The sequence below is a fragment of the Novosphingobium aquae genome, from assembly GCF_037572715.1.
GTDB lineage: Bacteria > Pseudomonadota > Alphaproteobacteria > Sphingomonadales > Sphingomonadaceae > Novosphingobium > Novosphingobium aquae.
In genome coordinates, this window is sequence record NZ_JBBHJY010000002.1 from 1 (window position 1) to 115343 (window position 115343).

General features: G+C 60.5%; 98 protein-coding genes and 1 tRNA gene (1 of these 99 running past the window's edge). 41 read left to right on the top strand and 58 right to left on the bottom strand.

Features of this window, described 5'->3' with window-relative positions; all coding sequences use genetic code 11:
- Positions 1-187: 187 nt before the first annotated feature.
- The 13 genes from WG900_RS05325 to WG900_RS05385 form a co-directional block, all read right to left on the bottom strand.
- Positions 188-1768, bottom strand: coding sequence for a glycosyl hydrolase (locus WG900_RS05325; RefSeq protein WP_339965339.1), 1581 nt, complete (start codon positions 1766-1768; stop codon positions 188-190).
- Positions 1765-3969: a glycoside hydrolase family 20 zincin-like fold domain-containing protein gene (locus tag WG900_RS05330; RefSeq protein WP_339965341.1), complete on the bottom strand. Its 2205-nt coding sequence runs from the start codon at positions 3967-3969 to the stop codon at positions 1765-1767. The genes WG900_RS05325 and WG900_RS05330 overlap by 4 nt, the downstream gene beginning before the upstream one ends.
- On the bottom strand, positions 3969-5483 hold the full coding sequence (locus WG900_RS05335; RefSeq protein ID WP_339965343.1) for a hypothetical protein: 1515 nt from the start codon (positions 5481-5483) through the stop codon (positions 3969-3971). The genes WG900_RS05330 and WG900_RS05335 overlap by 1 nt, the downstream gene beginning before the upstream one ends.
- A gap of 147 nt (positions 5484-5630) precedes the next feature.
- Positions 5631-5936, bottom strand: a complete 306-nt coding sequence (locus WG900_RS05340; RefSeq protein WP_339965344.1) for a DUF1330 domain-containing protein — start codon at positions 5934-5936, stop codon at positions 5631-5633.
- Positions 5937-5946: 10 nt separating this feature from the next.
- Positions 5947-6759: a TauD/TfdA dioxygenase family protein gene (locus WG900_RS05345; protein WP_339965346.1), complete on the bottom strand. Its 813-nt coding sequence runs from the start codon at positions 6757-6759 to the stop codon at positions 5947-5949.
- A gap of 25 nt (positions 6760-6784) precedes the next feature.
- Positions 6785-7900 carry an NADH:flavin oxidoreductase gene (locus tag WG900_RS05350; RefSeq protein ID WP_339965348.1) on the bottom strand — a complete coding sequence of 372 codons (1116 nt, stop codon included), beginning with the start codon at positions 7898-7900 and terminating at the stop codon, positions 6785-6787.
- Between the two features lie 81 nt (positions 7901-7981).
- Positions 7982-8485, bottom strand: coding sequence for a MarR family winged helix-turn-helix transcriptional regulator (locus tag WG900_RS05355; RefSeq protein WP_339965350.1), 504 nt, complete (start codon positions 8483-8485; stop codon positions 7982-7984).
- 185 nt (positions 8486-8670) lie between these two features.
- The gene (locus WG900_RS05360) at positions 8671-11148 is read right to left on the bottom strand and encodes a TonB-dependent receptor (RefSeq protein ID WP_339965352.1); all 2478 of its coding nucleotides are present in this window, start codon (positions 11146-11148) and stop codon (positions 8671-8673) included.
- Positions 11149-11350: 202 nt separating this feature from the next.
- The gene (locus tag WG900_RS05365; protein ID WP_339965354.1) at positions 11351-11767 is read right to left on the bottom strand and encodes a GlcG/HbpS family heme-binding protein; all 417 of its coding nucleotides are present in this window, start codon (positions 11765-11767) and stop codon (positions 11351-11353) included.
- Position 11768: 1 nt separating this feature from the next.
- Complete coding sequence (glcF, locus tag WG900_RS05370; RefSeq protein ID WP_339965356.1) at positions 11769-13082, bottom strand: glycolate oxidase subunit GlcF; 1314 nt, start codon at positions 13080-13082, stop codon at positions 11769-11771.
- Entirely contained in the window at positions 13082-14242 is a 1161-nt protein-coding gene (locus tag WG900_RS05375) for an FAD-binding protein (protein WP_339965358.1), read from the bottom strand. The genes glcF and WG900_RS05375 overlap by 1 nt, the downstream gene beginning before the upstream one ends.
- Position 14243: 1 nt before the next feature.
- Positions 14244-15737, bottom strand: a complete 1494-nt coding sequence (locus WG900_RS05380) for an FAD-linked oxidase C-terminal domain-containing protein (RefSeq protein WP_339965360.1) — start codon at positions 15735-15737, stop codon at positions 14244-14246.
- Entirely contained in the window at positions 15734-16954 is a 1221-nt protein-coding gene (locus WG900_RS05385) for an MFS transporter (RefSeq protein ID WP_339965362.1), read from the bottom strand. Before WG900_RS05385 ends, WG900_RS05380 begins: the two co-directional genes overlap by 4 nt.
- Positions 16955-17194: 240 nt before the next feature.
- Here WG900_RS05385 and WG900_RS05390 point away from each other — a divergent pair, with 240 nt between their 5' ends.
- From WG900_RS05390 to WG900_RS05400, 3 genes are all read left to right on the top strand, one after another.
- On the top strand, positions 17195-19888 hold the full coding sequence (locus WG900_RS05390; protein WP_339965364.1) for a TonB-dependent receptor plug domain-containing protein: 2694 nt from the start codon (positions 17195-17197) through the stop codon (positions 19886-19888).
- A 335-nt stretch (positions 19889-20223) separates the two neighbouring features.
- Positions 20224-22272 (top strand): alpha-amylase family protein, encoded by a 2049-nt coding sequence (locus tag WG900_RS05395; RefSeq protein WP_339965367.1) that lies wholly within the window; start codon positions 20224-20226, stop codon positions 22270-22272.
- Positions 22269-23252, top strand: coding sequence for a D-2-hydroxyacid dehydrogenase (locus WG900_RS05400; RefSeq protein WP_339965369.1), 984 nt, complete (start codon positions 22269-22271; stop codon positions 23250-23252). The genes WG900_RS05395 and WG900_RS05400 overlap by 4 nt, the downstream gene beginning before the upstream one ends.
- Before the next feature lie 3 nt (positions 23253-23255).
- On the opposite strand, the gene WG900_RS05405 is transcribed toward WG900_RS05400, so the two are convergent.
- The 3 genes from WG900_RS05405 to WG900_RS05415 form a co-directional block, all read right to left on the bottom strand.
- Positions 23256-24041: an FCD domain-containing protein gene (locus WG900_RS05405; RefSeq protein WP_339965371.1), complete on the bottom strand. Its 786-nt coding sequence runs from the start codon at positions 24039-24041 to the stop codon at positions 23256-23258.
- A gap of 61 nt (positions 24042-24102) precedes the next feature.
- Positions 24103-24984, bottom strand: a complete 882-nt coding sequence (locus WG900_RS05410) for a 2-hydroxy-3-oxopropionate reductase (RefSeq protein ID WP_339965373.1) — start codon at positions 24982-24984, stop codon at positions 24103-24105.
- Positions 24985-25004: 20 nt separating this feature from the next.
- Complete coding sequence (locus WG900_RS05415) at positions 25005-26339, bottom strand: glycerate kinase type-2 family protein (protein WP_339965375.1); 1335 nt, start codon at positions 26337-26339, stop codon at positions 25005-25007.
- 123 nt (positions 26340-26462) lie between these two features.
- Between WG900_RS05415 and WG900_RS05420 the strand changes: the two genes are divergently transcribed.
- From WG900_RS05420 to WG900_RS05430, 3 genes are all read left to right on the top strand, one after another.
- Positions 26463-28025: a hypothetical protein gene (locus WG900_RS05420; protein WP_339965377.1), complete on the top strand. Its 1563-nt coding sequence runs from the start codon at positions 26463-26465 to the stop codon at positions 28023-28025.
- A 21-nt stretch (positions 28026-28046) separates the two neighbouring features.
- Complete coding sequence (locus tag WG900_RS05425; RefSeq protein ID WP_339965379.1) at positions 28047-28532, top strand: nuclear transport factor 2 family protein; 486 nt, start codon at positions 28047-28049, stop codon at positions 28530-28532.
- A 686-nt stretch (positions 28533-29218) separates the two neighbouring features.
- Positions 29219-29839, top strand: coding sequence for a 2OG-Fe(II) oxygenase (locus WG900_RS05430; RefSeq protein WP_339965381.1), 621 nt, complete (start codon positions 29219-29221; stop codon positions 29837-29839).
- Between the two features lie 15 nt (positions 29840-29854).
- Here WG900_RS05430 and WG900_RS05435 read toward each other — a convergent pair whose 3' ends face one another.
- Positions 29855-30331 carry a PqqD family peptide modification chaperone gene (locus WG900_RS05435; RefSeq protein WP_339965382.1) on the bottom strand — a complete coding sequence of 159 codons (477 nt, stop codon included), beginning with the start codon at positions 30329-30331 and terminating at the stop codon, positions 29855-29857.
- Positions 30332-30424: 93 nt separating this feature from the next.
- On the opposite strand from WG900_RS05435, the gene WG900_RS05440 reads away from it, so the two are divergent.
- Positions 30425-31279, top strand: a complete 855-nt coding sequence (locus WG900_RS05440; protein WP_339965384.1) for a hypothetical protein — start codon at positions 30425-30427, stop codon at positions 31277-31279.
- 76 nt (positions 31280-31355) lie between these two features.
- Positions 31356-32345, top strand: coding sequence for a nucleotidyltransferase family protein (locus tag WG900_RS05445; RefSeq protein WP_339965386.1), 990 nt, complete (start codon positions 31356-31358; stop codon positions 32343-32345).
- On the opposite strand, the gene WG900_RS05450 is transcribed toward WG900_RS05445, so the two are convergent.
- From WG900_RS05450 to WG900_RS05460, 3 genes are all read right to left on the bottom strand, one after another.
- Positions 32332-33351 (bottom strand): MauE/DoxX family redox-associated membrane protein, encoded by a 1020-nt coding sequence (locus WG900_RS05450; protein WP_339965388.1) that lies wholly within the window; start codon positions 33349-33351, stop codon positions 32332-32334. The two genes, WG900_RS05445 and WG900_RS05450, sit on opposite strands and share 14 nt — an antisense overlap.
- Before the next feature lie 847 nt (positions 33352-34198).
- On the bottom strand, positions 34199-35389 hold the full coding sequence (locus WG900_RS05455) for an IS91 family transposase (RefSeq protein WP_417596932.1): 1191 nt from the start codon (positions 35387-35389) through the stop codon (positions 34199-34201).
- A gap of 4 nt (positions 35390-35393) precedes the next feature.
- Entirely contained in the window at positions 35394-36308 is a 915-nt protein-coding gene (locus tag WG900_RS05460; protein ID WP_339965390.1) for a tyrosine-type recombinase/integrase, read from the bottom strand.
- A 1181-nt stretch (positions 36309-37489) separates the two neighbouring features.
- Here WG900_RS05460 and WG900_RS05465 point away from each other — a divergent pair.
- Together WG900_RS05465 and WG900_RS05470 are read left to right on the top strand one after the other, a co-directional pair.
- Positions 37490-38941 (top strand): DNA modification methylase, encoded by a 1452-nt coding sequence (locus WG900_RS05465; RefSeq protein WP_339965392.1) that lies wholly within the window; start codon positions 37490-37492, stop codon positions 38939-38941.
- 1 nt (position 38942) lies between these two features.
- Positions 38943-39350, top strand: coding sequence for a DUF5681 domain-containing protein (locus WG900_RS05470; RefSeq protein ID WP_339965394.1), 408 nt, complete (start codon positions 38943-38945; stop codon positions 39348-39350).
- Positions 39351-39417: 67 nt separating this feature from the next.
- Here the strand turns inward: WG900_RS05470 and WG900_RS05475 are convergent, their stop codons facing one another.
- Both WG900_RS05475 and WG900_RS05480 read right to left on the bottom strand, forming a co-directional pair.
- Positions 39418-40116: a hypothetical protein gene (locus WG900_RS05475; RefSeq protein WP_339965395.1), complete on the bottom strand. Its 699-nt coding sequence runs from the start codon at positions 40114-40116 to the stop codon at positions 39418-39420.
- Entirely contained in the window at positions 40109-41305 is a 1197-nt protein-coding gene (locus tag WG900_RS05480; protein WP_339965396.1) for a hypothetical protein, read from the bottom strand. The genes WG900_RS05475 and WG900_RS05480 overlap by 8 nt, the downstream gene beginning before the upstream one ends.
- Positions 41306-41459: 154 nt before the next feature.
- Between WG900_RS05480 and WG900_RS05485 the strand changes: the two genes are divergently transcribed.
- The gene (locus tag WG900_RS05485) at positions 41460-41663 is read left to right on the top strand and encodes a helix-turn-helix domain-containing protein (protein WP_339965397.1); all 204 of its coding nucleotides are present in this window, start codon (positions 41460-41462) and stop codon (positions 41661-41663) included.
- A gap of 256 nt (positions 41664-41919) precedes the next feature.
- Here WG900_RS05485 and WG900_RS05490 read toward each other — a convergent pair whose 3' ends face one another.
- The 4 genes from WG900_RS05490 to WG900_RS05505 form a co-directional block, all read right to left on the bottom strand.
- The gene (locus WG900_RS05490) at positions 41920-42582 is read right to left on the bottom strand and encodes a nitroreductase (RefSeq protein ID WP_339965399.1); all 663 of its coding nucleotides are present in this window, start codon (positions 42580-42582) and stop codon (positions 41920-41922) included.
- A gap of 147 nt (positions 42583-42729) precedes the next feature.
- The gene (locus WG900_RS05495; RefSeq protein WP_339965400.1) at positions 42730-43659 is read right to left on the bottom strand and encodes an electron transfer flavoprotein subunit alpha/FixB family protein; all 930 of its coding nucleotides are present in this window, start codon (positions 43657-43659) and stop codon (positions 42730-42732) included.
- The gene (locus tag WG900_RS05500; protein WP_339965402.1) at positions 43656-44405 is read right to left on the bottom strand and encodes an electron transfer flavoprotein subunit beta/FixA family protein; all 750 of its coding nucleotides are present in this window, start codon (positions 44403-44405) and stop codon (positions 43656-43658) included. The genes WG900_RS05495 and WG900_RS05500 overlap by 4 nt, the downstream gene beginning before the upstream one ends.
- A 200-nt stretch (positions 44406-44605) precedes the next feature.
- A complete protein-coding gene (locus WG900_RS05505) occupies positions 44606-45262 on the bottom strand; it encodes a TetR/AcrR family transcriptional regulator (RefSeq protein WP_339965404.1) in 657 nt (218 codons plus the stop codon).
- A gap of 108 nt (positions 45263-45370) precedes the next feature.
- Here WG900_RS05505 and WG900_RS05510 point away from each other — a divergent pair, with 108 nt between their 5' ends.
- The 8 genes from WG900_RS05510 to WG900_RS05545 all read left to right on the top strand — a co-directional run bounded on the left by WG900_RS05510 (position 45371) and on the right by WG900_RS05545 (position 51680).
- Complete coding sequence (locus WG900_RS05510) at positions 45371-46552, top strand: amine dehydrogenase large subunit (protein WP_339965405.1); 1182 nt, start codon at positions 45371-45373, stop codon at positions 46550-46552.
- A complete protein-coding gene (locus WG900_RS05515) occupies positions 46549-47064 on the top strand; it encodes a MauE/DoxX family redox-associated membrane protein (protein ID WP_339965407.1) in 516 nt (171 codons plus the stop codon). Before WG900_RS05510 ends, WG900_RS05515 begins: the two co-directional genes overlap by 4 nt.
- The gene (locus WG900_RS05520) at positions 47061-47669 is read left to right on the top strand and encodes a thioredoxin domain-containing protein (RefSeq protein ID WP_339965409.1); all 609 of its coding nucleotides are present in this window, start codon (positions 47061-47063) and stop codon (positions 47667-47669) included. The genes WG900_RS05515 and WG900_RS05520 overlap by 4 nt, the downstream gene beginning before the upstream one ends.
- Positions 47669-48211 (top strand): methylamine dehydrogenase light chain, encoded by a 543-nt coding sequence (locus WG900_RS05525; protein WP_339965410.1) that lies wholly within the window; start codon positions 47669-47671, stop codon positions 48209-48211. The genes WG900_RS05520 and WG900_RS05525 overlap by 1 nt, the downstream gene beginning before the upstream one ends.
- Positions 48212-48378: 167 nt before the next feature.
- Positions 48379-48669: a hypothetical protein gene (locus WG900_RS05530; RefSeq protein WP_339965411.1), complete on the top strand. Its 291-nt coding sequence runs from the start codon at positions 48379-48381 to the stop codon at positions 48667-48669.
- Position 48670: 1 nt separating this feature from the next.
- On the top strand, positions 48671-49132 hold the full coding sequence (locus WG900_RS05535; protein WP_339965412.1) for a c-type cytochrome: 462 nt from the start codon (positions 48671-48673) through the stop codon (positions 49130-49132).
- Positions 49133-49381: 249 nt separating this feature from the next.
- Positions 49382-50734 (top strand): arylsulfatase, encoded by a 1353-nt coding sequence (locus WG900_RS05540; RefSeq protein WP_339965414.1) that lies wholly within the window; start codon positions 49382-49384, stop codon positions 50732-50734.
- 46 nt (positions 50735-50780) lie between these two features.
- On the top strand, positions 50781-51680 hold the full coding sequence (locus WG900_RS05545; protein WP_339965415.1) for an alpha/beta fold hydrolase: 900 nt from the start codon (positions 50781-50783) through the stop codon (positions 51678-51680).
- 53 nt (positions 51681-51733) lie between these two features.
- Here the strand turns inward: WG900_RS05545 and WG900_RS05550 are convergent, their stop codons facing one another.
- The 10 genes from WG900_RS05550 to WG900_RS05595 form a co-directional block, all read right to left on the bottom strand.
- Complete coding sequence (locus WG900_RS05550) at positions 51734-52639, bottom strand: SDR family NAD(P)-dependent oxidoreductase (protein WP_339965417.1); 906 nt, start codon at positions 52637-52639, stop codon at positions 51734-51736.
- Between the two features lie 31 nt (positions 52640-52670).
- Positions 52671-54467 carry an acyl-CoA dehydrogenase gene (locus WG900_RS05555; RefSeq protein ID WP_339965418.1) on the bottom strand — a complete coding sequence of 599 codons (1797 nt, stop codon included), beginning with the start codon at positions 54465-54467 and terminating at the stop codon, positions 52671-52673.
- 174 nt (positions 54468-54641) lie between these two features.
- Positions 54642-55790, bottom strand: a complete 1149-nt coding sequence (locus WG900_RS05560; protein ID WP_339965420.1) for an acyl-CoA dehydrogenase family protein — start codon at positions 55788-55790, stop codon at positions 54642-54644.
- 44 nt (positions 55791-55834) lie between these two features.
- Positions 55835-56665 carry an enoyl-CoA hydratase/isomerase family protein gene (locus WG900_RS05565; RefSeq protein ID WP_339965421.1) on the bottom strand — a complete coding sequence of 277 codons (831 nt, stop codon included), beginning with the start codon at positions 56663-56665 and terminating at the stop codon, positions 55835-55837.
- Positions 56666-56729: 64 nt separating this feature from the next.
- On the bottom strand, positions 56730-57836 hold the full coding sequence (locus WG900_RS05570) for a CaiB/BaiF CoA transferase family protein (protein WP_339965422.1): 1107 nt from the start codon (positions 57834-57836) through the stop codon (positions 56730-56732).
- On the bottom strand, positions 57833-58978 hold the full coding sequence (locus WG900_RS05575; RefSeq protein WP_339965423.1) for an acyl-CoA dehydrogenase family protein: 1146 nt from the start codon (positions 58976-58978) through the stop codon (positions 57833-57835). The genes WG900_RS05570 and WG900_RS05575 overlap by 4 nt, the downstream gene beginning before the upstream one ends.
- 10 nt (positions 58979-58988) lie before the next feature.
- Entirely contained in the window at positions 58989-60143 is a 1155-nt protein-coding gene (locus WG900_RS05580) for an acyl-CoA dehydrogenase family protein (protein WP_339965425.1), read from the bottom strand.
- A gap of 131 nt (positions 60144-60274) precedes the next feature.
- Complete coding sequence (locus WG900_RS05585; protein WP_339965426.1) at positions 60275-61063, bottom strand: SDR family NAD(P)-dependent oxidoreductase; 789 nt, start codon at positions 61061-61063, stop codon at positions 60275-60277.
- Complete coding sequence (locus tag WG900_RS05590) at positions 61060-61836, bottom strand: enoyl-CoA hydratase/isomerase family protein (protein WP_339965427.1); 777 nt, start codon at positions 61834-61836, stop codon at positions 61060-61062. Before WG900_RS05590 ends, WG900_RS05585 begins: the two co-directional genes overlap by 4 nt.
- A 28-nt stretch (positions 61837-61864) precedes the next feature.
- Positions 61865-62323, bottom strand: a complete 459-nt coding sequence (locus WG900_RS05595; protein WP_339965429.1) for a MaoC family dehydratase — start codon at positions 62321-62323, stop codon at positions 61865-61867.
- A gap of 137 nt (positions 62324-62460) precedes the next feature.
- Here WG900_RS05595 and WG900_RS05600 point away from each other — a divergent pair, with 137 nt between their 5' ends.
- From WG900_RS05600 to WG900_RS05615, 4 genes are all read left to right on the top strand, one after another.
- Positions 62461-64035, top strand: coding sequence for a class I adenylate-forming enzyme family protein (locus tag WG900_RS05600; protein ID WP_339965430.1), 1575 nt, complete (start codon positions 62461-62463; stop codon positions 64033-64035).
- 5 nt (positions 64036-64040) lie between these two features.
- The gene (locus WG900_RS05605) at positions 64041-65081 is read left to right on the top strand and encodes a DUF1254 domain-containing protein (protein WP_339965431.1); all 1041 of its coding nucleotides are present in this window, start codon (positions 64041-64043) and stop codon (positions 65079-65081) included.
- A gap of 19 nt (positions 65082-65100) precedes the next feature.
- Entirely contained in the window at positions 65101-67014 is a 1914-nt protein-coding gene (locus tag WG900_RS05610) for an alkyl sulfatase dimerization domain-containing protein (RefSeq protein ID WP_339965432.1), read from the top strand.
- Between the two features lie 214 nt (positions 67015-67228).
- Positions 67229-68224: an NAD(P)H-dependent flavin oxidoreductase gene (locus WG900_RS05615; RefSeq protein WP_339965433.1), complete on the top strand. Its 996-nt coding sequence runs from the start codon at positions 67229-67231 to the stop codon at positions 68222-68224.
- A gap of 21 nt (positions 68225-68245) precedes the next feature.
- Here WG900_RS05615 and WG900_RS05620 read toward each other — a convergent pair whose 3' ends face one another.
- The 3 genes from WG900_RS05620 to WG900_RS05630 form a co-directional block, all read right to left on the bottom strand.
- Positions 68246-71065, bottom strand: coding sequence for a winged helix-turn-helix domain-containing protein (locus WG900_RS05620; protein WP_339965435.1), 2820 nt, complete (start codon positions 71063-71065; stop codon positions 68246-68248).
- 10 nt (positions 71066-71075) lie between these two features.
- Positions 71076-73565: a TonB-dependent receptor gene (locus WG900_RS05625; RefSeq protein WP_339965436.1), complete on the bottom strand. Its 2490-nt coding sequence runs from the start codon at positions 73563-73565 to the stop codon at positions 71076-71078.
- 233 nt (positions 73566-73798) lie between these two features.
- Positions 73799-75376: a class I adenylate-forming enzyme family protein gene (locus WG900_RS05630; protein ID WP_339965438.1), complete on the bottom strand. Its 1578-nt coding sequence runs from the start codon at positions 75374-75376 to the stop codon at positions 73799-73801.
- Between the two features lie 194 nt (positions 75377-75570).
- Here WG900_RS05630 and WG900_RS05635 point away from each other — a divergent pair, with 194 nt between their 5' ends.
- Together WG900_RS05635 and WG900_RS05640 are read left to right on the top strand one after the other, a co-directional pair.
- Positions 75571-76461 carry an SDR family NAD(P)-dependent oxidoreductase gene (locus WG900_RS05635; RefSeq protein ID WP_339965440.1) on the top strand — a complete coding sequence of 297 codons (891 nt, stop codon included), beginning with the start codon at positions 75571-75573 and terminating at the stop codon, positions 76459-76461.
- Positions 76462-76475: 14 nt separating this feature from the next.
- Positions 76476-77657: a lipid-transfer protein gene (locus WG900_RS05640; protein WP_339965441.1), complete on the top strand. Its 1182-nt coding sequence runs from the start codon at positions 76476-76478 to the stop codon at positions 77655-77657.
- A gap of 123 nt (positions 77658-77780) precedes the next feature.
- On the opposite strand, the gene WG900_RS05645 is transcribed toward WG900_RS05640, so the two are convergent.
- The 5 genes from WG900_RS05645 to WG900_RS05665 form a co-directional block, all read right to left on the bottom strand.
- A complete protein-coding gene (locus WG900_RS05645) occupies positions 77781-78647 on the bottom strand; it encodes an SDR family oxidoreductase (protein ID WP_339965443.1) in 867 nt (288 codons plus the stop codon).
- Between the two features lie 5 nt (positions 78648-78652).
- Positions 78653-79444 (bottom strand): enoyl-CoA hydratase/isomerase family protein, encoded by a 792-nt coding sequence (locus WG900_RS05650; protein WP_339965444.1) that lies wholly within the window; start codon positions 79442-79444, stop codon positions 78653-78655.
- A gap of 105 nt (positions 79445-79549) precedes the next feature.
- Positions 79550-80596, bottom strand: coding sequence for an NAD(P)-dependent alcohol dehydrogenase (locus WG900_RS05655; RefSeq protein ID WP_339965445.1), 1047 nt, complete (start codon positions 80594-80596; stop codon positions 79550-79552).
- Between the two features lie 25 nt (positions 80597-80621).
- A complete protein-coding gene (locus tag WG900_RS05660) occupies positions 80622-82082 on the bottom strand; it encodes an acyl-CoA reductase (RefSeq protein ID WP_339965447.1) in 1461 nt (486 codons plus the stop codon).
- A gap of 5 nt (positions 82083-82087) precedes the next feature.
- Positions 82088-83524 (bottom strand): phenylacetate--CoA ligase family protein, encoded by a 1437-nt coding sequence (locus WG900_RS05665; RefSeq protein WP_339965449.1) that lies wholly within the window; start codon positions 83522-83524, stop codon positions 82088-82090.
- A 217-nt stretch (positions 83525-83741) separates the two neighbouring features.
- Here WG900_RS05665 and WG900_RS05670 point away from each other — a divergent pair, with 217 nt between their 5' ends.
- The gene (locus tag WG900_RS05670) at positions 83742-84395 is read left to right on the top strand and encodes a TetR/AcrR family transcriptional regulator (RefSeq protein ID WP_339965450.1); all 654 of its coding nucleotides are present in this window, start codon (positions 83742-83744) and stop codon (positions 84393-84395) included.
- Here WG900_RS05670 and WG900_RS05675 read toward each other — a convergent pair.
- From WG900_RS05675 to WG900_RS05705, 7 genes are all read right to left on the bottom strand, one after another.
- On the bottom strand, positions 84375-85274 hold the full coding sequence (locus tag WG900_RS05675) for an alpha/beta fold hydrolase (protein ID WP_339965451.1): 900 nt from the start codon (positions 85272-85274) through the stop codon (positions 84375-84377). The genes WG900_RS05670 and WG900_RS05675 overlap by 21 nt on opposite strands.
- Positions 85275-85277: 3 nt before the next feature.
- Positions 85278-86702 carry a wax ester/triacylglycerol synthase family O-acyltransferase gene (locus tag WG900_RS05680; protein WP_339965452.1) on the bottom strand — a complete coding sequence of 475 codons (1425 nt, stop codon included), beginning with the start codon at positions 86700-86702 and terminating at the stop codon, positions 85278-85280.
- 38 nt (positions 86703-86740) lie between these two features.
- Positions 86741-88741, bottom strand: a complete 2001-nt coding sequence (locus WG900_RS05685) for an alkyl/aryl-sulfatase (protein WP_339965454.1) — start codon at positions 88739-88741, stop codon at positions 86741-86743.
- Positions 88738-90051 (bottom strand): DUF1214 domain-containing protein, encoded by a 1314-nt coding sequence (locus tag WG900_RS05690; RefSeq protein ID WP_339965455.1) that lies wholly within the window; start codon positions 90049-90051, stop codon positions 88738-88740. Before WG900_RS05690 ends, WG900_RS05685 begins: the two co-directional genes overlap by 4 nt.
- Before the next feature lie 199 nt (positions 90052-90250).
- Positions 90251-91498, bottom strand: coding sequence for a thiolase family protein (locus tag WG900_RS05695; protein WP_339965457.1), 1248 nt, complete (start codon positions 91496-91498; stop codon positions 90251-90253).
- A 102-nt stretch (positions 91499-91600) separates the two neighbouring features.
- Positions 91601-92722, bottom strand: coding sequence for a zinc-dependent alcohol dehydrogenase family protein (locus WG900_RS05700; protein WP_339965459.1), 1122 nt, complete (start codon positions 92720-92722; stop codon positions 91601-91603).
- A 49-nt stretch (positions 92723-92771) separates the two neighbouring features.
- Positions 92772-93653 (bottom strand): crotonase/enoyl-CoA hydratase family protein, encoded by an 882-nt coding sequence (locus WG900_RS05705; RefSeq protein ID WP_339965461.1) that lies wholly within the window; start codon positions 93651-93653, stop codon positions 92772-92774.
- 136 nt (positions 93654-93789) lie between these two features.
- Here WG900_RS05705 and WG900_RS05710 point away from each other — a divergent pair, with 136 nt between their 5' ends.
- The 7 genes from WG900_RS05710 (at position 93790) to WG900_RS05740 (ending at position 99619) form a co-directional block, all read left to right on the top strand.
- Positions 93790-94863 carry an MBL fold metallo-hydrolase gene (locus WG900_RS05710; RefSeq protein WP_339965463.1) on the top strand — a complete coding sequence of 358 codons (1074 nt, stop codon included), beginning with the start codon at positions 93790-93792 and terminating at the stop codon, positions 94861-94863.
- Positions 94860-95294 (top strand): acyl-CoA thioesterase, encoded by a 435-nt coding sequence (locus WG900_RS05715; RefSeq protein WP_339965465.1) that lies wholly within the window; start codon positions 94860-94862, stop codon positions 95292-95294. The genes WG900_RS05710 and WG900_RS05715 overlap by 4 nt, the downstream gene beginning before the upstream one ends.
- A gap of 364 nt (positions 95295-95658) precedes the next feature.
- Positions 95659-96024, top strand: a complete 366-nt coding sequence (locus tag WG900_RS05720; RefSeq protein ID WP_339965467.1) for a DUF3489 domain-containing protein — start codon at positions 95659-95661, stop codon at positions 96022-96024.
- Entirely contained in the window at positions 96021-96449 is a 429-nt protein-coding gene (locus WG900_RS05725) for a DUF2924 domain-containing protein (RefSeq protein WP_339965468.1), read from the top strand. Before WG900_RS05720 ends, WG900_RS05725 begins: the two co-directional genes overlap by 4 nt.
- A complete protein-coding gene (locus tag WG900_RS05730) occupies positions 96446-98143 on the top strand; it encodes a recombinase family protein (protein WP_339965469.1) in 1698 nt (565 codons plus the stop codon). The genes WG900_RS05725 and WG900_RS05730 overlap by 4 nt, the downstream gene beginning before the upstream one ends.
- Before the next feature lie 113 nt (positions 98144-98256).
- Positions 98257-98451 carry a hypothetical protein gene (locus WG900_RS05735; RefSeq protein WP_339965470.1) on the top strand — a complete coding sequence of 65 codons (195 nt, stop codon included), beginning with the start codon at positions 98257-98259 and terminating at the stop codon, positions 98449-98451.
- 142 nt (positions 98452-98593) lie between these two features.
- Entirely contained in the window at positions 98594-99619 is a 1026-nt protein-coding gene (locus WG900_RS05740) for an oxidoreductase (protein ID WP_339965472.1), read from the top strand.
- 231 nt (positions 99620-99850) lie between these two features.
- On the opposite strand, the gene WG900_RS05745 is transcribed toward WG900_RS05740, so the two are convergent.
- Genes WG900_RS05745 through WG900_RS05755 form a run of 3 tightly spaced genes read right to left on the bottom strand, consistent with a single transcriptional unit; the run spans position 99851 to position 103717 of the window.
- Complete coding sequence (locus tag WG900_RS05745) at positions 99851-101806, bottom strand: AAA family ATPase (protein WP_339965474.1); 1956 nt, start codon at positions 101804-101806, stop codon at positions 99851-99853.
- A gap of 43 nt (positions 101807-101849) precedes the next feature.
- Positions 101850-102422, bottom strand: coding sequence for a hypothetical protein (locus WG900_RS05750; protein ID WP_339965475.1), 573 nt, complete (start codon positions 102420-102422; stop codon positions 101850-101852).
- Positions 102419-103717 carry a dsDNA nuclease domain-containing protein gene (locus WG900_RS05755; protein ID WP_339965477.1) on the bottom strand — a complete coding sequence of 433 codons (1299 nt, stop codon included), beginning with the start codon at positions 103715-103717 and terminating at the stop codon, positions 102419-102421. The genes WG900_RS05750 and WG900_RS05755 overlap by 4 nt, the downstream gene beginning before the upstream one ends.
- Positions 103718-103822: 105 nt before the next feature.
- Between WG900_RS05755 and WG900_RS05760 the strand changes: the two genes are divergently transcribed.
- Positions 103823-105148 (top strand): HEPN domain-containing protein, encoded by a 1326-nt coding sequence (locus tag WG900_RS05760; RefSeq protein ID WP_339965479.1) that lies wholly within the window; start codon positions 103823-103825, stop codon positions 105146-105148.
- Between the two features lie 475 nt (positions 105149-105623).
- Here the strand turns inward: WG900_RS05760 and WG900_RS05765 are convergent, their stop codons facing one another.
- Both WG900_RS05765 and WG900_RS05770 read right to left on the bottom strand, forming a co-directional pair.
- The gene (locus tag WG900_RS05765) at positions 105624-106814 is read right to left on the bottom strand and encodes an IS91 family transposase (RefSeq protein WP_417596967.1); all 1191 of its coding nucleotides are present in this window, start codon (positions 106812-106814) and stop codon (positions 105624-105626) included.
- A gap of 4 nt (positions 106815-106818) precedes the next feature.
- Positions 106819-107721: a tyrosine-type recombinase/integrase gene (locus WG900_RS05770; RefSeq protein WP_339965481.1), complete on the bottom strand. Its 903-nt coding sequence runs from the start codon at positions 107719-107721 to the stop codon at positions 106819-106821.
- A 1028-nt stretch (positions 107722-108749) separates the two neighbouring features.
- On the opposite strand from WG900_RS05770, the gene WG900_RS05775 reads away from it, so the two are divergent.
- Genes WG900_RS05775 through WG900_RS05785 form a run of 3 tightly spaced genes read left to right on the top strand, consistent with a single transcriptional unit; the run spans position 108750 to position 111372 of the window.
- The gene (locus WG900_RS05775; RefSeq protein ID WP_339965483.1) at positions 108750-109271 is read left to right on the top strand and encodes a DUF3489 domain-containing protein; all 522 of its coding nucleotides are present in this window, start codon (positions 108750-108752) and stop codon (positions 109269-109271) included.
- 2 nt (positions 109272-109273) lie between these two features.
- Positions 109274-109690 carry a DUF2924 domain-containing protein gene (locus WG900_RS05780; RefSeq protein WP_339965484.1) on the top strand — a complete coding sequence of 139 codons (417 nt, stop codon included), beginning with the start codon at positions 109274-109276 and terminating at the stop codon, positions 109688-109690.
- Complete coding sequence (locus WG900_RS05785; RefSeq protein WP_339965485.1) at positions 109687-111372, top strand: recombinase family protein; 1686 nt, start codon at positions 109687-109689, stop codon at positions 111370-111372. Before WG900_RS05780 ends, WG900_RS05785 begins: the two co-directional genes overlap by 4 nt.
- A 448-nt stretch (positions 111373-111820) precedes the next feature.
- Here WG900_RS05785 and WG900_RS05790 read toward each other — a convergent pair.
- Positions 111821-111910, bottom strand: a tRNA-Ser gene (locus WG900_RS05790).
- A gap of 164 nt (positions 111911-112074) precedes the next feature.
- On the opposite strand from WG900_RS05790, the gene hspQ reads away from it, so the two are divergent.
- A complete protein-coding gene (gene hspQ, locus WG900_RS05795) occupies positions 112075-112455 on the top strand; it encodes a heat shock protein HspQ (protein WP_339965981.1) in 381 nt (126 codons plus the stop codon).
- Between the two features lie 16 nt (positions 112456-112471).
- On the opposite strand, the gene WG900_RS05800 is transcribed toward hspQ, so the two are convergent.
- Positions 112472-113341 (bottom strand): ABC transporter permease, encoded by an 870-nt coding sequence (locus WG900_RS05800; RefSeq protein ID WP_339965486.1) that lies wholly within the window; start codon positions 113339-113341, stop codon positions 112472-112474.
- Positions 113342-113423: 82 nt separating this feature from the next.
- Here WG900_RS05800 and WG900_RS05805 point away from each other — a divergent pair, with 82 nt between their 5' ends.
- From WG900_RS05805 to WG900_RS05815, 3 genes are all read left to right on the top strand, one after another.
- Entirely contained in the window at positions 113424-114089 is a 666-nt protein-coding gene (locus tag WG900_RS05805; RefSeq protein WP_339965488.1) for a GcrA family cell cycle regulator, read from the top strand.
- Positions 114090-114192: 103 nt separating this feature from the next.
- Positions 114193-114522: a pilus assembly protein TadG-related protein gene (locus tag WG900_RS05810; RefSeq protein ID WP_339965490.1), complete on the top strand. Its 330-nt coding sequence runs from the start codon at positions 114193-114195 to the stop codon at positions 114520-114522.
- 49 nt (positions 114523-114571) lie between these two features.
- Positions 114572-115343: the 5' portion of a hypothetical protein gene (locus WG900_RS05815; RefSeq protein WP_339965492.1), read on the top strand. The gene runs 35 nt beyond the window's last position; the window shows 772 of its 807 coding nt (coding positions 1-772); the start codon lies at positions 114572-114574; its stop codon lies beyond the right edge, outside the window.

Consider the following 115343-nt stretch of genomic DNA (forward strand, 5'->3'; position numbering starts at 1 on the left):
TTGCCGCACTGTTTCGTGGCACCGGCGGATGCCGCGTTCGAATAGCAAGGCCTCTACGTTGCGCAGCGAAAACGGGAACCGAACGCACATCATCACTACGAGACCCATGATCTCTGGCGAGGATCTGAATTACAAAACGGACCGTCAAGCTTCATTGGGCGTGGCAAGGTGCTTCACTTGCTACCGATCACTTGTCCTTTTTTGGTTCCGGTTCCAACACGACAAGCTGGAGTGCATTGGGCGAAAGGTCGATCCCGACGCGGTGTCGCGAGTGACGTCCGATCCGGCGCTCACTTACCATTTGGAGGTTTGCCGTTTCAGGATTTGCCCAATAGTTGCTGACCTTTTCGTCAATCCGATACGTCCGCTGGCGCAAAGTCCTTCCGCGAAGTTCGGGCGGCAGACGGCCCATATCGATGTTCACGCGGAAAGGTTGGTGACCTGTTTGCTGATAGTTCCAAACCAGCACGGCAGCGCCGGTTCCATCCTTAGTAGCCAAGGCATAGACACCCTTACCGGCCTGAAGCGCTGAAGACACCGCGGCGACACGCTCGGCTTTAAGTTTCGAGAACATCAACATCTGGTTGCCATAGGGAGTGAAGGTGCGCGTCTGCATGGTCTTGCGATCTGCCCCGCCGCGCGTGATCAACTGGTCTTTGCGCTCCTCGGTCGCGTGGCGCAGCACCCAGTTGAACGGGACGTCCTTCGGGTTTTCCAGATACCAGTACATGTAGGAAGCCATGGTCGCGGCCTGCCGAAGGTAGTCCGGTCGGGCATCCTGCTTGTTATCGTAAGACGGTCCCGGATAGCCGCCCGTCTCGGTGATAAAGCTGGGCGTGTTTACGTTCAGGCCTCTTTTGCGCAGCTCTTCGTCTGTACGAGCACGCTGCTGGGCCAAGATACTGGGATCGTTGCGGATCGGCTGGTAATCCGAACAGTCCTTCTGGTTCCGGAAAAAGCCGTAGGCATGGTAGGACAGGAAATCGAGCCGCTTGCCGGGGTCGGTATCCGCCGCGTAGGCATCAAGGAACTTGGGGATCCAGCCGACATTGTTGGGGCCCGGCGGCGCCCACGGGCTACCGCATGACCCCGTCACAGGACCGCCAATGAGCAGGGGCTTCGCGGGTGAAAGCTCCCGATTCACCTCGTTGAGTGCCTGGTAGTAGACCCGGTAATAGTCATAGAGCCGTTCGGGCGTCATGTACTGGCGCAGATTATGATCGGGCTCGTTGAACGGCTCGACATAGCGAATCTGGGAGTGGCGCTCCTTGATGTAGCGCAGGATGGTCTTTACCGGAGAGCGGATTTGTTCGGGTGTGCGGCCCAGCCGCCCCATCGACGCCCGCGTGTCCAGCACTACGAGCAGTTCATCGGACATGCGGCTGACATCGGCCAGATAATCGTCGATTCCGGCATAGTTGTAGGTACCCTTGTCAAAGTCATAGATGTCATCGACGATGATCCAGACCCGGTAGATGGCCCCTCGCAAGCCCTGCTCGTTGTAAAAGGCGACGTCGGCATCGCGCTGATCGACATAGCGGAAGGCGCGGGTCAGGTTGTTGTAGCGCTCGGTTCTGCGCAAAGTTCCGCGCGAGGCTGCAAAATCCACCGTTACAGTTGCGGTCCGACTAAAGACTGGACCAATTGGCTCAGACAGGGCTTCTTGACCACCGCCGGTTTCGTCCAAGGGTTGCCCCTGCGCTGGAACGGCAGGCCATGCCAGCGCGGTTGCAAGCATAAGCGCCGAAGTCAATTTCAATGCTTTCATTTCGCAGTCCTCTCCAAATGTTCGTGCGCGAGGGGCGGACCAGCCGTAACAGCCAATTCGACATCCTTCGCAACGCTCGCCCGCAAGGTCTCCCAATGAAATTCAGCGTCCGGATTCAGAGCGGAACTCTGACCGGTGAAGTGGGTAAGGAGCATCGGGCGGTAGAGCGGTCGGGTGATCTTTACGGCCTCGTCCCATTCGTCCAGCGCGATCTCGAGTTGGCGGACAGCTCGTTTCTTGGCCGCAGGACCGCCGGTGGTGCGAAACGTTTGCAGCGCCACGCCGCCGCGGATCTTCGCGGCGAGATGCAGGCCGAGGTGAGCCCAGGTCTTCACATCGGCAACCTCGTACTGCAGCGCGAGGTCCTTGCCAGGATTGATGCCTCGGACCAGCCGGAGGGCCTCGCGGCTATCGGCCAAGAGCCTGTCCGCAAGCCTTAAAGGCGTCATGCGCGCAGCGGGAAACGTCTGCCCCTTTTGCGTCGCGGCGACATAATCGGCAATGTTCACATAGGCCGGATCGAGCACCGGTTGCCTGATGAGATCGTCAACGCTGATGTACTCCATCGTGCGCCCATCCAGCCACATCATGCCTTCGCTGTAGAGCGTGTGATCCCATTGCGAATAGAACAGCGATGCCAGGCGCAGCGGCGTTGCCGAGGCCCGTTCATAGGCCGCGAGCAGGTTCCTCCCCTTGCGTCCGTAACGCCGGGCAAACTCGTCCGAAAACACTTTGTCCGGTGTATCCGGATTGTAGAGCAGCCGGCCCCACAACTTGTAGAACAGCCACTGCCGCTCGAAGGCATAGGTCCATTGCGGGTGATTGGCCGCTGCGGTGAAATAGTCGCGCGCCGGAATGTAGGTTTCGCTACCCACGGTGTAACCGCCGACATAAGCAGGGGTGCCGTTGGCCTTGACGTGTTCGCGCACGAACGAGGGAACGCCCCAGCGCAGGGCAAACACGTCCTCGTTGCGCGCGATCCAGTTGACGCGATAGTTCTTCGGCGCCGGCGTGAAATATGTATCGCCCAACTTGCCGCCGTGGATCTGGGCAAGCTTTGTGGTCGAAAGCGCGTGCGACCAGTTGAACTTGAAGTTGATCTGGATGGGACCGTCGACGAAATCGATCTTCTCGATCGTGTCACGCAGCATCTGTTCGTCGATCCTTGGATCGTGACCGGTCTGCTGCCATTCCTTGGTCTCGACCGAGTTGATGCTCCAAATCAGCTTCACCGGCCGGCCGGCATCGCGGATGGCCGCAAGGTAGGTGTTTTTCACATAGCCGATCCGCTCATCCGCGGTCATCTCGCCCATACCTTCGCCGAGGTTGATCCCTAGACCTGTGAGGTCCGGATATTCCTCCAATACCTGGCCGATGCTTGCGCGGACGTAGTCGCGAACGATCGGGGTTTTCTCGCCCTTAGTGTTGTAGCGCGGATAGGTATTGAGCTTGCCGACTCCGTAGGCCTCGGAAAATTCCTTGCTGACGAAGATGTTGAACGGCAGCAGGTAGGTGTCGATCCCCCGTTCTTTCGCAAGACGGAAAATTGTCCGGTGGAGTTGCTTCCATTCCTCAAGCTCGCGGTCATCAAAGGGACTGGCTTTTTCAAACCCCTTTGTCCGCACCATGTAAGGCCATGGGTGCAGGTTGCTGAGCGTGATGGCATTGAAGCGGTTGCGCGCCATCATGTCAAAGAATGCCGTCCAATAGCGGGTGTCGCGGACGGTATCGCGGTGCTGGTCAATCGCCGCGCTGGCGCGGTAGGAATCCCACGGCAGGTCGAATTTGATCGCGCGAAAGGCGACGGTGGGCTTCTCGCTCGCGCTCTGCAACTTGCGAATGGACGTCCCCTTGTCGAGCTGTTCGACGAGGGCCAACGCGCCATAAATAAGCCCGCGGCCGTCAGCGCCGGCAACAGTTACCGAGCCGGGCCGCGCATCGATGGCATAGGCCTGCGGGGCAAGATCGCTGGCCTTGATTGACATGACGATCGCAAATCCCCCCGCCTGGTCGGGGTCGACGATCACATGCTGCTGGCGGACCAGCGCCGCACGCAGCTGGGCGGCGGCGTAGTTCGCCTGGACATTGGCCGCGTCGTAACTGACCGACACGTCTTCTGCTTGTGCCGGCGCCGAAAAGGTTCCTAATACCAATGACAGCAGGCAGGCGAACAACCATCCGGGCAGGAAGCGAAAGGCCATTACTTGCGACGCCCCTCCGGTTCGAGGACGACGAGATGGAGGGCATTGGGGGTCAGGGTCACTGTAGAGGAATGCGTGCGCCCCGCCTTGACCACGATTTCGCCGACCTGCTGCAGGTTGGCCGTCGCGGGGTTGGCCCAGTAGTTGCTGACCTTGTCGTCGATCCGGTACATACGCTGGCGCAGCGGCTTGCCAGCCAGCTTGGCGGGCAGAGCGGCCATGTCGATCGTGACTTGGTACGATCGCGTGCCGACATGCTGGTAGTTCCAGACCATGACCGCCAAGCCGCTCTTGTCCTTTGTGGCGATGGCGTAGACGCCCTTGCCCTTGGTCAGGGCGCTCGACTGCGCGGGTACACGCACGTCCTTGAGTTTGGCCATCATCGCCATGGCATTGCCATAGGGGGTAAAGGTATTGGTCAGCGTAGTCTTGCGATCAGCACCGCCGCGCGTGATCAGCTGGTCCTTGCGCTCTTCCGAAAAGTGCCGGAGCACCCAGTTAAACGGCACGATACCCGGATTTTCCATATACCAGTATTGGAGCGAGGGCACTCCTGCCGCACCGATCAAGTAATCGGGCCGGGCATCTCCAGAGTTGTCAAACGAGGGGCCGGGATAGATGCCGGTCTCGGTGATGAAGCCTGGAATACGGGTATTGAGACCTCGCGCCTTTAGCGCCGCTTCAAGCCTGCCGCGCTCGGACGCGACTTCGCTCGGATCGGTCTTGTAGAAATGATAAGCACGGGGGCCATTGGTGGCACCCGTTCCCTCGGGAAACCGACCGTAACCATGCCATGAGATGAAATCGAGCCGCTTGCCGGGTGACGGGTCCGCCTTGTAGCGATCGAGGAAGGGGTTCAGCCACTCGTTCGAGTATTGCATGAAACCGGGGCCGCCAAGCAGGAGCGGCACCTTGGGCTTCAGCTCGCGATTCACCTGATTCACGGCCTCGTAATAGACCTTGTAGAAATCGTAGAGGCCGGAGGGTGTAAGCACCTTGGCGAGGTTGTGGTCGGGTTCGTTAAAGGCCTCGATATACTTGATTTGCGGGTGCCGGCGCTTCAATTCGCGCATGATATTGAGGATCACGGGCTTGACCTCGGCCGGCCTCGCCTTGCCGTCGCGGATCATGACGCGGGTGTCCATGACCATGAGCAGATTGTCCGAAAGCCGGCTCACATCGGACAGGTAATCGGCCACCAGGTCATAATTGTAAGTGCCTCTTGCCGCATCGAAGATCAGGTGCGCATCGACCCAGACCTTGTAGGTATGGCCATGCAGGCCCTGCTCGTTGAAGAACTGGACATCGGCATCGCGCTGCCCGGGGAAGGTCCGTTCGCGGCTGAGGTTGTTGTAGCGTTCCGGATGCAGGAAAGCGCCGCGCGATTTGCCAAAGTCCACCGTGACCGTGGCAGGCAGGACAGCTTCCGGGACACTTGACTGGGCATTGAGCGGGGCCGGTCCTGCAGCCAACAGAGCGGCGGCGGCGGTCAAACGGAAGGCGACTTTGGTCATGTTTGCGGTCCATGAAAACAGGGGGAATGTGGACCCGGTTGTTGAGCCACACCTTCCAAGGCGGCTATAACTGCCTATTTCGCGTTACGTATTGCGCTGCAGAAACATAGTGCGTTCAGCCAGAAAATACCGTGGCTGGCCAGAAGCTTATGCCAGACCTTCAACCAGCACGACACGCCATTCGGCGGCCTTCAAGCGGAAGCCGAGGGCTTCCTGGTACTCTGGGCTGTTGTACCATGCACGTGCCTGTTCCATCGTTGGAAATCGGAGCAGGACGATGCCGTCGGGCGCGTCGCCCTCGAGGGCCTCGATCCCACCATAGGCGACGAGCGGCTGGATCCCCGTGTCCTCTCGCCAGGCTGCAGCATTGGCTTGGTTGCGGCGGGAATATTCGGCGATCGCCGCCTCGTCGCGGACGGGGCTCTCACGGTACACGATGATGTATGCGCTCATGGTTTCGACCTCAAGCAATCGGCTCTTCGCCGACCAGCGTGGTCCGGCTGAGCAGGCGGCCGCTGTCTGCAGGATAGGCTTCAACGCGGTGCATCACCCCGGTGTTGTCCCAGATGATGAGGTCGCCCACAGTCCATTCGTGGCGATAGACGAACTGCGGCTGGGTGGCCCAGGCCTGCATCTCGTCGATCACCTTGCGGCCCGCCTCTTCGCTCATTCCTTCGATGCGACCCGCCGTCAGTCCAAGCAGGAGCGACTTGCGGCCCGAGCGATGAGTCCAGGCCATGGGGTGCGATTGTTCTGGATGCTGCCGCCACCGCGCAAGCTGTTCCTCGCTCGGGTTAGGGTGCATCGCGCGCTGGATATACTCCTGCGAATGGATCACGCGCAGGCGGTCAACCTCGGCCTTCTGTGCAGGCCAGAGGTCGTCATAGGCGGCATATGTGTTGGCGAACTCGGTCTGCCCGCCCACCTCGGAAAGAACGCGGGCGGTGAGTAGTGAGGCGCGCGTTGGGACCATGTCCTGTGCGCCGTCGACGTGCCAGTGAACCGTAGCGTGCAGGTAATCGGCCGTGTCGTTGAGCGCGGGGTCGAGAGTAATCTTGTAGATGCCCCTGATGCCCTGATCGATCACCTCTCCAAGAGTTTGGGCAAAGGCAAACTGCTCCTCGTCGGTCAGATAGAGTTCCCGGAACAGCAACACGCCCCGCTGTTCCAGCAGTTCGCGGATTTGTTCGCGCAGGCCGCCGCGCAGCAACTGCTCCTTGGTCGCAAGGATTTCTGTGCCGATGCGCGGGGTCAGATCTTTCGTTTCAAACGCCATATCCACTCCAATCGGTTATTGAGCTTCAGACAAATTCGCCAAGCGCATCGGAGACAAAAGGTATCATCTCGCCGAACCGGGCCTCCTTTGTTTTCAGGGCCCAGTCGGGGTCAGTTATCAAGGCGCGGCCCACGGCGATCATATCGAATTCTTCGCGCTCCATGCGTTCGACAAGACCATCGATGCTGGCGGGTTCGGAGATCTGTCCCTTGAACACGCCCAGAAAATCGCCCTTGAGGCCGACTGAGCCGACGCTGATCGTAAGCGCGCCGGTGAGCTTCTTAGCCCAGCCCGCGAAATTGAGACCTTGTTCGCCGTCGATCTCTGGGAATTCCGGCTCCCAGAACCGGCGCTGTGAGCAGTGGAGGACGTCGACCCCGGCCTCGACTAGCGGCACCAGCCAGTCCGACATTCCTTCCGGACTTTGTGTCAGTCGAATGCGGTAATCCTGCTGCTTCCACTGGCTGACACGAAGAATCAGCGGGTAGTCCGGCCCAACCGCCGCGCGGATTTCGCGCACGATTTCGGCGGCAAAGCGCGACCGCTCGCGCATCGTGGAGCCGCCATAGGTATCGCTGCGCCGGTTCGTGCCGTCCCAGAAGAACTGGTCGATCAGGTAGCCGTGCGCGCCGTGGACCTCGACACAATCGAAGCCGAGGCGTTTGGAATCCGCAGCGGCCTTGGTAAAGGCGGCGACCGTGTCGGCGACGGCTTCGTCGCTCATGGCCATGCCACGCGGCTTTTCGGGCGCGATCAGGCCGGATGGGCTCTCAACCGGGCTCTCGGGCTCCCAGTCGTGGGTCGAACTGCGTACCGCACCGGTGTGCCAGATTTGCGGCGCAATGGCACTGCCAGCCCCGTGAACCGCATCTACAACGGGCTTCCACCCGTCGAGCGATGATCCATAGAACTTGGGCACGTTGGGCTCGTTGCGCGAGGCGGGCCGATCGACCACCACGCCTTCGGTGATCAGCAGGCCGGTGCCGCCTTCTGCGCGGCGGCGATAGTAATCGACATGGGGCTGCCCGACATCGCCGCCCATCGCGAAGCCGCGCGTCATCGGCGCCATGGCAATGCGGTTCTTGACCGTCATTGAACCCACTTGCAGCGGGCGGAAGAGAATATCGGCAAGGGCAGTCATGGAAAATGAGTCCGCGTTCTGTTGGTAGCCTGACGACTGCCCCAAGCATTCCAGTAGTCCAAGAGCGGACTGTTTAACCCCTTAACCACCTCCTCTGGGAGCTGGAAGAAAATCGCGGGAGAGCTGAGTGTGAAGCTCAGACGCGATCCGGTCCAGGTGGTTCTGGTCCTCGGCCGACAAACGCCGATAATGCGCGGGGAAGCGTCCATGTTCTTCAAGATCTCTTCCCACTCGCTCGACCAGCAGCTTCCCCTCTTCGTAGATCGTCAGCAACTTCGTCCGCTTGTCGCTGGGACTTGGACCGCAATGCAGAAGTCCTTCGACCGCGAGCCGCTTGATCCTTTGCGACAATGCGGCGTTCGACACGTTTAGCGCTTCGGCGAGGTCAGTGGCCCGCAGCGGTTTTGGAGTCTCCATCAGCAAGGCCCCCAGCAAGTGAAAATCCGAAAGGCTGATCCCATGCCGTCCGCAGATGTCGTTGAGGTCGGTCGTCATCAGCTGGCCGATCTTGTAGACATGCCACAGTGCGCCAAAGTGGCGGACATCGAGCCCGAGCGCGGAAAAAAATACCTTGCCGGCGGACAATTGATCGCTGGGTCTGACGATCATGACGTCTCCTATGACAACCTGACCTACATGTTTCCAGATATTGCACTCGGCAAGCCCGGTATTGCACCAAAAAGCGGCCCGCCTTTCAGCGGACCGCAGTTTGGCCGGACCTGCCGTTCAGAAACTGGGAGGGGTCTCCGACCGACAGGCCCGACTAAAACTTAGCGCGAACCGATCGCGAGGCGCAGGCTGATGCCTACTTCCCGCGGTGAGTTGACCGAGACGCTGTAGTAGTCCGACACATAGTTGATCGTGCCGCCAGCCGTCGTGCGGATCGCACTGGAAAGCGGGGCGCCGCCCTGACTGAGGATGCGGCGCGTGTTGAACACGTTCTTGGCAAAGGCTTGCAGCTCCCACGATCCGTCGCTTGCCCGGATCCCCGCGTAGACATTGGCCAGCGCATAGGCCGACACGTCATCATTCGTGTTGTTCGGATCACCTTCGTTTCGCGGCGTGTAGTTGACGAGAGCGCGAACGAAGCCGCCGGCCGTATCGAAAATGGGGAAGTTATACTCCGACTGCATGTTTGCAGACCATTTCGGCGAAGTCAGCGTGCGGCCGGAATAGGCGCACTGGGCAACGTTCTCGCCCGGGCCGACCGCTGCCTGCAAGGCGGCGACAGTCGGAAGCGCAGCATTGGTATCGGGCTTGCCGTCGGCGTTGATGTCGTTGCATGCGATGGTGCCGTTCCTGATCTGACCATCGGCGTAGCTGAAGTTGCTGCTCACTGACCAACGCGGTGTGATTTGGAAGGCACCTTCAACCTCCACGCCCTTCACAGTCGCGGGAACCGCCGCGACAAAGTTGAAGCTGCTGACCGACGAACGCACGACGCCGCCCTGCAAGGAATAGTTGATGAAGTAGACGCTGTTGCCGCGGTAGACGTAGTTGTCATAGTCCTGCTTGTAGAGACTGACGTTGAAGCGGCCGCGCCTGTCGAGGAACGACGTCTTCACGCCGATCTCATAGGAGGTCGACTTTTCCGGCGGCAGGTCGAAGAACGACCGTTCGCGCACAGTAGGCTGCAGGTTGAAATCGCCGATTGCAAAGGCACCCGGCCGCCAGGACGTACCGACCGTACCGTAAACCATTAGGTCTTCGCTGAAGCGGTACTTGGCCGAACCCGACCAGACGGTTGCTTCCACCGTGTTGTTGCGATCGGGAATCGTGCGGTTTCCGTTCTGCAGGAAGCTGGAAAAGTTGCGGTAATTGATATGCCGCAGGCCACCCGAGACCTCTGCGCGTTCGCCGAGGTGAGCGATGACATTGCCGAACCAGGACTTCTCGGTCGAATTGGCATCGCGCACGATCGAGGTCAGATTAATCGACGAAACTGCCGTGCCGGCGCTGTTCATCAGGGGCGTTTCCTGGGTCAGCCGGCTGGGGGTAATGTTCCGGTCGTAAAGAAAGCCGGCAACGTAATCGAACACGCCCAGCACCCGCTCGTCAGAGCTGAGGCGGAACTCGTGTGAGTTGCGCGAGGCGCTGCCGTGTGTGCACTGGAAATAGGCTTGATTGGTCGGCGTCAGATTGGCGCGAAGGCTCTGTTCGCTGCACACGGCCTCGTAGCCGGTCGGGTCTCGGAAGGTGCGTTCAACCAACTGGAAACGCGGCGGACCAAAGTAGTCGGCACCGTCAGACGCGGCGAGCGACAAGAAGTCCTGGTGGTTATGCGATCCGGTGTAGCTGAGCTTTTGTCCGGCAAAACGCAGTTCGCCGCTCCAAACGTAGATCTGCTGGTCCTGCCCTTGCCGCGAACCAGAGTCCTCAAGGCTGAGGCGATCAAACGGATTGATGACCGGGGTCGCGACTGAAGGATTGCCCGTTACGAAGGAGGCCGATTCCACCGAGCTGAACTGCACCTGTCGGCTGCGCAGAGTCTGGTACATGAAGTTGAACGAGGCGAAGTCGACCGGCTCAAACCGCGCACTGGCGCGCAACCCCTTGGTCTTGCGGAACGGCGCCGGGGTGTAATTGCCGTCCTCCTTGATCGAATGAATCTGATTGCCCTGGTTCTCGTCAATGACGCCGGCAAGCCGGATACCCAGCACGTCACCGATCACCGGGACGTTCAGCGCGAAATCACCTTTGTAGGCATGCGTGTCGGTGGCCGTTGCGCTGAACGAGACGCCTGCCTTTTGCAGGTTCGGTTTGCGCGTTGTCACCGTGATCGAACCGGACGGCGAGGCGCGCCCGCGAAGCGTGCCCTGAGGGCCCCGCAGCAGCTCGAACTGGCCGACGTCGAATGAGGATTGGAACAAGAAGTTGGACGAGATCGGCGCTTCGTTAAGGTAAAACTCGACGGTGGCGTTATTGCCGCTCGCCTCGGGATTAAAGGCAACGCCGCGTACCGTCGCCGATGTCGAGAAGCTGCCGCCGCCCGAGAGCGTCAGGCCGGGAACGAGTGCTTGAATATCCGTGAAGTTCCGGAGGTTGAGCTTCTCGATCTGCTCGGCAGTGACAACGTTGATAGTCTGCGGCACTTCCTGCAGAGCTTCATCGCGGCGGCGGGCCGAAACGACGATTTCATTGCCGTTGGCCGGCGCTTCTGCGCCTTCTTCTGCTGCCTGAGCGGCTGCCGGTCCTGCAGGCAGCAACATGCCTGCCGAGAGTACGGTCGATAGGAGCAATGCTTTCATGATAAATCCTCCCCGTTATAATCAAGCGATGGAGGGCTGTTCCGGGGTCGTGCCGTAAGTCGCGGCATCGATCCTTCTGGCTTCCCTCCTGATCAGGAGGCTAACACCGCCGAGGGTGATTTATATTTCCCGGCAGAAACATTGGTAAGACCGATTTACCAGATTGCTCACTTCCTGTCGGTTTGCGCTGCTTTCGCCTGAACTAATCCAGTTCCAACGTTTCCACGCCGGCGAGAGCGCAAGTCTCATCGTTGTCCGAGGTGTCTCCGGTCACGCCGACCGCGCCGATCACCTCACCAGCCTTGTAGACAATGATCCCGCCCGCAGCAGGTACGATGGCAGCATCCGCCAGCCCGGCAAGACTGGCGATAAAAGTCGGACGTTCGGCCGCCATTTCACCGATCACGCGGCTGGAGACGCCAAGGCCGAGCGCGCTCGATGCCTTTCCCATGGCAATCTGCGGGCGCAGATTCGATGCGCCGTCCTCACGCTGCAGCGCGATCAGGTGACCTCCGGCGTCAAGCACGGCAACGCACAGCGGCTTGAGCGACAACTCGCGGCCCTTGGCCAGTGCGGCGGTGGCGATGCGGTTGGCCTGGTCGAGGGTCAGCGAAGCCATGTCAGTTTCCTTGTTGCAATGCAGGGTTGGATGACAGAGCGGGCGGCAGCGGTCCGCCGGTTGCCCAGTCGAGAAGTTCGATGGTGTGAACCACAGGGACACCAGTCCGGCTGGCGATTTGCGTGGCGCAGCCGATGTTGCCGGTGGCGATGACTTGCGGCCGGAGGCGGTCCAGATTGGCAGCCTTGCGGTCCCCAAGTTGGGCAGCGAGATCAGGCTGCAAGATGTTGTAAGTTCCCGCCGATCCGCAGCACAGGTGCGATTCAGCCGGTTGGCGCACGGTGAAGCCTACCGCCTTCATCAGTTCTATTGGCTGGCGCACGACCTTCTGCCCGTGCTGCATCGAACAGGGCGCCAGATACGCGACGTCGAGCTTTCTCGCGCCGTCAGCATCAGGCAAGCCTTTTTGAGCCAGGAATTCGGTCACGTCCTTCGCCATGTCCGAAAGGCGTGCGGCATCCGAGGCGAAGGCCGGGTCCTCACGCAGCATGTGGCCATAGTCCTTGATCGTGGTACCGCAACCAGAGGCAGTGATGATGATCGCGTCGAGTCCCTTCGCCATTTCGGCGCGCCAGGCTTCGACATTGCGACGGACGGATTGGAGCCCATCGTCCTTGCGCCCTAGGTGCCAGGTCAGCGCGCCGCAGCACACCTCCCCCTTGGCGAACGCCACTTCAAAGCCGGCGCGGGTGAGCAATCGAACGGTCGCCTCGCGAATCTCGGGCCGTAGGACATTCTCGGCGCAACCCTGCAGCAGAACGACACGGCCGCGCTTTCCATCTGAAGCGGCATTTCGGGGCGACCGGGATTTCGGAATGCTGCGAGGAGCAAGCCGCAGCATGGCCGCAAGCGGCTTCGTCGCGGCAACGCGGTCCAGCAGTGGCTCCATCCAGCGCGCCAGTCGCGCCGCGCGCAGGGCAAAGCGCATTCGCCCCGGATAGGGCAGCGTCCGGGCGAGCAAAGCGCGAATGGCACGTTCATGCCACGGGCGGCTGTAACGCTCCTCGATATAAGCGCGCGCGTGATCGACCAGGTGCATGTAGTTCACGCCCGACGGACAGGTCGTCATGCAGGATAGGCACGAGAGGCAGCGGTCGATATGCTTGACAACATCGGCGCTGGGCTCGGCGTCATTTTCAAGCATCTCCTTGATCAGGTAGATGCGCCCGCGCGGGCTATCGAGCTCGTTGCCGAGCAGGACATAGGTCGGGCAGGTTGCAGTGCAGAAACCGCAGTGCACGCACTTGCGGATCACCGCTTCGGAATTGCCGGTTTCAGGATCGAGCAACTGTTCGGGAGTGAAGCGGGTCTGCATCAGCAGAACCTCCGCGGATCAAGGACGCCGGCAGGATCAAAGGCCTGCCGGACCCGTGCAGACAGCGCCGCGACGGCAGGCGCTTCGGGATGGCGGATCGGCGTGGTGGAGCGCAAAGCCTCGGGGGCACGCATGAGCATGGCATGGCCGCCGTGCGCGGCTACGAGCGAACGAACGTCAGTTTCTGAGGACGCGCCGATCCACAGCGCTGCGCCGGCCCAATCCATGATCCATTCCGCACCAGCATCGCTCAGCGCATAGGCGAGCTTTGCTGCCGCTGCCGGCGAGAGATGGGCACGCCAGAGCGCTTCGGCCGTCTGGAGAGTACCCGCCTCGCGCACGTCTCGCCAGAACGAGAGAGACGATTCAGCGTCAAGTTCGCTTGCCGATCCGTAGCCTTCAAGCAGCACTGCCAATTGCCTTGCCCGTTCCGCCACAGACTCGGCAAAGCCCTCGATCCGAAAGCAGGTGCGAGAACGATCGCTCCCCCGGGCTGGAACATGGGCGGCCGCAGCCGGCGACATGCGCGAGCCCATGGCGGCCGACATGGCGCGTACCGCGGCTTCGGCGGAAAGCCTTTCCACCAACACAGTCATAGACGATCGCGGTGCCGGCAGGACCTTCAGCGAGAGCTCGGTCATGATCGCGAGTTGGCCCCATGATCCGGCGATGAGCTTCGACAGGTCATAGCCGGTCACGTTCTTGACGACCTTTCCGCCCGCCTTGAAACCCTCGCCCCGGCCCGAGACAGCATGGAAGCCGAGAAGATGATCGCGCGCACCGCCCGCGCTGAGGCGGCGCGGACCCGAGATGCCGGCGGCAATGACGCCGCCGATAGTTGACTTTCCGGTGTTGCCCCAAAGCATTCCGGCATCCCACGGTTCAAAGGCGAGCATCTGCCCGTTTTGGCCTAGCAGGGCCTCGACCTCAGCCAAGGGTGTGGCAGGCCGGACGGTCATTACAAGTTCGCTCGGCTCGTAATCGACAACGCCGGTAAAGGCACCGAGATCGACCGGCTGGACCTCGCGATCCGGATTGGCGACAGAGTGCTTGCTGCACCCCGCGAAAAGCTCGAGCGGCGATGCGTCAGCCGCAGCCTGGCCGACCAGGTCGACCAGCTCCGCACTCGTGGCAGGTCGGAGAATGAGAGTGCCAGACATATCAGAATCGCGGAAGATCGGGATGCGGCAAGGCGCCGTGATGAATGTGCATGCGGCCGAGTTCGGCGCAGCGGTGTAGTTGCGGGAATACCTTGCCGGGATTGAGCTTCAACTCGGGATCGAAGGCGCACTTGATCCGCTGCTGATGTGCCAGATCGACCTCGTCGAACATTACCGGCATCAGGTCACGCTTTTCCACGCCGACACCGTGTTCACCGGTGAGCACGCCGCCGACCTCGACACACATCCTGAGGATGTCCGCGCCGAAAGCTTCCGCCTTTTCAAGCTGGCCGGGCTGGTTAGCATCGTAAAGAATCAGCGGATGGAGGTTGCCGTCGCCGGCGTGGAAGACGTTGGCGACGCCGAGGCCGTAGTGCTCGGAGAGCCCCGCCATGCGATCCAGCACTTCGCTCAGCCGCTTGCGCGGGATGGTGCCGTCCATGCAGTAATAGTCCGGTGCCAGCCTTCCGACGGCAGGGAAGGCTGCCTTGCGGCCAGCCCAGAAGCGCAACCGCTCCTCCTCGTCCTGCGAAATGCGCGAGGTCGTCGCGCCATGGCTGGCGGCAATCTCGGCTATGCGCGCGAGCAGGATGTCGCATTCGATCGGCGGGCCATCGACCTCGACGATAAGCAGAGCCTCGACATCGAGCGGATAGCCCGCATGGACGAAAGCTTCCGCTGCCAGAGTGGCCGGCTTGTCCATCATTTCCATGCCGGCGGGGATAATGCCTTCAGCAATGATGGCGGCAACGCAGTCGCCTGCGCGGCGCGTTTCGGGAAAGCCGAGCAGGATTGCGCGCGCGGTCTCCGGCGTTGGCAGGATGCGGACAGTGACTTCGGTCACCACGCCGAGCAGGCCTTCCGAACCGACGACCACGCCAAGCAGGTCCAGCCCCGCCGGATCGAGCCCCCGTCCGCCCAACCGCACGATCTCGCCATCGGCGAGCACCATTTCCACGCCGAGCACGTTATTGGTTGTCAGGCCGTACTTCAGGCAGTGCACCCCGCCGGAGTTTTCCGCGATGTTGCCACCAATCGTGCAGGCAATCTGGCTTGATGGGTCGGGGGCATAATAAAACCCCTCCCCTTCTACCGCGCGGGTCACGCCAAGGTTTGTCACACCCGGCTGCACCACGGCGACGCGGTCAAGGTAATCGATCTCGACAATGCGGTTCATCCGCGACAGCCCGAGCAGGACACCGTCCGCGAGCGGGAGCGCGCCTCCCGAAAGAGAGGTGCCCGCGCCGCGCGGCACGACGTTCAGCCCCTCGCCGTGGCACCAGGCCATGACCTGCGATACCTGCTCCGTCGTCTGCGGCAGAACGACGACGAGCGGGGGCTGGCGATAGGCAGTGAGGCCGTCGGATTCGTAAGCCTTGAGTTCGGTCTCGTTGCAGACCACGCCGTCAGGCACGATGCGCCTCAGCGCCTCAGCAATCTGCAGGCGGCGGGCAATCACGTCCTCGCGGACCGGCGGCATCACAAGCGACATCATGCTGGCCGGGTTTGCACTTCGCCCCGGTCTGGCCCGGGACCCGTGAGATAGAACAGGATGGCGCCGAGCATCGTCGTCGCGGCACAAGTGTAAAGAAAGGGCGTGTAGCTGTCCGTCGCGACGAGCGTTGCGCTCAGGATCAGCGAACCGATTGCGCCGCCACCATCGAGCGCCGCCTTAACGAAGCCGAAAATCATGGAATAGTTTTCAATCGGGAAGTGGCGCGAGACCATATAGGCGCCGACATCACCCTCAGCGCCTTGTGCTACCCCGATGATCATTACTCCTCCGGCAATCAAGGCGGGGGCAATGCCGGGGCTTGCGAGGACGATAAAGCCGATCACGGGTAGGCTGAGTGCGAGCAGAGCGACGATATGCGCGCCAATGCGGTCCAGCGCGATACCGAAGATCGCGCGCCCGCAGATCACGCCGAGTGCGTAGAACGACACCATCCAGGTGGCGAGATTGTCTGATACGCCGCCCGCCATGACCACCAGCTTGATCTGCGAGGCGGCGAAGACTTGCGCGATGTTGATCAGGAACATTCCGCCGACAATCAGGCAGAAGGCACGGGTGCGGACGATAGCCATCATCTGTTCGCGGCTGATCTTGGCGATTGCACGCTTTTCCGGCAGTTCGTGCCGCTTGCGGCCCATCAGCAAGACGCAGATCGCGCCTCCGACCGCGGATACAACCGCAAGCGCCATAAAGGCCGAACGCCAACCGTCAGCGGCGATCAGGCCGCCCAGCAGCGGCGCCGCAATCGCACCGGACAGCGGCGGCCCCATCATCAGCAACGAGAGCGACGTGCCCCGTGCCTTGTCGAACCGCTCGACGATTGCGCGGGTCAGCACGAGCGAGGTAGTGAGCATCCCGAATATGTGCTGGAGTAGCCATATGACGAAGAACTCCGCCAGGCTGCCGCTCATGAGGGTATAAGCGAAAAAGCCGGCCGAAATGGCGAAGAAGCCGACTCCTGCGGCCACGCGCGTTCCGAAGCGGTCGGCAAAGCGACCGGCGAACGGCGCGGTCACGACCGAAACGATTTGCAGGCTCCCCAGCAGCGCGAATTCCGCCTTCGACCATCCGAATTCGCGGATCAGTTCGGGCGCGAAGAGGCTGAGCGTGTAATGGCTGAGCGCATTGCCTGTGGCGATACCGATGAATGTCGCCAGGACAACGGTCCAGTTGACCCGGAACTCCTTCAAGAAACTCAAGGCAATCCTCCCGCGACCGTGGCCCCCGCGCCAAATTGCGCAGCCAGACCGGCGACGGCCAGCCTCGTGTCAATAGACAGCTTTTGGGTCAAGCGCCAGTACCGCAATAATCTTTGGTAAAAAAGATTGACCATCATTCTATCTGGTCATACCAATCTAGCATCGGAGGCGTCACTCAGGTGTTTCATGCCTGAAATTCAATCGGGTGCCCCGACCGCCACTTGAACAAGGGAGGGGCCATTGAAAAATCACCAACGCACGCTCGCAGCCGGAACAGCTCTGGCACTAATCCTCGCCGCCGTACCCGCCTTGGCGCAGGCCCAGCCGGATAACACCACCGCAGACGAAGGCAGTGACACTTCCGCCAACGAAGAAATCGTCGTCACCGGCACCTCGATCCGCGGCCTGGTCAAACCGGTAGGCGCCTCGACCGTTACCGTTGACCGCGAGGAAGTGAAGGCGACAGGCGTTACCAGCACGGTCGACCTGCTCGCCAACATACCGCAGATCCGCAACTTCGGCGGCGCGCCGGCCGGCCAGGCCTCGGCCACGCAGTCCTTTGCCATTCCGGCGCTGCGCAACCTGCCCAACACCCAGCCGGGTGACGGCACGCTGTTTCTTTGGAATGGCAACCGCATGGTCGGCGGCGGCTTCAGCACCCGCCCTGACCCGGCGGTGATCCCGACCTCGGCGATCGACCGGGTCGAAGTTGTGCTGGGCGGCGGTTCGGCAATCTATGGTTCGGATGCCGTGGCCGGCACTATCAACTTCGTCATCCGCAAGACGCTGGAAGGCGCCGAACTGCGCGGTACCTATGGCATGGCCAAGGAGTACGACCAGTTCAACGTCAGCGGTGCGTGGGGCAAGGTCTGGGATAAGGGCAATGTCCTGATCGCTGGCGACTATTCGGGCCATTCGAACCTGCTTGGCAGTGATCGCAGCTATGTCTCCAACGACCTGCGCTCGCAGGGTGGCAGCGATTTCCGCCTGACCAGCTGTGAAGTGCCAAACGTCGTGATTGGTTCGACGACCTATGCTTATCCCAACTGGTCGACCACGGCGAACCGCTGCGATCCCAACAACTATCAGGACATCTACCCGCATGAACGCCGGTGGAGCGTTCTCGGATCGTTCAACCAGCAGATCACGGAAAACCTCGAATTCAGTCTCGATGGCTATTACTCGAAGCGTAATGACCGGTTTTTCTTCCAGCAGACCGCAGCCACGGGCACGATCCGGTCAACCGGCACGAGGGCAAACCCCTCCTTCCAGACCCCGGTGGCCGGTACGACCTCGGAAACCGTCAACTTCACCTTCGGCAGCGTCTTCGGCAACTCGGTCATTTCCGACCAGGACTTCAAGACCTGGCAGGTCATGCCCAGCCTCAAGTGGTCGATCGGCGGCGGCTGGCGCGGTATTGCCAGCTTCAATTATGGCTATGGCGAAGGCACGGTAAACCAGGGCGACATCAACCCGGTCTACAAGCTGGCGCTCGATCCTGGAGCAACCGGCGCGCCGCTGACGACATCGACGGCGCTCAACCCCTTCAACCTGTCGCAGACCAATTCGGCTCTGCTTGCGCAGATCCGCGACTGGAACAAATACACCCACCGCGATCACGAGACGGTCCATTCGAAGATCGTCTTCGACGGTCCGCTCTTCGCGGCCCCGGGGGGCGATGTGAAGCTCGCCGTCGGCGGCGAGCGGTACTGGGAAGACCAGTACAGCATCGAAGCCGTCGGCCCGCTGGGCAGGGAAGATCCGGCGCTTGCCGGGGGCATCGCTTACCGTGACCGCACCGTCTATTCGGCATTTGCCGAAGTAGTCCTGCCGCTGTTCAGCGCTGAGAATGCAGTATCTGGCTTCCAGAGCCTGATCTTCAACATTTCCGGCCGCTACGATGACTATTCGGACTTTGGCGGCACCTTCAACCCGAAGATCGCCGGCACCTGGTCACCGCTCGAAGGCGTAGCCCTGCGCGGCAGCTATGGCACGGCCTTCGTCGCGCCGAGCCTCAACTCGATGGCCAAGCCGCCTTCGGTCGTACTGTCCTCTACCACCTCGACCGCATTGATCCCGGCAGGCGGCAGCTCGAACCTGCCGATGGCGACGATCCAGGGCGGCAACCCCGGCCTCAAGCCGGAAACGGCGCGGACTTTCGACATCGGGCTCGACCTGACTCCCAGCTTCGCGCCGGGGCTGAAGGCCAGCGTGACCTATTACTGGATCAGCATGAAAAACGTGGTTGCTGGCCCGAATACGAGCCAGTTCCTGACCACCCCGGCCTATGCTGGATATTACGTGATCCCCACCGGCACCGACGCGCAGAAGCTGGCCCAGATCAACGCCTTCCACGGCCTTGGCAGCCTGCCGATCGAAGGCGGCGGTTCGGTCGACCGCCTTGGCATCCCGCAGATTGTGGTGGATTCGCGCACGGCCAACCTGGGGGAATCGCGCATTTCGGGCATCGACTATTCGGTCCAGTACCGTATCGACACCAGCTTCGGTACCTTCACGCCTGCGATTGCCGGCACACACGGCATCAAGCTGGACCTGTCAAATCCCTCCGGCGCGCCGTTCGTCAACCAGTTCCTGAACGGCAACCCACGCGACACGTTCACCGCCTCGCTCAACTATTCGATCGGCCCGGTTAAAGCTCGTGTCGCTTGGGATTACCTCGGCGGATACCCGGTGCTGGGCGTAACCAGCCAGACCTATGTGGAATCGTTCCAGACTGTGAACCTCTATGCCAGCTATCAGCTGCCCAAGGAGGGAATTCTCGAAGGAACAACGATTTCGCTCAACGTTGACAACCTGTTTGACGAGAAGCCTTCGTACATCAACCGTGCCACCGGCACCGGTCAGATCGGCGGCGTCGGACAAGGTTCCTTCATTGGCCGGTTCGTTAGCGTGAGCCTTGAAAAGAAGTTCTGATCGAGCCTGAAACACTGGACGGCGGCACCTCCAGATCGGAGGGGCCGCCGTTCGTGCATCCGACCTGCAATGGCAGTGCAACGCCAACAGACCGCCGGAACAAGGGAGGCACCGAGCTGCCGTGAAGGGGGATTTGTTGAACTGGCGCCGCCGATGATTCCTCCCCAGGACGCATCGCGGACCGCCAGTTCGAAAACGCAGATACTGCACAAGGCAATTATGGTCAAAATCTTTGACCAAAGCCTCGGATTATTTTAGCGGCATGGCAAGAAGGACTTCATGCTAGATGAAGTCGGGGCGGCAGGCACTGCCCGAGCAGCGATGGGACTTGAACAGTGAGCGAAGCCGGCACCCCTTGGTGGGAACAGCCTTACCGCATCATCCAGACCAACCTGCGCCTGATCGACGGCACGCTCGATCCGGCTGCACTCGCCCGGCAGGCGCGCGATTTCAGCGCGAGCGCGATTACCTTCAATGTCGGCGGCATCTATGCCTTCTACCCGACCGAGTTGCCGCTGCACGCGCGCAATCCCTACATCACTGGCGACCTGACCGGCGAGATGCTTGAAGCCGCGCACCGTGAGGGGCTGCGGATGGTCGGCCGCTTCGACCTCTCCAAGGGCACCAAGCTCGCCTATGATGCCCACCCGGAATGGTTCGTGCACAACAAGGCAGGCGAGCCGCAGGAATACAACGGCACTTACCAGGCTTGCGTCAACGGCGGCTGGGCCAAGGACTACGCGCTGCAGATCCTGCACGAAGGCATTTCGCGCTACGCTCTCGATGCCGCATTTTTCAACATGACCGGATACCAGCCGGTCGATTACAGCGGCCGCCACCGGGGCATGTGCCACTGCGCCAACTGCCAGTCCGCCTTTGCCGAGATGTATGGCCGCGACCTGCCCGAGCGCGAGGATTTCTCTGACCCGACCTATGCCGACTACATCCTGTTCAAGCGCCGGACGAGCCAGGCGGCGGCGCAAAACATCTATGACACGGTCAAGCGGCTGCGCCCTTCGACCGGTATCATGGGTAACGGCAAGGGTGCCTGCGATTTCATGCGGCTGGAAATCCAGCGAGCGGTGAGCCGCCCTGCCCCCGAATGGCCGCACCAGCCGGGCGAACTCGCGCGCTGGGGCGCAGCGATCGGCCGTGGCCGCGCCTATTCCTGCGCTTCCACCAATTTCCTCGACTACCAGTGGCGCTATGCCTCGGAAACGTCGCATAACCACATGCTGCGCTTCGGCCAGCAGATCGCGAACGGCGCGCAGATCGACTATTACCTGCTGGGCCTGTTCGACCAGCCGAACCGCGAACCGCTGGAGCCGGTCCACCGCTTCCTCGAATGGCACAAGGCCCATGGTGAGCAATTGACCGACACCCGCTCGGCCGCGCGCGTCGGGCTTTATCATTCGCGTACCGCAGATGCCTTTGCCGGAGCGACAGCCAGCGGCAAGACCCGCGGCCAGTGCTTTCGCGGGGCCTATCGCCTTCTCCTCGAAGCGCGCATTCCTTTTGATTTCGTCAGCGATGAGCGGATGGAAGATGCCGAAATTGCACAGCAGCTTGCCCGCTATGACGTGATCTTGCTGCCTAACACCGCCTGCATGAGCGACGCCGAAGCCGCCGCCCTCGATGCCTATGTAGTGGCGGGCGGCACGGTGATCGCGACGGGTGAAACCGGCCGCTACGACGATCGCGGCAATCGTCGGGGCGACTTTGCCCTCGAGAGTTTTCCGGCAAGCGCGTCGCAAGAGGCCATGTCAGGCCTCGAAACCTATTTCGCGATTGGCGAAGACGAGCTCGAATTCCCGCTCACCCGCCTCGCCCACCTTGATGGCTGGTATTTCTCGGCAGAAGCCAAGGCTGAGGCGCAGGCTATGCTCTCGCTGCTGCCGGTACAGAAATACGGTCCGCCCGAATTGTGCTTCCCCGAGGATCTGGCATCGGCCGGTCCGGGCGTGCTTTCGCGCCGTCATGGCGCGGGCAAGGTCGTGTGGCTGCCATGGCTGCCCGAATGGCTCTATTTCCGCGACGGCCTGAGCGAGCATCGCGAACTGGTTGCGCAGCTCATCCGCACGGTTGCCCAGCCTCCGGTCTTGCTGGAAGGTGCTGGACCGGTGGAACTGACCGTGCGCGAGAAGGACGGCGCAACCTTGGTCCATGTCGTCAACTATGCCGGCCAGCGCGGCAGCTCCTATGAACGGCCACCGGCGATTTCCGGACTGCGACTTGGGCTGCTTGATGCGGACGACAAGGCGATTGCGCTGGTCGCAGGAACCGAGCTTTCAGCCGGGCCTGCGGATGCCCAGGGCTACCGCTGGATCGACCTGCCACCCGTCAATTATTTCGAGGTCATCCTCCTGCAAAAGGCAGCAGTATGAAGGGCGAGACGGTCGTCACGACGCTACGCTACGAAGGCGTACACTGGCAGGGCCTGAGCGAGGCGCTGGACGGCGCCGAGGTGCTGCGCTTCGACACTCCGGACAGCCCGGGCTTTGCCGAAGCCTTGCAGAAGGCCACGATCGCTATCCTCGCCAAGGATCCTACGCCTGACATACTTGCCGCCCCAAACTTGCGCTGGATCCACGTCGATCACGCCGGGCTCAACCGCGCCGCCAAGCCCGAAGCCTTTCGCGACGGGCTGGTGATTACCGGCTCCTCAGGCCGCTCCTCGCCAGTGCTGGCCGAGCACGCGCTCTTCTTCTGCCTTGCGCTCGCCTATCGCTATCCCAATTTCCTCGACGCCCAGCGCGCGCACCAGTGGGGCGTGCCGGGACAGGATGACCTGCGCGGGATTTATGGCCGCACCATGGGCATTGTCGGTCTGGGCAATACCGGTAAGGAGCTGGCCATCCGCGCGAAAGCCTTTGGCATGAAAGTGCTGGGCTATCGCCGCCGCGCTGCTGAGACCCCCGCTGGTGTAGACGAGGTGTTCAGCGCCGATGCCGGACAGGGACTCGACGAATTGCTGAAGCGAAGCGATTTCGTGGTGCTCGCGCTCGGTCTGTCGGACAAGACCCACCACCTGATCGGCGAGCGAGAGCTGGGGCTGATCGGTCCCAAAGGCTATCTCGTCAACATGGCGCGCGGTCCCGTCGTGGACGAGGCGGCGCTGGTCCGCGCGCTCCATGCTGGAACCATAGCCGGTGCCGGACTCGATACGTTCGAGGTCGAACCCCTGCCTCAGGAAAGCCCGGTATGGGATGCGCCGAACACGCTCATCACGCCGCACGTCACCCCGGCGGTACCGGACCGGACCGCCCGCTCGCTCGAGATCATTGTCGACAACATCCGCCGTTACGCCGCCGGAGAGCCGCCGCTCAACCAACTGAGACCTGAGGACATGTACACCCAGGGCTGAGGTTCAGCGCTTGCCCTTGGGCGTGGCCAGCAATTCATGACGCGCGAGACGGCGGATGGCTGCCTCCAGCCGCTGCTCCTCTTCATGAATCTCGCGCTGGGTTTGCATGGTCGAAACCATGTGCTGGCGCGAGGCGGTCTCTGCCCTTGCGGCATCGCGTGCCATGATCGCTTCGAAGATGGCGCGATGTTCGGCCAGCTGCTCGTCCCGGTCGCGGCGGTGTTCGTAAAGGTTCCGGCGGTTGAGATAGACGTTCGAACGCAGGATCGATTCAAGGCTGCGCATGACCTGCAACAGCATGACATTGTGCGCGGCGCCGTAGACTGCGAAGTGGAAGTCACCGTCGGTCGCAGCAATCGCCTCGACATCGCCAGCATCATGGGCGGCCTGCATTTTCTCGAAACAGCGTGTAATCTCGTCACGGTCGGCTTCCGAAGCGCGTTCAGCGGCGAGCCCGGCAGCCGAGGCTTCGACCACGGCGCGGAACTCCATGCAGTCGAACCGTCCGCGGGCATCGTCAAACAGGTGCATCAACGGGTCGCGGATCGATTTGCCGATCTTGTCGCTGACATAGCAGGCACCGTTGGCATCGGTCATCAGCATGCCGCGATCGACCAATTGCTCAAGCGCATCGCGCAGCGAAGGTCGTGAGACGTCGAGCTTTAGCGCAAGTTCGCGTTCGGGCAGCAGCCGCTCACCCGGCGGCAGCGCACCTTCGAGGATAAGTTCCTGGATATGCCGTGCAACGGCGTCGGCAAGCTTTTCGGGACGGATCGAGGTCAAGGCCATGAGGGGTTGGTAGCGCGTTGGCGCTGCCGAACCAAGCGGCTTGCTGTTTCCGCCCCCAGCCTCACTCGCCAAGGTGGAAATTGGCCATGGTCTCGATCGCCTTCACAAGCCCGGAGTGGTCCCAGCCTGCCCCGCCCTGCGCCACGCAAGCACTGAACAACTGCTGCGTCGATGCCGTGTTGGGCAGCGACAGGCCAAGCGCTCGGGCGCTACCGAGCGCGAGATTCAGGTCCTTCTGGTGCAGTTCGATGCGGAAGCCGGGATCGAATGTGCGCTTGATCATGCGTTCGGCGTGAACCTCAAGCACGCGCGACGAGGCAAAGCCGCCGAGCAGAGCCTCGCGCACCCTGGCCGGGTCCGCGCCCGCCTTGGCGGCGAAGACCAGCGCCTCGCTCACTGCCTCGATATTGAGCGCGACGATGATCTGGTTGGCCACCTTGGCAACTTGGCCATCACCGACCCCGCCAACGTGCGTGATGTTCTTGCCCATTGCCTCAAGCAGCGGCAGCGCGCGGGCAAAGGCATCCTCGGTGCCGCCGCACATGATCGTGAGGGCGGCGTTTTTCGCCCCCACTTCCCCCCCCGAAACCGGCGCGTCGACATAGTCTGCGCCGAGCTCGGCAAGACGCGCGGCAAACACGCGAGTGGTGATCGGGTCGATCGAGCTCATGTCGATCAACAGCTTCCCCGCCGAAAGCCCCTCGGCAACGCCGTCCGCGCCGAACAGCACGCGTTCAACGTCGGGGGTATCGGGGACCATGGTGATGATCACCTCCGAAGCCTCGGCCACTTCGCGTGCCGTGGCGCAGACCGCGGCACCATCGACCAGCTCGGCCGGCAGGTCCGAACGGTGCTTGACCAGCGCAAGGTGGTGTCCGGCGGCCTTGAGGTGGCCCGCCATCGGGCGGCCCATGATGCCAAGGCCGATAAAGCCGATATTCATGCGTTCAACTCCTGGATGGTTCAGCCGCGAGCTCGCGGCAGGACGAGGATCGCCCGGAAATCGTTGACGTTGGTCAGGGTCGGCCCAGTTCGGACAAGGTCCCCCAGCGCGTCGAAGAAGCCGCCGCTGTCATGCCCTTTGAGCGACGCCCGCGCATCGAGCCCCTTCGCCGCCGCGCGAACAAGTGTATCGGGCGTGCAGATCGCACCCGCCGCGCCGAGGTTGTCACCGTCCTCGCCGTCGGTATCACCAGCGAGACCCCAGACCTGCGCTGCGCCGTTCAATTCGCAGGCGAGCGCCAGCAGGAATTCGGTGTTGCGCCCGCCCTGCCCCGCCGGACCTTCACCTACCGTTACCGTGGTTTCGCCTCCCGAGATCAGGACCACTGGCCCCTCTGCCGCAAAAGCGCGGCGCGCCATCTCGCGGCCAAGGTCAGCCGCTTCGCCTTCAAGGTCATCGCCCAGCAGGATCGGTTCAATACCCTGCGCACGGGCAAGCCGGGCCGCCGCATCGAGCGAGCCGGCTGCCGTAGCGATCAGCTCGATCGGCGCCGCATTGGTCAGGGTTACGGGCGGCTCAGGGTTCAGCAGCAGATGCGCGACTGCTTCGGGCAGTTTGGTGCCCAGTCGCTTCACAGTCGCACTGAGGTCAAACGCCGCGCCTGCGTCAGCCGCGGTTGGACCTGAGGCAATGGCCGAAGGCGTATCGCCGGGAATGTCGCTGATAGCGAGCGTCACGACCCGCGCCGGCGCAGCCGCCGCTGCCAGCCTGCCGCCCTTGATCGCCGACAGGCGCCGGCGTGCCGCGTTCATCGCGCGAATATCGAGCCCCGAGGCGAGCAGAAGCCGGTTGGCAGCCTGCTTGTCGGCTAGGGTCAGGCCCCGCGCAGGCAGGCTCATGGCTGCCGAACCGCCGCCTGAAATGAGCGCGAGGACAAGGTCCACCTCGCTCAGCCCCGCGACTGCCTCCATAATCTGGCGCGCGGCCTCGACAGAGTTTTCGTCCGGAACCGGATGCCCGCCTTCTAGCACACGCACGCGCTCACATAGCTTGCTGTAGCCGTAAGGCGCGACGACGCAGCCCGACAGGTTCACGTCGGGCCATGCCGCTTCGACCGCGGCGGCCATGGAGGCGGCAGCCTTGCCCGCGCCCACCACGACGCAGCGTCCGGATGGCTTTGCCGGCAAGCAGGCAGGCAACACCTTCGCCGGGTCAGCCTCTGCAACGGCGGCATCGTACAAGCCGCGCAGAAAGGCGCGCGCCCAGACGTCAAGCTCCACCCGATCAATTGGCAACTCTTGCAAAACTTGGCTTTCGACTATGCCCACGCGGTCCCAATCAAGTTCATCTGCCATCGCCCCCGCGGGGATTGGCAGCAGCGCCTCCGTCCCGTCGCAGATTCTGGATAAAAGTTTTTACCAAAATGCGCAACAGTGATAGCCAGCCCGAGGTAAAGAATCACGTTCGGGAGAATTTCAATGCGCACGAAGACCCTTGTCGCGGCCCTGTCCACGGCCGGTGTACTGGCCAGCGCGGCAGCAGTTGCGACCGCCCCGGCTAGCGCCCATGGCGGCGGCGCAGTGCGCTCGGTCGATGCGGCGCGCCTGCCCTACGCGCGGCAAACCGACGAACGCTTCCAGTCCTACCAGATCGGCTTCTCGCACTTGACCGGCGGCGAGACGTGGAAGTCATTCGACAAGCTTGGCGGCCAGCCAGCTAAAAATGTTGCCGACGCACGCGAAGCACGAGCCGCGACGGATTTGCGAAATCGCCGCTTGCGGAATCTGACATCTGCACTGGCACCGCTGTATATTCGCTATGGCGGCACGACGGCAAATAACGTCTATTTCCAGAACGATGAAAAGCCCCAGCTCGATCAGGCCCCCAAGGGGTTCAAGGTCGTTCTGACCCGCGCGAGATGGAAAGAGGCGCTGGATTTCGCTGCGGCAGTAAACGCGAAGGTCGTGACGTCCTTCACGATCTCGACCGGCGTACGCGATAGCAACCACGGCTGGACACCGGCAATGGCGCAGCCGTGGCTCGCCTATACGCGGTCGCTTGGCCGGTCGATCTACGCAGCCGAGCTGTACAATGAGCCGAATGCCCCTGAATACCCCGAGCTGCCCAAGGGCTATAGCGTTGACCAATTCGGCCGCGATTATGGCACTTTCAGCAGCTTTATGGCGAAGGCTGCGCCTTCGGTGAAACTTGCCGGGCCCGGAAACGCAATTCTGGGTATTCCCGGGGTTGAATCCATCATGAAACCCACGCCCGAAGACTATGCCAGTGCGCAACCCCGCCCGCATTTCGGAATTTTCTCGTATCATTTCTATCCGGTGCTTTCGCAGCGCTGCGCTCCTGCCAATTCGCCTCAAAGCATTATGCCCGACAAGGCATTCGATCCTGAGTTTCTGGCACGTCCCGAAGTACAGCTCCTGAAGATAAGGACCCTGCGCGACAAGTTTGCGCCTTACGCGCCGATCTGGCTGACCGAAACTGGCGGAGCAGCGTGCGGCGGGCTGCAATGGCAACCGACCTTCCTCGACATGTTCCGCTACCTCGACACGCAGGCGAGGCTGGCCAAGAATGGACTCGATGCCATTTTCACTCATGCGCTGATCAGCGGCAATAACGGCGTGATCGATGAAAAAACCTTCGATCCCAACGCCAGCTACTGGTCGGCCGTCCTGTGGCGCAAGCTGATGAGCCGCCGCGTGCTTGACGCCGGCACCAACGACGCGGGCTTGCACCTCTATGCCCACTGTCTCCAGGGCAAGCGCGGCGGCGTTGCCCTGCTGGCGCTCAACATGAAGGACCGCACCGATGCGGTCGCGGTCAAGGGCAAGGCGGGCCTCTATGCGCTCACCGGAACCGAACTGCAGGGCAAGACCGTGCTGCTTAACGGCAAGGCGCTGTCCATCGGCAAGAACGACCGCCTCCCCGCAATGAAGCCGCGCGCGGCTTCGGGCCAGGTCGAACTGGCGCCCTACAGCGTCAATTTCATCGCACTGCCGCAGGCCAACAACCCGGCTTGCCGCTGACCCCCAGAAAAGGATGCGCACATGACGATCAGCCGGCGTGGGGCTCTGACCTATGCAGCAGGTGCAGGTGTGGCGCTCGCCGCCGTTCCGGCCCATGCGGCGCGCGGCAATGCCGCTCTCGAAGCCGCGCTCACCACTCTGCACACCGCAATGTTTGCGGGTGATGGTGCAGTGCTCGACGGAGTGCTGCACCCCGACCTGATCTACATGCATTCGAGCGGTTTCTACCAGACCAAAGCGGACGTGATGCGGGACCTGTCCGGCAAGCAATTTTTCGCCGCCTTCAATCCGTCGGGCATCCGCGTGCAGCGAACCGGCGATACAGCCCTCGCGACCATGACGGTCGATCAGGTGAAGAACATTGCCGGTGGCAAGTCGCGGGCAAGCCAGATCAAAGTGATCTACACGTTGATCCTGCGACCCGGCAAATGGCAGTTATTGGGGCGCTGCAGTGCCCTCATGCCCAGCCGGGCCAATGCTGCTGATGCGCCCGTCGCCAAGCCCTGAAAAGACAGCGCGAAGGGCTAAATGCTCTAGGACTATTCGAAACGGACCGCGGAAAGACGCTCGCTGCTCAAGGCGGACGGAGGGTTCGCGGCTGCGGAGGGACTGAGGCCGCTCGGTTTGCCGCAAGCTCTTGCCGCAAGCGCACCGCACGCGGAATTCGGCCGCGCTGATTGATCTCTCTTTTACGAAATTCGCCGCAGGAAGCGCACAAACGCCTGGCCTTCCCGGCCTTGGGGGAAATTGCTTTTCTAAATGAGGACTTTATGGCGGAGAGGGGTCCGTCTAATAAATCTCTTAACATGTTTGATTTATTTGATAGTTTTTCAACTTATGGCCACCGTTCCCACTTTTTTTACCACGTCAGCATGTTGTCACCGCCTCCAGCCGCGCCGCGCCGTGCGTCTAAATCGCCTCTATTTTAGAAATCGGCGCACCCACTTAGACTGCCCGCTAGGTCCAGCGTCGAACGTCTGCTTATTCGGATTGCTCGCCAAAAGCCGACTTTCCAGATACGACCCCATTGCGGACCCGCATCCTGTCTAGCTTTAGCTGACGCTGCGGAGGTTGCGGACACATCTAACGGATGAATGTTACACCGCGTATTCAGGAATTGTGTTTCTTATCACGGGAGTCCGTGTTTGGAGAGCCACCTTGTGACCGGAACTCTCGTCATCTAGCTTCCCCCGATGTCGAAAACCAAGGCACCGCCCTCAAGCCGATTCTTCGCGCACACCGTAATCGACGACTTCCTTGACAATACTCTGGTCAAAGCGCTGCTCGACCATTGCGCAGCCAACCAGGAGCGTTTCGCTCCCACAACGGTGCGGCTGGAGGATGGCACACGGGTCGAACCTGGCTCGCGCAAATCATTAGGGCTCGACGACTTCGGTTCGTGCCTAGAGCCGCTGGAAGCCAAGTTGCGCGGTGCTCAACCGATGCTGCGGGAAAGTCTCGGCATGGGCGCCTACGAGTTCCAGGATATCGAGTTACAGATTGCGGCGCACAACGACGGCGCCTTCTTTCGCCGCCATAATGACAGCTACAAGGGCTGGAACATGAATCGTGTGATCAGCGCGGTGTATTACTTTCACCGCCTGCCCTGCGCTTTCAGCGGCGGCGCCTTGCGGATCTATCCTCTGACTGGCGAGGGCCACGTCGACGTTGCCCCGGGGCACAACAGGCTGGTGGTGTTCCCGTCGTTCGTGCAGCACGAAGTGATGCCGGTGGCGTGCGCATCGGGTGAGTTCATGGACTCGCGGTTCGCGGTCAATTGCTGGTTCCGTAGGGCGCCTAAACCGGTTTCGTAAGCGCCGTGCCTACGTTTACGGGGCACATACGCCTGACGGATTGCAGTTGACTGTACTTGGGCAGGCCGTCTGTGTGATGCAACCGCCTGGATTGACGCAAGCGCAACTGGCAGCCTGCGCCGCGGTCGGCACCGAGATCATTGCCACGATCGGCACCGCGACCGCACCTATCCCCAGCGCCTTCACCAGCGTCCGGCGGTCACGATTGGCGGGGGCCATGACCCGCTGTTGCAACAGATCGCAGCGCGACAGCATGTCCAGTGCCTGCCACACAGCAGCTTCGGTCACCAGATCGCCAGGCATGTCCTGATGCAGCTTGTCCATCAGCCCTGCCACGTCTCGGGTGCCATCGCACGCCCGCCAAACGGTGCCTGCAAACAAGTTCAGCGTGATCGCCTCGTCGCTGGCCAGATCATAGACGAGCACTTCATCATCCATGTCGCGCACCACCAGTTCCTCGGCACGCGCCAACGGTTTTATGTCAAAGGCCATCATATGAACTCCCCAAGTTTCGGCGAAGGTGCCGTGAAGCTCTAGCAATGGCAAGTGGCTGGGCGCAGTCCCGGTGTTGAAATTCGCTGCAAGATGTCACAAGCCGTGCTCGTGTCGGCTAAAGTCTGCCAGTTCGTTGATCTTGCCAGCTTGAACTGGGCGGGAGATATCTATTTCACCGGCTACGGTGCGCGTATTCTTGTGCGATTTACCGACCCCGAGCTGGGCGCAGAGTTGGCGCTGCGTCCGGCGATCGGAACCCGGCTGGCTGCGCGGGGCCTAGCGGACCGGGTGCTGTCGGTCTTTCACAGCGGTGACCGATACTGGATCTTCGGCGATGACGAGATGAAATGTCAGCCGATCCTGCGCAGCGACCTGCTCAATGCCTTCGACACGCACCTGCGCGCCGCGTTTGCCGAATTTTCTCGCCGCAAGCTGTTCGTGCATGGCGGCGTGGTTGGCTGGCAAGGCCGCGCCATCGTGTTTCCGGGCCGCTCGCGAGCAGGAAAGAGCACTTTGGTCGCCGAGCTGGTCAAGGCCGGTGCCAGCTACCTGTCAGACGAATATGCCGTGCTCGACGCCCGGTGCCGGGTGCATCCGTTCGCCCAACCACTGGCGCTGCGAGACCCGGCAAGCGCATGCCAGCGGCGCGTGCAGTTGGAAGACCTTCGCGGCGTTGCGGCTCGCGAACCTCTGCCGATTGGTCTGGTGGTGATGACCGAATATCGCACGGACGCGGTGTGGCAACCGGTCATCTTGACCTCGGGCGAGGCCGCGCTGGCGATCCTGGCCAATACTATCGCCGCCCGGCGCTGGCCTCAACTGGCATTGTCGGTGATCGGGACCTTGGTCGAGCGGGCGCCGGTGCTGCGCTCCCCCCGCGGCGAAGCGCGCGCGCTGGCGAGCACCATTCTCGACCTTACCTGGATCGCGCCGCGCCGTGGATGATACGCCGGGCTGCAACCCTTTACTGGTGGCGCGCATCCTAACCGGCGCTTGGCGCGCCACGCCACCACCCTGCGACTTGACGCCAGAAGATATCACGCGGGTTACGCCTGCCCTTTCCAGTTCCGGCGGGACGGCGCTTGGCTGGTGGCGGGTTAAGGACACACCGCTGGCCGCGCATGCCCAGATTCTGCGCGGCTCGGCGCAGTTGCTGGCGCTGGACGAAGTCGCCCGCGACGCTGCGCTGTCCGACCTGTGCGCGCTGCTCAATTCCGCGGGTGTCACTCCGCTGCTCTTCAAGGGTTGGGCTGCCGCCCGCAGCTATCCGCAAGGCTGGTTGCGCCCCTACGGCGATTTCGACCTATTAGTGGGCGAAGGGGAGTTCGCCGCCGCGCGTGCCGCACTGGTCGCCGCTGCGACGCGCTATCGCGGCAACGATTTTGGTCTACCAATGGGTCCGCACGGGCATTGCGGGGTGGACCTACACGCACGGCTGGAGCGGTGCTATGCCACGAAAAACGCGGCGCTGTTTGCGCGCGCTCGCGCAATGGCCGTGTGCGGCGGGCACCTGATGATACCATCGCCCGAAGACCATCTGCGGCTTTGCGCGATTCACCTGTTCCGCCACGGCGGGTGGCGACCGCTGTGGTTGTGCGATATCGCAGCCATGACCGAGAACGCTGGCGCAGACTTCGATTGGGAGCTTTGCCTTGGCAGGCAACGCGCCACCGCACAGTGGACCGCGGCCGCCGTCATGCTGGCGCACCGGCTGCTAGGCGCGCGGATCGATCATCTTCCGGCGGTTGTGCGCGGTCAGCAGGTGCCTGGATGGATTGAGGCAACGGTCTTGCGATACTGGCGCAATCCCCATGGCGAATATGTTCTGCCGCCGCGTTCGGGCAGCGTCCTTGCACCAGTCGCCACGATCAGGCGGCATTGGCCTGATCCGGTGGCGGCTACCATTCGCAGCGGTGGCGCGCCCTCACACGGCCCACGCCTGCTCTGGCAGGTAGCGCGCTGCGCCTTCACGCTCGCCAGTGGCGTGCGGCAGCGGTTCAGGCCGATTTGACGCTGTCCAGGTCCGCAACAGCGGCGGTCCTTTTGACAAGGGCGCGAATGGCGGCGGTCCCTTGCGCTGCGCGGCTGCCGATCGTGCCATCGGGCAAGACCAGCACGGCGCACGGTGTGCCCCAGCAATCGTAGGCGGAAGCCACCGCGCCGTTTGTTTGCAACAGCGCGTATTTCTTCACATCTGCCACACCCTCGCCAATGCGCACGATGGCGACCTGGTCGGCATAAAGGCGCTGCCAGCGTTCCACTTCGCTGCTCATCGCGGCGCATGGCGGACAGTCGGCCTTCGTAAACAGCAGGATCACTGGACGACGCGGGGCCAGAAGTTGGTCCAGCGTAACGAAGTCGCCCTGCGTATCGCCGAGGCCGAAACGTGGGGCGACTGTGCCTTCGGCCAAGCCGTGGATGGCCTTTGGCAGCGCTGACAAGCTAGTGACGGAAGGACTATCGAAATGCAACCGCGCCAGGCGGTTCAGGATCGCAAGCTGTGCGGCGACGATCAGCACCAACAGCACCAAGGCGATGACGGCTGCCGCGCCCGCAAGCGCAACCCCCGGCGTTACGCCGAACACCAGATCGAGCCGCCACGTGGCAGCGGCTTCGGCCCCGGCGGCCACCATCAGCAGCGACAGACCCATCAGCAACAGATTGCGAAACAGTGTCGCAGGCCCGATTGGCGACGCGCCAAGCTGACCGAAACAGTTACACGAGGGGCGGCGGCCTTGCGCCAGGCTTACTATGATGACCACGGCGAACCCGGCCAACATCAGGGCCGCTGCCAACGCCCCGGCAAAGGCGGTCGGCGAAATAATGAGTGCGGCGGCGATCGCCAACTCGACAAGCGGTAGCGTTACCGCCCCGATGGTCAGCGCGTGGTCCCTGATCCCGAACGCCGCGAGCATTTCTCGAGTCTGGTCGCGATTGGCCAGCTTGGCCAGGCCGGCCACGGCAAAAAGCACAAAAAGCGTCAGCCGGGCTACGAATGCTGCGATCAAAAGGGTCATGTTTCGCGCCCATTTCTGCCTCAACAGGGCGTGTGGTGGCCTATCACGACGAAGATGTCGATCAAACAACTGCGCGGGCGTAAACGGGCACTGCTCGACTAGACGCAATTGGCTCCACATGACCAAGTTTGCTCCACGCTAATGTGGGATCAGGTCATGACAGTTTGGCACTCGACGAGGGCGGCCGAAACGCGCGATTTGCCCTGTTCTTCCTGGTAGACGATGCTGCCTCGTGCCGCTGCAAATGCCTGTATAAGATTGAGTGCGGATCGAAGAACAGAAGTAGCCTCTCCTTTCGGGCATACTTGCACAATGTCCGCTTCCCACTCCCAAATCGGTCGCTCGGCTAGCTGTGTCTGGAGCCTGGAAGCAGACTGTCAGCAAACGGCCACCGCCAGCCGATCCATTCACAGACCAGCCGATGTCCGCCTTCATGACCGTCACGCCTGAAAGCTACCCGTCCACAACCGGCCAGTTGCCGTCGCTGGCGAGTGTCTGAACGTAGGTGAGCTTTTGGCGGGCTAATCCGAAGCAAGGAATGACGGCTATGTCGAAGGATTTCGGGCGCTTGAGCGTACGAAATCCTAACATGCAGGAACCCGCGGGTCGCACGCGATGTGCTATGGTGATTTGTGCTTCGGGCTGGTCCTGCTGGCGGCGTGCAGTGCCGGTTGAGCGGTGCGGAACCGGCGCGGCGAGCGCCCTTCGAACAGAGATTTGGGACCAGGTGCGGTGACTTCGTCGATGCCAGGATGTCTGGGCGAGCCTTCATAGATGCGGCGCACATGCGGCTTCGTTGGCCGGATCGGGCGTGATGCGGCTAGCGGGGAAGATGGGCCATGCCGGGTCATGGCGCGAGTTCCCGGATCGGCGTTGCGGGCGTTGGCGGTGCCCGTGGCTGGCACCAGCGAGCAAAAGTCTCGATCACGATCATGGGACCGCCGCAGCACGGGCATAGCGGAAGGACTTCAGCAGCCTGGTCCGGCCCAGCATCGTCCGCAACAGGAACGGCGAGCAGGCGACGAGCCTGTGCCAGGTTGTCCTTGCGGTTGGTGCCGGCGAGCAGGCCGTAATGCCGGATGCGGTGGAACCCGTGGGGGAGGACGTGGAGCAGGAAGCGGCGAATGAACTCGTCGGTAACGAGCGTCATGACTTGCTGCCGCTCGGGATCGTCACGGCGGTAGTCCTTGTAGCGGAACGTGACGCCGGTCTCGTTGAAGGCGATGAGGCGCCGGTTCGAGATGGCGACGCGGTGGGTATAGCGCGACAGGTAGGCGAGAACGGCCTGCGGCCCGGCAAATGGCGGCTTGGCATAGACTACCCAGCGGTCCTTCCGGGCCGGGGCGAGGTGCTGGAGGAAGGCGGGGCGGTCGGCAAGCGGTGCGAGCGATCCGAAGAAGGCGAGCCGCCCTGCGTCGTGCATCTGGAGCAGCCGGGTCAGAAACAGGCGGCGGAACAGCTTGCCCAGCACCCGCACTGGTAGGAGGAAAGCAGGACGCGAGGAGATCCAGCGCGTCCCGCCCGGAGCGATGCCGCCGCCCGGAACGATCATATGGACGTGCGGATGATGGGTCAGCGCCGAGCCCCAGGTATGGAGCACGGCGGTAATGCCGATGCGAGCGCCGAGGTGCTTCGGGTCGGCGGCAATGGTCAGCATGGTCTCCGCGGCCACCCGGAACAGCAGGTCGTAGAGCATGGCCTTGTTGTGGAAAGCGATGGCGGCGACCTCGGCCGGCAGGGTGAACACGACATGGAAGTAGCCGACCGGCAGCAGGTCGGCCTCGCGTTCAGCCAGCCAGGTGCGCGCCGCCGCGCCTTGGCACTTCGGGCAGTGGCGGTTGCGGCAGGAGTTGTATGCCACCCGCCAGTGTCCGCAGTCGGCGCAAGCCTCGACGTGGCCGCCGAGCGCCGGGGTGCGGCAATGCTCGATCGCCGTCATGACCTTGAGCTGGGCTAGGCTCAGATGCCCGGCATGGGCAGCGCGGTAGGTCGGGCCGGCACTGCGGAAGATATCGGCGACCTCGAGGTCGGGACGCACTGGCTCAGCCGGGCGGCGATGCCGTTCGGTCCTGGCCTTCCATCAGCGCGATGATCCGGTCGAGCGGGCTCGCCACCGCCTGGATCGTCTTGGTCGAGACCTTGGTGTAGATCGCGGTCGTATCGATCTTGGCGTGGCCCAGCAGGACCTGGATCACGCGGATATCGACATCCTGCTCGAGCAAGTGCGTGGCGAAACTGTGGCGCAGCGTATGCGGGCTGATGCGCCGCCTTATCCCGGCAACTTCGGCGGCTTCCTGGACCGCACGGTGCAGTTGCCGGGCCGAGATCGGATCGGTGTAGCTTCGCCCCGGGAACAGCCAGCCATGCGGAAACATCACGCCGCGCCGCTTGCCCTCGCGCCACCAGATCCGCAGCAGATCGAGGAGCTGCGGCGATAGCATCGCGTTACGATCCCGCCCGCCCTTGCCCTGTTCGACCCGGATCAGCATGCGCTGGCTGTCGATGTCGTCGACCTTGAGGTGCGCGACCTCCGAGACGCGCAGGCCCGCGCCATAAGCGACGCCCAGCGCGGCCTTGTACTTGATCCCCGGTGCCGCTTCGAGCAGCCGGGCGGCCTCCTCGACGCTCAACACCTCGCGCACCGTATGGGGGCGGCGCGTGGCAACGAGACCTCGGGCAAGATCCCGCCGCCGCAACGTCACCGTGTAAAAGAAGCGCAGTGCCGAGACCGTGCTGTTGATGGTCCCCGCGTTGGCGCCGCACTCGTGCTGGTGGATCTGGAAGGCGCGCAGGTCCTCGGACGTGGCGGTATCGGGCGGACGCTTGAGGAAGGCGGCAAAGCGCTGAACGTTCCGCACATACTGGTGCTGGGTTCGGGGCGAAAGACCACGCATCATCATGTCGTGCTGCATCCGCTGGCGCAGCGGACTGATCGGGGTCGATGGAGTAGTAGCCATGGCAAGTTCCTCTCGTTGAAGGGAACTCCATGGTCAGAAGGCGACTCCGCCCTGCTCAAAACCTTTGATTACCGCGCTACATCACGCCACGCGACCCTCCCGCGGAGCGGGTTCGTGCATGTCAGCGTGAGCTGTCGCAAGAATGCACTTCGAAAGTCCTGGACGGGCTATCTTTAAATGAAGGTCTTCGATAGGACGCTGACATGCTCGTTATCGGTATGAACAGGGTCAAGGCGCTGATCGAGCGCCTTTCACCAGATGCGATTTGCAGTCCTTGTATAACGGATTGCCTCGGCCTCGAGCAGAGCGAGAATTCGGAGCACTTTGCAAACGAACTAGTCGGCCTCCATGGCTTCGAGCGCCGAGTAGGCCCATGCGCGATTTGTGGCGTGAGCAAAAAGGCGATCCGTTTCCGTAGCCATTGAGCGCAATTGATCGGCGGAAACTCAGACCAAATTTCGATTCCGTAATGCGCAAATGGCCTCCAGAGAACAGCGCAAAATCGGGCCGATTTGCGGCTCCGCAAAGCGCTTTCTCATTACGGAATTATGCGCCGAACGCGCGGAATCGCGCCGCTTTCGCGGCGTGTTCACAAATTTTCTCTGTTATCATAGACTTCGTGGCGGAGGATGAAGTCAGCTGCGAACTGCTCTCTCGTTCGAATTCCCTGCCAGCAGGGAAATCTGCAGGGAATTTTCAAAAAACCGTCTCGAGGATTGAGTGGATCTTCGTTGTGCGCGTCTGATTTCCACCACTCACGGTCCAATTACCCTCAGACCAGCAGGGAATTTGCTCGCCAAGATGCAGGGATTTGGAAACTGCGCACGCGCGTCGCCAAGCACCACATGAACGACCGATTCCTGATGCCATCGACATTCCAAACCACCTAATCAAAAAAGGCTTGCAAAGCATTTCGAGTGCAGGCTTGTTGGAGATGTCCTGAGGACACCTTGTAGCTAGAGCTCAGCAGAGCATTGGGACACAGCGGCCCCGCACGGATGATGCGTAGGCGCAAACGTCAGCAAGCACGGCGCCCGATAGGGACTACGTCGCCCATTCCCTTTTTGTCGCCAGCTCATGCATTGGCGCGTGTTGGTCCTGCTCATGCAATCGCTTTTGCGATCAATGCAGATCGATCCGCGCAAGCGCAACTTGGCGACTTCAAGACTGAGGCTTTCGTCATGTCATTCAAGATCAATAAGCTGAAGAAGCCGTTGCTGGAAAAAACTGCCGCCCAGCGCAAGGAACTGCGTGATCGCGTTTCACAAGCCGCAATCGCAGCATCAATCCCGAACGATCTGCTTCCGAAGATTAATCTCGAGAAACGGCAGATATCTTCTTTGAAGTCCAGGACAGCAAGAAAAGCGTCAAATCTGCAATTGGAACGGGTGATGCGCAGCCTACGCCAGCACCGTCAGTCCGCACCCATCATCATAAGCACGGCCGGCCGCATCGTCGATGGTCATATCGTCGTTAAAGCCCTGCAAAAGCTGGGCGAGAAGGAGGTCTGGTGCGTGGTTATCGATCACCTGGATGAGGCACAGCAGGATCTCTTGCACATTTCCCTTAACCGCCTGGCCGAAACTGGCGAGTGGGATCTTGATGCCCTTGGCGAGATGCTGATCGAGCTCGATGAACTCGAGTTCGACCTCCAGGTTACTGGCTTCACTGAACCGGAACTCGATATCCTGATGACGCCAGAATTGTCGGCGGATGGGAAACAGGACCCAGAGGAAGTTGATCCGCCCGAGGTCTCTGTGAGCGAAGTCGGTGACATATGGCAGCTAGGAGGGCATTTCCTGCTCTGCGGTGATGCCCTCCAAGTCGAGAGCTATAATAGATTGATGGGAAGTGATCTGGCCCAGGCAATCTTTACTGACTGCCCCTGGAACATCCCGATTGCTGGCTTTGTAAGTGGTCTTGGAAAGGTCAAGCACGACGACTTTGTCATGGCGGCCGGCGAGATGTCCGATCAGGAGTTCGCTAATTTCTGCGAAGTCTTTACGGCGCACTGCGCAAGCGTTCTGGCAGATGGCGGAGTGTTTTATTCGTGCATTGATTGGCGCAGTGTCGACAAGGTCATGGCGTCCGGTCGCAAGGCTGGATTGAAACACATCATGACCGCGGTCTGGAACAAGGGGTCCGGCGGAATGGGCGGACTCTACCGCTCCGCTCATGAATTCATTCCCGTCTTCTGCAAGGGCAACACACCATCGGTGAACAACGTTGCTCTTGGCAAGCATGGCCGCGATAGATCGTCGGTCTGGTCCTACCCGGGAGCCAACAAGCGAGGTTCATCCTCGGCCGACGCACTTCAATATCATCCCACGGGCAAGCCCATCGAACTGGTCGCAGACGCACTACTCGACGTGACGAAAAAGGGAGACCTTGTCCTCGATCCCTTCCTTGGATCGGGTACTACCATGCTTGCTTCTGAGCGCTCGGGACGGCGGTGCAGAGCGATTGAGCTCGATCCAAGGTACGTGGACGTCAGTCTAAAGCGCTGGGAGCTCATGACCGGTCAAACTGCGATCCATGTCGAGAGTGGCCTCAATTACGAGCAACTGGGCGAGCAGCGGCTTGGCGCTGGATCCGGGCTGATAACCGACCAACCCAAGTTTGACGGAGAGTAACATGACCAAAGGGAAAGGGGGAAATCCGTCGCAGGTTGGCTATGGCAAGCCGCCGAAAGCCAGCCAGTGGAAACCCGGCGAAAGCGGAAATCCGTCAGGCAAGTCGAAAAAGCCCAAGCCGAAGTCGATTGCGAAAGCATTTTCGGACGAGTTGGCCTCCCCCGTCAAAATCACCCAGAATGGCAAGACCGTAACGATGCAGATGGTCGAGGTTATTGCGAAGAAGGTCGCACATAAGATGGTGGACGCCGATATCGACAAGCTAGCACCCCTGCTGAGGGTCCTAAAGTCGATAGGAGTCTTTTCGTTCGCAGAGCCGCCTGAGGACGACCCCGACGATCGGGGGCTTTTCACCGAAGAGCATCGCAGACTGCTGGAGATCGCCCGAAGGGATGCGGGGATGGAATGAACAGTGCGGTTGTCTTTCCAGTAGCTCAGCTCAAGCCTTTGTTCGGCAGCGAAGTGGTTTTGCAGTTTCAGGTGTGCGAAAAGGAGTAGCTTACTCCGATTTCCAGAGCGACGTGGGCAGCTTGCCTTGGCAGGCTGCCCCGTTTGGCGGCCCAGGCCTCGTGGAGCTGCCCGTCGCCCCGGTCGCCGAGGCCGTTATACCAGTAGGTGAGGTAAGCTTCACCGCGTTCAAAGGCGTAGAACTGTCCGCTGCCTGCCGCAGCATCGAGGGCATAGTCCCAGTTGTTCTCGCGCATGGAGACACCATGGACGGGATGTGGAATTTGGCTCAGCGCCATGAGGGTGCCGATACTCTTCGCATCTAGCGGGCGGTAGCAGGCAGCCCGCAGCCTGCCGTCATCGCGGCGCGCCAAGGCAGCGAGCAGTTCGTCATTGCGTTGGATCGCGATTACGGGACCATTGAGAGCGACTGGACCGATCTCGAGCCACCACTCTTCGCTGGCTGCACTGATGACATCCCGGCCATCGTCCGGCGCCACGAGTTCAGCAAGACGCGCCATGGCCAGCTCCAGCGATTGCCAGTCAGGGCAGTCGCGCGCGCTCTTTTGCTGGAGGCCGAACAGCATTTCCGGGAGCGGCAAGTCACTGCCGGCGCCGATGACATCAAACAAGGCCTGCTTTGGCACCGGGTAGGCCATCGCCGGCAGGCCGTAGCGCTCCAGCGCTTCGCGCTTAAGCATCAGTTCGACGAAATCGCCCTCAGGCATTGTCATCGCCCCGCTGCTGCAGGGCCGTTACCGCAGTCTCGATTGCCTCGGCCCAGCTATCGGCATTTTCGGGCAAGAGCTGGCTGAGCCGAGGTGCTGACTTCCCGTTGGTGCTGACATAGCTGTGACTGTTGCTCGTGAAGGCCATCTGGCCCCCGATCATGGCGGCGAGCGTGCTGTTGTATTTGCGCGCGATTTCCTGCGGGGCGGTCCAGGACAGGGCATCGGTCCACAGCTTGCCGCCCTTGGTGACATAGCCGAAGTTCATCGGCTTTGCCGCGCCAGGCAGATCAATCTTGAGGTTCATCGACGCCTTGAGGTCACCGTAGACGCCAAGCGGTTCAAGGCGCGCGAGAAACGCGCGAAGCTGGTCTGGCAGGTGCGGATCTCGCTGTGCCAGCTCCTCGAAAAACAGCTCGTCGCTGATCGTGCTGGCCCGGGCCTTGGCTGCGGGAGCAACTGGCTTCACGTGCGCCACTCCGTTTTCGATCCCGACAATGCCGCGCATGATCATCGCCGTCCGTGCGAGCGTTCCCGGCACCGCGATGATGTCGCCTGTCTGCGGATTACGCCAGGGCGTGAGTTCGACCAGCGCGAAGGTAAAGTGCGCCCCGGCATGGCTTTGCAGCAGGCTTGCGAGCGCTTCTGTCTCGGACCGGATGCCATCACCCAGCGCAATCACCAGCATGCGGCCTCGGACCAGGTTGCCGCTCACCGCATCGATGAACTCGGCCTCGTTCAGCGCATCAGGAAGATCAGCCACCAGCGCGTGAATGCTGGAAGCTGCTAGCCCCTGCCCTTTGCGGCAGGATTGCTCGAAGGCTTCGTAACCCATGCTCATCAGCGCTGAGACATAGTCGAGTGCCTGTGCCACGACCTCGCGGCGGGCTTGTGGATTCCGCCATAGTTTTGCCTCAACCAGCACGAGGTCCCCGGAAGGCGTGACATAGAGGTTGTCGATATAGCCGTGCGCGCACGGCACTTCGCGCGCGACGGCAACGATGCGGCCGAACCCCGGCTCGATGTCTGATATGGGCAAGAGCTCCGGATGGTTGAATGCGAGTGCTTGCAGCCAGTCTTCGTTATAGTGGCCTTCTGCCAGCCCGATACGCTCCAGCCGCACCTGAGCACCGTCCGGTGTGATCAACAACGGTGTGCCAGAAGCCTTCGCGTTCGAAGGTACCGTCATTGAGAATTGTCCAGGGTCCAGTTTATCCTCCTGCGTCAATCGCCAGTCACATCGACTATGAGTGACACACAAGGTCCGGTGCGTCGCTGAAGTCAACTTGAATGTCACTCATCGTCTGTAGATCAATCAGCGACAGCAGTGTTGTTGTCCCGGCGTGGATATCCGCGCTCGCCTTGGTAAAAACGTACGCAAGCTTCGTGAAGCCAAAGGCTGGAGCCAGGAGGACTATGCCGACCGTGCCGGCATCCACCGCACCTATGTCAGCGACATCGAACGCGGTCGCAGAAATCCAACGATTACGGTGGTAGCGAAGCTTGCTAAGCCGTTCGAGGTCCAGCCGGGCCAGTTGCTGGATTAGGCAGCTGGCGAAAGCGCTCTGAGCCCAATCTGAAACTTGCAGTCGCAGGATCCTGCATCAGCGTCGGTTCGCGTGACTTTCAAGCCGAACCAGCCGGTACTGGGATGACGGTCGTTCCACCACGCGCTGATGACCGTGAAAATGGTTTTGCTCGCGCCTTTCGCGTGTGGTTGTGCGAACGAAACTAATGAGCCTTCATTGAGCATGACGCGTCGGAGGGCAAACTTCACTCAAGGCGCAATCCGAGGCAAACTGCTCATAGATGAAAAACATGATTGCTTGCAATTGGAGCCCGATTTGTTCGAACTCCATTTGCCGAGTGATCAACATCTTCGAGCCCAAACGACATCCCAACAATCAGTCGAAACTCGTCTGAAATTTCGAGAACCTGGCGCACAGTCGCTGCATAGTGGCTGAGCGCGCCCTGGGCACAACTTGCCAGGCCATTCTCGGTCATCAATAGCATCAATGACTGAACATAGATCCCGACGTCCAGCGCTTCCCTCCATCCCGCATCTGACGGAAGAAAGATGAATGCGGCATGCGGCGCGTCGAAGAACTGGAAGTTTCGTAGCATGCTGGAACTGCGTGCTTCAAGGTCGCCGCGTTCGACTCCTGTAGCACTGAATAATGCCCTTGCTGCCTCAACCTGACGTTCGCGATATATGCCGCGATAAGGCGGAGTTAGCTCGATATCGGGGGTCGGCGGTTCATTACGGCTGGCCACTTCGGTTAGCGCCTGCCTCATTCGGGCGAGTGCCTCACCAGAGACGACATGGGTCGTCCATGGCTGAACGTTGCAGTTCGACGGAGCAAGCTGGGCAAGCCCGAAGATGCGCGCGATCAGAGGCTCGGGGACTTTCTCATCAAGGAAGCCGCGGATTGAGCGGCGGTTCAACAAGGCCTGTTCAACAGTCATTTCAGCAGACCTCCAGACTTTGGTCGTACGAGGAAAAGTCGCTCCACCAGGTCAATGAAACCAGAACGGACATCGGTATGGCAAAGAAACCGTAGAGGCAGAGACTGGCATTTTTGCGTGACGCCTGAAGTTCATTCGCAAAACCGCTCAGAGCTTGGCGGTCAATTCCGGCACCACGTTGAACAGGTCACCCACCAGGCCGATGTCGGCGACCTGGAAGATCGGGGCGTCCTCGTCCTTGTTGATGGCGATGATGGTCTTGGAGTCCTTCATGCCGGCGAGGTGCTGGATCGCGCCCGAGATGCCGATGGCGATGTAGACTTCGGGGGCGACGATCTTGCCGGTCTGGCCGACCTGGTAGTCATTCGGCACATAGCCTGCGTCGACGGCGGCGCGCGATGCGCCGACGGCGGCGCCGAGCTTGTCGGCGAGCGGGAAGATCGTGGCTTCGAAGGTTGGTCCGTCCTTCAGCGCACGGCCGCCCGAGACGATGACCTTGGCGCTGGTCAGTTCAGGGCGCTCGCTCTTGGCGATTTCCGCGCCGACGAAGCTGGACAGGCCGGCATCACCTGCGCCCGAGACGGCTTCAACGCTGCCCGAACCGCCCGAGGTCTCCGCCTTGGCGAAGGCGGTGCCGCGCACGGTGATCACCAGCTTGGCGTCCGAGCTTTCGACCGTGGCGATGGCGTTGCCAGCGTAAGTCGGGCGGGTGAAGGTCTTGGGGCCTTCGACCGAGAGGATGTCCGAGACCTGCATGACATCGAGCAGCGCGGCAACGCGCGGGGCGATGTTCTTGCCGTGCGCCGTGGCAGGGGCAAGGAAGGCATCGTAGCCAGCCATCAGGCCGGCAACCAGCGGCGCGACGTTTTCGGCGAGCTGGTTGGCATAGACGGCGTCATCGGCCAGCAACACCTTGGCAACACCGGCGATCTTCGCGGCCGCATCGGCAGCGGCCGAAGCGCCCGAGCCGGCGACCAGCACGTAGACTTCACCCAGCCTGGCGGCGGCGGTGACAACGGCCAGCGTCGCATCCTTCAGGCTGGCATTGTCATGTTCGGCATAGACGAGAACGCTCATTGTGCGACTCCCATTTCCTTGAGCTTGGCGACCAGCGCATCGACATCGGCAACCTTGATGCCGGCGGAGCGCACCGGCAGTTCGGTGACCTTGAGCGTCTTGAGGCGCGGCGCGGTATCGACGCCGTAGTCAGCCGGAGCCTTGTTGGCGAGCGGCTTGGACTTGGCCTTCATGATGTTCGGCAGCGAGGCATAGCGCGGCTCGTTGAGGCGAAGGTCGGTGGTGACGATCGCCGGCATGGCCAGCTTCACCGTCTCCAGACCGCCATCAACCTCGCGCGTGACCGAGACCGATGCGCCTTCCACTTCGACCTTCGAAGCAAAGGTGCCCTGCGGACGGCCCATCAGGGCGGCAAGCATCTGGCCGGTCTGGTTCGAATCGTCGTCGATCGCCTGCTTGCCGAGGATGACGAGACCGGGGGCCTCTTCATCGGCAATGGCCTTGAGGATCTTGGCAACCGCCAGCGGCTCGACCTCGTCATCGGTCTGCACCAGGATCGCCCGGTCAGCGCCCATGGCCAGCGCCGTACGCAGCGTTTCTTGCGCCTTCGCCGGGCCAACCGAAACCGCGACGATCTCGGTCGCCACGCCCTTTTCCTTCAGGCGAATGGCTTCCTCGACGGCGATTTCGTCGAAGGGGTTCATCGACATCTTGACGTTGGCCAGATCGACGCCCGTACCGTCCGCCTTCACACGCGGCTTCACGTTATAGTCGATCACCCGCTTTACCGGGACGATGATCTTCATGCCTGTGGTCCTTATTCTGAAGTCGGACCATCGCAGGCCGTCTTCCGCGGCGGCGGCAATAATCATACCCAAGCTAGACAACGCCCCCTCTTGGAGAGGGGTCTGACCATCGTTCAAGGTCTGGGCGAGATAGAAATCGCAGGCCAAATTTTCTCTTGCCTTAAGGCAGTATTACCTTCTTGCGCGTGCTGGCACCGGGATCACCCTTCCCAGCGCAGGACCATGGCGACTATCGTTTCGCAAACAACCTCGACCAGCATTTCTCTTTGGTCGGCAAATGGCATGTCATGACCGATGAACACGGTCTGTCCCTCTAGGATAGCTACAATTGCAAGTGCAATTCCACGCCGAGCCTCATCGTCCAACTCTGGACGGGTCCGACCAACGACCGCTGCGAACATGTCAACGGCGCTGTCATAGATTTCCTTGAGCCTAGCCCTGACCTGCTCCTCGCGGCTAGCCATCGCCCAGAGTTCCGTAAAAATTCTAGTCGTCCTACGTGTTGCGATGTCACCCAGATAAATTTCGACGAGACGCCGCAATTCCGCACCGGTCTCGCCATCCGCTTCCAGTTCAAGGTTCTCACAGGCCGAGCGATAGCTGGTTGCAATGGCATCTATGAGAGCCATGACGAGATCGCTTTTCGACTTGAAGTAATATGATAGGTTGCCTTGGGTCATTCCGCATTCTGCTGCAATTCGACGCAGCGTAAGCGCTCCAAATCCCTCATCCACTAGCAATTTCTGCGACTTGCGCAGGATCTGAACTACGCCCTGATTGCCGCGGGAGTATCCTTGGCGAGGCTGTGCAGTCAGGTCTGGGACGACCATTTCAGTGCCGCCACGCTGATTCATCATGCTTCGGTTATCTCCTGCTGGATGCGTCTCGCCACCCTGTACCTAGTAGAAACGGAAATCAATATTGGTCTATTGACCTAAGTTGGTCGTTCGATCTATTTTTGCGAAATGGAGATTCGCTCGATGCAGGTCAAACCGCTAATTCGATTCGTCGCCGCAGCGACTATGCTCGCTGGACCGGACGTAGGCGCGCTGTCGGCAACGCCTCCCCCGCTGGCGGTGGAACCAATCCCCGCGGTCCGTCAGCTTCCGTCCGAATTCCCTCGCGACTGGGTGATGGTCCACGATGTCAACGCCGGTGGCGTGAATGATGGGAAGATTGTCTTCGTGGACCTGCAAGTGCCTGAAGTTCGGGCGCAGGTTGGCGCGGCGTTTCTGGCCAATTTTCGATATGCCCCTGCCCGCAGGGAACTCTATGTTGCGGAGACATTCTATTCGCGCGGCCATAGAGGCACCCGCACCGACGTCATCTCGATTTACGATACCACGAATCTGACCCAGACCGGCGAGATTGCCCTCCCACCTGGCAAGCGCGGCATCTTTGTCCCCGACGAGGGGGCCTTCAAATTATTTAATGACGACAAATGGGGGCTGGTTTTCAACTTCACCCCGGCAGCAAGCGTCAGCGTGGTCGATCTGATCAATCGCAAGGTGCTGTCCGAAATTGAAACTCCCGGTTGCGCCATGATCTACCCTATGGCTGGCCGAGGCTTCTCCACACTTTGCGGTGACGGCAGCATGCTGAGCATCTTGCTCGATGAACAAGGCAAGCTCGTCAGCAGCCAATCGAGTGCCACTTTCAACAACATCGATGATGACCCGATGTTCATGCGTCCTGCCATGACAGGACGGACTGCCTGGTTCGTTACGTTCCGGGGCATGATTCAGCCAGTCGACCTGTCAGGACAGGTTGCAAGGCCCGGTCTCGCTTTCGCCATTCCTGCGCAAGAGGGTGGTGCCCCCCAATGGCGGCCGGGCGGGGTCCAGATTGTCACTGCCGATGGTGCAGGACGGATCTATGTCCTCATGAATCCGAATGGCCGTGAAGGCAGCCACAAGGATGGCGGGACCGAAGTCTGGCTGATCGACCCCCTGACGCGTTCCCTCATCCGGCGTATTCCGCTCGCCACACGCGCGCTCTCCATCGCAGCCACGCAGGGATCGCGGCCGAGCCTCGCCGTCCTGGGCTTCGACCGCGCCCTTCGGGTCTACGACCCGGAAACAGGGGCAATCTCCAAAACGCTGCAAGCAGTGGGGCTGACCCCCTATGCCTTGGGAACCCTGCCATGACCCTGCCCGACTTCCTGTCAGCCCTGATCTTCTTGCATTTGGCCCTTTCGGTACTGCACAAAACAGTCGATCCCGACCGGGCCCGAACTGCAACCGCGCGGTTGCTGGGACCAGCCGCGCACTGGGCGAGCTTTGCACTTGCTGCTGCTGTCGCAATCGAAGCTGGCAGTGCGCTTGGAATGCTCATTCCGGGCTGGACTGCATTCGGCATGGCGGGTGCCGGGGCCATATGGCTGATCTATTCCGGTGCAGCGGGCGCGGCGTGGCTTTCGGGCGAACGGCGATTTGACTGCGGCTGCGACTTGGGCGGCCGCAGGCTGCCAAGCAATCTGGGCGTTGTTGCCATTCGCGCAGTTGCTTTGGCCATTCTGGCGCTGCTGCTGGCTGCAGAGGCAGCGCCCGTCTGGCGCGATCCGCTCGCGTTGTTCGCCGCTCTCAGCGCAATGGCCCTGTTTTTCGCGTCCTCGCAACTTCTGTTCAATCACCGGCAGCACGGGAGCCCCGCCGCATGATCACATCAGCCCTCGTATCTCAGTTGGCCTTGTGGCTGGCGGTATTCATCCTTGCCGTGCTTGTCGCTGCGCTCGCAAGGCAGGTGGGCGTGTTGCACGAACGCATCGCTCCGGCAGGCGCACTCGCGCTCGGCAAGCAGATCTCGGTCGGCGAACCGGGCCCATCGATGGCACTCATCGCGGTTGACGGCTCAAGGATCACCATTGGCGGCGTCCGTCCGGCTCGCAGCCAGCTGCTGTTCTTCGTGTCGCCCGATTGTCCGGTGTGCAAATCATTGCTGCCCGTTGTCCGCTCCACAGCCGCAGCCGAGGCAGACTGGCTTGACCTGGTGTTCGTCAGCGATGGTCCGCCAGCCCCTCATCACGAAATGATCACTCGTCACGGCCTTGCGGGCACTCCCTATGTCCTGTCGGAGCAGCTTGGGCGCCGGCTCTCCGTCTCGAAGCTGCCTTACGGCGTTCTGCTTGATGAAAATGGCGCAATCGCGGCCTTCGGCTTGGTCAACACCCGCGAACACCTTGAAAGCCTGTTCGAAGCCAAAGAACACGGAGTTGCTTCGATCCAACAGTACCTCGCGCGGCGCCAGGCCGGGGAGAACCGCTGATGATGGACTTGGATCGCCTGTTCGAACGAACAACGCGCGGTATCGCTCGTCGCGCATCACGACGCGGAATACTGTCGCTGACCGGGAAAATGATCGCCGGGGGGCTTGCCCTGCCACTGCTTCCTGTTGAACGAGCAACAGCCGCACCGGCCAGGGCGGGTGCCACACCTGATACCACGCCCAATGACCCCGGCGACGCGCAAAGCTGCGAATACTGGCGCTATTGTGCCATCGATGGCTATTTATGCAGCTGCTGCGGCGGAACCGTCTCCAGTTGTCCGCCGGGAACGGAGATGAGCCCGATCACGTGGATCGGCACCTGCATGAATCCTGGTGACGGTCGAGCATATATCATAAGCTATAACGACTGCTGCGGACGCAGTTCATGTGGTCGCTGCCGGTGCAACCGCAACGAGGGCGAACGGCCGATGGTGCGCCCACAGGCAAACAACGACATAAACTGGTGCCTGGGCACGCAAAGCGCCGCCTATCACTGCTCGACGGCGATCATTCTCGGCACTGCACCGGGCGGCAAGGCATGACCCGACACATGCTGGTTGGTGCCTCGGCCTGTGCAGGATTCATGATCCTGATCGCGGCGACAACAACGCCCGGAATAGCGGCCGACGCTCCGCCCCGCGTTGTTCCGCCCCCCTGCGCGGCATGTCATCTGCCTAACGGAAGCGGGGTCCCGGGAGTGTTTCCACCGTTGCAGAACAACCTTCGCACACTGGCCGCCACGCCAGCAGGGCGCCGCTATGTTGTACTGGCTATTACCCAGGGGCTCACCGGACCGCTGATGATCGAAGGCAAGCGCTTCAATGGGGTGATGCCGGCGCAAACCCTTTTGGATAACGACATCGTCCGCATTCTCAACGGCCTTATCGGCCCGGGTCAGCGCCCATTCACCAAAACAGAGGTGAAGGGCATCCGTGCATCCGGCGCGCAGCTTGACAGTGTTCGAACAGGACAGCTGCGGCCCAAGGCAGAAGTCCGGTGACATGACCATCCGCCTCGCAATCGCGGTCTCCGCCGGAAGCTTGATGGTCGGCGCCTCGCTTGCCGCAAGCCCAGAACCGAACCGGGCGATGGTTGGCGTGCCGGAACCGCAGCGGGCACGGATCAACTGGATCCTCAAGTGCCAGGGTTGCCATCGGGCCGACGGCACCGGCACGTCAGCAACGGCCCCGGCGCTCGCCGGACAAGTCTCGCGGTTCACAAGTCTTAGCGGAGGGCGCGCTTATTTGGGACGAGTACCAGGAGTTGCAGATGCAGCACTGGGCGATGCCGAACTGGCCGAACTGCTCAACTGGACCTTGCAGCACTTCGATCGCGCCAACCTGCAAAGCGATTTCAAGCCATATACCGCTCGAGAGATCAACACGCTGCGCCGTTCTCCGCTTCGCACGGATGCCACTGCTGCGCGCACCGCGATCCTCTCCCAAGCGTCTGCAACAAGGTGAACGCGAACGGTTGCGCCTGCCCCATTCGCTGCGCTCACCCTTGCCGCCTTGCCGTCTACAGGCAGCGTTCCGGCACAGTGGCTGAAGCCGGTCACATGCCCCCCGCTCCTTGGGGGGTGTCCATGGCTTGGGGGTTCTGGAAGGTCTCAGGTCAAAGCGGCTGGAGCGACAAGCATGGGTGAGAGTCGCAGGGAAATCGTGAAGCGGCTTGCCGCCTTGCCTGTCGGGCTTGGCCTGTCGCATCGGGCGATGGCAGCGCCCACAGGCGCTAGGCGGCCCAACATACTCTTCATCATGGCTGACAACCTCGGCTATGGAGAACTGGGCGTCTATGGCGGGGGCGCGACCAGAGGTGCGCCCACACCGCGGATCGACCGGCTGGCCGCCGAAGGCTTGCGCCTGACCAACATGAATATGGAGCCGCAATGCACGCCCAGTCGCTCCAGTATCATGACCGGGCGTTTCGCCATCCGTTCAGGGACATATGCAGTGCCGTTCGGAGGTGTTCCGGAAGGCCTGACGGCTTGGGAAGTGACACTTGGGGATGCTTTGTCCGCTGCCGGATATCGCACCGGCCTATTCGGCAAGTGGCACCTGGGAAGCACGGAGGCCCGGCTGCCGAACAACCGGGGCTTCGATGAATGGTACGGCATCCCTCGTACTACAGATGAGGCCATCTGGCTCGATTCCCCTGGGTATGATCCTTCAATAATCTCACCCGAACCGATCCTGGAAGGCCGGCGCGGCAAGGCCAATCGCACCGTCGCAACCTATGACCTTGACCAGCGACGCATCATTGACGGTGAGGTAACAAAACGGACGGTCGACTTCTTGGAACGCGCCGGCAGGCAAGGCCAGCCATTCCTCGCCTGCGCATTCTTTACTCAACCTCACCTGCCGACGCTGGCCAATCCACGCTATGCAGGAAAGACGGGCAACGGCGAATGGGCAGACATGCTGGCCGAGCTCGATGACAATGTCGGCACCTTGATCGATACACTGGATCGCCTCGGCCTTCGCGAAAACACCCTCGTGATCTTCACCAGTGACAATGGCGGGGAATTCATCAAGCCTTGGGACGGATGGAGCGGGCCGTGGCGCGGTCAGTATTTTACGGCACTGGAGGGAGGAATCCGCGTCCCGATGATCCTGCGCTGGCCGGCGGCAATCACAGCTGGCAGAGTGAGCAACGAAATCGTTCACGGTGCCGACATCTTTCCAACGCTTGCTAGCCTGGCCGGCGCCATAGTTCCCTCCGATCGGCCCATCGACGGCATCGACCAGAGTGGTTTCATCACAGGTCACATCGCCAAATCTGCGCGGGAGGGATTCCCAATCTGGTGCGGCAACCGGTTGCAGGCGGTAAAGTGGCGGAACTTCAAGGCTCACTTCTACAAACAGGACACCATGCGTTCGACTGCAGAGCGCCGGAACGTACCTTTCCTCGTCAACCTCTACACCAACCCGCAGGAAGACGAGGACAAAAGCTGGAGCGGCAGCTGGGTGCTGGCGCCGATCCTCAAAATAGTCCGCGATTTCGAACAAAGCACCCTGCGATATCCGCTAATCCCGATGGGGACACCAGATCCCTATCACCCCTGATGACTGGTGGCAGCAATTGGCAGACCTGACTAGAACGGAACCGGACTTGGCCGAGGCAATTGGTATCGAATCCCTGACGTTGAGCAATGGCGATCTGAGATTTTCCGCACGTGCAGCCGGAACGGGGGAACTGGTGCTGCTGCTTCATGGCTTTCCCGACACCGAGCGTAGCTTTGATGCACAATTGCTTGCCCTCGCAGCCGCCGGTTATCGCGCCGTTGCGGTGCGCATGCGCGGGTATGAGCTCACGTCACAGCCCGGCGATAATGATTACCACGCAGTCCGCATGGCTGAGGACGTAATCGGCTGGATCGGACAGCTGAACGAAACGCGCGCGCATCTCGTCGGGCATGACTGGGGCTCCATTATCGCGCAGGTAGCCGCCGCTCTATCAGCAAGCCATTTCGCTTCCTTGTCGATGCTTGCAGTGCCGCGCATGCGCCCATTCACCCGCCTCGTAAGCTCCGACCGCAGGCAGGCCGTTCGATCGCTCTATGGTGTCTTTTTCCAGATCCCGCGCATTTCCAACTGGGCAATCAGGATCGGCCATTTTGCTTTCCTCGAGTGGCTGTGGCGGCGTTGGTCGCCTGGCTGGGACGCGCCCAAATCGATGCTGGACGAACTGAAGGCGACTTTCGCCGAGCCAGGGGTAATCCACGCGGCACTCTCCTATTATCGCCAGAACCGAGACCGAAGGTCGCCAGCGGGCCAAGTGTCCGCCGCGCTGCTCCGGCAAGCCATACGCGTCCCTACACTTGGCCTCTACGGAGCAAACGACGGCTGCATTGGAGCCGACATATTCGCCCGCTCGATGCCAGAACAGGACTTCCTCGCCGGTCTGCAATTGCATTGTGTCCCGGACGCGGGCCACTTTTTCCATCTTGAACGACCCGCCTTGGTCAATTCGATTCTCGTTGAATTTCTGAACGCGAACAGGTCAGGTTAGATCAACCTCCTGCGCACGGCAGAAAGCAAGGCATTGGGGCCTTGCGGTCTGGGTTAGCGCGAGTCACCGGGGGAAATCAGATGGCCCCGCGCAACGGCATGGAAGCCTTGCGGCGCTTCATCGCCAAATCGGTCGCTGATGGCTTCGAAATGCGCTCCAACGCCCTCGGGCTGCAAGCTGAGTTCGGGCAATTCCAGTCCTTGCGTGTGGGTTATGTAGGCGCGTTCGTAGCGCTTTGCACCGGCGGCGAGGATAGCGCCGGAGGGCGCCTCTGCGCTCACCAGATAAAGCGCGGCAGCAACTACGGTTGCTGTGTCCATCCGAGCCAGATCAGCAGTTCCGACAATATCCCTGGTCATCCGTGTCGCTGCTGCCGGGGCAATGGTATTGACGCAGATGCCATCGCGCCGTCCTTCGGCGGACAACGCATTCATCAGCCCTACCAGTCCTAGTTTGGCCGCCGCATAGCTGGCAGCGCCAGGAACCGGATAAAGCGCGCCCTCGGACGTGGTCATCAAAATGCGGCCGAAACCTTGCCGTCGCATGTGGTGCCAGACTGCATGGCTGCAAAGCGCCGAACCGATCAGGTTCACCTCAACAACTTGCCGGAAATCCGCCATCGCTGCACGTGCGAAGTAACCGGATTGCAAGATACCGGCGTTGTTGATGAGTATGTCAACTCGTCCCCATTGCCTCACGGTTCGTTCGACCATGTCAAGCACCCCGGCGTTGTCTGTGACGCTGCAATCGCTTGACAGCGCTTCGCCTCCGCCATTCCGAATTTCTTGAACTACCTGCTCAACTGCTCCGACATCATTGCCTCTGCCCGAACTGTCGCAGCCAAGGTCATTGACCATTACCCTCGCGCGTCTTTTCGCCAACGCGAGCGCATATTCCCGCCCCAGCCCGTTTGCGCCGCCCGTGACAATCGCGACCTGCCCAGAAAAATCGATCGTCATGCCGATTTTCCAGGCCGCGAGAGGCCGGCCATCAGGTCCCCGTGAACCAGTCTGACCCCGCCTCAAGGCAGGTGCGATCGAGCGACCCGACCAGAGCGAAGCGGGCATGCACCAGTGGCAGCTCGTGACGGAAGAAATAGCGGCAGGCCGCGACCTTGCCCGAATAGAAAGCTATTTCTGTAGTCCCTCTTTCGAGGGCCTCGGTCGCCAGCATGGCCTGCTGGAGCCAGAACCAGCCAATCACCACGTGCCCGAATGCATCAAGGTAGATCGTCGCATTGGCCAGCCCCACTTCCAAATCGGATTCTGAAAGGACCACTGCTGTTGCTTCTTCCAGGGCAAGCACCGCGGCCTCGAGCAGTGCCGCCTCTGAGGGAAGTTCGGCATAAGTCCGGGCTTCGGCGATCGTGGCGCGGATCTGTTCGAGCAGAAGGGCCAGCGCACGGCCATCGTGCATCCTGACTTTGCGCCCCAGCAAATCAATCGCCTGGATGCCAAAAGTCCCCTCGTGAATGTGGTTCAGCCGGTTATCGCGGTAATAGCGCTCCACCGGATAGTCGCGCGTGTAGCCGTAACCGCCCAGAACCTGGATTGCCCACTTGTTAGCCTCAAGGCAGTACTCCGAGGGCCATGACTTGGCGATTGGGGTGAGCAAATCGAGCAACAGACCTAGGTCGGCGCGTTCGGCCGAATCGCTCGATGCTTTCTGTCGATCCACCAGCAGCGCGCAATAGGTCAACAGGGCCTGCGCCCCTTCCACCGCTGCCTTCTGCGCCATCAGCATCCGTTTGACATCGGCGTGCTCGATGATCGGAACCTGCGGTGCAAGAGGCGATTTGCCGTTCGCTCGGCGCCCTTGCGGCCGGCTGCGAGCATAGTCGAGCGAATAGAGATAACCGGCCAGCGCCGACATGACCGATGCATGGCCAACGCTGATGCGCGCTTCATTCATCATATGGAACATCTGGCCAAGGCCATTGTTCAATTCGCCAACGAGGTAACCGACACTCTCTCCATCCTCGCCGAAATTCAGCAGACAGTTAGTGATCCCGCGCTGGCCAAGTTTATGGTTGAGCCCGGCCAGAACCACGCCGTTTCGCTCGCCAACGGTCCCGTCCGCACCAACCTTCCGCTTCGGCACGATGAATAGTGAAATTCCCTTGACGCCTGCAGGCGCATCCGGGGTGCGCGCCAGAACCAGATGGACAATGTTCTCGGAAATCTCATGATCGCCGCCCGAAATCCACATCTTGGTCCCAGTGATGCTGTAACTGCCATCCTGGCGAGGCACGGCGCAGGTGCGAATGTCCGACAGCGATGACCCCGCCTGCGGTTCGGACAAGCACATCGTGCCAAACCACCGCCCCTCGAGCATCGGCGGCAGAAACAACTTCTGCTGTTCTTCAGTGCCAAAAGTAGCGATGAGATTGGCATTTGCGATCGTCAGGAAGGCATAATTGGCGATGCCAAGATTTGCCGATGTGAAGATGCCGTTGATCGCCATTGTGACGATAAGCGGCAGTTGCAGACCGCCGTGTGCCCGATCAAATCCAGCCGCGAAGAAACCCGCATCAGCATAGGCCTGGAGCGCCTCGCCGACCTGCGGAATGACCTGCGCCTGACCATTAGCGAATGTTGGCTCATGCGCATCCAGCGCCGCCGCACAGGGCAGATATTTCTCTTCGGCAATCGCCTCGGCAATATCGAGCATACCTTCGACCATTCCGCGGTCGAGCCCTTGATAGCGCTCGGTTTCAAACAGCGCTTCTGCGTCGAAGCACTCGAACAGCAGAAAATCGAGATCGCGACGATTGACGATGTGCGGCAAACCGGGCCTCCATGACAAACTACTTCCCGGCCGACTCATGAAACAGGCTTGCCTAAAGCCGAGACCAAAGGTGCGGGAAGGTACAACTGGCGCAGCCGTAGCCTGCGGCTGCGCCGATCAACGAGGCAATCAGCGTGGAAATCGCCTCAATGAAACCTCGTTGCTGAGCTCCTGTCAGACGAAGGCGGAAACCCCCGTCAAGGCACGGGCGATGATCAGCTTCTGGATTTCGGTTGTGCCATCGGGGATCGGAATCACGATCGCCTCCCGGGCCAAGCGTTCAACGTTAAATTCCTTGGTCAGGCCGTTGCCACCATGAATCTGCACCGCATCGCGGCATACCTTGACCGCCGACTCAGTGGCAAACCACTTAGCCATTGAAGACTGCATGTCGCAGCGAATGCCCATGTCAATCATTGACAACGCACGATAGCACATCAGCTTCGATGCATCGAGCAGCGTCGCCATCTCGGCGATCTTGGCGGCAATCAACTGGTGCGAGGCAATGACCTTGCCGAACTGCTTGCGCTCCTTGGCATAGGCAATGGTCTCTTCCAGTGAAGCGCGCATCAGTCCGATTGAGAGCAGCCCGACGTGTGGCCGCGCCATTTCGAATTCTTTGACCGTGTTTTTCAGGCCAACGCCTTCCTCGCCACACATGTTCGAATGCGGCACGCGGGCATCCGTTACGAAGATCTGGGCAGTCGACTGCGAATTGAGCGCGATCTTTTCGATGTTGCGTGTTTCATACCCATGTTCCTCACGGTCGATGAGAAAGTGAGACAGGCCCTTCTCGCTGGTCCGTGTGGTGCAGATGAAGAAATCCGAATAGTGACCGCCCGTGATCCAGGTCTTTTCGCCGTTGATTACCCAGTGATCGCCGTCACGCACGCCCTTGGTTTTGATGTCGATAACGTTCGAGCCGACGTCCGGCTCGCTGATCCCAAAGGCACCGAAAACCCTGCCCGCCATTACCCCCGGGAGATAGCGCTCACGCAGGTGTGCCGGAGCAAGGTTGGCAAGGAAGCGCGCAATCCCGCAGTTGATCATCATAAACAGTCCGATATCGACCGAAACCGTCATCAGTTCTTCAAGCAGCATCGCCCGGGTCACCAGCGGCAGGCCGAGGCCGCCGAATTCTTCCTGGATATCTGCACCAGGCAGCCCGAATTCCGCCAGGGCCGGTGTAATTTCCAGCATCGCCTCTTTGGGGATGAAGCGATCGGTGTACTGGCGGGCGAAGGGACGTATCTCGCTTTCAAGGAACTTGCGAAAGCTATCAACGGCAAGTTGCTGTTCCTCAGTGGGCAGAACATATGTCATATGATTGTTATCCCTAATAAATTGAATGCTGCCGGCAAAGACGGTCAGTAACCGCGGAACTGCGGCTCACGCTTTTCGACGAAGGCGCTGAGGCCCTCTTGGATATCCCAGCTGCGGCCATGGTTGCGATTTTCGAGGAGTTCATGGCGCAAGGCATCGGCGGCGCTCTTGTCCGCAGCCTCGTTCGCCACGCGTTTCATCGCCGAGAGCACCAGCGGGCTCTTCCTTGCCAGCTTCTCGCCCAGCTCCTGCACCCTCGCATTAAGACCCTCAAGGGGGACCACCTCGTTGACCAAGCCATACATGTGCGCATCGGCAGCCGAGATCGCATCGCCGGTCAAAAGCATGTAGCGGGCAACATTTGCGGGAATCCGCCGCGGCAGCAGCGCCGCGCCTCCGCCGCCGGGGAACACTCCGAAATTGGAATGCGCATCGGCAAAACGCGAGCCTTCAGCCGCGATCACGATATCGCAGGCCAGCACGATCTCGAGCCCGCCTGCATAAGCGAGGCCGTTGACGGCAGCGATCACTGGCTTGGGGTAAGCGCGCAGCATATCGAAGAGAATCACGATCAGGTCTAGCAAATCCTTCTGCCCTGGTTCTGGCACCTGCCCAGCTTGCTTGAGGTCCGCTCCCGCGCAAAAGGCGCGGCCGTTTGCCGCAACCGCAATGGTGCGTATTCCCGCGTCTTCCCGCCAGGCTTCAAGCCTTTCCGTAAATTGCAGAACACTCTCGCGGTCGAGGCTGTTCAACGCGTCGGGACGATCAAGCACGATCCAACCTACGGCCCCGTTCTGTGAATATGCAATCGGCACTCTGTGCTCCATATTGAATTCGGTTGATGCACTTGAGATTATGGAGACAGCTTCCCCCAAGCGAACCCCTCATGGTGGGGGGTTCGCTAGGACACGTAGTCACATTCGGACAAACCGCGACTTGCTAAGCCAGCCAATCGGCCATGACGGATGCCAGGTCCCCGCCGCGGTCAGGAACTGTCCCTATTCCCGTCGCGGGCGTGCCTGAAAAACGTGGGGCGGGAGCAGCCTGGAGCACACCGTCAACCTCGCAGTAGACTTGGCGGGCTTCCATATGCGGATGATGCGCGGCTTCAACCGGGCTCAGCACCGGAGCAAAGCAGACGTCCGTGCCTTCAAGCAATGTGCACCACTCGGCCCGAGAGCGGGTTGCGAACAGGGCTTCCAACCGCGCGCGCAAGACGGGCCAACGCCCCAGGTCTTCGCGATCGGCAAATTCGGGATCGCCAAGCAGATCGAGCTTTTCAAGCAACAGGCGATAAAACTTGGGTTCGACCGCACCCAGTGTAATGTAGCCATCATCAGCGCAGCGATAGGTGGAATACCAGAAGGCTCCATCTAGGCCGCTTCGTCCGCGCTCGATTTCCATTGCTCCGCCCGCCATAAGGCTGAGCAGCAAGCTGGTCAGGTGCGCGCTGCCATCGACGATCGCCGCATCGACGACCTGCCCCTCGCCGCTGCTCCGCGCATGCATTGTCGCCGCGAGCACGCCGACCGCAAGATACAGCGCGCCGCCACCAATATCGCCGACCAGACTAGGGGGAGCGAGTGGCGGCTGCCCGGGAACCCCGGAATACCAGAGCGCGCCCGACAGGCCGATATAGTTGAGATCGTGACCTGCTGCCTGCGAGAGCGGACCATGCTGGCCCCAGCCGGTCATCCGGCCATAGACCAGCGCGGGATTGCGCGACATGCATTCGTCAGGGCCCAACCCCAGTCGCTCCATCACGCCAGGACGCATGCCTTCGATCAAGATATCGCACGCGCCGACCAGATTGAGCACGGTCGCAATCCCGGCGGGGTCCTTGAGGTCAACCGCGATGGATCGTTTGCCACGGTTGGTTATGGCTGCGGCGCCAAGATCGATGTTCTCGCCGTTCGGGACAAGCCGATCGACAAGAACCACATCCGCGCCCAGATCCGCCAGCAGCATGCCGCAGAAGGGTGCGGGACCGAGCCCGGCAATTTCCAGAACCCTTATTCCCGCCAGCGGGCCAATGCCACGGCTCATTCTGCGGCCTCAGCAAGCTCGCCAAGGAGGCTGGCGGTGCAGATGCGCTCCTGAACAATGCGCCCCCCCAGCAGCGCGTCGGCGACGACGGCGCGCTTGAAGTAATGGCCTATCGCGCATTCCTCGGTCATGCCAATGCCGCCGTGCAGCTGGATCGCCTGGGCGCATATGCTGCGTGCAGCGCCGGTAATCAGCGCCTTTGCACCCGCAAGCGTGGCCACGCGCGTCTCCGCCTCGTCGTTTTCCTGCGAAGCCAGGGCCACAAACAGCATCGATCGGGCCAGTTCCAGTTCAGCAACCATATCCGCCATGCGGTGCTGCAGGCTCTGAAAGCTGCCAATGGTAACCCCGAACTGCTTGCGGGTTCGCAGATAATCAGCCGTGATCTCGATCGCACGTTCCATTGCACCGACCAACTCGGCGCAGAGCGCGCAAGTCGCGTAGCCAAGTCCGGCTTCGAGCGCACGAAGCCCATCTCCCTGAAGCAGCCGCGCGTTTGCGCCATCAAGCGTGATGGTTGCAGCAAGACTGCCATCATGCAGCAGGGTTGGGCTGATCGAGAGGCCCGGCGCCCCGGCCTCGACGATGCACAAGGCGATTCCGTCCCGCGCATCAATGGATCCGGCGAGACGGACAGAGACGAGATAGGCATCGGCGCCGACCCCGCCGAGAACCAGTGTCTTGGTGCCATGCAAGCGCAGGATATCGCCCTCGCCTTTGGATGTTGTCGCAACGACATTCGGGACGCCGCGCGCTGCAGTCTCGCTCCAGGCGACTGCGATCCGCTGCGAACCGTCACACAATCTCGGCAGCAAGGCAGTCTTCGCCTCGGCATCATCGCTCGCCAGCAAAGTCTGCAAGCCGAGCACTGCGCTGCCCAGCCATGGCTCGATCACCAGTCCACGCCCAAACTGTTCGCAGATGATCGCCGTGTCGATTACGCTGCCGCCGAAACCGCCAAACTCTTCTGGACAAGACGCAGCAATCCAACCGTTTTCGGCAAATTTTTGCCAAATCGCCGCACTGCCGCCGCCCGCTGCCGCGACCAGTTTCATGCGGGCATCGAAATCGTATTCGTTCTGCAGAAAGCGGGCGACACTATCGCAGAGCATTTGCTGCTCGGTATCAAAGGTGAAGTCCATCGTCAGTACCTCAAAGTCCGAACATCAGCTTCGCGACAATTCCCCGCTGGACCTCGTTGGTCCCGCCATAGATCGTCGAAGCTCGCCGGAAGAACATTTCGGAAGTGATCCCGTCACCCTCAACCGGATCAACCAGCGGGCCATCGTCGCCCAGCATTTCGACCATGAATACGGTCATGCGCTGTTGCAGATCGGTCGCCCTCAGCTTGAGCATCGAGCCCAGGGCATGCGCGAAATGCCCCTGATCACCATGCAGAGCCGCCGAACGACGGACCATCATGGCCAATGCTTTCAATTCCGTCTCGAACCGCGCGATCTGAACGGCAAAGTCAGCTTGCCGGGCCATTGCGGCCATGCCCACGGTGATACTCCGGGACATCTTCTTCATCCGGGCAAGATATGCCTTCAGGATCGGCAGGTCTGCGGTGGATGCGTGTTCATTGTTAAGCAGGAACTTGGTTATGCTCCAGCCCATGCCCTCTTCGCCGATCAGGTTCCCGACGGGCACTTCGACCTCGTCGAAAAATACCTCATTTAGGTGATGCTGGCCATCGATGCTGATGATCGGCCGGACAGTGATTCCGGGCGTCTTCATGTCGATCAGCAGGAAGCTGATCCCGGCCTGCTTCTTGACCTCGGCATTGGTCCGGGCAAGCAGGAAGATCCAGTCCGCCCGGTGCGCGTAGCTTGTCCAGATTTTCTGGCCATTGACGATATAGCGATCTCCCCGGCATTCTGCACGGGTGCGCAGCGAGGCGAGATCCGAGCCGGATCCCGGCTCTGAGAAGCCTTGGCACCAATGCCGCTCCCCCGCCAGAATCGCCGGCACATGAGCCTGCCATTGTTCCGGTGTGGCAAACTGGTTAAGAACCGGCCCAAGCAGCTTTTGGGCAAAACCTTCCAGTGAGGGTGCGCCAGCCAGAGCGCATTCCTCGTCGAAGATCAGTTGCTCTTCGACGCTCCATCCAGTCCCGCCGTGGCGTTCGGCCCAATAGGGGGCGCCCCAGCCCTTCCCGTTCAGGATACGCTGCCAGCGAACTGTCGCATCGCGGGGAGAAACCATAGCGATTTTCGTCTGGACCAAATCCTGCGGAAGGTTGTCACGCAAGAAAACGCGGACAGTCTCGCGAAAGGCCTCCAACGTTGGATCAGGCCGAAAATCCATAAACTCTCCGTTACAAGCCAGTAATCAGGCGGCGGTGCCGCTCACCTCAAAAGGTCGCCACGGCGCGAATTAAGAGATGCGTGGAACCAATTTATCTGGAGTTGAACCGCTCGAATTGGGGGGGGCGGGTTTCAGGGCCCACAGTTGGCCGCCCAGCCTCCATCGACAGGGATAACCGCGCCCGAAACATACGAGGCGGCATCGGAGACCAAAAAGGCCACAACTTCGGCAATTTCTTCAGGCCGAGCCAGCCGCTTCAGCGGGATGCGGTCGAACACCTGACGGAAGTCTGCGCCAATTCCCCCTTCGACATTGGCTAGCGCAGTCCGAGTGAATCCTGGGGCAACGGCATTCACGCGAACCCCCTGGCCAGTCAGGTCAGCCGCCATCGTCTGGGTCATCATCGTCAAGGCGGCCTTGGCAACGGCATAACCGTTCGACCCCCGCATCGGGCGCAGGGCTGTAATCGATGCCATGTTTACGATGCTACCCTGGGCCTGACGGTCCAACACGTGCCGGGCAAAAAGCTGGCTGCTGATGAAAGCGCCTTTGAGATGCACGTCGATCAAGCGCTGCCACTGCGCCAGATCCTGCTGTGCCGTTGGAACCACGTGCTCTATGATCCCGGCATTGTTCACCAGAATGTCGATCTTGCCGGCGAAGGCGATGGCGTGATCGAAAACTGCCCGCATATCCTCTTCAAGGCTGACATCGCCGCCGCAAACCGTGCAGGCTCCGGCGGGGAATTGCACCGCCGCAGCCCGTGCGCGAGATATGTCCCGGTCCATTATCGTGACTGAGGCGCCAAACTGGCAAAGCTTGCGCGCCACGGCGAGGCCGATCCCTCCCGCAGCACCCGTTACGATTGCAGCTCGTCCCGCCAGCGCCCCTACCGCAATGGTGCTTAAAGCGTCGCTCATTTGCCCTTATCGCGAAACTTGCGCACCAGTGCGGCGTGTTCGGTGGTCTGGTTAGACATGGCCTCATAGGCCAGACCGGTATCCATCATCGAGTGGGCAAGTTGCTTGAGCGCGATATTGATGGTGGTCTTGGTCCAGCGGATTGCCTTGGTCGCGCCCGCAGCAAGTTCGTCCGCAAGTTGATCCACGGCCGCATCAAGTTCGCTTGCCGGCATGGAGCGATTGATCAAACCAATTTCTGCCGCCTGCGGCGCAGTAATCGGCTTTCCGGTCAACAAATACTCTTTGGCGCGGGCAAAGCCGATCAGTTGCGGCCAGATGATCGCCCCCCCATCGCCGGCGACAAATCCGATCGAGACGTGCGGATCCGCGATGCGAGCATGATCTGCGGCATATGTGATGTCGCAGAACAGCGCGATCGTTGCGCCCAGTCCCATGGCGTGGCCATTGATCTTGGCAATGATTGGCTTCTCGCAATCAAGTAGGGTGAAGACGATCCGTTTGGCCTCATAGACGACGGTCTCGAACAATTCCGGATTGTCGATCGTTTCCTGCATGGAATCGATGTCGCCGCCTGCACTGAAAGCCCTGCCCGCGCCGGATAGGACGATGACGTCCGATAAGGGATCGGCATCTGCGGCTGTGAAGACGCGGGTCAGTTCCTCGTGCATAACCGCATCGACCGCGTTTAGCGTCCTTGGGAGGTTGAGGGTCAAGTAGAGCACTCTCCCGCGTCGATTAATCTGGACGGTCTTGAATGATGACTGTTCCATGCGGTTCTTCCTGAAGATTCACGAAATATCAGACGAAGTAGAGGGTCACCCATTCCGCCATCAAAGCGGGCTTGGCCTCGCCCTCGATCTCGACAACGAATTCCATGGTGTGCTGGAACTGGCCGCCACCTTTGGTTTCATAGGCAATCTGCTTGAAACGGCCGCGCACGCGCTTGCCGACCTTTACAGGAGCCAGAAACCGGGTGCGATTACCGCCATAGTTGACGCCCATCTTCATGCCCACGGGCAGCGGTAAATCAGCCGCCTGAGCAAGCATCGGGAAGAGAGAAAGCGTCAGGAAGCCGTGCGCGATTGTCGAACCGAAGGGCGTATTGCGAGCAAGTTCCGGATTGACGTGGATGAACTGGAAATCGCCGGTTGCCTCTGCAAAGCGATTGATTCGCTCCTGATCGACCAGCACCCAGTCCGAAACGCCGATCTCTGTGCCATTCAACGCAAGGAATTCTTCTTCAGTTAAATTACGCAAGGGTCCCTCCGTGCTTGCCTGCAATCTGTCACCCCCGAAGGCTAACGAGTGCCTCGCTGGACACGACCCCCTCCTGATGAGGGGGATATTGCTGGGGCAGACGCACTAGGCTGGGCGCAGTTTGGAGAGGACCGCCCATGAAAATCAATTTCGCGCGGACCACCCGCGAAATCGCCGACCGATATCCTCACCTAGAGGCGCTGGTGAATACCGAGCGCGGACGCCGCTACACATTTCCGGAATTCGACCGGTTAACCAACCGGATCGTCAACATGATCCACGGCAAACTTGGCCTGGGTCGCGGCGATCGCTTCCTGTGCATCCTGGAAAACGATAATCTCTCGCTTCTGCACGCACCTACGGTTCTCAAGGGCGCGGCGGCAGCGGCATGGACGAACTATCGCGATTCCTTCGACGAGCATTGCTGGCAAATCGACTGGATCGAGCCGAAAGCAGTGTTCCTGGAAAAGGAGCTGGTCGTTCGGTATCATTCCTTCCTGAGCGAGCGCGGCATCGCCATCGTCTCGATGGATCCCTGCCCCGGCTTTCCCGGTGTGGTCCACTTCTGGGAAATGCTCGAAGGCGTCAGCGATGCAGATCCGGGAATCGAGAGCGACGTCGACACCGACCCGATCATCTACCGCTTTACCGGTGGCACTACCGGCAAGAGTAAGTGCGCCGAATACAGCATCGATAACTGGTTGGCGGGGCGCGACGCCTACTATGTGCCGCACGACAACCCGTTTCGGCCTGGCGCACGCAACCTGCTGATGGCGCCGCTGAGCCATGGCGGGGCGATCTCGATCATGTCCTCGTTTTTTCGCGGCTGCTGCCTTGTCACCCAGAACGCCCCTGATCTCGACCTTTGGTGCAACAATGTCGAAAAGGAGCGGATCAACATTGCGGGCCTAGTGCCGACGTTGTGCTACCGCCTGCTCGAACTAGAATCGGCCAGCCGTTACGATCTTTCATCCCTTGATGCGGTGATTTACGGTGCAGCGCCGATGAGCGCCACAAAGCTGGCCTCGCTGCAAGCGCGTTTCGGCAATGTCTTCATCCAGATTTACGGATCGACGGAATGCTGGGTGCCAGCACTCTATCTTTCAAAGTTGGATCACCAAGCGGAAGGCGTGGACCTGGAGCGGCGGCTCGCCTCGGCCGGTCGGGTGTTGCCAGGTTGCGAACTGATGATCGTTGATGAAACCGGAATGCCAGTACCCGATGGCGAAACCGGTGAGATCTGGATTCGCAACCGAGGGATCATCCGTGGATACTATCGCAATCCGGAGGGCACTGCAGAGGAATTCAGTGACGGCTTCTGGCATTCCGGCGACCTTGGTTTCCGCGACCCCGAAGGATTTGTGACGATTGTCGACCGCAAGAAGGACATGGTCATAACCGGCGGCTTCAACGTCTACGCAGTCGAGGTGGAGGCCGCGATCAATGCTCATGCCGCCGTGAGTAATTCCGCCGTTATCGGGATCCCGCATCCCGAATGGGGAGAGGCAGTTCACGCCGAAGTGATCCTGTTGCCCGGCAAGAAAGTTACTGCAGAGGAACTGATCGGTTTCGTCAAAAGCCGGATCGGCAAGCACAAGGCGCCCAAAAGCATAACATTTGTTCCAGAACTACCAGTAAGCGCCGCCCACAAGGTTCTCCGTCGAACGGTGCGCGACAAATACTGGCACCACCATGACCGGCGAGTGGGATAACAGTGATGAAGCGATCCCTACGGATGCGTGCTTCAATCGGTGGGATCATAGCCACCCTGGGCACGCCCTGTGCTGCCAGCACGGAGTCTATTTCGCTCGTTGTAACACCCACGAATTTCGCGCGCGCCGAAACAGACGGCTACTTCGCGAGCGCCATTGCCCGAGGCGGGCTCGGCCGCTTCTCCCACATGCGAGAACTGGCCTCTCCAGATCGGCCACTCGTCATCAGGCCCAATCGCGATACGCTCTATTCCACGGCCGTGTTCGATCTGGATGCAGGGCCGGTAACGATTAGTTTGCCCGACGCCGGAGCGCGATATTTCTCACTGACTGTCATTGACCAGAACCATCATATCCCTCTGATCCGGCACGGCGCGGGCAGATACCGGATCGACCGAAAGTCTGTCGGCACCCGATACGCGATGGTCGGGTTGAGGATCTTCGTCGATCCGACCCGAGCAAGCGACCTTGCCGTGGTTCGGCAGCTCCAGGATGCCGTCACCGTCGACCAGCCCAAAGGCCCGGGACATTTCGACAGAATCGATTGGGACAAGGTCAGCCTGGACAAAGTCCGCAAGGCCCTTTTGGCCCTTGGAGAAACTCTGCCAGACCTTGACCGGGCCTTTGGCAAGGCACGCGAAGTCGATCCGGTGGCGCACCTCGTCGGCACCGCCATGGCCTGGGGCGGCTTGCCGCGCAACGAGGCGACCTATCTCAACGTCACGCCCGCCCAAAATGACGGCAGCACGGTTTACCGAATTCGCGTAGGAAGGGTGCCTGTCAACGCCTTCTGGTCAATCACCGTCTACGATCACAACGGGAAATTGATATCAAACTCCATGCAGTCCTATTCGCTGAACAATCTCAGCGCCGTACCGGCCTCCGACCAAAGTGTGACAGTGCAGTTCGGAGGCTGTGAAAAGCAGCTGGCAAACTGCCTTCCGGTGACGCCTGGCTGGAACTACATGGTACGGCTTTACCGCCCGCGAAAAGAGATCCTCGATGACCGCTGGATTTTCCCCGCCGCCACTCGCGTTACTCCATGATCTTTGGGGACCGTCAAACATGAAAGCCAAGTCGGTGTTACCGTTTGCCAAGGGAGAAGGCGACGTGCGAAAGTATCAATTCGCTCTCGCCATGCTGTGTACTGCTCTCGCGTGCATGCCGGCAGTTGCACAAGATAGCTCTCAGCAAACCTGGCCCACTCCGTATATGGGTGCCGCCGACATGCCACTCGAAACTTTGCCCAATGGTGCGCGAGTAACGGCCGAGACGGCGAGATATTTCAACCTGCCAGCGAATTCGCCAGACCGCGCCTCTTACGATTCAGAAATGGTCTTGAAGGTAGCCGATGGTATCTGGACGCTTGCCCTGCCGTCTATCGTCAACGTCCATGTCGTCGAGGGCCCCGAGGGGCTGATCGTCTATGACACCGGCGACAGCCTCAAGGAAGGCGAGGCATTTTACCGGCTGTTGCGAAAGGCTACAAACGCGCCAATCCGGGCAATCATCTATTCCCATGAACACTACGCTCACGGCACCCGCGCCTTCGTGGATGGCGAAGCCGCGCGCGGAAATCGCCAGATCAAGATCGTGAGCAACACCGGTTTGAACCTTGAGATGATGCGAACACGAGGGGCCTATGCACTATATCCAGAGGTCGCGCCGGTGCTTGCGGCCCGCGCCCTGCAACAGTTCAATACCTACTTGCCAGAAAAAGGCCCCGACGCAGGTTTCAAGAATTCGATAAAACCCGGCGTGGACGGTTTCATGCCGGTAGATACGCCCGTAGTTGACGGCCAGAAGCTCAACCTTGCTGGCCTTGACGTGCATTTCAGAACGAGCGGCATCGAAACGGACTCGTTGTTCCAAGTGATGGCTTGGATTCCCGCAAAAAAAGCCCTGCTTAACAATATCGTCTGGGGCTGGTTTCCAAACATCTACAGCGTGCGTGGCGGCGGCTACCGCGATCCGCTTCTCTGGCGTCATGCTGTCGACGAGATCGCTGCGCTGCAGCCGGAAATCCTGCTGAGCACCCATAGTAGCTCGCTTGCCGGGCGGGATCAGATCGCGAAACGCCTGTCGGACTACCGTGATGCATTCTCCTTCGTGCTCGACCAGACCCTGAAGGGGATCTTGATGGGACAAGGGCCGGACGAACTCCGCTATTCGGTGAAGCTACCGCCGCGATTGCGCGAAGCCCCAATTCTGATACAGAACTACGGTGAAATCGCGCATATGCCGCCACGAATTTACTCGGCAATCTTCGGTCAGTTCGACGGTGACGCCGCCAACCTCAACCAGTTGCACCCAACCGAGGAAGCCCGGCGCATGGTTGAAGCAATGGGCGGAGGCAGCGCCGTGGCAAAGCGCATCAGTCGAGCCATAAAGGGCGGTGATTACCTTTGGGCCTGCAAACTTGCTGACTATCTTTTGCGCGTCAACGATTCCGGCCCCAATCGCCAGCTCAAGGCCGCGTGCCTGCGCGAAATGGGTTACCGCACTTTGGCGACCAACAGCCGGTCTTGGTACCTGAGCCAAGCACGCGCCTTGGAAGGCAAGACAGCGCTGCTCAAAGTTGCCCCTGTTCCTGCAGCGTCAATAGTCAGCAGCCCAGGTGACTATGTCGACTATTTCCGCATTAGGATAAATGCCGAACGGTCCGCAGATACCGACGAACTGCTGGTTCTGCGCTTTGGCCCGGACCAGGTCTTCGGGCTCAATATCCACCGCGGCCTCGCCGACTTTGTCGCCGACCCCGCACATGGCAAACGGGACGCCGACGTGATTGTTGAGATGAGTCCGCAGACTTGGGCAGCGATTTACAACAATCGCGCCGATGCTGCCGCCCTGCTTGATCAGGGAGCTATTCGCGTGACCAAGGGGACGGATACAAGTGCCCGGCGCCTCTTCGCCTTGTTCGATCCCATCTATGATTGGGCTGGCGATTCGGCCCTTAAAGCAATGGCGCCGCGTTGATCGCGCAAGCCCCCCCGCCATTGGGGGTGGTGCAGTCGACGCTGGGCAGGAAAACGGCTCAATCCATTTGAGGTCAGAGACCCCCTGATTGCCCTTGGCGTTGCAAGCACAACGCGTGCTCCCGCTTTGGTGCTGATCATCTGCGCAGCCTGTGACGAGCCGGTGGCGCAGGCTCCGGGCCCCATAAATTGTTCCGCTAGATTGAGGATACTCCATGCGCACCCGTATTACCGAAATGCTCGGCATCGAGCACCCCATTGTCCAGGGCGGAATGATGAATGTCGGCTTCGCCGGCCTAGCCAGTGCCGTTTCCAATGCCGGTGGGCTGGGTATCATAACCGCATTGAGCCAGCCGAGCCCTGCCGCCCTGCGTGACGAGATCGAGCGCTGCCGATCGCTGACCGACAAGCCATTCGGCGTAAACGTTTCGGTCCTGCCTTCGATCGCGCCGCCAAATTACAAAGACTATGTCGATGCAATCATCGCCAGCGGAATCAAAATTGTTGAAACGGCCGGGACCGCCGAAGTGCGGGAACTCTGGGCAATGATGAAACCCCATAGGATCACAATTCTTCACAAGTGCACTGCTGTCAGGCACGCGCTTTCAGCCGAACGTGCAGGCTGTGATATCGTGTCTATCGATGGCTTCGAATGTGCCGGTCATCCGGGTGAAGATGACATCCCCGGGCTGGTCTTGATCCCTGCTGCGGCGGACAAGGTCGGCATTCCGCTGCTGGCCTCGGGCGGCTTTGGCGATGGTCGCGGACTGGTAGCAGCGCTCGCGCTTGGTGCAGATGGGATCAACATGGGAACCCGCTTCTGCGCAACGCGGGAAGCTCCGATCCATGACAACATCAAGGCGCTCTATGTCGCCAACGACGAACGCGGCACCGACCTGATCTTCCGCAATCTCAAGAATACGGCGCGTGTCGGCAGGAACAGTGTTTCCGAAGAAGTTGCGCGACGACTGGCCAGGCCCGGCGCGGTATTCGAAGATGTCCGCGAACTCGTCTCGGGCGCGCGCGGCGCGGAAATGCTGCGATCAGGGGATCAGGAAGGCGGCATTTTCTGGGCGGGCATGGTCCAGGGCTTAATCCACGACATCCCGACCTGCGGCGAACTGATAGAGCGGATCATGGCTGAAGCGGAAGCGATCATCGCACGGCGGCTATCACCATTGGTTACCGGCATGGAGCCGGTCGAGGCCTGATCTGGTGCTGTCAAGCCAAGATTAGTCAAGCAAACCGCTCTTGCGCGCCTGGATCATCGCGTCGTAGCGGCAGGTGACGTCCAGCTTGAGGAAGATGTTCTTGAGGTTCCACTTCACCGTCTCGAGCGAGATGGCGAGCGTGTTGGCAATTCGCTTGTTGGACATCCCCGCCTCGACCAGCCGAACGATATCCACCTCACGAGGGGTGAGCACACCTTCGTCGTCATGGCCATCTGCGTTTGTGGCCCGGCGGCGGCGGCCCAGAGCCTGGTCCAACAGAGCCTCCGCATATTCCCGGAGGGCGGGCTCCACATCGGTGCGCGCAGCGAACCGCTCTAGCAACTGAACTGTCTCGTTGCCTTCCTCAAGAAAGGTCCAGAAGAGTCCATCTTGCGCCGCCCGCGCGATCGAGGCGTGCATGAAGTCCATAGCCTGGTTCTCATCCCCTGCCTTCAACGCTGAAACGGCTCCCAACAAGTCGATCGTGACGATCCAGCGTCCACGTCCGAGTCTGCATGCCATTGCGCGAGCAGTGGCCACAGCAGCCGTAGCTACTCCAAATTCACCGTCCCAAAGCGCAGCCCGGGCACGCAGCGCAGCCGCGATCATCGGAATCTCAGCGTTGAATCCGCGACTTTCACTGTGCCGCTGGGCCAAATCTTCAATCTGCCGCTCAATCCGCCTTGCAGCATCACGTTGGCGCTTCACTCGGAGCAATCGCCACTGTGAGTTCAGCATGTAAGCTGCCCCGCGATCGAGGCCCATACCGATGAACCGTTCTGCTTCAGAAGTCACCAGTTCCATTGCTTCGTCACTGGCTCCGCGAACCATACAGAGCCGGCTGGCCGTCAGTGCAGCGGATACCATTATGAACGGCGTCGTCTGACGAATGGCATGCCGACGATTGGCAAGCACTTCCTGCGCTTCGTCGATCCGGTTGGATTCAAGCAGGGCTTCGGCAAGTGTAACCGCGGTAAGATTTGCGCCAATCGAGCCTCGCCCACGACGGGCCACCTGCCGTTCGTATGCATTAAGCGCGTGCGGCAGGGCTTCGTGCGCCTTGCCTTGCAAAAGCAGAGCAACTGCCCGGCAGCCGACGGCAAGGAGCGCCATGCCGTCCAGCTTATCACTGTCATCAAGGCGGTGTATGCGATATTGGTCCAGCGCTTCTGAAAACCTGCCATCCGCCGCAAGCCCAGTCACGTGATAAGACAGGTATGCGTTGCGTTCGAACGCACTGATTCCAGGCGGCGGACGCATCACCTCCGTTAGGCTTAGTGAACCCGCAATGTCATCGCGTTGGTGGGCAATTGCGGCCTTGACCAAGGATCTCCTGAAGCGCTCGGTTTCGGGGTCATCTAGTACCCTTATGTGCTCCGCCCAAAGTTCGGCAAGTTGCGGTGCACCTGAGATTGCCAACGAAAGAGCACCGAGATAGGCGAGGCGGGGATAGGCGCTAAGACCTGAGATCGGAAGCCCATTGACCAGATGAAGCAGCGGCCCGATATGCGAGAGCCGCCAAGTGCTCGGCAAACACGTCTCGACGATGCGGATTGCTGCATCCGGATTGTGGCCCTTCAAAAAATGCCGGATCGCTTCGACCGGCAGGCCTTGCCGATCAAACCATTCCGCAGCCCGATGATGCAATCCATTCAATTCCTCCGCATCCCTTTGTTTCAGGCGGGAAAGTAAGAATTCGGCCAAGAGTGGGTGGAAACGCAACCAACCCGCCGGATCTTGGGAATCGGTTTTGATGACCAGCAAGTTTTCACTGACAATACGTGCCAGCCATTCAGCCGCACGATCATCTCCGGTGATCGCGCGTGCTATCGAAACATTGAAGCGATTGCAGATCGCCAGCGACTCCATGAACTCCAACAAGTCTGCAGGAAGGCCGCCAATCACTTCCTCAATAAGATAATTGTGCAAGTCAGCGGATTGACCGGCCAGACGGCGCATCTGATCACGGCCCCCCGGATGGTTCTTGAAGAGAATCGCGACCAGCTGGAGAGTTGCTGGCCAGCCGAAAGTCAGCTCGTGCAGCCTTAATGTTTCTTCAGGCGAAAGGACGTCCGTACTAAGATTGCGCTCCAGAAACGATCGCGTTTCGGCCAAGGTGAACGGCAGTTCGTTACAATCAATTTCCACCATCTGCGCCATAACCCGGTGCTTGGCGACACTGAGTGGCGGAACAATTCGCGAAGCAATGACGATATGAAGATTGCCTGGACTGTGATCAATGAGCTTTTGCACCAGCCGATTGGCCCAAGCATCAGTGACATGATGGTAATCATCAATCAGCAGGTAAATGTCTCGTCCAACACTTCGCAGTGAATTGACGATGACTGCAGTCGCCTCCTCAATCTGCTCTCGCATTTCCTCGGTAGCCAGCAGTTGTCCAGGCGTGGCCACGTCAAGCTGGTGCAGTGCCTCAAATAAATGGGCACTGAAACTGACGAGCGTGCCCTCTTCTTCGCTGAGTGATAGCCAAGCCACAGGATCCCCGGCCTTCATAAGCTCCTGACGCCACTGGGCCAGAAGGACCGTTTTCCCGAATCCAGGACTGCCCGAGACGAAGGTGATCCGTGCATCTCTGCTTGCGCGCAGTGCCTCAAGCAATTTGCTGCGCAGGATATGCCGCGTACCAATTCGCGGCGGCTCGAATTTTGTCGAGATCAGTAGCGGTTGAAGCCGCAAAAGTGGACCTGTTGATACCATTTCAGTTTGATCACCCGCAACGGTTGCACTTTCGAAGTTCCAAAGCAAGGGGAGGGCCGGGATTGACCGGCCCTCCCCGTTTGTTTGCGCACTATGCGGGTTGGAGGGATTATCGAGGGTCAATTTAATCCGGTCAGAAGCGGACCTTGGCAGTGAGTCCGTAAGTGACTGGTTCCTGTCGCCAAGCCCCGATGAAGCCTAACGGAAGTACCGCCAACGCACCGTTATAGCCTCGTTCATTTGTAAGGTTGCGTCCCCAAACTGCGAACTCGTACCGTTCGTCGAAGGTAAGCCCAATGCGCGCGCCCAGCAATCCCATGGCAGGCAGCGTGGTTGCCGCAATGATGGCAGCATTGTCCGGATTGCCGCTGTAATTGTATTCGTTGGAAGGGGTCTTGCTCCGCCAGGAGTAATCCGCATGCAAGCTAAGTTCGATATTGGAGGTGATGTTGGAAGTATAGTCGCCGGCGAGCGAATATTGCCAATTGGAAACTTGTACGAAACGTTCCTGACGACGATCGCCGGTCGAATCGGCAAAGCTAACGTAACTGGGCGAGACATGTCCAAGGCTGCCTGAAAATGTCAGGCCATCCACCACCTTCACAACGAGCTCAGCCTCGAACCCCTTGAAACGGGCGGTTCCTGCATTGCCGAGAACCGTCGAAACCGAGCTCACCGTGGCCGGAGGAACCGGAGGAACCGCAATAATCGCTGTGCGCTGGATATCGTCCACATTCGTGATGTAGGCAGCCAAGTTAAAACGGACATGTCGGTCCAGCATTTCAGTCTTGATGCCAGCTTCGTAAGACATGGCGATTTCTGGCTTGAACGAGACGAAATCTATGGAATTGCGAGCGCGGAAGTTGTGTCCGCCAGCCCGGAATCCTCTGGCCACCTTGGCATACAGTAACGTGTTGTCACCCAGTTTGTAATCCAACCCCAAGGTATACGAGATTCCGCTGAAGCTGTTTCGGGCGGTCTTCGCACAGGGCGCGGGTGCCGGATCCTCCGGCCCTGCATAAGGTGTAACGGCAACCAGTTTGCATGATGTCAGGCCGGTAGCGATCACGTAGTCCGCATTGCGCGACTCAAGTCCTTTGTCATCGACCGAATACCGTATGCCGCCGGTAAAGCCGAGTGCATCAGAAATGTGCCATGTGCCCTGACCGTAAATTCCCATTCCGTCGTTGTCTATGAAGCCATACGAATTTTGGTAAACTGGAAGTAACCCAGATAGGATACGAGCAGTATATGCGTCCGATCCGCGCTCTTTAAAATAGAATAGTCCTACCGCAAAATCTAGTTTGTCGCCGAATGCCTTTCCGGTTGTCTGGAGTTCGCCAGAATACTGCTTTAGATCTTGGACATTACCGGTAGCATAAAGTGGATAAGGCGAACCATCGACATCCAAGATGGAGTCACTTTGAACCCGGCGATATGCAGTGATCAGCTTGATCTGACCCCAAGGCACATCGAGAGATCCCGTGAGGCCCAGCGTCGTAGTTCGTACAGCATTGTTTGGAGCCTCGTTCAACGAGGCGACATTCGGGTCGCTGCCGAGGGTGGTCACCACTGAATTTAGTGCAGCAAATCCATCTGCTGCCGCTGTCGCGGTTGGGCTGCCAAGCAGTCGACCAGTCAAAATGCTGGCATTGTTGCCGATGTCATAGTTGGATCGCGCAGTTCCAACGAACCTTGCAGGCACATAGCTGAGATAGCGAGCTGAAGCCGTTTCGTTGGAATCAAATACTTCCCCGCTGAACAGGAGCTCAAGAGTTTCAGTCGGGCGAACCGACAGTTTGGCGCGGACGTTCCACCGGTCGCGACCATCATACTTCTGCCCGGTCAGCGGGCCAACGACCGCAGGATGCGGCATGAAAGTTGCCCCTCCCAGCGCAGTACGCACAGTTGAAGGTGCAATATTGGTTGTATATCCGTCCCGCCGCGTCCGCGATCCGGCTAAGCGCAATGCGATCGCGTCAGAAACCAGCGGCAGGTTGAGTACGGCGGTTGCTTCAAGTTCGTTAAAGCGGCCGTAGCTCACTGCAGCGCTGCCCTCGAAATCATCCATGTCGGGGTTTTTCGAATTGATCAGGATCGCACCGCCAGTAGTGTTGCGTCCGAAAAGCGTGCCTTGGGGCCCCTTGAGGACTTGGACAGATTCAATGTCTAGGAGGTTTGAATTAAGGCCGTAGGACCGAGCCCAATAGACCCCATCAACATAGGTCCCAACTGAGGGATCAAGCGCTGCGAGAATATCCGTTTGAACCTGTCCACGCAGAGTAATCACGGCGGCTGACGGTGAAGCCGCGCCGCCGGCCATGCGCAGGCCGGGTGTGAATTTCGCCAGGTTATCAAGTTGCTGAAAATTTTGCTTAGCGAGCTCGTCCCCGGTGAATGCTGTAACCGCAACAGGAACATTTTGAAGGTTCTCGTTGACCTTGCGAGCCTGGACGACAATCACATCGAGCCCTCCATCGCTGCTTTCCGCAGCTGCATCAGCAGGCTCTGCATTCTGCGCGAAGGCAACCGAAGGCATGCAAACCAAGGCACCTACTGCGACCGTGCGCAGAAGTGAATTGCGCCCCATGTTCTTCACAATCCCCATTTTAACACCTCCCATGATCCAGCTCCCATTCCATCAAGGTCGCAATGCGGCGCGATGATGGCTCTTGTTGTTCAGCGCCGGTGCCAAGACCGGATGATGTGATGCTACGGGGATGGCGCCCTGCCGGTTAACCCCCCTAGCGGAGGGGGCTAGAGGTGTTTGCCCCCCCCACTCACGGGCTCACGACGGCACAATTGGCGCGAGAAAAGCCATCCATACTGCACTGGATTTATCAATTAGGCGGACCGTCAGGCCACACGGCTGGCTTGATCCTTCCAATACTTTTCGCGGACCACCCGGCGAAGCACCTTGTGCGCAGCGCTCAGCGGTAGGGCTTCAACAAAGCTGATACTTTTCGGTGCCTTGTGGCGACTCAGCCTGGCACGCGCATGCTCAATGAGGTCGGCCTCGCTCACACTGCTTCCCGATATGACAACAACTTCGGCGTGGATCGCTTCTCCCCATTCGGGATGGGGTATGCCCACAACGGCCGACATGGTGACATCAGGGTGCGAATCCAGAGCGCCTTCGACTTCAATGGCATAGACATTAAAGCCGCCGGTGATGATCATGTCTTTCTTGCGGTCGACAATGAACAGGAACCCCTCGGCGTCGCGGTATCCAAGGTCACCCGATTTCCAGAAGCCATTCTCGAACTCAGAGGCGGTTCCCTCAGGATTTTTGTAATAGCCTGGGATCGTAGTTCTTGCGCGCATCCACACTTCGCCGGTTGCGCCGTCGGGAAGGTCATTACCTCCATCGTCGACAATCCGGACTTCTACAGCTGCCGAGATTCGACCCGCCGAAGAAAGATGCGGCATGGAACCATCCGGCTCGGGCAGATGCTGCGCGCGGGCCAGGGTTGAGATCGACTGGAAGCATTCCGTCGCGCCGTAAACCTGAATGAAGATGTTGCCGAACCGGGCCTGAAGCTGGGTCAATTTCGCCGCACTCATCGGCGCCGCACCATAATAGATGAAACCGAGCGACGACAGATCATATTGCGCCGCCTCGGCAAGCTCGAGCAGGCGATACAGCATCGTAGGGACCAGTGTGGCAGTAGTGATTCGCTCCTGCTCGACCGTACGGCACCAACTGACCAGGTCGGGCAAGTTATGGGTCACGAGACAGCCACCGCGGAACATTAGCGGCAGCACGGTAAGCGCCGCACCGTGACTGAGCGGAGCGATCTGCAACGATCGGGCTCCAACCCGGAAGGGGTTTTCATCCTCGATGTAAAAGGCATCACGGCAGGCCAGCCAGATGTCGGTGGTGTATTGCGCGCACTTGCCACGCCCCGTTGTGCCGCCTGTGAAGCGATAGATCAGTACATCGTCATGGGCATCGTTTTCGACATCGGGGTCCGTTTCCGCCACGCCTTCGAGAAGGTCCCAGAAATAAGCAACACCATCGCGAGGGGTCGGCAAAGGATCCATCGTAACGATGGCAATGCCGCGAGCGCACATCGCGTCATAATAGCGATCGACCAGGCCGGCTTCGACAAAGGCCACCTTAGGACCGATCCAGTCCATTTGCCACAGGTGTTCGTCGTAGGTGTCGTGCAGGTTGGTCAGCACCGCTGCCGCATCACCTTTTAAAATGGTCCAGGCGTGGAGAAGAGATAAATTGTCGTTCTCTAGCAGATAGATATAGGACGTTCCTCGCACCAGCCCAAGCTTGCCGCGCATCATGTTGACGATGCGATTGGTCAGTTGATGCAGTTGAGAATAGGTATAGCGTCGCCCGCGCTCGACATTGACCAGTGCTTCCAGCGCGCCGTGCGAACGGACGATCTGCCGCATCATTCTTGTGAAATTGACCTTCATGGCCCTCTCTTCCGCCCGACGAGCTTGGCCCGCCCTTATGCCTTTGTATTCGAATGGCAGCACAATTGGCGCGCATCTCCCCCCCACGGCGGGGGGAGCGCGAGACCGTCCGGCTCACCCCCCCGACAGGGGTGGTGCACGCCGCGGCGCAATGCCGCTCAAGCTGACCGAGAGAATTATCAAGGGAACTTGCCATGACCAGTAATTTCAAGGACCGCGTAGCCATCGTCACCGGGGCGGGCAACGGCTTGGGCCGCGCCTATGCGCTCGAACTCGCCCGTCAAGGGGCGCGCGTAGTCGTCAATGACCTTGGCGGCAGCCGCGATGGCAGTGGCACTTCGGCAACCGCAGCCCAGGCAGTCGTAGACGAAATCGTCGCCATGGGCGGTGAAGCGATTGCCAATGCTTCCAGTGTGACGGACGAACAGGCGATGAACGCTATGGTTGCCGAAGTGATGGGCAAGTGGGGCCGGATCGACATCCTGATCAACAACGCCGGCATCCTGCGCGACAAGAGCTTCGCCAAAATGACCATCGACGATTTCCGTCTGGTCGTCGACATACACCTGATGGGATCAGTGATCTGTACCAAGGCGGTGTGGGACATCATGCGCACGCAGAACTATGGACGCATCTTGATGACCACTTCAGCGACCGGACTCTTCGGCAACTTCGGGCAGGCCAACTATGGCGCAGCCAAGCTCGGGCTGGTCGGCTTTATGAATTCCCTCGGGATTGAGGGTGCCAAGAACGACGTGCGCGTCAACACGATAGCGCCCGCGGCGGCCACCCGGATGACTGAAGACATCATGCCTGCTGATGCTCTCGCCAAGATGGATCCGGTTACAGTGGTGCCCGCCGCCCTCTACCTCGTTAGCGAGGATGCGCCGAACCGTGCAATTTTGGCAGCCGGCGCAGGCGGCTATCAGCGTTCTTACATCACCCTCACCCGCGGGATCAGCGACGAAGGCAACGCCAACGTCGAGGCAGTCGCGGCGCAGTTCGAAGCGATCAGCGACCGCAGCGGCGAACTGCTCCCCGAAAACGCTTTCGCTCAGTCGGCGATCGGCCTTGGCCTTCTGTAAGGGAACCCTGAAAAATGACACGTAAAGTCTACGTCGCGGGCGTCGGCATGGTGCCTTTCACCAAGCCGGGGCAGAATGAAACTTACGACCTGATGGGCGCTGCCGCAGTGCAGCTGGCGCTGCAGGATGCGGGCATCGCCTATGACAAGGTGGAGCAGGCCTATGCTGCCTACATCTATGGTGACACCTGTTCGGGCCAGCGCGCACTCTACGAAGTCGGATTGACCGGCATTCCAGTGTTCAATGTCAACAATGCCTGTGCGTCCGGATCGTCCGCGATCTACCTTGCCAGGCAGGCAATCGAAACCGGCGCGGCTGATGTAGCGCTGGCCTTCGGGTTCGAACAGATGGTGCCCGGCGCGCTTGGGGCGGTGTTCAACGATCGCCCCTCGACCACTGGTCGGATGGTCGACACGATTGCAAGCCGGCTTGGCGCATCCGACGTTCCAGTCGCATTGCAGATCTTCGGCGCTGCCGGGCTGGAGCACATGGAGCGCTTCGGCACCCCGCTTGAATCCTTCGCCAAGATCCGCGCCAAAGCCAGCCGCCACGCGGCGCGCAATCCGCTTGCGGTGTTCCGCAACGAGCTGAGCGTCGAGGATGTGATGGCTGACAAGGTGCTATGGCCGGGCGTGATGACCCGTTCGATGGCCTGCCCGCCTACGTGTGGGGCCGCAGCGGCGATCCTGTGCAGCGAGGACGCCGCCAAGCGCTTGGGACTAGACACCCGCGTATGGATCGCCGGTCAGGCAATCGCAACAGATGCGCCCAACACTTTCGACGCCAGCGACATGCGCAACGCCGTCGGCTATGACATGGCCAGGCGCGCTGCCCGGCAAGTCTATGAAGCCGCCGGGATCGGCCCAGAAGGGATTGATGTGGTCGAAATGCACGACTGCTTCGCCCACAATGAACTGATCACCTACGAATCGCTGGGCCTCTGCGCCGAAGGCGGGGCCGAGAAGTTCATCGACGATGGCGACAACACCTATGGTGGACGCTACGTTACCAATCCGTCGGGCGGCCTGCTATCCAAGGGGCATCCGATCGGTGCGACCGGCCTCGCCCAGTGCTATGAACTCACCAACCAGCTGCGCGGCACGGCCGATGCCCGGCAGGTCGCCGGAGCACGCGTTGCGCTGCAACACAACTTGGGCGTTGGTGGCGCCTGCGTGGTGACCATGTACCGCAATTGAGTGGCTCCCGTTGTGCGGAGACCTGGTGCCTGACGCAAGTCACCGGTCGCCAAGCAAAACCCCCGCCAACCTGCCCTGGTTCGCGGGGGATTTGTTGTGCTGCGGCGCTTTGGCGCGCGTGGATCAGTCCTGTCGGAACAGGTCTGGCGTCGAATCAAGATGAAACCCTTGGTAACGCGCCGAATTGGTATGCGGCGGCAAATCGTAATATCGCCGCGCAACCGGACTGCCGCCATCGACCCGCAGAGCTGCACCGGTAATGTAGGCAGCCCCAGGCGAGAGCAGGAACACGATTGGCGAAGAGACTTCCGACACGGTCCCGACCCGCTGCATCGGGGTGTTGCTGGCAGACTCCTGGATAAACTTGATCCCGTCGCCGTCATAATTATCGAACCCGCTCGACATGATCATGCCTGCAGCGATGCTGTTTACCCGCACGCCCGATGCAGCCCATTCGCAGGCGGCAGACTGGGTCAGCGAATGCATCCCCGCGCGCGCCGCCCCCGAATGGGCGAAGTTGGGCAGGCCCATCCACATGTCGACGATCATGTTGACGATCGCCCCGCCGTGCTCGGCCATCCACTGATTATAAACCTCGCGCATCATGTTGAAGCCGCCGGTCAGGTTGTTGCGCACCACCGCCTCAAACCCCTTGGTGGTAATATCCTTGAGCGGTGAGAAGAACTGTCCGCCCGCGTTGTTTACCAGCCCGTCGATCCGCCCCTGTGCAGCCAGAACTGCACTGACCGCAGCGGCGACATTGGCTTCGTCGCGAATGTCACAGACCTGTGCCGAGGACTTTCCGCCAGTAGCCGAAATCTCCGCATTCACGGCGTCGAGCTTTTCCTGCTTGCGCCCCATTATGACGACATGCGCACCCAGCGCGGCGAGCTCATGGGCAATGCATCGGCCGATGCCGCTCCCCCCGCCCGTGACAATGTGGACCTGCTCGTCGAACAAGCCCGGACGAAAGATGGAATCATAGCGCATAAACTCTACCTCGAGCTCTTTCTGTCCTTGAACCGCGCGACTGCTTCTTCAAGCGCACCGCTCTGCGCGCGGCTGATTTGCGCGCGTTCCTCCAACTCATAGGAAGTCTCCAGCAGCGGACTTTGCAGCGCAAGATCCAGATTGCGCTTGGTCAGCCGCAAGGCATCCAACGAGTGCGCCGTGATCCTTTCCGCCATCGCGTAGCCTGCGGCCAGAAGTTGATCGGGCGGGACGATGTCCGAAATCATTCCGCAAGCCAGCGCGCGGCTGGCTGCGAGGCGTGAGGAGGTGAAAGCCATCTCACGTGCCATTGAAAGACCAACCGTACGTTGCAGCCACCACGCAACTCCAAGCTCGGTTCCAGAAAGACCAAGATTGATGAACGCAGTGGTGAAAAAGGTCCCTTCGCTAGCAATTACGATGTCGGAATGTAGCGCGAAGATCAGCCCGGCACCTGCGACGGATCCATTGGCCAAGCAGATGATCGGCTGCGGACACGCGCGCATGGAACGCAGCGTGTGTCCCATGTCCCAATCCCCTCGCGCCAGAACCTCGAGCAGGGCATCGGTGTCTTCCTGGTCAATAAGATCCAGTCCTACGCAGAAATGCTCACCCGCACCGCGGATCACGATTACCTTGCATTCGCGATCAAACCTGCATCCGGCGAAAAATCGACCCATCTCCTCCAGTAGGCTGGTAGTTACCGCATTGCGTCGGTGCGGACGATTGATCGTTACCGTCGTCACTGCGCCCTCGCGCACTATGTTGAGGGCGGCCTCCCCGTTCAAATCCGTCATGCCTTGGTGCTCCGCTGATTATCTGCCGATCATGGTCAAGAGGCCGGCCCGGCAACACCCCCCCGGTGGGGTGGGGCCTGTTGCCCGGAGCACCAGCTCAAGAGATCAGGCCAGCGAAGCCATTTCGATCACGAAGCGGTACTTCACATCGTTGGTCTGCATTCTCGCGAAGGCACTGTTGATGTCGGCCATGGCGATCATCTCGCAATCGGGCAGAACCTGGTGTTCGGCGCAGAAATCGAGCAAGGCCTGAGTTTCGGAAATTCCGCCCATTAGCGATCCGGTGATACTGCGGTGATTGCGCGCCAGCAGTGCGCCATGGATCGGCTCGAGCAAGTCGAGCGCGCCCACTGGAGCGAGCATGCCGCCCCGCCCCAGCAGCATCAGATAGCTATTCACATCGTGGCGCGAGGGTATCGTATCGATGATCAGGTCGAAGCTGTTGAACTTTGCCGCCATCGCCGCCTTGTCAGAAGACAGCAGCACATCGTGCGCACCGAGCGCCAGGGCATCGTCCATCTTGCCTGGCGAAGAGGTAATTACCGTCACCTCCGCCCCTAACGCCACGGCCAGCTTCACCGCCATGTGGCCAATCCCGCCGAGGCCGACCACGCCCACCTTCGAGCCCTTGCCCACGCCCTTCTGGCGAAGCGGGGTCCAGACGGTAATACCCGCGCAGAGCAGCGGCCCCGTCCGGCTAAGGTCAAGTCCTTCAGGCACCCTGATCACAAAGCAATCGCGCACCACGATGTCGGTGGCGTAGCCGCCCATCGTCCGTTCGCCAGTCAATACATCGATACCATTGTACGTCGTCGTCGGCCCTTTGGCGCAATAAGGCTCGTCATGGTCAGCACAAGCTGCGCAGTTCTGGCAACTATCCACCAAGGCGCCCACGGCCACCCGGTCTCCTGGCTTGAAACCGGTGACTTTGGCCCCCACTGCAGTCACGTGACCGACTATCTCGTGCCCCGGCACCATTGGGTAGACAGTGGTACCCCAATCATTGTGGGCAATGTGCAGATCAGTGTGGCACACGCCGCAATAGGCGATGCGGATTGCCACATCATCGTCGCGCGGCGCGCGTCGGTCAATGTCCATCGGCACGAGCGGCGCATGCGCTTCGGCTGCGCCATATGCTTTGCATTGGGTCATTTCAGTCACTCCCACGATAGATTGATCAGGCAACTGGCGGACGCAACCAGGGTGCAGCCGTCGTCTCAGGCGATGCGATCTGGTTTGATATCCACTTGCCCATCCGGCGAAGTGGCTCGATTGCGTCCTGCGGCGCCGCCCATTTCATGGCCGCGGCATAGCCAAGCGACACGATCCGTTGCGCACCGTAAAGGGGCAAGCGGTCCTTGAGCTCGTCCTTGAGTTGCTCGGGATAGATGCCGACCGTCTGGGTATAGGCATCAACCGCATCCATCACTTCGTCCAGCGTGTCCACCGGCACGAGGTTCGCCGTGCGATCATCAAGGATTGTGGCGAATGACACCGGCTCCGGTAGCTGCGAAACGATAATCGCGCCCTCGCCATCCCTGCCTCCAATCACTTTATACCATTCGTCATCCAGTCGCAGCGCATCGACATGGCTCTTGAGATTGCGGTCATAGGCCTTCGCCGGTGTCGAAAGGCTGTTGGGCAAACCCATGAGCGCTTCGTGGACGTAACCACCGAACCGGTTGATCCGCTCCAGCCCGTCATCATCGGTGCCCGACTGGACATAGACCACCCGCGCGCAGACGCAGCCCTTCTGGTTGAGCGCGCCAATATCGCTTGCCACGCGCAAGGCAGCTTCGCGCATGCTGGACTCATCGGCGAAAGCGTCGGCGCCGATGATGCTGGCACTCCGCTTGGGATCGAGCGAAATCAACTCCAGACCAGGCTGGATATACCGAGTGACATGTTTCATCGAAGCAAAACCACCCCATGCGACGATTTTTTCCAGGTTGCCCGGTTGGTAGAGCCGTTCCTCGAACGCGGTATCTCCGCCGCGCCAATAGGCGACCGACAGGTGCCGAGTCAGCGGATGATCCGGCGCCATGTCGATCATGGTTCGGGCGATGGCGAGTGCGGTAAACGGGTCATTGGACGGCGATTTGATGATTGCATCGCTACGCAGCACCATGTTCCGGATAATCGTCAGCAATGACAGGCCCGGCGCATTTCCCGCAACAATGTGCAGCGTGCGCGCACCGAAGCAGCGCACCTCTAGCCGGGTGCCGTCAATCAGTGTTTGCGGCACCCATTCCTCTAGATGGCGGATGCCGACCGTGCTTTCCACCGCCTCGACAATCGCCTCGCGGTCAAGCATGTGACGCAAGCCCGCATAACTGTTCCTCACCAACGGCGGGGTGGTCGGTGCAGTCAGGTATGACAGTTCGCAGGCTTGCTGGAGATGTTCATTGGTTTCCAGATCGAGCCGCTCCCCCAGTGCCTGGGCAAAAGCGAGGATGTCATCGAAAGTCAGGTCATATAGATCAGCAAGCCGCGCCGGATTGCCCAGTGGCAGTCGGTCGATGTAGTGGTGCGCATCGGGTGTCAGAAAGGTCAGGTCGCCGCCGCGCCCACCCACTTCAACCAGATTGTCGGCAATAACTTCTCCCCGGATAATCATCGGGGCAATGGGCATGGTCATGGTGCTTATCCTTCGACGGTGCCAAGGAAGTCCATCGCTTCGCGGTGCGAAGCCTCGGATGCGGCGCAGGTGATCTTGTCGTCCCCGCCCTGCTTTTCGCTGTAGCGCTCGATCGGGCCGACCACATAGCGACTGGGCTGGCCGCAGGCGCAGGGTTCGTCCCATTCCACGGAGATCTCGTCGCCCGTGATGAACCCGCCCCAGCGGATATCCGAACCAAGATCATAGAAAGCGGCACGGCCCGTTACACGGCCCTTGCGCGCCAATGCGCGGCCTGTTTCCGGATCGAGAACATAAGGGATCACCGTGGGCGCGAAGTGATAGTGCCCCTCATCGCAGCGCATGTGCGATCCGCTGACGACTTCGGACATCGCATAGGTTTCGTTGATCCTCTTCGCGCCTGTGAAGCGCAGCAGGTCTTCGCGCCAGCCCTCGGGCTGGACCACGCCCTTGGCGCCGCCAGTTGTCGTCACGTAGGAATCGGGGTGGAACACGCCTTCCATCCCTCGCGACAGCCCAGCCTGCGCCATGTTGTGCAGCAGGTTCCAGGTGGCGCCGATATAGACCCGCTTGCCGCGCAGCTCCTCGACCTTGCGTTCGAAGAACCGCGACAAATGTGCGGGCATTTCCGCCTGCATGGCATCAAAGTCGCGCTTCTTGGCCATTACTTCGGGGCTGATTTCCAGTCTGTCGAGCGTTCCGCGCACGTGGGCGGCGCGGATCTGTGCGCCGAGCCGCTGGACGTCTGAACTAAGCGTGCCGGGATAGGCCGGGTGGAAGTGATCCTCATTGGGAAGCAGGGCAGCGACCATGAATTCGTTCGCGCGCAAGTGGCTCAGAAATCCCCTACGAAAATAGGGATATACGAAATGCAGTTCAGGCTGCGGCGTATCAGGGCCTTGCATGCCCCAGACGAAAAGCCGCCGCACCATGCAAGCGCGCAGAAATTCGCTGCAACTGTTGGGCAGGAATGAGATCGTCCCGCTGGTGCCGGAGGTGTGACTGAAGCGCAGTTGCGGAACGGCCCGGTCCATCGCCTCGAACCAGTCGTCAAGTCCCCGGCAATGGCTGACATCGGCATTGGTGATCGCTTCCGCCAGTTCGGGCACCACCAGCTTTGTCAACCACTTGTTGATCCGGACATAGTCGTTCCGGTCGAGAAGCGAAGGTGGGTAGGATTTATAGACAGTGTGCTCGAACAATAGCGGCACCACATCCTCGATGCTTTCGAGACGATTGATCCCTTCGCCTTCGGCCAGCTTCTTGAGCATGGGAATTTCACGGAACTGCGCGAAGCGCCGCTTCAGCCCATCGAGCTGCAATGCATCAAGTTCGTCGCGCGCCAGACGGTTCCACTGGCGATGGTCATAGCCTGCAAGGGCAAGCGGCTCTGTCAGCAGCAAACCAACTCGGTCAGCTGCACCGTTCATTGCGGTTTGCATTTATCGATCCTCTGTGATCCCGTCACCAACTATGCCGCAGCCTGGCTTTACGGGAATTCCGGATTCAGATTCACGATCGTTCGAATTAAATTATTGTTTTATATTATTTTAATTGTATTTACCGATATTGATATCTGTAGCTTTCCGAGAAACGCTCGATCATAAGTAGCGATAAGCGAATCGATCCCTGTGGGGTGATATGTCGAACGGCAAATCGGTGACCATCGAAGTGCCCGCACGGGCACGAAAACAACCCCGGCAAAGTCGTTCGCTGGCAATGGTCGGTGCGCTTCGTGAAGCCTGCCTCGATATCCTCGAGAACCAGGGCCGGGACGCGCTCACTGTCAATGCCATTGCCGATCGCGCCGGCGTGGGAATCAGTTCGATCTATGAATATTACCCCACACTTGAGGCTCTGGTTTCCGAAGTTTTCGGGGAAATCAGACTGGAGCTGCGCAACTCCGCACTCGAACGCCTGAACGCATTGCCTGATGGCGCAAGGTTGATCGACGGGATCGAGACCATGCTCCAGGTCGCGGTAGAGCTGCTAGATCGATGGAGCAAAGTCGATGCGGAATTATTCGCCAAGTTCACACGCTATGATGAATTGGTGCGGCTTGATTTGATCCTCTCTGAAAAAACGCTGGCTGCGACCATTGTCGACAGCCTTTTCCTCCGCTTCGATTCCGAGATAACAACCCGTGAACGCGAAAAGGCACGCTTCTATCTGCATCAGTCACTACTGGCATTGATGCGCGCCACAGCGCTGCTGAGGCCTGACTATTTGCACGAAGAAGCGACGCTGAACATGCTGGGTCGTATGCTTCATTCGCTGCTGACCGAAACGGAATCAGCCACGTCTGCCAGCTAGAAATGACAGCATCGCGCGGGCAGTTCGCAGCGGCTGCTCGAACATCGGCACATGGCCCACATCGTCCAAGATGACGAGCTGGGATCTGGCAATTGCATCATGCTGGGCGCAAGCAGCACTGACATGCAAAAGATTGTCACCGCGCCCCCAGACAGTCAGCACTGGGACGGTCAATTCGTCCAGCCTCAGGTTAAACGGCCGCTCAACCGCATCGACAAGGATCTGGTCAAGAATCAACCGGTCCAACTTCCTTCGCCGACCCTGTCGAGCCACGATGGCCTGACGCGCAAGCCAAGGCAGGTAGGGTGGCTTGTGGAAAAGCATCGAAACCACGATGTCGACGTCATCAGTATTCCGAATATCGAACAGATCGTGCCCCGCTTTGAGCGCCTGCTGCGCGGGCGTTAACTGCGGACCATCGACGCCCGCGTTATTCAGGAGCAACAGCGATGTAACAACATCCGGCGCGTCGAGTGCGATCGCGAGGGCAATGTATCCGCCCATGCTGTTGCCACCGAGATGACACGGTCCGAGTGCAAGAGCATCGATGAAGCGCACGACACGATCGGCCTGTTCGCCAATCGAATAATCGCCTGACGCGGTCGGACCGCTCTCCCCGAAGCCTGGCAGATCCGGGCAGATTACGCGATATCGCCGGGCTAGGAACGGTACGACAAGGAGCCAGTTGTCCTTGCTTCCAGCGAAACCGTGCAGCAGGACAAGCGGCTCTCCATCGCTTGGCCCTGCCTCGATCCAGGACCAGCGCACTCCGCCAACAACGCATTCCTTGGTGAGAACGCCGATCGTAGCGCGCGCAAAGGCCCGGGTGAGCGAGCGAAATGGCTTCAGGGCGGGGCTGGTCAGAAAAGAATAAATCATGGCTCAGGCCACTGCCTCAACTCGCGACTTGAGCGCCTTGAATTCCTCGACAATCTGGTCCTTCAAGTGGCTGATGTCTGGCAGCATTTCGCGCTCGGATGTGATCGAGAAATTGATCTGGCCGTTGTAACTGACAACCGAGAGGAACAGGCCCAGGTTGTTCGCCAACGGCCCCATGGCGTAATAATGGGTCAACCTTGCCCCGTTCATGTACAATTGCGTCTGCGGGCCCGGAACGTTCGAGATGAGCAGATTTGCCTGTCTGAACGACAGGTGCCGATTTGACATCATACGCGCAATTCCGGCCAAAGTGGCACCCGGTATGTGCCGCGAGAGATCGGTCATGATACGCGCGCTGAGGCCGGCCCGTGCCTCCTTGGCATCGGCGGTATGCGCGCGGATCGCGCGCAGCCGTTCCACCGGGTCAGCAATCGTCGTCGAAAGTTTCAGCGTCATTGCAGAAATGTTGTTGCCCTGTGCCTCCGCTTTCGCGCCAGATGGGCGGGCATTGATCGGCGCAATGGCGATCAAGCTGTCGTCCGGTAACTCGCCGTGGCTATCGAGGTAACGACGCAGCGCTCCACCGCAGATCGCCAGCACGACGTCATTGATGGTTGTGCCTTGCACCAGCCTTCGCAGCGCGCTGACATCGGACAGCGCAAACGTCGCGGCATCGAACATCTTGTGTGGCGACACGGGTGCGTTGAAACGGGTCACCGGGACACCAGCAGCTGGCTGCTCGTCTCGCTTGGCAAGCCGATCCTGGAATGCCCCCCAAAGATTCGGCATGAACGCCATCGCAGTCCGCGTAAGATTGAACGGGGAGCGCATGTTTGCAATCGCTGCGCGGGTCAGCACTACGTCCAGTGCTGGCTGTTTGCCAGCTGCGACCGGTTCCTTCGGCAGTTCGATCGCCGGCGTGCCCGCTGCATCGCAATCGTTCAACGCCGCAAACATTAGCGCGCCAGCCGTTCCATCAATCGCGCTGTGGTGAACCCGGTGAAGCAATGCGTAACTGCCAGGTGCAATGCCGGGAATCCGATCCAGCCCCTCGATCACGTAAATGTCCCAGAGCGGCCGGTTCATGTCCATCGGTCGGCTGAAGTGCCTCGCAACATGGATGCAGAATTGCCGCCAGTCCCCCGGCTCCGGTAGACGCACGTGGCTGATATGCGCTTCGAGGTCGAAATGGTCATCCTCGACCCAGTAAGGATGATCGAAATCCAGCGGGAGCCGGTACAACTTGCGCCGGAACACCGGCGAGCTGTGCATCCTGTCGCGGACCTGCCTGACAATATCCTTGAAACGTACCTGCCCCCCGCTCGCAGTGGCTGGGTCGTAGATGTAGATGCCCATGATATGCGTGTGCAGATCACCGGTCTGGAAATAGAGGAACTGTGCGTCTTGCGCGTTAAGTTGCTGCACCATGCAAGGCTGCCTTTCGCGTTGCTTTTGCGCCGCGCCGTCTATGGGGCAACGATTGCAAACTGCGGATCGAACACCGCCATGAATGACATCAGCTGCAAAAAGCCTGCCGCATCGCCCTCCAACTTGACCTTTCCCGCCGCGATTGCATCCGCCAGCGACAGCTCCCGCACATTGATCCGGTCAAGCGTGGCCTTGTCCATGCTGATGGTCACCTCGGCAGGCGCCCCCCGGGTCCCTTCTCGCCAAGTGAGCACGCCGTTGCGCACGGTTAGCGCAAAGGATTTGCCAAGATCGACAAATTTCCAGTCCAGCGTCAGATCGTGGTTCTGGGCCTTGTCCGCGTCCAGCCGAACGGCCAACAAGTCAAAGTACATCTGAGGTGTCAACGCCCGGGTCATGTCACCACCGCGTGCCGCCCCGCCTGCTTTGGCAAGGCCGTTGCGCAATTCGTAGGCGCCCGAAAGGTACATGTTGCGCCAGATAGCGCTTTCGGTCTGATAACCCAGCTGCTCCAGCGTATCTGCAAGCGCATTACGCGCCTCTTGGTCGCCCCCAGCAAATACCAACTGCTTGCCCAGTTCGGCCGCCCAGCGGTAATCGCCTTTGCCATTTGCCTCGCGCACCAAGGCCAGCACGCGCTTGCGCCCGCCCAGTGCCGCGACATAGCGACTTGCCGCATCGGCCGGCGCCAGCGGGTCGAGATTGGCAGGATTTGCATCGTAAAAGCCAAGGTACCGCTGATAGACGGCACGGCCGTTAAAGCTGGTCGTGCCGTAATAGCCGCGCGTCGCGAACTTGGCCTGCAAGGCACCCGGCAAGGTGCGCATTTCGCTTCCGATCTCGTCCAGCGTCTTGCCCTGGTTTGCCAGGAAAAGCGCGCGGTTGTTGAAATAGGCATACATGTCGCGTTGGTCGGCAAGCATGGTCCGGATTTCCTCTCCGCCCCATGTTGGCCAAAGATGCTGGGCGATGAGAGTGTCAGTCCTGTCGCCATAACGCGCGAGCGCCGCATCGATATACTCGGACCAGCCCTTGGCATCGCGAACCTGCGCGCCGCGGGGAGTAAGCACGTTGTGCATCGACCGCACCGCGTTCTCCGCCATGTCGAGCACCCGCTGGCCTGGCAGGTAGAAGTTCATTTCGGCCGGCGCTTCTGTTCCCGGCGTTACCTGAAATTCGAACTCGACCCCATCAATCACTCGACGTTCGTAAGGACCGGCGATTTCAACGGTTGGCGGGATAAGGCTGGTTTCGCCACGTCCTGATCCGTTGATCCCTATCCCCGCACCAACCTGCCCGGTGATGGAGCGTTCCATCAGGCTGCCCCCTTGGTACTGCGCCCGCCTGAGCATTGCAGTTCCCGCAAAGACGTTTTCACTGATCGATTCATTCAGGAAGCCACGCGGAGCATAGATCGCGACGCGACCTGCCTTGACGTCTCCTTCGTCAACCACCCCGCGCACACCGCCGAAATGATCGATGTGGCTGTGGGAATAGATCACGGCGACCACGAGCCGTTTCGGACGGTGCCGAAAGTAGAATTCCAGCGCAGTCCTCGCGGTTTCAGCCGAGGTCAGGGGATCAACAAGGATCAATCCGCTGTCGCCCTCGATTACCGTCATGTTGGCCAGATCAAAGCCGCGCAGCTGGTAAATCCGGTCGGTTACCTTGAACAATCCAGCGACCGAGTAAAGCTTGGCGTGGCGCCACAGGCTGGGGTTCACCGTTGCCGCGGACGTGTCAGCCTTGAGGAAGTCATAGGCCCGCGCATCAACGATGACCTCGCCTTTGGCGTTCACGATCCGCCCAGTGAACTCTTCGATCAGGCCACGGCGGACGGCGGCCTGATCTGCCCCGTCTTCGGCAGGCATCGCTTTTGCCGCAGCTGCGTTTGCCGCAATCGTGGCGGCGCTCGCCTCTTTCGGTGCGCTTGGGGTCGCTTCCGCTGAAAGCGGCGAAGCAAAGGAGCCTGCAAGAGTGAGAGCAAGCACGACAGCCTGCGTTGCCAATGCGACGCGAAAGCGGGTGACATGCATCATAATGGTCGTCCTTCTGGCTGAGCTGCCACGCGCAGCATCGAGGGCTTCTTCACGATGTCGGGCAAGCGCCAGCGCTTGTCGAACAGCGGCGGGCCAGGGCCATAGAGGCGAAACATGGCGGTCCAGCGCCGACCGGGCATCAGAGTTACCCAATTGCCTTCGGGGCCAGCAGGCGCTTTGGCCGAAAACACGATGTCGACCGATCCGTCCTTGTTGCGAATCAGATTGCGGCGGTTGGAATCGGTGCCCACAGAAGCTGCGCCCCGAAGGAAGCCACTGGTTTCGAGATCGTAGACATTAATCGCCCAGAAATCGGCTGCGGGGACATCCGCGGGAACATGCAGCGTGTATGTCTCGTCGCCGCACAAGGCCTGCCCTTCGCTGTCGGCAGTCTGGGTCAGATAGAACGTGGCCGCGCCAAGATGACGGGGCATGGCAAAGGCGAAGAAGAAAGTTCGAGCCCGGTCGTCAAGGCGCAGCGCACCGTCCTGTTCATAGGTGAAACCCGCCTTGCCGATATCGACCAACCCGGCCGAAGTGCCCCATTGCGAGCCTGGCCACCAGGGGGCGCGGCGGGTCAGCACCATCGCTATCATTTCCGACTTGGCCTGCGCGGCGGCGCGGTCAAGCGCTTGGCGTCGCGCGGTTGCTGGCGCAAAAGGCTTGCCCGGCTCGATACCTAGGCTTGCAAGCATGCCGCGCATCACCATATCGCGTCGATCAGGTGCTTCCTCACCCAATATTCGCGCCAATCGGTCATAAAATCCCGCATCCATCGCCGCAATGCCATCGAAGAGCTTGCCGGACATGTCGATATGGCGCTGCGCCCGAGGATTTGAGACATCGGCCAGCGAATACAGCCGCAGTTGCTTGATCAGCCCGTTGGCTTGCGCCACTGACCGGGGCTGAGACGATCTTGGCGTAAGACGCAGCAGAAAATAGCCATTGCGTGTCGGCATGTCTATGGTCCGCATCCCTGCCGGAGCTGGGCCAACATATCCGGGCGGGGTCAGCAGGAATTTGCCGCCCAATCCCTTGTCGATCCCAGCTGGCCCGAAATCCTCAACCGGCACCTGCCAGGCACTGTGCAGGTTTCCGTAAAGCGCAGTTCCTCCCGATGGAGGCAGTTCGAAGACCACCGGCCCATCCGCCAGGTTGACGTTGGCATAGACATAGTGCGAGGTCGAATTGGGCGTCGTGGTCTGGTTTAGATAATCCGATGGACGCGACCAGTAGACCAAATCGTTGTATCTTGCCTCAGCATCGCGGAAGTACGCGTCGCGCATTGCGTCGAACGAAACGATTGGCATGCCCCATAGCGCAACCTCAACAGCCCGCCGTTCAAATGAGGGAGAGATCGTTGACGTTTCGGCGACCTGCCCCGCCGAACGGCCTTGGGCCGGGGCAGGCTGATTGGCGTAAAGTGACAATGCAGCTGCTAGGAGCAGAGCTGGCTGGCGTAAGCGCATAGCAATCATTCTCCCCTGCGCCGACGCACGCGGCCGCGCATCATGCGCGGCCGAAAATGCCGATGTGGTCGATCGATTCCTCGGTCCCCCAAACGCCGCCGCCATTCACCTGCAATCCGATCCGCGCCCCTTCTACCTGGCGCGCGCCGCATTCGCCGCGCAACTGCTGCACGATTTCGAAGATCTGGCCAAGCCCGGTAGCGCCGATCGGATGGCCTTTGGATTCAAGCCCGCCCGACGGATTGATCGGCAGCTTGCCGCCAATGGTGGTATCGCCGCGCTCAGCCATCGCACCGCTATCGCCGGGCGCACACAAGCCGATGTTTTCCGAGATGCACAGCTCCCCAATCGAGGCCGCATCGTGCAGTTCGGCCACGTCGACGTCTTCCGGGCCAACCCCGGCTTCTTCGTACAATTGGCGCGAAAGCTGGACAGAGACGTGCAGATCGAAATTGTGCGGATCGTGCTTCGAGGCCGAACGCATGCCCGAGGCCAGCACCTTGATCGCGCGACTACGGTTGAAGCCAAGGCGCTTCATTCCCTCTTCGTTCACCAGAATCGCCGCAGCCGCTCCATCGGAAATCGGCGAGCACATCGGCAGCGTCAGCGGATAGGTGATCGGTGGTGCGGCCAGCACCTCGTCGATGGACATGGGGTGCCGGTACTGCGACCGTTCATTGTGGACCGAATGGCCGTGGTTCTTCGAGGCAACCGCCGCAACCTGCCGCTGGGTAACGCCATAGCGAGACATCAGCTGCCGGCCGAACCCGGCATAAACGTCCATAAACGAACTGTATGGCTTATCGGAAGTCGATCCCGGCGGAGGAACGATACCCTTCCCCAGCGCGATAATTGCTTCTGCGTTGGTTTCGCGGGTTTCAAGATCCCAAGCGGAATCGAAGATGCCGAACATCTTCGCCTTGTCGGAGTAGTACATTTTTTCCGAACCAACGGCGAGCCCGACATCAGCGACACCTGAGCGCAGTTGGCTGATCACCAGATTGAATGCGCTGCTGGCTGAAGCGCAGGCCGCCTCGACATTAAAAATTGGGATACCCTCGATTCCCATTGGCAACAGCGCTACCTGCCCGCGTATCATGTGCTGGCCATCAAAGTGACCCTGGCCCGTGTTGCCAAACGCGGCCACACCAATGTCTTTGCGATCGCAGCCAGCATCTTTGAGCGCATCTTCAACCGCCCATGCAGTCAACTGCTTGACCGATTTGTCCATGTGACGGCCAAAGTGGGTCATTCCCACCCCGACGATATAGATGTCTTCCGCTGCCATAGTCTTGCATCCCTTGATATCTGCCGCGCCAGCAGCACTGCCGGGAATGCTATGCGGGATACCGGGCGGGGTTATCCCCCCTTGTGGAGGGGGGAGCCACTTTCAAAAGACAATCACCTGCCTCACTGCCTCTCCGCTGTGCAGTCGGTCGAACCCTTCGTTGATCTGATCCAAACTCATCGTCGCGCTAAGAAGGCGGTCAACAGGCAGGCGCCCTTCACGGTATAGTTGGATATAGCGAGGGATATCTCGAGCGGGCACACATGAGCCCATGTAGCTGCCCTTGAGCGTGCGCTCCTCGCCCACCAAGCGCACAACGTCGACTGGCAGGGCCGAGCCTGCAGGAGGCAGTCCCGCAGTTACTGTCAGTCCTCCGCGCTTGGTCATCGCAATCGCACTTTCAAGAGCCCGGATTGATCCGGCCATCTCGAACGCAAAATCCACCCCGCCTTCGGTCAGAGCCCGGACCCGCGCGGCGCAATCCGGTTCGGCCGCATTGATCGTGTCGGTCGCCCCCAGTTCGCGGGCCAAAGCCAGCTTGTCTTCAGAGAGGTCCACGGCGACAATCCGCCCAGCGCCCGCAGCCCGTGCCCCCAGCACGGCCGCCAAACCAACTCCGCCGAGGCCGACCACAGCGGCGAATGCACCCATTGTCAGCCCCGCGGTATTCACAACCGCTCCGACCCCGGTAAGCACCGCACAGCCAAATAGCGCCGCTTCGATCGGGGGAATGTCGCGCGGTATCTTCACCAACGAACGGCGTGAAACTACAGCATGGTCCGCAAAGGCGGAGACGCCAAGATGGTGGTGATTACGAGGCGTCCCGCCGAAGCGGCTTTCTCCGCCGATCAGCAAGCCCGCGCCATTCGCCTCGGCCCCCGGTTCGCACAGCGCGGGTCGTCCTTCAGCGCAGGGAAGACAATGGCCGCAATTGGGCATGAATACGCTGACAACGTGATCGCCCGGTACCAAGTCGGCAACCCCAGCTCCCACAGCCGCCACCACACCCGCAGCCTCGTGCCCCAGCACCATCGGCAATGGGCGGGGGCGATCACCGTTGATGACCGACAGATCAGAATGGCAAAGCCCGGCCGCCCTTATCTTCAGCAGCACTTCACCCGCGCCGGGCGGGGCAAGCTCAACCTCGACAATATCAAGCGGGCGGGTCCGTGAGTAGGGCCCATCGGCATCGGTTGCGCGCAGCACGGCTGCCCTGATCAGCAAGCTTGATTCCCTTCCGAATTACACCTTGGTCAATCTTGGCTTCGACGGCTTATTGGTCGTCCTGCCAGGGATAGAACGACGGCATCTGCGAAGCCTTTCCCGTGAAGACAGGGTCTCTCTTTTCCAAAAAGGCAGCAACGCCCTCCTTCCCGTCAGCCATGCTGGTGTAGAACATGGCAAGTGAATCGATGCGGTGTGCCTCGATCGGATGGGGCTGCGCCGCGTTACGCCACATCATTTGACGCGCGAGGGCCACCGCTACTGGGGACCGATTATTGATGAACTTGCCGGCTAGCGCCCTTGCCTCGTCTAGCAGGGAGTCCGGTGCGTGAACCGAACGGAAAAGTCCGCCGCACCGCCCTTCCTCGGCATCGAAGATTTCGGCAGAAAGCACCCATTCAAGCGCCTGTTGCGGCCCGACAAGACGAGGCAGAAACCAACTTGAGCAGGCTTCGGGCACGATCCCCAACTTGCCGAAAACGAAGCCCATCCGCGCCTTTTCCGATGCCATGCGAACGTCCATCGCTAGCGTCATCGTTGCGCCGATGCCCACCGCTGGGCCATTGATGGCTGCGATCACCGGCTTCTTGCAGGCGAAGATCGCCAGTGTGACCCGGCCACCATCATCGCGCACGGCATCTCGCCGCGAAAGCGGGCCAAGTTCGCCGCGCATGTCTGCAAGGCCAGGGCTTTGAGTTTCGTCCAGACCAAAAGCGTTACCTTCGGTTGTCAGCTCCATGCCAGCACAGAACGCCCTGCCCTCGCCGGTGACAATGACCGCACCCACCGTATCGTCTTCACTCGCCCGGGCAAATGCCTCGACCAACTCGTTGGCCATTTCGACTGTGAAGGCATTGAGGTTTTCGGGGCGATTGAGGCGAAGGACAAGAATTCGGTCTTCAAGTTCCCATTTGAGCGTGTTGAATTGCATGTTCGGCTTCCGTTTCCTCGTCGTCTCTCGCGCACTCAGACTAGGCCGCGAGAGCAAACGGAAAACTCCCCGATTGGAGGGGGCCCCCTCTCCATGAGGGGCTGAGAAGCGGCGCGCGCCGGCATATCGCCGCAGGATGAACCTGCTCCAGCCCACTAAGCGCGGCGTGTTTGCGCCAATCCATCCGCTACCCGCGCCGCCAGAGACGGGAAAGATGATGGAACTGGTGCCAGGCGTGCACTGGCTGCGGATGGGGTTGCCGATCGCGCTTGACCATATCAACCTCTGGGCGCTGGCGGACGGGCATGGCTGGACGATTGTCGACACCGGGATTGATCATCCGGGCAGCACTGAAACCTGGGAGCGCTTGCTGCGCGAGGATCTTGGCAACGTGCCGGTCACCCGTGTCATCGTCACTCACATGCATGCCGATCACGCCGGGCTGGCCGGTTGGCTGGTCGAGAAGTTTGGCTGCAAATTGTGGATGACGCGCACCGAATACCTGTCTGCCCAGGCAATCGCTGGTTCGTCCGGTGAGGAACCGGCCTTCCGCGCCCTGCATAGCAAGGCCGGTTGGACCGCAGCCGAAATTGCCGAACTGGGCGCTCGCAAGCGGACGATCGCAGGCTTCTATGCTCCCCTTCCCGGCAGCATCCGACGCATGCGTGATAACGACACACTGGAGATAGGCGGCAAACTCTGGCGCGTGATTGCGGGTGGCGGGCATTCTCCAGAACACGCTTGCCTGCATTGCCCAGAGCTTGGCTTGTTCATTTCTGGCGACATGGTGCTGCCGGGAATTTCGTCCAACATCTCGGTCGATCCAGTCGAGCCCGATGGCGATCCGCTCGCGGAATGGTTCACGACGCTCTCGCGCATTCGCGAAAAGGTTCCCAATGATGTCCTTGTCCTGCCGTCGCATGGCCGGTGCTTTACGGGTCTGCACGAACGTATTGATGTCCTGGTTGGAGAGCAACGTGGGGTATTGAAACAACTTTTGCCGGCCCTCGTTCAGCCTAAAAGGGCCGATGAGCTTTTCGGCGTGCTGTTCAAACGGCCGATTTCCCGCAGTGACATTCCCCTGATGGGTCTCGCGACAGGTGAGACTCTCGCCCTTCTAAATCATCTCGTCACCCGTGGTAGCGTGCATCGCAGGACCGGAGCGGACGGAGTGACTGTCTATCAATTAACAAATGGAGCGACTTTATGAGCCGATCGCCAATCCACACCCGCTCCGATTACAGATTTTCCTGCACGGTAAGTACGCGGTGGATGGACAATGACGTTTATGGTCACGTCAACAACGTAGTTTATTATAGCTGGATCGACACTGCGGTAGGCACTTTCCTTCTGGAAAATGGACTCATCGACGTCGAAAAGGGACCGATCATCGGAATGGCCGTGGATAGCGGCTGTCAATATAACCGTGAGGTTTCGTTTCCGCAGCGTGTCACCGCAATGGTAAGGATCGGCCATATCGGCACGTCAAGCGTGCGGTATGAAATAGGACTTTTCGCAGACAACGAAGAGACTGCTTCCGCGCAGGGTCACTTCGTCCATGTCTATGTCAATCGGTCCGACCGCCGCCCTCGCCCAATCCCCGAGACATGGCGCACGGTACTTGCGCCACTGTTAGTCTGACCGTTGCGCGGAGCGAGCTTTTGCCTTCAGCTTTATGCTCCCCATACCTCCGACCCGGAGGGCAACCATGCTTCAGTCAGCACAGCTAAACCGCGATTGAAAACGGCTTTAGTCGGGCAGCAGGGCCCCCAAGCGAACGCAAGGGGCAACTCCCAAATCCGCCTGTATTTCCAGTTCGTAAATCCAAAGGCCATTTCGACGACTTGGGGCATAAGAAACCGTTCGACTTCACGGCGACGCAGAGCAATGGTGGCGTTAATGAATCTCCGCCCGGATGACCGGCAGCGCCCCTAGCGATATCAATCGGCGGGGCCTTGGGTGGTACAAGCAGCAATACCGCTGCCTGCGACCTGGAGTACCCCCCATGCACGACCTCGATAAGCCCACCGAGCAGGCTGCCGAACAGATTGAGCCCCTCACCTCAAACTCCATTGCAAAGGCGCAGGGGCTAAAGCCTCGCCGCATGGCGCGCATGCCCGCACAGGGAGAAACAACGCTGACTGCACCTGCAAGTGACAGAAAGCCGCCCCTGCCCCATAAAATCAGCCTGGTACTTGAACTCTTGCATCGGCCCAGCGGAGCCAGCCTGGACGATATGGTCGCGGCAACAGGCTGGCAGCCGCATAGCGCCCGCGCAGTTCTGAGCGGTCTGCGCAAGAAGGGCCACACAATCGCTAAGGTCAAGCAAGATGGCGTGACCCACTACTCCGCCTCTGGAAATGCGCAGTGACCCGGCGGCGCGTTCAGCTCGAGCAACAACTGGCCAAACTCGAGCGGATGTCGGCGGCAGAACTTCGCTCCGAGTGGGACCAGCTAACGGGCCGCCCCGCTCCAAAACTTAGCCCCAAGCTGCTGCGTCTCGCCGTCGGCTACGAGCTGCAGGCCCACGAGCGTGGCGGCCTGTCGCGGCGCAGCGGACAAGACCTCGCGAAACTCGCGGCCGCGACCCCGGATGGCCGCAGCATCAACGCTGGCATGCGGCTGGTTCGCGAATGGGCTGGCAAGATCCACGTGGTCACGATCGGAGAGGATAGGGTCATCCGCTGGAATGACCGCGAGTGGGGTTCACTCAGCGAAGTGGCCCGCGCGATTACGGGGACCCGCTGGTCGGGTCCCCTCTTCTTCGGCCTCAAGACCAAGGAGAAAGCGGCATGAACAAGGTTCGCTGCGCCATCTACACCCGCAAGTCGAGCGAGGAGGGTCTGGAGCAGAGCTTCAATTCGCTCCATGCCCAGCATGAGGCCTGCGCGGCCTATGTGCTGAGCCAGGCTAGCGAGGGCTGGACACTGCTGCCCGAGCAATACGACGACGGCGGCTTGTCGGGCGGCAACCTGGAGCGCCCTGCCCTGCAACGCCTGCTTGGCGATATCGCGGCTGGCAAGATCGACATCGTCGTCGTCTACAAGGTCGACCGGCTCACCCGCTCGCTGCTCGACTTCGCCAAACTGGTGGAGGCCTTCGACAAGGCAGGCACCAGCTTTGTCTCGATCACCCAGTCGTTCAACACCACCACCAGCATGGGACGGCTGACGCTCAACATGCTGCTTAGTTTCGCACAGTTCGAACGCGAGGTCACTGCCGAACGCATCCGCGACAAGCTTGCTGCCTCGAAGGCACGCGGCATGTGGATGGGCGGTACACCGCCGATCGGCTACCGGCCCCACGAGCGCACCCTGGAGATCGTCGAAGAGCAGGCTGAATTCGTGCGGGGCCTATTCCGGCGCTATCTTGAACTGCGAAGTGTCCGACTGGTCGCCGATCAGCTCAAGGACGAGGGTATTCTCAGCCCGCGCCGAACTTACGGCACCGGCCGCGCTTCTGGCGGCTTGCAGCTCAGCCGTGGACAAATCTACCAGATGCTGAATAACCCGGTCTACATCGGCAGGATCCGGCACAAGGACAAGACCTATCCCGGCCTGCATTCTGCCATCATCGATGAACTGACCTGGGAACGCACGCAGCAACTCTTGCAGGAGCACACCCAAGGCGAGCGCCGCGTTCGTGCGGCACGTCCCAGCGTGCTCGCAGGTCTGGCCTATGATGAGGCCGGCGATCCATTGCTGGCCACCCATGCCTGCAAACCGGCCCAGGGCAAGTCGTCAGGTAAAGCCGTAGGAGGCCGGCACCGTTATCGCTATTATGTCAGCCGGGAACTCCACCACAAGGCAGGCGGCAGCAACCATGGGCTGCGTATCCCGGCGCGTGAGCTTGAAGGTGCGGTCGAAGCCATGCTTGGCGATGCGCTCGGCGATCCGATGCATCTGGCGGCATCGCTCGGTCACGAAGTCGATGCCGACCTGCTCCGTGTTGCTTCGGCTAACGCAGAACCTCTCGCCCACAAGGTAAAGGCCAAGGACAGCGTGACCATTCGCGCGCTGGTGGACCGGGTCACGGTCCAGCCGCAGCAATTGCAGGTGGACCTCAATAGCGAGGTGCTCAATGACCTGCTGGGCCTGCCAGTGCTTGCAGCAGCCCCGGCCCTGCCAACCACCCTCACCTCTCCGTTGCGAATAACCCGCACTGGCCACGTCGTCCGCATCGTTCAGCAGGATGGCAAGGCCGTTGCCGCTCGCGAGCCCGATCCTGCCCTTCTGAAGCTCCTCGCCAGGGCCCGCGCACTCTGGAGCAGGCTCGAGAGCGGTGACATCGACATCGCCACCCTCGCCCGCGAAGAGCAGATCAACGATTCCTACGCGACGCGCCTGGTACGCCTGGCCTTCCTCTCCCCCACGATCATCGATGCGATTACCGTTGGCGAGCAACCGGCCGGGCTCAACGCCATAAAGCTCCTGAATGCCCAGATATCAGCGGATTGGGACGAGCAGGCACGGCGGTTCGGGTTTGCGTGAATCTGTGAAAATGAGACTGGTGCAGAACGAGTCTACGAAATTGATGCCATTCAAGCATTTCTGCGACAAAGCTGCGTCTGGACTTTGGTATCCGGCATCGGCTTCGTATGCTCATGGATAAGAAGACCCGGGACCTCGTCGTCAGGCTATGTACCCAGATCGGAGCCGCGATGGAGGATCTCAGCCCCGATCTGCTATTCACCCGTGGCATGAGCGACGTGGAGATCATTGCTCTCCTTGATAGGCTCGATGGGGTGCTCGCCGAGCTGCAAAAGGTCGCTAGTCAGCTCAGAAGAATCACCAGCTAGGTCCAGTATCTCAGTTGGCCGCCATGAACGCCGCTTAGCGTCTGAGATTTAGATCGAGGCCTCGCACCAAAACGCATTGCCCACCTGACTGGGTTTGCTAATCCGGGGTGCCGCGGATGCCGACGGGAAATCAGGGGGAACAATGACGGAAATCGGCGTGGGTCTGGTTGGTTTCGGACTTGGGGGCCGCGTCTTCCACGCGCCGTTCATTGAAGCCACTGCGGGCCTCGCGCTCCGCGCGGTGGTTTCGGGAAATCCTGAGAAGGTTCATGCCCAGTTGCCAGGCATGATGGTGGTCCCCTCGGTCGAAGCGCTGTTGGCGCTGCCCGGTATCGATCTCGTCGTCATTTCGAGTCCCGATGACTTCCATGCCGCGCACGCGATGGAAGCGCTCAGCGCCGGTAAACATGTGCTGATCGACAAACCGTTCGCGACCAATCTTGCTGATGCTCAACGGATCTGTGCCGCAGCAAAACGAGCAGACCGGATGGTGACCGTATTTCACAACCGACGCTGGGACGCCGATTTTCTGACCCTGAAACGACTTATCTCGCAAGGGAAGTTAGGCCGGATCGTTCATTTCGAAAGTCATTTTGACCGCTGGAAACCCGAGGCCCTCTCTGTCTGGAAAGAGGCACGGACGGGTGGTTCATGGCTCGATCTTGGTCCCCATCTCGTCGATCAGGCAATCTGCCTGTTCGGCAAGCCTGATGCGATTACAGCAGACGTCACCACGCTGCGCGATGGAGCTCCAGCACCGGATTGGTTCCACGCAATCCTCCACTATCCAGAAATGCGAGCGGTCCTGCACTCAAGCAAACTATCCGCAGATCACCGGCTGCGTTTCGCCGTGCATGGGACAGGCGGCAGCTGGATCAAGCACGGTTTAGACACGCAGGAGGCCGCGATAGTGGCAGGTGCGAGCCCCGGAGATCCGGCACTGGGCGAGGACCCCCTACCTGGGATCTTCATCCCAGCCGAAGACCCGGACAGATCAGAGCAGATCCCGAACGAGCGTGGTGACTATGGGCTATTTTGGCGCGCGTTAGCGCTTGCACTGGCGGGCAAAGGGTCAACCCCGCTGCCCACTAGCGATGCGATCTGCGTGATGGAAGTGCTTGATGCCGGGCTTGAAAGCGCTTTGAAGGGCATGACGATACAGATTTAGCAAGAAATCGACGAACATCTTAAAGACTACTGTGTTGGACACTCCGGAACGGCTCCTTTCAGGGGCGCCGATCAAGATTACAGACATCTCAACCAGAGGGCCGGCGTGTCAAATATTCTCCAGAATTCGCCCCGCAACCCCCCTCAAAGATAACTTAAAACGATTGGGATCCGAGACCTAGCGACTGTCTGGAATTACTGACTATGTTTGACGAGCCGACCCCAAGCCTTGTCACTTGCCGTCGTAGTAAGGAATTAGCGGTGGGTTCTCCGGGTCGCCGGGTCGCATGTGGCGCTCGAACAATGCAAAGTCCGCTCGTTCAGCCGGCGCTGAGAATTCCTTATCGATAAGTATCAGCTGTGTGTTGCGAAACTCTCCAGCTTTGAGCTCGTAAAGCAATCGATAAAAGCCTTCGAACTGCTCTCGGTTCTCCCGCTCGCTGATATTCTTCATAGGCGAGTCAATGATCAGCAATTGAGGCAGAGGCGCCTTCAACTGAACGGCAAGTCGGTGCACGGCGATCGCGAAGCAGCTTTTGAAGAGGGTTTTCTTGCCTCCGCTGCTGATCGTCGCGAATGTAGTGACGGCGTGCTGGTTGGGACTGGGGCCAAAGACTTCCGCATAGAATGACGGAGTTGGTATTTCGACGCGATCATTCTCCGTTATGCCGGGGACGCCCGCGCGCACTAGGCAATCGAGGAAATATGCCTTGAGTTGATCGAGGTTGGTTGCGTCGCTCTCTGCGGCCTCTCGGATTTCCTTGAGTTCTGCGCGAAGCCGCTGTTCCTTGCCTACGATGTCAGCGAGACTTTCGCGCTGCGCCTCGACCATGCGAGGCAGGCGGATCAGAGATCCGATATTCTCGGCCTCCTGCAACAGCGACGCTGCCTCGCGCTCAGCCGTGATCATCGTCGAAAGATAGGCCGTGTCGTACCGATGCATTGCTTCATTGCGCTCGCGCTCGATGCGGGCCTTTGTCGCGAGCAACGATTCCCTTTCGCTTCGCATTGTTCCCAACTTAGCGTCATGCAGCGCGAGAATGCCGTTGAGTTCCGCGATGCGGGCTTTCGCATCTCGCTCGATCACCGCCAGTTCGACTGGATCGGCAATCTCGACATTGTCAGCCTGGCCGCAAACTATGCAGCAGCCGGTATCCCGTTCGGGCAAATCCTGCGCGCACCGAGGGCACGACTCGAACGCGACGCCGGTCAGCACCGCCTTTGCAGAGACAGACCTCCGAAACTTGAGGGAAAGCGTCTCGATCTCGTGCAAATGCCGCCGGTCCCGCTCCTGGGCCTCGAGAATGTTCGCGATGGCTTCGTCCAAGCGGCCGAGCTCTACCCCCATCTCACGCGCCTGTGCGCGCAGGATGTCGGCAGCATGGTCTGTTCTCTGCTCCCGTGTCGTGCGCTCTCGAGCCGCCTCGATCTCTGCGTAGAAGCCTGCGGCCTGATCCCGCAGGCCCGAGACGCGCTGCAGGATCTGCATCTCGGACTCGACGCCGACTTCCTTGAGTACCTTGACCAGACCGTCGATCGTCGCCGTCAGCGCGAGACGTTCGCCACGCAGCTGATCCAGTTCAGCTTCGAGCTCGGCGACCCTCTCATCGTGGAACCCAATGACGTACCGCAGCACGTCACGGCTCTTGTATCGTTTGTAGAACGGAGCGCTCTCGTCCAGGTGAAAGAAGGAGCTGTCGATCTCATCCTGGTCGAGATAGCAGTACCAGAGCAAATCCCGCATCGAGAGCCGGGCAGTGTCGCTATCGTCACGCGTCTTGCTCTTTCGCACACGGGGCGGGCGAATGTCGGATAGCCAAAAGAGCAAGTCCGAAAGTTGTTCGACACCGGTCCCCGGCAACACCTCACCATCGGGACGTCGCGCCGGAAGACTCAACTCGAAGCCCTCGTCGCCTTCGCCCCACTTGGCGATCACTCGATCGGAATCGCGCGGGCGTTCGATCGTGATCTCGCCGTTCAGAAGCGACACGCTGAGCGTCGCTGAAACGAATTCATCCTGCATTGCGGGGGAGAGCTGGATACTGCCGCCCAAGCAATAGTCGATTAGCCTCAGGATGCTGGTCTTGCCGGCACCCATCTGGCCCCAAAAATAGCTGACGTCGGCGAAATCGATCTGAACCGCGCCGCGCCGAAGGTTCAGGACAAGAGAGGTGAGCCTGAACTTCATGCTTGGACGCCGACGATGACGGGGCGAGACAAGAGGTTTTGCCTCATAGATCGATTTCCCTTCCCCACTTCATATCGACGATCTCGGGGATCGCGACGTACACGAAATCCTTCAGCCGCGTGGCCGACATCGGTCCAACCGCCTTCATGACCACCTCGGCACGGCGGGCGAGGTCGGCGAACAGCGGATCCGCTTGAAACTCGGTAGCTAGCACTCTGCCTGCGTCGGAGAGGCCGATCTGCACCGTATTGCCCTGCAGGCCCAGAATGACGAGACCGCGCGCCGCGAGAAGACCCAGCCAACGCCGATAGCGTGCGTCCCACGGTCCATAGCGAAATCGGACCATTTTCGCCTCGATCGACGACCGTTCGCGCGGTTGCACCTTTGCGTCTGCTGGGTCGCGGCCGAGTTCGATCAGCGCCCGCTCCAAGGCTGTGGGGTAGCGCAGCAAGAAGTCGAGTTTGGCCAGCTTGGTGATGCCTTCGACCGCCTTCGCCTTTGTAGCCGGCGTCGATTTTCGAGCATCCGCGCTCGCCAGCAAAACCAGCAATCGGCCGAGGTGGAAATCGTCGAGATTTTCGGTCTCGGCTACTGCTTGAATAAGGCGAAGGCTCATGTGACCACCGGCGGATTGAGCGGAAATCGCGGGCTCCACCACACGCGGCACTCGCCGGTGAGCAATCCCGCGACGCCCATCAGACAATCATAGGAATGGCGGCCGATCACTACCGCATCATCCGCTGCTACCCGGCGCAGCCTGTCCTGCGCGTCTATGAGCATGGCGGGCCCAAATGGGCTGGGCTGTTGCCGCGCGCGCAAATAGGCTTCGGACAATTCTCCATGCACCCGCTGTTCGATTTGCCGTAGCAGAGCGGGAAAACGCTCGGGCCGCCGCATGGCATCTTCAAGCAGGTTATATTCCGCTGCTCGGGCTCTTTCGCTGATGTATTCGATTTCCTCCTTTAGTCCGGCAGCGTCAAACTTCTGTTCGAGGATGTCCGATTTCAGCCCGGCGCTGAGATCGAGCTTCGGGTCGCCGGGATAGCGAAAGTCCGGCGTTGCAGAAGCGCCGTCGTATCGAAGTGCATCCGCGATCACGATTTTCTTCGCAGCAAGCGCAGGATCGCCATCGCGCGGCGCGACGAGGGGGCGAAGATGTCGGATCGGATCGGTCACCTGCAACGATGACGCCCGATAGATGAGCGCCACGAGGTCGTCCCGGAAAGCGTTGAGCTGGTTGGGCGTGAAACTGCGACAATCGTCGAGTTGAGGGAGGTGCTCATTGGAGATCGTCGCGTCGAACTCACCGCGAGAAGGTCCCAAGACTAAGTCCATCCGATGCAGGACAGCGATTAGCTGCTCGGGGCTGCAACCGCAGGTGGCCTGGAGCTCATCGAAAGCACTGTCGAAGGGCGCGGCGATCTCGCTGCGGGTCGAGCAGGCTTTTACATGCTCGAGGAAGAGAGGGGGGCAACGTCCCCTCTGGCGTTCATTCTTGCTCTCCGGCGTGACGCGATCGAAATCCTTGTTCGAGACGAAGAACAGATCACCGATCTTGTCACCAAACGCTTCGACCAGATCGAGGAAGCGACCGATGGATTTGGTCAGTTCGCCATCAGTGAGCTTCCAAGCTCCGCTTTCGGGACGCGAGGTCTTGATTTGGTAGCCGTCGAAGACATCGTCAGTGCGTTGCGCGAGAAAGTCTTCGTGATGCTCACACCAGATTGCGACATATGGCCGCACGCCACGATTCGCAGCGACCATAATTATGATGCCGTAAGCGTGCTGATACCGATAATTTCGACTTGTCGCATCGCCTGGATCGGTAGTGTTCAGCTGCTGCGCCGGATCCTGAACAGCCAGCGTGGCACCGTCCTTCGGTTCTGATGACGCGTCGGCCGGCTCGTCCATGTTAAACGGTCCCTCTAGAGATTAGAATAGCTGAACTGCTGGGGGACTGCGAGAATAGATTTCGATTGCTAGATCTTCCTGTCAATTTTGTGGCTATTGAGCCTTATGAACACTTTCACCCACCGTGGCCATGTCGAACTCGCCGGCGCTCAATTTGGCGCAACGCTCTTGTTGGAGCCTGGGCGGGTCACGCTCGATGTCGCAAGTCCCGGCCACACCCCCAATATGCCGGAGCGCATGGACCTGGCTCGCTTTACGAGCAACACTGGCTACTTCACGCTGACCAATCTCTTTCGCCGCAACCACAATATGCGGCTCGGTGTGGCCGGCCTATCGACTTACAGCGTAGGGCTTGCGTTCGAGAGCGCGCACTTCGAGACCCGAGACCAGATCAGGACCCGCACCTGGTCTATGCATGTCGGCGATATTGCGAAAATACTACACGTCAATGGCGTGCTTCAACAGATGATCTTCCCAGATGAAGGCGGGCTCATCATGAACTACTCTGTGGCTTCACCACGGCCAATCGCTCTGCATTGTCCGTCCGCAGGGATTATCGTGAGCCTCGGTCAGAGCATCAAGACAGGCGGTAACATCATCGACGGGCCCACCGTGGCGCTTGCCTACCCGGCGGACATCACATTTCCTGACGAAGTGGACGTCGACTTTGCTCTCCAGAGCATGCACCGAATCCGTCAACTTCTCTCGCTCGTGATGGGGCGTGTGCTGCCGATTACGAGCGCATCCATGAAGCTCCCGCAAGATGGCAACCCGCACGAGGTGGGCATCCATGGGCTGCTGATGAGTGAGGTTTTGGAGAAGCCGGCAGACCCGATTCTCACGGCAAACACGGCTGAGATTCTCGCTCCGATCCTCGACCGCTGGCTGGCGCGGTACGATGATTTGGAGGATGCGATCCGCCTGCACATGAGTGGTCTTGGGCAGACGGCGCTGCCCACCGAGCTGCGCTTCCAAATCTTCGTCCAAGCGCTTGAAGCGCTGCACCGCCGGACGGCTACCACGGTTGCCACTCCGATTGATATCGCGCCAATCCTTGCGACCTTGCGTGAACGCAGTATCGCAAATGATGTCATAGATCGGGTCGCCGGGGTGCTTGCTCACTCGCACGAACCCGGCTTGCGGCAACGATTGCGTCATTATTGGGATGGGTTCGAGGCGGAGATCTCTTCGTTGCGGCCTGACGAGGCTCGCAAATCTTTCATCGGCCGCGTGGCCGCGACTCGAAACCACTATGCTCACCGGACCGACCGCGACGAGCAGGTACTCAGTGGTATCGACCTCTGGGACGCCACAGAAACGGTCAAAGCGATATCACATATGGCATTGCTGAGAGAGGTCGGTGCCAACACTGAGGCAATAGGCTGTCGGATGCTCGACCGCCGCTTTGTCGAGTATGTGATCCGAGAGTAGGGCTGCGGGGACATCCGGTTAGTGGGTGTTACAAGACAACGGAGACTGCGTCCGAACAAACCGGGGTTCACCTTCCCGCCTGGGGCGGCGGCTAACGGCAGCGTGGCCGCCGCCGGAGAGCGACTGAATGTACGGCGGCTTTTTGGAATGCCGTGCAGCCGTTCGAACGGCGGCTATGTCGAAGGATTTCGGGCGCATGAGCGTACGAAATCCTAACATGCAGGAACCCGCGGGCCGTACGTGCTGTGCTATGGGGATTTGTGCCTCGGGCTGGTCCGGCTTGCGGTCTGCACTGTCGGTTGAATGGTGCAGAACCAACGCGTCGAGCGCCATTCGATCGCGGACTTAGCAGCCGATGCGGTAACTTCGCCGAGGTCAGGATGGCTGGACAATAACCCGGCAATGAAGTGCACATACGGCTTCGTTGGCCGGATTGCGGCGGATACGACCAGCGGGCAAGATGAGCCATGCCGGGTCATGGCGCGCGTTCCCGGAAGGGCGTGGTGGTTGCCGGCGGTGCGCGGGGCTGGCACCAGCGCGCAAAGGTCTCGATCAGGACCATGCGGCCACCGCAGCACGGGCATGGTGGGCGGACTTCGACGACTTCGTCGGGATCGCCATCAGACGGTAGCGCGACCGCCAGCAGGTGCCGGGCCTGGGCGAGGTTGTCTTTGCGGGCGGAACCGGCGAGCAGGCCGTAGTGGCGAATGCGGTGGAACCCGCGCGGCAGGACGTGGAGCAGAAAGCGGCGAATGAACTCGTCCGTGGCAAGCGTCATGACCTGCTGCCGCTCGGGATCGTCACGCCGGTAGTCCTTGTAGCGGAAAGTGACGCCGGTCTCGTCGAAGCCAAGCAGGCGCCGGTTCGAGATGGCGACACGGTGCGTATAGCGCGACAAATAGGCGAGCACCGCCTGCGGTCCGGCAAAGGGCGGCTTGGCATAGACCACCCAGCGCGCCTTCCGAACCGGGGCGAGATGATGGAGGAAGGCGCGGCGGTCGGCGAGTGGCGCAAGCGATCCGAAGAAGGCGAGTTGCCCCGCGTCGTGGAACTGGAGCAGCCGGGTCAGGAACAGGCGGCGGAACAGCTTGCCCAGAACCCGCACCGGAAGGAGGAAGGCGGGACGGGAGGATATCCAGCGGCAACCATCGAGTGCGATACCGCCGCCCGGGACGATCATGTGCACGTGCGGATGATGGGTCATCGCTGATCCCCAGGTGTGGAGCACGGCGGTGATGCCGATGCGGACGCCGAGGTGCTTCTGATCGGCGGCAATGGTGAGCATCGTCTCCGAGGCAGCCCGGAACAGCAGGTCATAGACCACCGCCTTGTTGTGGAAGGCGATGGCGGCGACCTCGGCCGGCAGGGTGAAGACGACGTGGAAGTATCCGACAGGGAGCAGATCGGCCTCGCGCTCCGCCAGCCAGGCGCGCGCCGCCGCGCCCTGGCACTTCGGGCAGTGCCGGTTGCGGCAGGAGTTGTAGGCCACTCGCCAGTGTCCGCAGTCGGTGCAGGCCTCGACATGACCACCCAGCGCCGGGGTGCGGCAGTGTTCGATCGCCGTCATCACCTTGAGCTGTTGCAGGCTCAGATGCCCAGCATGGGCGAGCCGATAGGCCGGGCCTGCACTGCGGAAGATATCGGCGACCTCAAGGGGCGAGCGCACCGGCTCAGCCGGGCGGGGTCTTGCCCTCCATCAGCGCGATGATCCGGTCGAGCGGGCTGGCTACCGCCTGGATCGTCCTGGTCGAGACCTTGGTGTAGATCGCGGTGGTATCGATGTTGGCATGGCCGAGCAGCACCTGGATCACGCGGATATCGACATCCTGCTCGAGCAGGTGGGTGGCGAAGCTGTGGCGCAGTGTATGCGGGCTGATGCGCCTCTTGATCCCCGCAACCTCGGCGGCTTCCTGCACGGCGCGGTGCAACTGCCGGGCCGAGATCGGATCGGTGTAGCTGCGCCCAGGGAACAACCAGCCATGCGGGAACATCACCCCGCGCCGCTTGCCCTCGCGCCACCAGATCCGCAGCAACTCGAGCAGTTGCGGTGAGAGCATCGCGTTGCGGTCTCGCCCGCCCTTGCCCTGTTCGACCCGGATCAGCATGCGCTGGCTGTCGATATCGTCAACCTTGAGGTGCGCGACCTCCGAGACGCGCAGACCTGCGCCATAGGCGACGCCCAGTGCGGCCTTGTACTTGATCCCGGGCGCCGCCTCGAGCAGCCGGGCTGCCTCCTCGACGCTCAGTACCTCGCGCACTGTGTGCGGGCGGCGCGTGGCGACCAGACCTCGGGCGAGATCACGCCGCCTGAGCGTCACGGTGTAGAAGAAGCGCAGCGCCGAGACCGTGCTGTTGATGGTCCCGGCGTTGGCGCCGCACTCGTGCTGGTGGATCTGGAATGCGCGCAGGTCCTCCGGCGTCGCCGTATCCGGCGGACGCTTGAGAAAGGCGGCAAAGCGCTGGACGTTGCGGACGTACTGGTGCTGGGTGCGGGGCGACAATCCGCGCATCATCATGTCGTGCTGCATCCGCTGGCGCAGCGGACTGATGGGCGTGGTCGAAGTGGTGGTCATGGCAAGTTCCTCTCGTTGAAGGGACTTGCATGGTCAGACGGCGGACTCTCCCCGCCCAAAACCTATGATTATCACGCTACCTTGCACCCAAGCGACCCTCCCGCGGAGCGGGTTCGTGCAAGTCAGCGTTAGCTGACGCAAGAGTGCACTTCGAAAATCCTGGACGGGCTATCTTTGAATGAGGGTCTTCGATAGGACGCTGACATGCTCGCAACCGTTCAAAACAGGGTCAAGGCGCTGATCGAGCGCCTTTCGCCAGATGTAATTTGCAGTCCTTGTATAACGGAACGCCTTGGCCTCGAGCAGAACGAGAATTCGGAGCGATTTGCAAACGAGCTAGTCGGCCTCAATGGCTTCGAGCGCCGAGTTGGCCCATGCGCAATTTGTGGCGTGAGCAAAAAGGCGATCCGTTTTCGTAGCTATTGAGCCCAATTGATCGGCGGAAACTCTGGCCAAATTTCAATTCCGTAACGCGCAAATGGCCTCCAGAGAAAAGCCCAAAATTGGGCCGATTTGCGGCCCCGCAAAGCGCTCTCTCATTACGGAATTATGCGCCGAACGCGCGGAATTGCGCCGCTTTCGCGGCGCGTTGGCAAATTTTCTTTGTTATCAAGGACTTCGTGGCGGGGAAGTTTCGGATTCGAACTCAAGGTACGGTTTGAAGTTAAGTCACTGTTATTAGTCTGTAACTTTCAAACACGATCGTCCGACCACGCAGTTAGCCCTCTAGGGAGGGTTTTTGCAGCCATCCAGTTTGCAGGCATTTCCTCGCGCGTTTCCGTGTTGAATTCGCAATTGGCGCGGACGACATATCCTACCTGATGAGCAGGTCGGACTGATCCGTACCCCCGCGCAGGAAGTTTTTGCGCAACACGCTGACATTCCATTCGACTTCATGTTCGTTCGAAGCATTGGTGGCATTACTGAATCGCAGCCGGCGGGCCGGCTGCCGCCCCGGCGACGCGCTCGACCGGGGCTCCGGGTGGTGGGAGCGACAGAGTGTCGCTCCATAACCGGAGTACCACCCCATGGCCAAGAGCATCCGTCTCAATGACCTCCAGCTTATCCTGCTCGCCGGCGCCGCTGCGCGCGATAATGCGAGCCTGATCCCGCTGCCCGACAACTGCGGGCAGGACACAGCGCGCATTACCAAGGCAGCCGCCGCGCTGCTTTCGCACGGCTTCGTCGAAGAGAAGTCTGTGACTGACCGATCGCTCGTCTGGCGCAGCGAGAACGATACCTTGATCGGCTTGTTCATCACTGAGGCCGGCCGCAACGCGATTGGGGCCTCCGACGCGGCCGATTGCAACGCAAGCAAGAAGGACAGCGAGAAGGATACGTCCCCTGCCCGTTCCGGCAGCAAGATCGCCGAAGTGCTGAGCCTGCTTCGCCGCGAAGAGGGCGCAACGCTCGCCGAACTGGTCGATGCAACCGGCTGGCTGCCGCACACCACCCGAGCGGCATTGACTGGCCTGCGCAAAAAAGGCCACACGATTGCCAAGGACCGCCGCGAGAACGCGACCCGCTACCGCATCGGGACGGAGGTTTGATCATGGCCTCGCTCGATGCACAGCTATGCGAGATCGCCGAGATGTCGCGCAGCGATCTCCAGCGTCGGTGGGCGAAGCTCACCGGGCGCCCCGTCCCCCGCCTCAGCGTCGGCATGTTGCGTCTGGCGCTGGGCTACGAGATTCAGGCGAAGGCGATGGGGCGCCTGTCGCGGCCCGACAGCGAGCAGCTGGACGCGTCAGATCAGGCGCGTCCGCGTGCCATGTCGCTGACCCCCGGCATGCGTCTGGTGCGCGAATGGCATGGCGCTGTCCATGTCGTCACCGTCGCCGACGATGGCACGGTCATGTGGAATGACAGGAACTGGAAGAGCCTCAGCGAGGTTGCCCGTACCATCACCGGCACGCGCTGGTCGGGTCCTGCCTTCTTCGGCCTAAAGCAGAGAAAGGCAGCAGCATGAAGAAGGTCCGCTGCGCGATCTACACACGCAAATCGAGTGAGGAAGGTCTCGAACAGGACTTCAACTCGCTCCATGCCCAGCGTGAGGCTTGCGCCGCCTATGTACTCAGCCAGGCAAGTGAAGGCTGGTCGGCGATGCAGGGCGAGTACGATGATGGCGGACTGTCTGGAGGCACGCTGGAGCGTCCGGCGCTTCAGCGGCTTCTCGCCGATATCGCTGCGGGCAGGATCGACATTGTCGTTGTCTACAAGGTCGACCGGCTTACCCGCTCGCTGCTAGACTTCGCCCGGCTGGTCGAAGCCTTCGACAAGGCGGGGGTCAGCTTCGTCTCGGTAACCCAGTCCTTCAACACCACAACCAGCATGGGCCGGCTGACCCTCAACATGCTGCTCTCGTTTGCCCAGTTCGAACGCGAGGTCACCGCCGAGCGGATCCGCGACAAGATCGCTGCATCCAAGGCCCGCGGCATGTGGATGGGCGGTAATCCGCCGCTGGGGTATCGGCCCGATGGCAGAACGCTGGCTATTGTCGACGAGCATGCTGACCTCGTCCGGCAGATCTTCATGCGCTACCTGGATCTGGGCAATGTCCGGCTGGTTGCGAGCGACCTGGTCGAGCGCGGCATCGCTGCACCGCAGCGCGCGGCCTTGACCGGAAGAACAACCGGCGGCGGTCCGTTTTCGCGGGGTCAGATCTACAAACTGCTCTCCAACCCGATTTATGTCGGCGAGATCCATCATCGCGGCCAGATCCATGCGGGCATGCATCAGGCGATTATCGACCGCGCGACATGGGATGGTGTCCAGCAATTGCTGGCAGACAATCTGCAAGGCGAACGAACAGGGGCCCGGGTGCAATCACCGAGTTTGCTGGCAGGGCGCATTGTCGATCCGGACGGCGAACCCCTGGTCGCGGTTCACGCATCGAAGAATGGTAAGGGCACGTCCGAAGGTGAGAAGGTCCGCTACCGATACTACGTGAGCCGGGCACTGCACCACGAGCCCGATGCAGCGCCAGCTGGCGGCATACGCATCCCCGCTCCGGAGCTTGAGGCTGCCGTGATCCAGGCTGTCGTCGAAGCGCTTGATGATCCGTTGACCCTGCTTACCAAGGCAGGACTACCGCTCGAAAGCGAGCGCCTGCGCCAGATGCTCAGGAAAGCAGAAGCACTGGCCTGCGCCGTCCGCGCGAGGCAGCGTGATGCGATCAGTTCGATCATTACAAAGGTCATCGTCGAACCTCAGGCCCTCGCCATCGAACTGTCACTCAGTGCGCTATGCGATTCCCTGGGCATCGAAAACCCAGCAGCTAATCCCGAACCAGTCCATCTTACGGTGCCGGTCCGCCTGACCAAAACCGGACGAGCCGTTCGATTGATCCAGCGCGATGGCCGAGCGGTTACAGCGGGCAGTCCCGATCCCGGGCTGGTCGAGCTGCTGCGCAAAGGCCGTGCCTGGTGGGTTCAGCTTCAGACCGGCACGATCGACATCGCCACCATCTCGCGTGAAGAACAGGTCAATGACTCCTGGGTATCAAGACTCGTCCGATTGAACTTCCTTGCGCCGGCTCTGGTCGAAGCGATCCTTGCCGGCACCCAGCCCGCCACCCTGACTGCCACATCCTTGCGCACGGCCGACCTGCCAATCGCCTGGAACGATCAGATGGCCATGTTCGGCATCTGAACAACTGATCACCAGAAACGGTAAACAAGCGGCGCTCCGGCGCCGCTACTCGTTCTCCGGCCTGATCCGCGGCATGTTCTCCGGGCACTCCGTACCGCCGAAATCGCCGAAGGAGAATTAACCCGCGAGAGCGACGATTCTTTGCGATTATCTGCTCTCCGCAGACCGGGCCATACCCCTGAAGGGCGCGGTTCTGCGCGCCCTGCCGAGAAGCAAAAATCATTCTATATCAATGACTTATTTGTGGCGGAGGGAAAGAGATTCGAACTGGCGAAATGGTGCGGCGTATCGCTTTGAAAACACGCTATGAATTCCTCAAGCAACTGAATCGCACCCATTGCGGTCAATGCTGACTGCAAAATCGCACGTCACGCCCGCCAGCCGTAACGCGGCCATGCCATGAGACCGCATCATCGCGATCTATAAGTGGTTGTTTTTAAAGGATTTTTGGCGGAGAGGGTGGGATTCGAACCCACGTTACGGTTACCCGTAAACCGCATTTCGAGTGCGGCGCATTCGACCACTCTGCCACCTCTCCGTGAGATCGCCTGCGGGCGGCGCGGGGGCCGTCCGGTCGAAGAACGGCGCGGTTAGCCGAAGCGGGCGCGCTTGCCAAGCCCCGCTGATAAGGAATTTCGGGGATCTTATTGGTCCGCTGCTTGTTTCGCAGGTGCACAAGAATATATTGGGCCCATGAACCGCATCGAACGCGCCCATTTCTACTCACCGCAGGCCGGCCGCCTGGTCGAGGCGCCGAGCCATTCGCGCGCGCGCTTTGCCATTGGCGACGTCGTGCGCCACCGCACCCATGACTTTCGCGGGGTGATCTTCGATATCGATCCGGTGTTCGCCAACAGCGATGAATGGTACGAATCGATTCCCAAGGAAGCGCGCCCCACGCGCGAGCAGCCGTATTACCACCTGCTCGCCGAAAACGGGGAATCGAGCTACATTGCCTATGTCAGCCAGCAAAACCTCACCGGCGACGGTGAAGCCGGGCCGGTCGATCATCCATCGGTTGATGAACTGTTCCAGGACTTTGCCGAAGGCCGTTACCGCCTGCGGGCCAGCCTCACCCACTGAGCGGGCAGGTTGCCGGTCAGCTTTTCAGCTTCCAGCCGCGCTTGAGCAGGAGGAAGCACACGGTGCCGACCACGAGGTTGAGCACACCCAGCCCGATCGCGCCGTGAAGAACCGCCTCGTTTGTGCTTCCGATATCGCTCTGGCCAAGGAAGCCGAAGCGGAAACCGGAAATGACGTAGAAGATCGGGTTGAGCCGGCTGATCGTCTGGAACGCTGGGGCCAAGTTGTCGATGACGTAGAACGTGCCCGAAAGCATGGTCAGCGGCATGATGACGAAGTTGGTGATCGCGGCGTTGTGATCGAACTTCTCGGCCCACATCGATGACAGGAGGCCGACGAAAGCGAGAAGCATCGAGCCCATCAGCCCGAACCACACGATAGCCCAGAGGTGCGGCGCGCCGAGGTGGACGCCAGGATAGAGCCACATTGCGCCCGCCAGCGCCAGCCCGACCAATACGGCGCGGGTGACGGCAGCGCCGATCAGTCCGAGCATCAATTCGATCTCGGACAGCGGCGGCATCAGGTAATCGACGATGGTCCCTTGCATCTTGCCGGAGAGGAAGTTGAAGCTCGAATTGGCGAAGGCATTGTTCATCATGCCCATGACGATCAAGCCCGGCGCAACGAAAGTGGCGAAGGATACGCCAAGCACTTCACGGCCTTCCCGGCCCAGCGCGACGGTGAATATGACCAGTTGCAGCAGGGTCGTGATTGCCGGAGCCCAGATAGTCTGGGTCTGGACCTTGATAAATCGGCGCACTTCCTTGATATAGAGAGTCCACAGCCCCAATTTGTTGACGCGGTGGATCACGGGTTCGCCCTGGGCCGGAAACTGCCTGGGCGCTGCCTTTGATCCGGCGACAAGAGATGTGGGTTGATCGGCCATCCCCGGGCGACTATCGGCTGGCTGCAACGAAGGCAAGACATGTGCGCGACTGCGCGCGTGAAAGCCGTGAACAGGAATTGCGATGAGCTGGACCGACGAACGTATCGAACGACTAACCAAGATGTGGGAAGGCGGCTCAACGGCCAGCCAGATCGCCGACGAACTCGGCGGCGTCTCGCGCAACGCAGTCATCGGCAAGGCGCATCGCCTCGGGCTGAAGGCGCGCCCTTCGCCGGTCAAGGCCAACGACAAGGACGAGGCTGCACCCAAGGCAGCGCCTGCGCCCAAGGTGGCCAAGCCGGCGGAGCCCAAGGCCGCAAAGATTCCGTCGGAGCCGGCCCCGCGCCTTGCCCCGCCGCCGCGTGCACCGGTTGCTACGCCAGCCGTGAACGCCGCGCCCAGCACGCCGCAGCCGCGCATCGTCTCGGTCGGCCCGGGCGGATTCCTCCGTCAGGGCCCCGGCGATCAGCAGGCGCCGATCCCGCCCGCCCCGCCGCGCCGCTTGGTTCCGGCCAAGCCCAGCGCCGAAATTCATGGCAAGACCACGCTGCTCGATCTCAACGATCGCATCTGCCGCTGGCCGATGGGTCACCCGGGCGAGCCTGACTTCCACTTCTGCGGTGAAAAGGTGAACCCCGGTTTTCCTTACTGCGTAGACCATTGCGGCCGTGCCTATCAGGCGCAGCTGCCGCGCGGCCATCGCCGCCCGCCCCCGCCGCTGCCCTTCGGTGGTCCGCGCGTCCGCTAAGGTGCGCCTGCCCTCACCTCGGGCAACTACGTCATGTGCTGACACCCGCCGCGTGAGCGTGTAGGGGTAGTCGTTGCGCGGTCGGTAACCGTCCTGCGCAACCATGAACCAAAGTCCCGCCTTTATGCGACTTGTCCGCCTCCTGCTCTGGCTTGCCGGGGCGCGGGGCGGCAATGTCCTGTCGATCGTCGCGCTCGACCTGCCCGCGCTACTGCTGCTGATAGGCGGCGGCATCGACATGAGCCGTTCCTACACGGCCCGCACTAGCCTGCAGAACGCCTGCGACGCGGGCGTTCTCGCCGGGCGCCGGGCGATGAGCAAGTCGGGCGTGTTCAGCACGGCGGAGACGGCCAAGGCGCAATCGATGTGCAATTTCAAATTCACCGGCGGGCAGGTGCAAGGCAGGGAACACCAGTTTTACGCCGGCGGCTAATACGGCCGGTGAGGTCACCGGATCGGCCAGCACGCAGATTCCCGCCACGATGATGCGGCTGTTTGGCTGGTCGCAATATGCCATCAGCGTCACTTGCGGAGCCGAGTTGCAGCTGGCCAGCGCCGACGTGATGTTCCTCCTCGACACCACCGGTTCGATGGCCTCCCTCCCGGACGGGAGCGACTGCACATCAGGATCGAGCTCGAAGATCCAGGGCCTGCGCGAGGCGGTGAAAGACCTCTACAAGACCGTTGCAGCGGCAGTGATCGACAAGAACACAACGCGCATCAGTTTTGGCTTCGTGCCCTGTTCAATGACCGTGAACGCCAGCGAGTTGCTAACCACGGGTGCCATGCCGACGAGCTACATCGCCGACAGCCATTCCTACCAGACCAAGCTCGCTTATTTCGGGACGCCCGAATACACCGGGACCAACAGCGCCCCGGCCAATTCGGTCGAGACCTATGCCTATGCCATCTCGCAAAATGACTGCTACGACTATGGCGACAACGATTACCCGTCCTACGGCAACAATCCTGCGACCAGCGGCACCTCACCGGCCGATACCACGAAAACCACCTATTCCTACAATTCCTGGACCAGGACTTCTGGAAGCAGCTGGTGGGCAACCGGAACCTGCAAGCGCAACAAGTCCGTCGTCACCACGACCTGGGCCACTGGCAGCAGCTATCGCTTTTCCTATTACGTCTACCGCAAGGGCACGGTGCCGACTGCCAACTACAAGGGCTTCGGCTCGGTCAGCTATGTCTCCTCGATCTCGTCCTGGGCCACGGTGCCGACTCGGGGACCTATGACATGGT

Bases quoted from the DNA above. Each gene is read 5' to 3' on its own strand.
- WG900_RS05325 (WP_339965339.1), bottom strand. From the start codon at position 1,768: ATGAAAGCATTGAAATTGACTTCGGCGCTTATGCTTGCAACCGCGCTG.
- WG900_RS05330 (WP_339965341.1), bottom strand. From the start codon at position 3,969: ATGGCCTTTCGCTTCCTGCCCGGATGGTTGTTCGCCTGCCTGCTGTCA.
- WG900_RS05335 (WP_339965343.1), bottom strand. From the start codon at position 5,483: ATGACCAAAGTCGCCTTCCGTTTGACCGCCGCCGCCGCTCTGTTGGCT.
- WG900_RS05340 (WP_339965344.1), bottom strand. From the start codon at position 5,936: ATGAGCGCATACATCATCGTGTACCGTGAGAGCCCCGTCCGCGACGAG.
- WG900_RS05345 (WP_339965346.1), bottom strand. From the start codon at position 6,759: ATGGCGTTTGAAACGAAAGATCTGACCCCGCGCATCGGCACAGAAATC.
- WG900_RS05350 (WP_339965348.1), bottom strand. From the start codon at position 7,900: ATGACTGCCCTTGCCGATATTCTCTTCCGCCCGCTGCAAGTGGGTTCA.
- WG900_RS05360 (WP_339965352.1), bottom strand. From the start codon at position 11,148: ATGAAAGCATTGCTCCTATCGACCGTACTCTCGGCAGGCATGTTGCTG.
- WG900_RS05365 (WP_339965354.1), bottom strand. From the start codon at position 11,767: ATGGCTTCGCTGACCCTCGACCAGGCCAACCGCATCGCCACCGCCGCA.
- glcF (WP_339965356.1), bottom strand. From the start codon at position 13,082: ATGCAGACCCGCTTCACTCCCGAACAGTTGCTCGATCCTGAAACCGGC.
- WG900_RS05375 (WP_339965358.1), bottom strand. From the start codon at position 14,242: ATGTCTGGCACTCTCATTCTCCGACCTGCCACGAGTGCGGAGCTGGTC.
- WG900_RS05380 (WP_339965360.1), bottom strand. From the start codon at position 15,737: ATGATGTCGCTTGTGATGCCGCCGGTCCGCGAGGACGTGATTGCCCGC.
- WG900_RS05400 (WP_339965369.1), top strand. From the start codon at position 22,269: ATGAAGGGCGAGACGGTCGTCACGACGCTACGCTACGAAGGCGTACAC.
- WG900_RS05405 (WP_339965371.1), bottom strand. From the start codon at position 24,041: ATGGCCTTGACCTCGATCCGTCCCGAAAAGCTTGCCGACGCCGTTGCA.
- WG900_RS05410 (WP_339965373.1), bottom strand. From the start codon at position 24,984: ATGAATATCGGCTTTATCGGCCTTGGCATCATGGGCCGCCCGATGGCG.
- WG900_RS05415 (WP_339965375.1), bottom strand. From the start codon at position 26,339: ATGGCAGATGAACTTGATTGGGACCGCGTGGGCATAGTCGAAAGCCAA.
- WG900_RS05420 (WP_339965377.1), top strand. From the start codon at position 26,463: ATGCGCACGAAGACCCTTGTCGCGGCCCTGTCCACGGCCGGTGTACTG.
- WG900_RS05425 (WP_339965379.1), top strand. From the start codon at position 28,047: ATGACGATCAGCCGGCGTGGGGCTCTGACCTATGCAGCAGGTGCAGGT.
- WG900_RS05430 (WP_339965381.1), top strand. From the start codon at position 29,219: ATGTCGAAAACCAAGGCACCGCCCTCAAGCCGATTCTTCGCGCACACC.
- WG900_RS05435 (WP_339965382.1), bottom strand. From the start codon at position 30,331: ATGGCCTTTGACATAAAACCGTTGGCGCGTGCCGAGGAACTGGTGGTG.
- WG900_RS05440 (WP_339965384.1), top strand. From the start codon at position 30,425: ATGTCACAAGCCGTGCTCGTGTCGGCTAAAGTCTGCCAGTTCGTTGAT.
- WG900_RS05450 (WP_339965388.1), bottom strand. From the start codon at position 33,351: ATGACCCTTTTGATCGCAGCATTCGTAGCCCGGCTGACGCTTTTTGTG.
- WG900_RS05460 (WP_339965390.1), bottom strand. From the start codon at position 36,308: ATGGCTACTACTCCATCGACCCCGATCAGTCCGCTGCGCCAGCGGATG.
- WG900_RS05465 (WP_339965392.1), top strand. From the start codon at position 37,490: ATGTCATTCAAGATCAATAAGCTGAAGAAGCCGTTGCTGGAAAAAACT.
- WG900_RS05470 (WP_339965394.1), top strand. From the start codon at position 38,943: ATGACCAAAGGGAAAGGGGGAAATCCGTCGCAGGTTGGCTATGGCAAG.
- WG900_RS05475 (WP_339965395.1), bottom strand. From the start codon at position 40,116: ATGCCTGAGGGCGATTTCGTCGAACTGATGCTTAAGCGCGAAGCGCTG.
- WG900_RS05480 (WP_339965396.1), bottom strand. From the start codon at position 41,305: ATGACGGTACCTTCGAACGCGAAGGCTTCTGGCACACCGTTGTTGATC.
- WG900_RS05490 (WP_339965399.1), bottom strand. From the start codon at position 42,582: ATGACTGTTGAACAGGCCTTGTTGAACCGCCGCTCAATCCGCGGCTTC.
- WG900_RS05495 (WP_339965400.1), bottom strand. From the start codon at position 43,659: ATGAGCGTTCTCGTCTATGCCGAACATGACAATGCCAGCCTGAAGGAT.
- WG900_RS05500 (WP_339965402.1), bottom strand. From the start codon at position 44,405: ATGAAGATCATCGTCCCGGTAAAGCGGGTGATCGACTATAACGTGAAG.
- WG900_RS05505 (WP_339965404.1), bottom strand. From the start codon at position 45,262: ATGATGAATCAGCGTGGCGGCACTGAAATGGTCGTCCCAGACCTGACT.
- WG900_RS05510 (WP_339965405.1), top strand. From the start codon at position 45,371: ATGGAGATTCGCTCGATGCAGGTCAAACCGCTAATTCGATTCGTCGCC.
- WG900_RS05515 (WP_339965407.1), top strand. From the start codon at position 46,549: ATGACCCTGCCCGACTTCCTGTCAGCCCTGATCTTCTTGCATTTGGCC.
- WG900_RS05520 (WP_339965409.1), top strand. From the start codon at position 47,061: ATGATCACATCAGCCCTCGTATCTCAGTTGGCCTTGTGGCTGGCGGTA.
- WG900_RS05525 (WP_339965410.1), top strand. From the start codon at position 47,669: ATGATGGACTTGGATCGCCTGTTCGAACGAACAACGCGCGGTATCGCT.
- WG900_RS05535 (WP_339965412.1), top strand. From the start codon at position 48,671: ATGACCATCCGCCTCGCAATCGCGGTCTCCGCCGGAAGCTTGATGGTC.
- WG900_RS05540 (WP_339965414.1), top strand. From the start codon at position 49,382: ATGGCAGCGCCCACAGGCGCTAGGCGGCCCAACATACTCTTCATCATG.
- WG900_RS05550 (WP_339965417.1), bottom strand. From the start codon at position 52,639: ATGACGATCGATTTTTCTGGGCAGGTCGCGATTGTCACGGGCGGCGCA.
- WG900_RS05560 (WP_339965420.1), bottom strand. From the start codon at position 55,790: ATGACATATGTTCTGCCCACTGAGGAACAGCAACTTGCCGTTGATAGC.
- WG900_RS05570 (WP_339965422.1), bottom strand. From the start codon at position 57,836: ATGAGCCGTGGCATTGGCCCGCTGGCGGGAATAAGGGTTCTGGAAATT.
- WG900_RS05575 (WP_339965423.1), bottom strand. From the start codon at position 58,978: ATGGACTTCACCTTTGATACCGAGCAGCAAATGCTCTGCGATAGTGTC.
- WG900_RS05580 (WP_339965425.1), bottom strand. From the start codon at position 60,143: ATGGATTTTCGGCCTGATCCAACGTTGGAGGCCTTTCGCGAGACTGTC.
- WG900_RS05585 (WP_339965426.1), bottom strand. From the start codon at position 61,063: ATGAGCGACGCTTTAAGCACCATTGCGGTAGGGGCGCTGGCGGGACGA.
- WG900_RS05590 (WP_339965427.1), bottom strand. From the start codon at position 61,836: ATGGAACAGTCATCATTCAAGACCGTCCAGATTAATCGACGCGGGAGA.
- WG900_RS05600 (WP_339965430.1), top strand. From the start codon at position 62,461: ATGAAAATCAATTTCGCGCGGACCACCCGCGAAATCGCCGACCGATAT.
- WG900_RS05605 (WP_339965431.1), top strand. From the start codon at position 64,041: ATGAAGCGATCCCTACGGATGCGTGCTTCAATCGGTGGGATCATAGCC.
- WG900_RS05610 (WP_339965432.1), top strand. From the start codon at position 65,101: ATGAAAGCCAAGTCGGTGTTACCGTTTGCCAAGGGAGAAGGCGACGTG.
- WG900_RS05615 (WP_339965433.1), top strand. From the start codon at position 67,229: ATGCGCACCCGTATTACCGAAATGCTCGGCATCGAGCACCCCATTGTC.
- WG900_RS05625 (WP_339965436.1), bottom strand. From the start codon at position 73,565: ATGGGAGGTGTTAAAATGGGGATTGTGAAGAACATGGGGCGCAATTCA.
- WG900_RS05630 (WP_339965438.1), bottom strand. From the start codon at position 75,376: ATGAAGGTCAATTTCACAAGAATGATGCGGCAGATCGTCCGTTCGCAC.
- WG900_RS05635 (WP_339965440.1), top strand. From the start codon at position 75,571: ATGACCAGTAATTTCAAGGACCGCGTAGCCATCGTCACCGGGGCGGGC.
- WG900_RS05640 (WP_339965441.1), top strand. From the start codon at position 76,476: ATGACACGTAAAGTCTACGTCGCGGGCGTCGGCATGGTGCCTTTCACC.
- WG900_RS05645 (WP_339965443.1), bottom strand. From the start codon at position 78,647: ATGCGCTATGATTCCATCTTTCGTCCGGGCTTGTTCGACGAGCAGGTC.
- WG900_RS05650 (WP_339965444.1), bottom strand. From the start codon at position 79,444: ATGACGGATTTGAACGGGGAGGCCGCCCTCAACATAGTGCGCGAGGGC.
- WG900_RS05655 (WP_339965445.1), bottom strand. From the start codon at position 80,596: ATGACCCAATGCAAAGCATATGGCGCAGCCGAAGCGCATGCGCCGCTC.
- WG900_RS05660 (WP_339965447.1), bottom strand. From the start codon at position 82,082: ATGACCATGCCCATTGCCCCGATGATTATCCGGGGAGAAGTTATTGCC.
- WG900_RS05665 (WP_339965449.1), bottom strand. From the start codon at position 83,524: ATGCAAACCGCAATGAACGGTGCAGCTGACCGAGTTGGTTTGCTGCTG.
- WG900_RS05675 (WP_339965451.1), bottom strand. From the start codon at position 85,274: ATGATTTATTCTTTTCTGACCAGCCCCGCCCTGAAGCCATTTCGCTCG.
- WG900_RS05680 (WP_339965452.1), bottom strand. From the start codon at position 86,702: ATGGTGCAGCAACTTAACGCGCAAGACGCACAGTTCCTCTATTTCCAG.
- WG900_RS05685 (WP_339965454.1), bottom strand. From the start codon at position 88,741: ATGATGCATGTCACCCGCTTTCGCGTCGCATTGGCAACGCAGGCTGTC.
- WG900_RS05690 (WP_339965455.1), bottom strand. From the start codon at position 90,051: ATGCCAATCGTTTCGTTCGACGCAATGCGCGACGCGTACTTCCGCGAT.
- WG900_RS05695 (WP_339965457.1), bottom strand. From the start codon at position 91,498: ATGGCAGCGGAAGACATCTATATCGTCGGGGTGGGAATGACCCACTTT.
- WG900_RS05705 (WP_339965461.1), bottom strand. From the start codon at position 93,653: ATGCAATTCAACACGCTCAAATGGGAACTTGAAGACCGAATTCTTGTC.
- WG900_RS05710 (WP_339965463.1), top strand. From the start codon at position 93,790: ATGAACCTGCTCCAGCCCACTAAGCGCGGCGTGTTTGCGCCAATCCAT.
- WG900_RS05715 (WP_339965465.1), top strand. From the start codon at position 94,860: ATGAGCCGATCGCCAATCCACACCCGCTCCGATTACAGATTTTCCTGC.
- WG900_RS05720 (WP_339965467.1), top strand. From the start codon at position 95,659: ATGCACGACCTCGATAAGCCCACCGAGCAGGCTGCCGAACAGATTGAG.
- WG900_RS05730 (WP_339965469.1), top strand. From the start codon at position 96,446: ATGAACAAGGTTCGCTGCGCCATCTACACCCGCAAGTCGAGCGAGGAG.
- WG900_RS05735 (WP_339965470.1), top strand. From the start codon at position 98,257: ATGGATAAGAAGACCCGGGACCTCGTCGTCAGGCTATGTACCCAGATC.
- WG900_RS05740 (WP_339965472.1), top strand. From the start codon at position 98,594: ATGACGGAAATCGGCGTGGGTCTGGTTGGTTTCGGACTTGGGGGCCGC.
- WG900_RS05745 (WP_339965474.1), bottom strand. From the start codon at position 101,806: ATGAAGTTCAGGCTCACCTCTCTTGTCCTGAACCTTCGGCGCGGCGCG.
- WG900_RS05750 (WP_339965475.1), bottom strand. From the start codon at position 102,422: ATGAGCCTTCGCCTTATTCAAGCAGTAGCCGAGACCGAAAATCTCGAC.
- WG900_RS05755 (WP_339965477.1), bottom strand. From the start codon at position 103,717: ATGGACGAGCCGGCCGACGCGTCATCAGAACCGAAGGACGGTGCCACG.
- WG900_RS05760 (WP_339965479.1), top strand. From the start codon at position 103,823: ATGAACACTTTCACCCACCGTGGCCATGTCGAACTCGCCGGCGCTCAA.
- WG900_RS05770 (WP_339965481.1), bottom strand. From the start codon at position 107,721: ATGACCACCACTTCGACCACGCCCATCAGTCCGCTGCGCCAGCGGATG.
- WG900_RS05775 (WP_339965483.1), top strand. From the start codon at position 108,750: ATGGCCAAGAGCATCCGTCTCAATGACCTCCAGCTTATCCTGCTCGCC.
- WG900_RS05780 (WP_339965484.1), top strand. From the start codon at position 109,274: ATGGCCTCGCTCGATGCACAGCTATGCGAGATCGCCGAGATGTCGCGC.
- WG900_RS05785 (WP_339965485.1), top strand. From the start codon at position 109,687: ATGAAGAAGGTCCGCTGCGCGATCTACACACGCAAATCGAGTGAGGAA.
- WG900_RS05800 (WP_339965486.1), bottom strand. From the start codon at position 113,341: ATGGCCGATCAACCCACATCTCTTGTCGCCGGATCAAAGGCAGCGCCC.
- WG900_RS05805 (WP_339965488.1), top strand. From the start codon at position 113,424: ATGAGCTGGACCGACGAACGTATCGAACGACTAACCAAGATGTGGGAA.
- WG900_RS05810 (WP_339965490.1), top strand. From the start codon at position 114,193: ATGAACCAAAGTCCCGCCTTTATGCGACTTGTCCGCCTCCTGCTCTGG.